General features: G+C 71.7%; 78 protein-coding genes and 1 pseudogene. 27 read left to right on the top strand and 52 right to left on the bottom strand.

The genetic code is table 11. The features are described from left to right. Positions 1–57 precede the first annotated feature (57 nt). The 4 genes from ABZX96_RS19375 to sbnB all read right to left on the bottom strand — a co-directional run bounded on the left by ABZX96_RS19375 (position 58) and on the right by sbnB (position 3,863). Entirely contained in the window at positions 58–762 is a 705-nt protein-coding gene (locus ABZX96_RS19375; RefSeq protein WP_355545913.1) for a response regulator transcription factor, read from the bottom strand. After that, positions 750–2,024, bottom strand: a complete 1,275-nt coding sequence (locus tag ABZX96_RS19370; protein ID WP_355545911.1) for a histidine kinase — start codon at positions 2,022–2,024, stop codon at positions 750–752. The genes ABZX96_RS19375 and ABZX96_RS19370 overlap by 13 nt, the downstream gene beginning before the upstream one ends. Beyond that, positions 2,011–2,739 (bottom strand): hypothetical protein, encoded by a 729-nt coding sequence (locus ABZX96_RS19365; RefSeq protein WP_355545909.1) that lies wholly within the window; start codon positions 2,737–2,739, stop codon positions 2,011–2,013. The genes ABZX96_RS19370 and ABZX96_RS19365 overlap by 14 nt, the downstream gene beginning before the upstream one ends. 98 nt (positions 2,740–2,837) lie before the next feature. Then, on the bottom strand, positions 2,838–3,863 hold the full coding sequence (sbnB, locus tag ABZX96_RS19360) for a 2,3-diaminopropionate biosynthesis protein SbnB (RefSeq protein ID WP_355545907.1): 1,026 nt from the start codon (positions 3,861–3,863) through the stop codon (positions 2,838–2,840). A gap of 77 nt (positions 3,864–3,940) precedes the next feature. Between sbnB and rfbB the strand changes: the two genes are divergently transcribed. The 3 genes from rfbB (at position 3,941) to ABZX96_RS19345 (ending at position 8,515) form a co-directional block, all read left to right on the top strand. Further along, positions 3,941–4,948, top strand: coding sequence for a dTDP-glucose 4,6-dehydratase (rfbB, locus tag ABZX96_RS19355; RefSeq protein ID WP_355545905.1), 1,008 nt, complete (start codon positions 3,941–3,943; stop codon positions 4,946–4,948). 185 nt (positions 4,949–5,133) lie between these two features. Next, positions 5,134–6,153, top strand: a complete 1,020-nt coding sequence (locus ABZX96_RS19350; protein WP_355545903.1) for an NAD-dependent epimerase/dehydratase — start codon at positions 5,134–5,136, stop codon at positions 6,151–6,153. A gap of 1,573 nt (positions 6,154–7,726) precedes the next feature. Then, positions 7,727–8,515 carry an AfsR/SARP family transcriptional regulator gene (locus ABZX96_RS19345; RefSeq protein WP_355545901.1) on the top strand — a complete coding sequence of 263 codons (789 nt, stop codon included), beginning with the start codon at positions 7,727–7,729 and terminating at the stop codon, positions 8,513–8,515. A gap of 35 nt (positions 8,516–8,550) precedes the next feature. On the opposite strand, the gene ABZX96_RS19340 is transcribed toward ABZX96_RS19345, so the two are convergent. Next, complete coding sequence (locus ABZX96_RS19340; protein ID WP_355545899.1) at positions 8,551–9,687, bottom strand: AMP-binding protein; 1,137 nt, start codon at positions 9,685–9,687, stop codon at positions 8,551–8,553. A gap of 341 nt (positions 9,688–10,028) precedes the next feature. Between ABZX96_RS19340 and ABZX96_RS19335 the strand changes: the two genes are divergently transcribed. After that, a complete protein-coding gene (locus ABZX96_RS19335) occupies positions 10,029–11,009 on the top strand; it encodes a TauD/TfdA family dioxygenase (protein ID WP_355545897.1) in 981 nt (326 codons plus the stop codon). Between the two features lie 96 nt (positions 11,010–11,105). Here ABZX96_RS19335 and ABZX96_RS19330 read toward each other — a convergent pair whose 3' ends face one another. The 5 genes from ABZX96_RS19330 to ABZX96_RS19310 form a co-directional block, all read right to left on the bottom strand. Next, positions 11,106–12,050, bottom strand: a complete 945-nt coding sequence (locus ABZX96_RS19330; RefSeq protein WP_355545896.1) for an ornithine carbamoyltransferase — start codon at positions 12,048–12,050, stop codon at positions 11,106–11,108. Positions 12,051–12,054: 4 nt separating this feature from the next. Beyond that, positions 12,055–18,690 (bottom strand): amino acid adenylation domain-containing protein, encoded by a 6,636-nt coding sequence (locus ABZX96_RS19325; protein WP_355545894.1) that lies wholly within the window; start codon positions 18,688–18,690, stop codon positions 12,055–12,057. Then, positions 18,687–23,876 carry an amino acid adenylation domain-containing protein gene (locus ABZX96_RS19320; RefSeq protein WP_355545892.1) on the bottom strand — a complete coding sequence of 1,730 codons (5,190 nt, stop codon included), beginning with the start codon at positions 23,874–23,876 and terminating at the stop codon, positions 18,687–18,689. The genes ABZX96_RS19325 and ABZX96_RS19320 overlap by 4 nt, the downstream gene beginning before the upstream one ends. A gap of 34 nt (positions 23,877–23,910) precedes the next feature. Next, positions 23,911–24,132, bottom strand: a complete 222-nt coding sequence (locus ABZX96_RS19315; protein ID WP_355545890.1) for an MbtH family NRPS accessory protein — start codon at positions 24,130–24,132, stop codon at positions 23,911–23,913. Positions 24,133–24,405: 273 nt separating this feature from the next. Continuing rightward, positions 24,406–25,446 (bottom strand): asparaginase, encoded by a 1,041-nt coding sequence (locus ABZX96_RS19310; RefSeq protein WP_355545888.1) that lies wholly within the window; start codon positions 25,444–25,446, stop codon positions 24,406–24,408. A gap of 410 nt (positions 25,447–25,856) precedes the next feature. Here ABZX96_RS19310 and ABZX96_RS19305 point away from each other — a divergent pair, with 410 nt between their 5' ends. Together ABZX96_RS19305 and ABZX96_RS19300 are read left to right on the top strand one after the other, a co-directional pair. Beyond that, a complete protein-coding gene (locus ABZX96_RS19305) occupies positions 25,857–27,437 on the top strand; it encodes a tryptophan halogenase family protein (RefSeq protein ID WP_355545886.1) in 1,581 nt (526 codons plus the stop codon). A gap of 6 nt (positions 27,438–27,443) precedes the next feature. Beyond that, positions 27,444–27,968 (top strand): flavin reductase family protein, encoded by a 525-nt coding sequence (locus tag ABZX96_RS19300; protein WP_355545884.1) that lies wholly within the window; start codon positions 27,444–27,446, stop codon positions 27,966–27,968. A gap of 92 nt (positions 27,969–28,060) precedes the next feature. On the opposite strand, the gene ABZX96_RS19295 is transcribed toward ABZX96_RS19300, so the two are convergent. From ABZX96_RS19295 to ABZX96_RS19235, 13 genes are all read right to left on the bottom strand, one after another. Beyond that, complete coding sequence (locus ABZX96_RS19295; protein WP_355545882.1) at positions 28,061–29,329, bottom strand: activator-dependent family glycosyltransferase; 1,269 nt, start codon at positions 29,327–29,329, stop codon at positions 28,061–28,063. Positions 29,330–29,425: 96 nt separating this feature from the next. Beyond that, positions 29,426–30,688, bottom strand: a complete 1,263-nt coding sequence (locus tag ABZX96_RS19290; protein ID WP_355545880.1) for an activator-dependent family glycosyltransferase — start codon at positions 30,686–30,688, stop codon at positions 29,426–29,428. A 22-nt stretch (positions 30,689–30,710) separates the two neighbouring features. Further along, positions 30,711–31,991 (bottom strand): activator-dependent family glycosyltransferase, encoded by a 1,281-nt coding sequence (locus tag ABZX96_RS19285; RefSeq protein ID WP_355545878.1) that lies wholly within the window; start codon positions 31,989–31,991, stop codon positions 30,711–30,713. 32 nt (positions 31,992–32,023) lie between these two features. Further along, positions 32,024–33,289 carry an activator-dependent family glycosyltransferase gene (locus tag ABZX96_RS19280; RefSeq protein WP_355545876.1) on the bottom strand — a complete coding sequence of 422 codons (1,266 nt, stop codon included), beginning with the start codon at positions 33,287–33,289 and terminating at the stop codon, positions 32,024–32,026. 96 nt (positions 33,290–33,385) lie between these two features. Beyond that, positions 33,386–34,657 (bottom strand): activator-dependent family glycosyltransferase, encoded by a 1,272-nt coding sequence (locus ABZX96_RS19275; RefSeq protein WP_355545874.1) that lies wholly within the window; start codon positions 34,655–34,657, stop codon positions 33,386–33,388. Positions 34,658–34,671: 14 nt separating this feature from the next. After that, positions 34,672–35,751, bottom strand: coding sequence for an NAD-dependent epimerase/dehydratase family protein (locus ABZX96_RS19270; RefSeq protein WP_355545872.1), 1,080 nt, complete (start codon positions 35,749–35,751; stop codon positions 34,672–34,674). Positions 35,752–35,886: 135 nt separating this feature from the next. Beyond that, the gene (locus ABZX96_RS19265; protein WP_355545870.1) at positions 35,887–36,447 is read right to left on the bottom strand and encodes a GNAT family protein; all 561 of its coding nucleotides are present in this window, start codon (positions 36,445–36,447) and stop codon (positions 35,887–35,889) included. 5 nt (positions 36,448–36,452) lie between these two features. Continuing rightward, positions 36,453–37,397: an aldo/keto reductase gene (locus ABZX96_RS19260; RefSeq protein ID WP_355545868.1), complete on the bottom strand. Its 945-nt coding sequence runs from the start codon at positions 37,395–37,397 to the stop codon at positions 36,453–36,455. A gap of 51 nt (positions 37,398–37,448) precedes the next feature. After that, positions 37,449–39,260: a PH domain-containing protein gene (locus ABZX96_RS19255; RefSeq protein WP_355545866.1), complete on the bottom strand. Its 1,812-nt coding sequence runs from the start codon at positions 39,258–39,260 to the stop codon at positions 37,449–37,451. Continuing rightward, on the bottom strand, positions 39,257–39,796 hold the full coding sequence (locus tag ABZX96_RS19250; RefSeq protein WP_355545864.1) for a PH domain-containing protein: 540 nt from the start codon (positions 39,794–39,796) through the stop codon (positions 39,257–39,259). Before ABZX96_RS19250 ends, ABZX96_RS19255 begins: the two co-directional genes overlap by 4 nt. Then, positions 39,793–40,407, bottom strand: coding sequence for an LmbU family transcriptional regulator (locus ABZX96_RS19245; protein ID WP_355545859.1), 615 nt, complete (start codon positions 40,405–40,407; stop codon positions 39,793–39,795). Before ABZX96_RS19245 ends, ABZX96_RS19250 begins: the two co-directional genes overlap by 4 nt. A gap of 380 nt (positions 40,408–40,787) precedes the next feature. After that, positions 40,788–41,777, bottom strand: a complete 990-nt coding sequence (gene sbnA, locus ABZX96_RS19240; RefSeq protein WP_355545857.1) for a 2,3-diaminopropionate biosynthesis protein SbnA — start codon at positions 41,775–41,777, stop codon at positions 40,788–40,790. Positions 41,778–41,812: 35 nt separating this feature from the next. Beyond that, positions 41,813–42,151: a hypothetical protein gene (locus ABZX96_RS19235; RefSeq protein ID WP_355545855.1), complete on the bottom strand. Its 339-nt coding sequence runs from the start codon at positions 42,149–42,151 to the stop codon at positions 41,813–41,815. A 243-nt stretch (positions 42,152–42,394) separates the two neighbouring features. On the opposite strand from ABZX96_RS19235, the gene ABZX96_RS19230 reads away from it, so the two are divergent. From ABZX96_RS19230 to ABZX96_RS19195, 8 genes are all read left to right on the top strand, one after another. Continuing rightward, complete coding sequence (locus ABZX96_RS19230; RefSeq protein WP_355545853.1) at positions 42,395–42,925, top strand: hypothetical protein; 531 nt, start codon at positions 42,395–42,397, stop codon at positions 42,923–42,925. A gap of 68 nt (positions 42,926–42,993) precedes the next feature. Then, positions 42,994–44,103: a DegT/DnrJ/EryC1/StrS family aminotransferase gene (locus ABZX96_RS19225; RefSeq protein ID WP_355545851.1), complete on the top strand. Its 1,110-nt coding sequence runs from the start codon at positions 42,994–42,996 to the stop codon at positions 44,101–44,103. Between the two features lie 3 nt (positions 44,104–44,106). Then, entirely contained in the window at positions 44,107–45,507 is a 1,401-nt protein-coding gene (locus ABZX96_RS19220; protein ID WP_355545849.1) for an NDP-hexose 2,3-dehydratase family protein, read from the top strand. A gap of 28 nt (positions 45,508–45,535) precedes the next feature. Continuing rightward, positions 45,536–46,660, top strand: a complete 1,125-nt coding sequence (locus ABZX96_RS19215; RefSeq protein ID WP_355545847.1) for a nucleotide disphospho-sugar-binding domain-containing protein — start codon at positions 45,536–45,538, stop codon at positions 46,658–46,660. A 131-nt stretch (positions 46,661–46,791) separates the two neighbouring features. Beyond that, a complete protein-coding gene (gene rfbC / locus ABZX96_RS19210; protein ID WP_355545845.1) occupies positions 46,792–47,523 on the top strand; it encodes a dTDP-4-dehydrorhamnose 3,5-epimerase in 732 nt (243 codons plus the stop codon). After that, positions 47,520–48,836 (top strand): cation:proton antiporter, encoded by a 1,317-nt coding sequence (locus tag ABZX96_RS19205; protein ID WP_355545843.1) that lies wholly within the window; start codon positions 47,520–47,522, stop codon positions 48,834–48,836. Before rfbC ends, ABZX96_RS19205 begins: the two co-directional genes overlap by 4 nt. A 375-nt stretch (positions 48,837–49,211) precedes the next feature. Next, on the top strand, positions 49,212–50,318 hold the full coding sequence (locus tag ABZX96_RS19200; RefSeq protein ID WP_355545841.1) for a tryptophan dimethylallyltransferase family protein: 1,107 nt from the start codon (positions 49,212–49,214) through the stop codon (positions 50,316–50,318). A gap of 5 nt (positions 50,319–50,323) precedes the next feature. Continuing rightward, the gene (locus ABZX96_RS19195) at positions 50,324–51,607 is read left to right on the top strand and encodes a pyridoxal phosphate-dependent aminotransferase (RefSeq protein ID WP_355545839.1); all 1,284 of its coding nucleotides are present in this window, start codon (positions 50,324–50,326) and stop codon (positions 51,605–51,607) included. Here ABZX96_RS19195 and ABZX96_RS19190 read toward each other — a convergent pair. Genes ABZX96_RS19190 through ABZX96_RS19170 form a run of 5 tightly spaced genes read right to left on the bottom strand, consistent with a single transcriptional unit; the run spans position 51,585 to position 55,972 of the window. Then, the gene (locus ABZX96_RS19190) at positions 51,585–53,069 is read right to left on the bottom strand and encodes a cytochrome P450 (protein ID WP_355545837.1); all 1,485 of its coding nucleotides are present in this window, start codon (positions 53,067–53,069) and stop codon (positions 51,585–51,587) included. The two genes, ABZX96_RS19195 and ABZX96_RS19190, sit on opposite strands and share 23 nt — an antisense overlap. Further along, positions 53,066–53,686 carry an ATP/GTP-binding protein gene (locus tag ABZX96_RS19185; protein ID WP_355545835.1) on the bottom strand — a complete coding sequence of 207 codons (621 nt, stop codon included), beginning with the start codon at positions 53,684–53,686 and terminating at the stop codon, positions 53,066–53,068. The genes ABZX96_RS19190 and ABZX96_RS19185 overlap by 4 nt, the downstream gene beginning before the upstream one ends. Then, on the bottom strand, positions 53,667–54,053 hold the full coding sequence (locus ABZX96_RS19180; RefSeq protein WP_355545833.1) for a DUF742 domain-containing protein: 387 nt from the start codon (positions 54,051–54,053) through the stop codon (positions 53,667–53,669). Before ABZX96_RS19180 ends, ABZX96_RS19185 begins: the two co-directional genes overlap by 20 nt. Then, a complete protein-coding gene (locus ABZX96_RS19175) occupies positions 54,050–54,436 on the bottom strand; it encodes a roadblock/LC7 domain-containing protein (RefSeq protein ID WP_355545923.1) in 387 nt (128 codons plus the stop codon). The genes ABZX96_RS19180 and ABZX96_RS19175 overlap by 4 nt, the downstream gene beginning before the upstream one ends. Before the next feature lie 54 nt (positions 54,437–54,490). After that, entirely contained in the window at positions 54,491–55,972 is a 1,482-nt protein-coding gene (locus tag ABZX96_RS19170) for an ATP-binding protein (RefSeq protein ID WP_355545831.1), read from the bottom strand. Between the two features lie 815 nt (positions 55,973–56,787). Between ABZX96_RS19170 and ABZX96_RS19165 the strand changes: the two genes are divergently transcribed. Next, positions 56,788–57,246, top strand: coding sequence for an NUDIX hydrolase (locus ABZX96_RS19165; protein WP_355545829.1), 459 nt, complete (start codon positions 56,788–56,790; stop codon positions 57,244–57,246). An 89-nt stretch (positions 57,247–57,335) separates the two neighbouring features. Here ABZX96_RS19165 and ABZX96_RS19160 read toward each other — a convergent pair whose 3' ends face one another. From ABZX96_RS19160 to lepB (ABZX96_RS19125), 8 genes are all read right to left on the bottom strand, one after another. Beyond that, positions 57,336–58,277 (bottom strand): NAD-dependent epimerase/dehydratase family protein, encoded by a 942-nt coding sequence (locus ABZX96_RS19160; protein WP_355545827.1) that lies wholly within the window; start codon positions 58,275–58,277, stop codon positions 57,336–57,338. Positions 58,278–58,566: 289 nt separating this feature from the next. Further along, positions 58,567–59,463: a helix-turn-helix transcriptional regulator gene (locus ABZX96_RS19155; RefSeq protein ID WP_355545825.1), complete on the bottom strand. Its 897-nt coding sequence runs from the start codon at positions 59,461–59,463 to the stop codon at positions 58,567–58,569. Between the two features lie 100 nt (positions 59,464–59,563). Then, positions 59,564–60,352: an SDR family oxidoreductase gene (locus ABZX96_RS19150; protein ID WP_355545823.1), complete on the bottom strand. Its 789-nt coding sequence runs from the start codon at positions 60,350–60,352 to the stop codon at positions 59,564–59,566. 178 nt (positions 60,353–60,530) lie between these two features. After that, complete coding sequence (lepB, locus tag ABZX96_RS19145; RefSeq protein ID WP_355545821.1) at positions 60,531–61,268, bottom strand: signal peptidase I; 738 nt, start codon at positions 61,266–61,268, stop codon at positions 60,531–60,533. Positions 61,269–61,290: 22 nt separating this feature from the next. Then, a complete protein-coding gene (locus ABZX96_RS19140) occupies positions 61,291–63,573 on the bottom strand; it encodes an FtsX-like permease family protein (protein WP_355545819.1) in 2,283 nt (760 codons plus the stop codon). Further along, the gene (locus ABZX96_RS19135; protein ID WP_355545817.1) at positions 63,570–64,232 is read right to left on the bottom strand and encodes an ABC transporter ATP-binding protein; all 663 of its coding nucleotides are present in this window, start codon (positions 64,230–64,232) and stop codon (positions 63,570–63,572) included. Before ABZX96_RS19135 ends, ABZX96_RS19140 begins: the two co-directional genes overlap by 4 nt. Before the next feature lie 76 nt (positions 64,233–64,308). Continuing rightward, positions 64,309–64,740 carry a hypothetical protein gene (locus tag ABZX96_RS19130; protein WP_355545815.1) on the bottom strand — a complete coding sequence of 144 codons (432 nt, stop codon included), beginning with the start codon at positions 64,738–64,740 and terminating at the stop codon, positions 64,309–64,311. Positions 64,741–65,437: 697 nt separating this feature from the next. Then, on the bottom strand, positions 65,438–66,253 hold the full coding sequence (gene lepB, locus ABZX96_RS19125) for a signal peptidase I (RefSeq protein ID WP_355545813.1): 816 nt from the start codon (positions 66,251–66,253) through the stop codon (positions 65,438–65,440). An 866-nt stretch (positions 66,254–67,119) separates the two neighbouring features. Here lepB (ABZX96_RS19125) and ABZX96_RS19120 point away from each other — a divergent pair. Further along, the gene (locus tag ABZX96_RS19120) at positions 67,120–67,893 is read left to right on the top strand and encodes an alpha/beta fold hydrolase (RefSeq protein ID WP_355545811.1); all 774 of its coding nucleotides are present in this window, start codon (positions 67,120–67,122) and stop codon (positions 67,891–67,893) included. Between the two features lie 253 nt (positions 67,894–68,146). Here ABZX96_RS19120 and ABZX96_RS19115 read toward each other — a convergent pair whose 3' ends face one another. The 5 genes from ABZX96_RS19115 to ABZX96_RS19095 all read right to left on the bottom strand — a co-directional run bounded on the left by ABZX96_RS19115 (position 68,147) and on the right by ABZX96_RS19095 (position 73,323). Further along, entirely contained in the window at positions 68,147–68,713 is a 567-nt protein-coding gene (locus ABZX96_RS19115) for a superoxide dismutase family protein (protein WP_355545809.1), read from the bottom strand. Between the two features lie 353 nt (positions 68,714–69,066). After that, the gene (locus tag ABZX96_RS19110) at positions 69,067–69,360 is read right to left on the bottom strand and encodes a hypothetical protein (protein WP_355545807.1); all 294 of its coding nucleotides are present in this window, start codon (positions 69,358–69,360) and stop codon (positions 69,067–69,069) included. A gap of 145 nt (positions 69,361–69,505) precedes the next feature. Continuing rightward, the gene (locus ABZX96_RS19105; protein WP_355545921.1) at positions 69,506–70,330 is read right to left on the bottom strand and encodes a pentapeptide repeat-containing protein; all 825 of its coding nucleotides are present in this window, start codon (positions 70,328–70,330) and stop codon (positions 69,506–69,508) included. 906 nt (positions 70,331–71,236) lie between these two features. After that, on the bottom strand, positions 71,237–71,701 hold the full coding sequence (locus ABZX96_RS19100) for a PhzA/PhzB family protein (RefSeq protein ID WP_355545805.1): 465 nt from the start codon (positions 71,699–71,701) through the stop codon (positions 71,237–71,239). 383 nt (positions 71,702–72,084) lie between these two features. Further along, positions 72,085–73,323, bottom strand: a complete 1,239-nt coding sequence (locus ABZX96_RS19095) for an FAD-dependent monooxygenase (RefSeq protein ID WP_355545803.1) — start codon at positions 73,321–73,323, stop codon at positions 72,085–72,087. A gap of 281 nt (positions 73,324–73,604) precedes the next feature. On the opposite strand from ABZX96_RS19095, the gene ABZX96_RS19090 reads away from it, so the two are divergent. Continuing rightward, positions 73,605–74,417, top strand: coding sequence for a TetR/AcrR family transcriptional regulator (locus ABZX96_RS19090; RefSeq protein ID WP_355545801.1), 813 nt, complete (start codon positions 73,605–73,607; stop codon positions 74,415–74,417). 306 nt (positions 74,418–74,723) lie between these two features. Here the strand turns inward: ABZX96_RS19090 and ABZX96_RS19085 are convergent, their stop codons facing one another. Continuing rightward, positions 74,724–75,803: a rod shape-determining protein gene (locus ABZX96_RS19085; RefSeq protein WP_355545799.1), complete on the bottom strand. Its 1,080-nt coding sequence runs from the start codon at positions 75,801–75,803 to the stop codon at positions 74,724–74,726. A 685-nt stretch (positions 75,804–76,488) separates the two neighbouring features. Next, complete coding sequence (locus ABZX96_RS19080; RefSeq protein ID WP_355545797.1) at positions 76,489–78,582, bottom strand: FUSC family protein; 2,094 nt, start codon at positions 78,580–78,582, stop codon at positions 76,489–76,491. Positions 78,583–78,895: 313 nt separating this feature from the next. Here ABZX96_RS19080 and ABZX96_RS19075 point away from each other — a divergent pair, with 313 nt between their 5' ends. After that, positions 78,896–79,921: an alpha/beta hydrolase-fold protein gene (locus ABZX96_RS19075; RefSeq protein WP_355545795.1), complete on the top strand. Its 1,026-nt coding sequence runs from the start codon at positions 78,896–78,898 to the stop codon at positions 79,919–79,921. A gap of 70 nt (positions 79,922–79,991) precedes the next feature. Here the strand turns inward: ABZX96_RS19075 and ABZX96_RS19070 are convergent, their stop codons facing one another. After that, positions 79,992–80,426 (bottom strand): ATP-binding protein, encoded by a 435-nt coding sequence (locus ABZX96_RS19070; protein WP_355545793.1) that lies wholly within the window; start codon positions 80,424–80,426, stop codon positions 79,992–79,994. Between the two features lie 223 nt (positions 80,427–80,649). On the opposite strand from ABZX96_RS19070, the gene ABZX96_RS19065 reads away from it, so the two are divergent. The 3 genes from ABZX96_RS19065 (at position 80,650) to ABZX96_RS19055 (ending at position 82,290) form a co-directional block, all read left to right on the top strand. Next, positions 80,650–81,495 (top strand): helix-turn-helix transcriptional regulator, encoded by an 846-nt coding sequence (locus ABZX96_RS19065; RefSeq protein WP_355545791.1) that lies wholly within the window; start codon positions 80,650–80,652, stop codon positions 81,493–81,495. A 22-nt stretch (positions 81,496–81,517) separates the two neighbouring features. Further along, a complete protein-coding gene (locus ABZX96_RS19060) occupies positions 81,518–81,718 on the top strand; it encodes a DUF397 domain-containing protein (RefSeq protein ID WP_355545789.1) in 201 nt (66 codons plus the stop codon). A gap of 83 nt (positions 81,719–81,801) precedes the next feature. Further along, the gene (locus tag ABZX96_RS19055; protein WP_355545787.1) at positions 81,802–82,290 is read left to right on the top strand and encodes a DNA-binding protein; all 489 of its coding nucleotides are present in this window, start codon (positions 81,802–81,804) and stop codon (positions 82,288–82,290) included. 163 nt (positions 82,291–82,453) lie between these two features. Here ABZX96_RS19055 and ABZX96_RS19050 read toward each other — a convergent pair whose 3' ends face one another. Continuing rightward, a complete protein-coding gene (locus ABZX96_RS19050; protein WP_355545785.1) occupies positions 82,454–83,947 on the bottom strand; it encodes a CoA-acylating methylmalonate-semialdehyde dehydrogenase in 1,494 nt (497 codons plus the stop codon). Between the two features lie 725 nt (positions 83,948–84,672). Between ABZX96_RS19050 and ABZX96_RS19045 the strand changes: the two genes are divergently transcribed. Both ABZX96_RS19045 and ABZX96_RS19040 read left to right on the top strand, forming a co-directional pair. After that, complete coding sequence (locus ABZX96_RS19045; protein WP_355545783.1) at positions 84,673–84,879, top strand: MerR family transcriptional regulator; 207 nt, start codon at positions 84,673–84,675, stop codon at positions 84,877–84,879. A gap of 271 nt (positions 84,880–85,150) precedes the next feature. Next, positions 85,151–86,155, top strand: a complete 1,005-nt coding sequence (locus ABZX96_RS19040; RefSeq protein WP_355545781.1) for a Gfo/Idh/MocA family oxidoreductase — start codon at positions 85,151–85,153, stop codon at positions 86,153–86,155. 49 nt (positions 86,156–86,204) lie between these two features. Here ABZX96_RS19040 and ABZX96_RS19035 read toward each other — a convergent pair whose 3' ends face one another. Then, the gene (locus tag ABZX96_RS19035) at positions 86,205–86,987 is read right to left on the bottom strand and encodes a VTT domain-containing protein (protein WP_355545779.1); all 783 of its coding nucleotides are present in this window, start codon (positions 86,985–86,987) and stop codon (positions 86,205–86,207) included. 535 nt (positions 86,988–87,522) lie between these two features. On the opposite strand from ABZX96_RS19035, the gene ABZX96_RS19030 reads away from it, so the two are divergent. Further along, entirely contained in the window at positions 87,523–87,813 is a 291-nt protein-coding gene (locus ABZX96_RS19030) for a heavy-metal-associated domain-containing protein (protein WP_355545777.1), read from the top strand. Between the two features lie 1,071 nt (positions 87,814–88,884). On the opposite strand, the gene ABZX96_RS19025 is transcribed toward ABZX96_RS19030, so the two are convergent. The 5 genes and pseudogenes from ABZX96_RS19025 to ABZX96_RS19005 all read right to left on the bottom strand — a co-directional run bounded on the left by ABZX96_RS19025 (position 88,885) and on the right by ABZX96_RS19005 (position 96,542). Beyond that, a complete protein-coding gene (locus ABZX96_RS19025) occupies positions 88,885–90,174 on the bottom strand; it encodes a citrate synthase (protein WP_355545775.1) in 1,290 nt (429 codons plus the stop codon). A gap of 175 nt (positions 90,175–90,349) precedes the next feature. Continuing rightward, positions 90,350–92,566, bottom strand: a complete 2,217-nt coding sequence (locus ABZX96_RS19020) for an ATP-dependent RecD-like DNA helicase (RefSeq protein ID WP_355545773.1) — start codon at positions 92,564–92,566, stop codon at positions 90,350–90,352. A 454-nt stretch (positions 92,567–93,020) separates the two neighbouring features. Then, positions 93,021–93,896, bottom strand: a complete 876-nt coding sequence (locus ABZX96_RS19015) for a sugar phosphate isomerase/epimerase family protein (RefSeq protein WP_355545919.1) — start codon at positions 93,894–93,896, stop codon at positions 93,021–93,023. Positions 93,897–93,988: 92 nt separating this feature from the next. Further along, a pseudogene (locus tag ABZX96_RS19010) lies at positions 93,989–95,074 on the bottom strand (dihydrodipicolinate synthase family protein); the annotation flags it as partial. 241 nt (positions 95,075–95,315) lie between these two features. Continuing rightward, positions 95,316–96,542 carry a Gfo/Idh/MocA family oxidoreductase gene (locus ABZX96_RS19005; RefSeq protein ID WP_355545771.1) on the bottom strand — a complete coding sequence of 409 codons (1,227 nt, stop codon included), beginning with the start codon at positions 96,540–96,542 and terminating at the stop codon, positions 95,316–95,318. A gap of 702 nt (positions 96,543–97,244) precedes the next feature. Here ABZX96_RS19005 and ABZX96_RS19000 point away from each other — a divergent pair. The 3 genes from ABZX96_RS19000 to ABZX96_RS18990 all read left to right on the top strand — a co-directional run bounded on the left by ABZX96_RS19000 (position 97,245) and on the right by ABZX96_RS18990 (position 102,240). Beyond that, complete coding sequence (locus ABZX96_RS19000; protein WP_355545917.1) at positions 97,245–98,123, top strand: sugar phosphate isomerase/epimerase family protein; 879 nt, start codon at positions 97,245–97,247, stop codon at positions 98,121–98,123. A 1,223-nt stretch (positions 98,124–99,346) separates the two neighbouring features. Then, positions 99,347–101,209, top strand: a complete 1,863-nt coding sequence (locus ABZX96_RS18995; RefSeq protein ID WP_355545769.1) for a glycoside hydrolase family 3 protein — start codon at positions 99,347–99,349, stop codon at positions 101,207–101,209. A gap of 398 nt (positions 101,210–101,607) precedes the next feature. Then, the gene (locus ABZX96_RS18990; protein WP_355545915.1) at positions 101,608–102,240 is read left to right on the top strand and encodes a hypothetical protein; all 633 of its coding nucleotides are present in this window, start codon (positions 101,608–101,610) and stop codon (positions 102,238–102,240) included. A gap of 145 nt (positions 102,241–102,385) precedes the next feature. Here ABZX96_RS18990 and ABZX96_RS18985 read toward each other — a convergent pair whose 3' ends face one another. Next, positions 102,386–103,834, bottom strand: a complete 1,449-nt coding sequence (locus ABZX96_RS18985; RefSeq protein ID WP_355545767.1) for a S28 family serine protease — start codon at positions 103,832–103,834, stop codon at positions 102,386–102,388. Positions 103,835–104,250 lie beyond the last annotated feature (416 nt).

Below are 104,250 nucleotides of genomic sequence, written 5' to 3'. Positions count from 1 at the left end.
GTGGGGGGTGGGCGGGGGGGGGGGCTTTCGGGCGCCGCCCCCGCCCCGGGCACCCGCCTACCACTGATCGGCCGGCGACTCCCGTCGGGCCGACTGCCGGGCCTCGTGGACGAGGATCGCCACCTGGACCCGGTTGGTGCACTCCGTCTTGCCGAAGATCCGCGTCACGTTGGCCTTCACCGTGGCGAGGCTCATATACAGCGACGCGGCGATGTCCGCGTTCGACTGGCCTTCGCTGAGGGCGAGGGCCACTTCCCTCTCCCGGGGGGTGAGCCGGTCCAGGGCGGTGCGGGCCCGCAGGGCCTGGGCCTCGACCTGCTCCCGGTCGTCGTACCGCACGACATGGCTGATCAGCCGGGTGATCACGGACGGCGACAGCATGGACTCGCCGGCCGCGACGCGCCGGACCGAGTCCAGGATGTCGTCGGGTGGGGTGTCCTTGAGCAGGAAGCCCTTGGCACCGGCGCGCAGCGCCCGCAGCAGGTGCTTGTCGGTGTCGAACGCGGTCAGCACGATGATCGCCGGGCCCTCCCCGCCGTCGGAGCGCAGCTCCTCGGTCGCGGTGAGCCCGTCCATGGTGCGCATGCGGATGTCCATGAGGATCACGTCGGGCCGCAGGCGGTGCGCCAGCCGGATCGCCTCGGCCCCGTCGGACGCCTCCCCCACCACCTCGATACCGGCCCCGGCGCCCAGGACGGTGGTCAAACCCATGCGTACGAGCGGGTCGTCGTCCACGACGACCACGCGGATCACTTCGGCCATGGAATCCACGCTTCCAGATGAAAGGCGAGCTGCCCAGCGGCATCCCGCCGGACTCCGTGTTCCAGCCGCCCGCCGGCGACCTCCAGCCGTTCGGCCAGGCCGATCATCCCGAACTGGGAGCCGGGGACCAGCGGGCCGTCCCGTCCGAGAACCAAGGGGTTGCGCACCAGGATGTGCAGTTCGTCCCCGGACCGCTCCGGCAGCCCGTCCCCGGGCCGTTCCACCAGCTCGTTCCCGGACGTTGCCGACGGTCCGTCCCCGGAGCGTTCCAGCAGGACGTGGACGGTCGTGCCGGGGGCGTGCTTGCGGGCGTTGGTCAGTCCCTCCTGGACCACGCGGTACGCGGTGCGGCCGACGGGCGACGCGGTGGACAGGTCCGGCAGCCGGTTCGCCACCTCGATACTCATCCCGGCCGCGCGGCACTCCTCGAACAGGGAGCAGAGGTCGGCGAGGGTGGGCTGGGGCTGGAGGCTGTTGCCGACCGTGCCCATGCGCAGCACGCCGAGGATCTCCCGCAGCCCCTCCATCGCCTGGTGGGAGCTGTGGTAGATGGTCTCGGCGGCCCTGGCCACCTCCTCGGGCGGCAGGTCTTTGCGGATCTTGAGCGCGCCTGCCTGCAGGCTGACCAGCGAGATCTGGTGGGCGAGCACGTCGTGCATCTCCCGCGCGATCCGCTCGCGCTCCTTGGCCCGCAGCAGCTCCGTGCGTTCCAGGGCCGCGGCCTCCGCCGCGCGGGCCTGTTCCCGCAGCGCGATCACCAGGTCCAGCCGGGACCCCATGACGCGGCCGTACCACGTGGTGAGGGCGAGCACCGCGACGTCGACCGCGATGGCGACCAGGGGCGAGGTCCCGTCGCCCGGGCCCCACAGCGCGAACGGGACGCGCATCACCGCGAAGAGCGCGGTGACCGCGAACGCCACGCGGCGGGGGCGGTAGGTGGCGACGCCGGCGACCGCGAAGAGCGCGGCGACGAGGGCGAAGTCCGTCACCGCGAAGCAGCACGCCAGCACCAGGGCGACCCGGACCGGATGCCGACGACGCCACCACAGCAACGCGCTGCCCACGACCCCCAGCAGCATCAGCCAGAACAGCGCGTCCCCGGTGATCTGTCCGCTCTCGGAGGCGGCCACCCCCCAGGCGAGGGCGGCCAGGGCCGAGAGCGCGGCGTAGAAGAGGTCGAGGAGTTTGGCGTTGCCGGGACGCGGGCGGGAACGCGGGTCCTTCGCGAAGGCGCTCCGTTCCCGCGGCTCACGACTGGACAAGTGGCCGCCAGTACTGTTCGGTTCCCTTTTCCCTGACGGTGTAGCCGAGTTCCTCGACCGCCTGCGTCAGCTCGTGCACGTCGAACCAGGATTTGCGTTTCAGCGCTTCCTTGCGGGCCGCCAGCACGGCGTCGACTTCGGGGCGCAGCGCGCCCGAGCCGTGCACCCATTTCTTGAACAGGTCGGCGTACGGGTCGCTGTCGCTCCAGGGATATCCGTGCTTGCGGAAGACGGCGGCGATCCGCTGCGCGGGGGCCGCGTGGCTGCCGCGGACGACCTGCCGGGAGCCGTGGTCCAGGACGACGAGCTGCTTTCCGTCCATGAATACGGCGGAGACGTCCGCGCGATCGACGGCCTCCTGCCAGTGTTCGGCCGTGACCTCCACCCGGGCGTCGGTGAGCGTCACCGTCAACGACTCCGAGAGGGCGATGAAGGCGAATACGAGCCCGATGACGAAACCGCCGGCCGCGAAGGCGACGACCTGCCACGTCTCTTCGGGAGAGGCGAGGAACTCGAAGACGATCCGCAGGGGCAGCTTCGACCAGCCCGTGACCTGGCGGGCCAGAATCGGCAGCAATAAGCCGAGGACGGCGCCGATCAGGGGTATACCAACCAGAAGCAGGATTCTGTCGGAACGGGGATAGCCGAGCACCGTGGCGGTGGAGGTGTCGGGGGCGGATTTGGCGAACTTGTCGTGGGGCTGCTTACTGGCCATATCGCGCATGTTATGAGCGTCCGAGCGCCAGGGGACAGTAGCCGAAGGTCGACGAATCGGGGACGGTGGCCGAAGGCCGGGGAATCGGCGGGCCGCCGTCAGCCGTGGCGGCTGGTCTCGTGGAAGAAGCCGGGCACGGTGTGCAGGGCGCCCGCGGCGGACACCTCCTCGTACACGTGGCGGGCGAGCGCCAGGTCCAGGACGCCGAGGCCGAAGGGCGAGAAGACGACCGTGCGGTCGCCGGGCGGCGCGACCCGGCCGGTGAGCACGTCGTACAGGGTGCCGGCGACGAAGTCGCGGTTGCCCGTGCGCTGCTCGGCCAGGTGCGGTGAGGTGTTCGCCTTCAGGCAGTGGTCGACGTCGTCGACGATGTTGTACGAGTCCAGGATGATCTCGGGCGACAGGTCGCGCAGCGAGACGTGCAGGACCAGCGGGTGGTGCGCGAAGTCCGCCGGGTCGTGCAGGTGCGGGCTCCCGGCGACGGTGGCGAAGACCACGAGATCACTGGCGCGGACGAGGTCCGCCGCGCTCTCGTGGCGCACGGTCGGGGTGTCGCCGGTCCGGCGCAGGTACTCCTCGAACGCGGCGCTGTGCTCCGCCGACAGGTCGTGCAGCCCGATCTCGTCGAACCGGAAGCCGGCCGCCGACAGGAAGCGGTGCACATAGCGGGCGATCAGCCCCGTGCCCACGATGCCGAGGCGGCGGGGGCGCACCCCGCGCGCGGCACTCAGGCGCGCGGCGGCGAGCGCGGCGGACGCGGCGGTGCGGCTCGCGCTGATGACGGAGCTCTCCAGGCACGCGAACGGATATCCCGTCGCGGTGTCGTTCAGGATGAGGACCGCCGAGGCCCGGGGAATTCCGGAATCGATGTTCTCGGGAAAGCTCGCGATCCATTTGATGCCGTGCGCGTCCACGTCGCCGCCCACGGAGGCGGGCAGCGCGATGATCCGCGAGGACGGGCGGTCGGGAAAACGCAGGAAGTACGAGTCGGGATTGACGGTCTTGCCCTCGCCGTGCAACCGGTACGCGTTCTCGATCACCTTGATGACCTGCTCGTCACGGCCGGAGAGAATCCGCTGAACCTGCTCACCGGAGATCACCGAGAATTCGGGTATGGAAGCCATGGATTACGACTATCGGGTGTGACGCCGGATTTCAAGTGTCTATGGGGGGACGTTGGGGCGGTAGTACGGTGCCGGGCATGAGTTCAATTCTCGTTACCGGTGCCGCCGGTTTCATCGGTTCGCACTTCGTCCGTTACTGGGTCGAGAAGTATCCGGACGACCACGTGGTGGCGCTGGACGCGCTCACTTACGCGGGAGTCGAGGAAAACCTCGCCGACGTGCGCGAGCGGATCACTTTCGTGCACGGCGACATCGACGACTCGGCGCTGATCGGCCGGCTGCTCGCCGAGCACGGCACGCGGACCGTGGTGAACTTCGCCGCGGAATCCCACAACAGCCTCGCGGTACTCGACCCCCGGCGCTTCTTCCAGACCAACACCATGGGCACCCAGGCGCTGCTCGACGCCTGCCACACAGCGGGAATCGAGCGGTTCCACCACATCTCCACCTGCGAGGTGTACGGCGACCTGGCGCTCGACGACGAGCACGCCTTCACCGAGAGCGACCCCTATCGGCCGCGCACCCCCTACAACGCCAGCAAGGCGGCGGCCGATCACGCCGTCCGGGCGTACCACGAGACCTTCGGGCTGCCCATCACCATCACCAACTGCGCCAACAACTACGGGACCCACCAGTTCCCCGAGAAGGTGATCCCCCTCTTCATCACCCGGGCGCTGGAGAACGAGCGGATTCCCGTCTACGCCTCCAAGGACAACCGGCGCGAGTGGATCCACGTCCGGGACCACTGCCGGGCCGTGGAGGCCGTGCTCCAGCGCGGGCGGATCGGCGAGACGTACCACGTGGGCACGGGCTTCGAGGCGAGTGTGGACCAGATCGCCGACGCCGTCCTGGCCGAGCTGGGCCGCCCCCAGGAGCTCAAGCGGATCGTGCCCGACCGCCCCGGCCACGACCGCCGCTACCTGCTGGACTGCTCGAAAATCCGGGACGAGCTCGGGTGGGAGCCGGAGACCGGCTTCGAGCAGGGGCTCAAGGAGACCGTCCAGTGGTACGCCGAGCACCGCGACTGGTGGGCGCCGCTGTACGGCCGCAGCCCGGTGGTCGAGGGCACTCTGACGCGCGGCTAGGGACGCCTTGGCGGCCGGGCCGGCCGCGGGGGGATCCCGGCCGGCCGGGTGACGAAAGCGCGAGTCGGCGGGGCGGCGGGGCGGGGCGGTGGCCGCGTCGCGCCGCGCCCCCGTCCCGCCGGCGGGACCACGACACCGCAGCTCCGAACAACGACCGCGCGCGACCGCGCGCAGGGAGGAAACACATGGCGAAGAACGTGATCGACGGTGCGGCGGGTGGTGAACGCCCCCTGGTGACGGTGCTGGGCGCCTCCGGCTTCATCGGCTCCGTGGTCACCGCGGCGCTCGCCGCCGAAGGGGTACGGGTGCGCGCGGTGGCCCGCCGCCCCGCGCCGCTGCCCGAGCGGAACGCCGGCCTCGTCGAGGTGCGGACCGCGGACCTGACCGTCACCGACCGGCTCGCGGAGGCGGCGGACGGAGCGGACGCGGTGATCAACCTCTGTCTGTGCCCCGGCGGTTGGCGGGCGTCCGAGAGCCCCGAGGGCGAGCGGATCAACGTCGGCGTCATGCGGGACCTGCTCGCGGTGCTGGCGGAGCGCCGGAAGGGCACCACGGCCGTCGCACCCGTCGTCGTGCACGCGGGAGCCGTGTCGCAGGTCGGGATCCCGCCCGTGGACCGGCCGCTGGACGGCACCGAGACCGACGAGCCCGTGGGGATCTACGCCCGGCAGAAGCTGCGGGCGGAACAGGCCCTGATGGCGGCGACCCGCGACGGCGCCGTCCGGGGCATCGGCCTGCGGCTGCCCACCGTGTTCGGGGACGCCCCGGCGCCCGTCAGCGACCGGGGCGTGGTGGCCACCATGATCCGCCGCGCCCTGGCGGGCGAGGCGCTCACCATGTGGCACGACGGCTCGGTCGCCCGCGACCTGGTCTACGTGCACGACGTGGCCGCGGCCGTACTGGCCGCGCTGCGGCACGCGGACGCGCTCGCGGGCCGGCACTGGCTGGTGGGCTCCGGCGAGAGCGTCGCGCTGGGCGAGGCGTTCGCCGCCGTCGCCGAGGCGGTGGCGCGGCACACCGGCAAGCCGGCCGTCCCCGTGGTCAGCGTGCAGGCGCCGGACCACGCGCCGGTCACGGACTTCCGGGACATCGTGCTGGACACCTCGGCGTTCCGCGCGGCGACCGGCTGGCAGCCGCGGGTTCCCTTCCGGCAGGCGCTGGAGAACACGATCGCGGCCCTGGTCGCCGAGGGCCGGGAGCACTGACCTCGACCTTCGGCCAGTGTCGTGCCGACTTTGGTCTAGGGTCGCGCCGCATCTCTCGGTCCTGGCCGCCCGGAGACCGAAGATGGGGTGAGCGTCGCTTCCTGACGCGTCATCAGTGAAAGGGAGACGGGGTTCCGCACATGGCGGCATCGACGGCGGGCCCGAGCGCGGGCGGCGGGGCGGTCCCTCCCGCCGGGCGCGCGACGGACGCGGGTGAGCCCGTTGCCGCGGTGCGGGTCCGCCGGTCGGCGGAGCGCGTCGCCGGCGGGCGCACGCGGACTCCGGGCCCCGGCCCGGTGCCGAACTCCTCGATCCTCTCCCGCGATCGGTCAGGCGACGCGGGAGTGGTCGACACGGGAATGGTCGATGCGGGATGGTCGGCGCGGTTTTCGGTGCGTCTCTCGCAGGAACCGGTCCCGTTATCGGAACCGTTCGCTCCCATCGGCGGGCGACAGCGCGCAAAACGAGTGGTGACCGACGCTCGTGCCGCTGCCCCCGCCACCTGCCGGGCCTCGCGTGAATCGGTGAGGGCCCGGTGAATCGGCCGGCGGATTGAGCCGTGTGCGTGGATTCTTCGGGGAATACCGCGGCACGGAATTCAGCCGCCGGGCGCGCAGGGAAAACGTGCGGTCGATGGACTCCCCCGGCCATCGACCGCACTTCCCCGCGTGGTGGCCCCGTCACCTTCGGTGCGCCCGGTCGGGGCGTGGCGGATTCCTGGCCCCGCGAGCGGGGCGCGGTGACGCCTTCCCCGCCGCTCCGGCTGTTGAGTTGGCCACACCTCTCCGCCTCCTCCCGGACTGGACCACACAGCCTGGACGGGTACGAGTTCCGGCCCGCGGCCCGGGAGTTGGTTGAAAGTTTCCCAACCTACGGGCCCGGCAAAGAGGTTCGGCGCAGTACCCGCTGACGGTCGCCACAAGCGAAAGAACCCGGCCATTTCGGCCCCGGGTCCGGTCCTGGGCAACTTTGAGCCACCACGAAACACTCCTGAGAACCGGTACGCCGCCGTCCGTTTGCGTCGGGCCGCAGGCGTCCGGGCCGGCGTCGGCGACCCCGGACCACTGCGCTCCTCGTTGCCCACCAGGACCGCTTCTGTCGTCACTTGTCACTCGATGATCGGTGGACGACCACTCTCGTCACAGCTATTGTCTGACACCAACGAGGCCTCAAGCCCGCACCAACAAGTCCTAAAACCCACCCTGACCAAACACTTAGGGCTGCGTGCCATCCTTCCGCCCCGACAGGGACCGATGTCCGGGCAAGAAGGATGACCCGGCGAACAACGCATTCGAAGGGGCCTGTTTTGTCGTCTCCGATTGCGCACGTCCTAGGGGAGCCGTGTGAGTGTGACCGCTCATACGAACCGGCGACGGCGCAGGACATTGTCCGCAATCGACGCGTGCGAACCCTTCTCACTTCGGTGAGGCAGCCGCACGACGAATGACGAATGACGCGGAGAGCATTTCACAAGCTTGGCACGTAACGGGGGTAGACATTGCTGTCTGCAGGTGTTATGCGAGTACGGCTCCTCGGACCAGTGGGGCTGTGGGCCGGTGGCCGACGACTGGATATGGGAACGCCGAAGCAGCAGGCGGTATTCGCCGCTTTGGCCTCACACACACAACAAGTTCTCACCAAGGCTGAGTTGATCAGAAGCGTCTGGGGGGCGCACGCGCCGTCGACCGCGGTGAACAGCCTCTATACGTACATCGCCAGACTGCGGAATACGCTGGAACCAGGACGTTCGCCCCGCGGCGCCTCCCGCGTGCTCGTCTCCGACGGCTCCGGCTATTCCCTGATGATACCTCCCGAGCAAGTCGATCAATACCACTTCACGACGCTTCTCAAAAACGCCCGGAATTTCCGTGCCTCGGGGGCCGTCGACCGGGCCGTAGCCGCCTTCGACGACGCCCTCGCGTTGTGGGAGGGCACTCCTTACGGCGGCCTGCCCGGACCGTTCGCATGCGCCGAGCAGGCGCGTTTAACGGAATTGCGGCTCACGGCCATCGAGGAGCGGGTGGAACTGCTCCTGGTGCGCCGTGACTACAAGGCGGCCCTGGAAGAACTCATCCCCTTGGTGCATGCCTTCCCGGTCCGGGAACGCGTCTGTCACCTGCTGATGATCTGCTGTACGGCCCTCGGTCGGCAAGTGGACGCGCTCAACGCCTATCACCGGCTCCGCGCGGGGCTCGCCGAGGAAATGGGCATCGATCCCGGAGAGCCTTTGCAGCGGCTCTACGCCCACATATTGCGGCAGGACACCTCATTGCCGCAGCTCGTCGAGTGCCTGGTCCAGGCGCTCGCCGGTCCGGATTCCACGCCGCTCGGCGCGGTGTTTCCGGACCGGAAGATCGCCTGACCAAGGGGCCGGGCGACAGGGCGTGTGCCTGCCGGCTACTCGGACGCCGTCGCGTGCGGCGGCGTCCGCTGGGGCCGCAGTTTGCCCAGCGCGCTCCGGCTGATCTCGGGTACCACGTGCACCCTTCGGGGACGCGCCCCCAGGAGCGCGACCACCGGGGACAGGTCGAGGTCGTCCGCTCCCGCGCCGGGGGACGGGACGACGTACACATCCACGTGCTCGCCGATCATGGGGCTGTTGACGGGCACCAACGCCAGGTCCGCGCAGTCGAGTCGGCCGCGCAGCGCGTGCTCCGCCTCGTCGAGGTTGACGCGGCGGCCGTTCACCTTGACCAGCCGTCCGACCCGTCCGACCAGCCGGAAGGTACGGGCGTCGAGGGGTTCGACCAGATCGCCCGTGTGCCACTCGGCCGGCCGCGGCTCTCCCGGCTGGTGGGCGAGGCGGGGGCCGCGGATCACGAGCGGCACCGCGCCGTCCGTCCCGTCCGCACCGTCCGTCCCGGGTGCCTCCCGTTCCACGCGGGTGACGTCCGGGAAGAGCGTCCAGGCGGGCGGCTCGCCACCCTGCCAGCGCCGGGTGGCGATGCCGCCCGTCTCCGTCGAGCCGAGGAGCTCGATCAGCGTCACCCGGCCGGGGCCCGCCTCCTGGAGGAGCCGCCCGGCGTCGGCCGGGAGCATCGCGCTGCTGTAGAGGACGGTGAGGTGCTCGAAGGAGCGCACCCAGTCGATGTGCCGCAGCAGCAGCGAGAAGATCCACGGAGTCGCCACCACCACGGCGTGGCGCTGCCCGGTCTCCGGCAGCGCGCCGACGTACTCCTTCCGGTACCACACCGGGACCCCCAGCCTGGCGGGCATCAGGAACGTGGCCAGCGCCCCGTAGACGTGCAGGGGCGGCGCGAAGGCGACCACGGCGCCCGGCGGGGACGCCGCGCCCTGGGTGACGAACTCGGCCAGCATCCCGGCTTCCTGCCAGGCGGCCTCACGCGTGCGCCGCCAGCAGCGGCTGGGGCCCGTACTCCCGGACGTGTGGAATTCCAGCTCGGCCGGGAGGGCGTCCAGCACCTGCCGCTCGTCGACCGCCTCCCACCGGACGGACCACGAGGTGTCGTTGACTTCGGTGTCGGCGTTTCCCCGGTAAAGCAGTTCTTTCGGCGTGAGGCTTCGATATGGCACGTGCTCTCCCCTGTGGTGGCCCTGCGAGAAATCCCGGCGGATTCGTTCTTTTCCCTCGTCCCGCCGGCGGTACACGACACGTTGTCGACGAGGTGACCGTATACACGGACAACTCCGGTCGGCCAGTGGTCAATTGACCTATCCGTGCCCGGTGGATAGCGTCGTTCCGCGTCGGACCTTCCCGGGACCGCGAAGAATCGACCGCGCTCATCGCACCGACCGCATTCGCCGCGCCGGCTGCGCCCATCGCTTCGGCCGCGCTCACCGCGTCGATTTCTCCGCCTGTTCGGACGATTCCTCTGCACCGAATTACCGAATTACCGATGAGGCATGTGACCACCATGGAAACCAGTACCTTTTCAGCCCTGGCCGATACGGCCCTGCGACTCACCGACGCACAGCGCGACCAGGTGCGCGCCGTGGTCGAACCCCTCCTCACCGCCGCGGACGGGGAGATCGACAAGCCCGCGTGGCTCGCGGCGGCGCGGGCCGCGTCCCCGCTCCTGCCCCGCGACCTCCTCGGCGCGCTGCGCGAGTTCCGCCACGACGCGGGCCCCGACGGGGCCCTGATGATCCGCAACCTGCCGGTGGAGGAGGATCTGCCCGCCACGCCCGTGCGCCCCGGATCGGTCCGCACCCGGGCGTCCGTGGCGAGCGGCGTGATCGTCACCGCCATGCTGCAGCTCGGCGAGGTGATCGCCTACCGGAGCGAGAAGTCGGGCGCCCTCGTGCAGGACGTGGTGCCGGTGCCGGGCTACGAGAGCCAGCAGAGCAACGCGGGCTCCGTCCGGCTGCACATGCACACGGAGAACGCGTTCCACCCCAGCCGCCCCGACTTCCTGGGGCTGCTGTGCGTACGCGCCGACCCGACGGGCGACGCCCGGCTGACCACGGCCTCCATACGCCGCGCCCTGCCGCTGCTCTCCGGGGAGGCGCGCCGGACCCTGTCGCAGGAGCGCTTCCTGACCGAGGCGCCGCCCTCGTTCGGGGACCACCAGGGCGACTCCCCGGTCCACGCGATCCTCGTCGGCGCCCCCGAAGACCCCAACGTGCTCGTCGACTTCGCCGCCACGCACCCGGTGGACGACGGGGCGCGGCAGGCCATGGAGGAGCTGCGTACCGCGCTGGAGCGGGTGACGCACGAGCACACCCTCGACGCCGGGGACCTCGTCCTCGCCGACAACCGGCTGACCGTGCACGGGCGGACCTCCTTCAGCCCGCTGTTCGACGGCACCGACCGGTGGCTGCACCGGGTCTACGCGGCGCTGGACGGCCGCCGCGCCCGCGTCCACGCGGAGAACGGCGGCGCGGTGCTGCGCTGAGGCACCCCGTCCATACCGCGATGGCGCCCCGTCCATACCGCGCTGATCGCGCCGCACCGCGGAGCCCCGGTCCGTCACGGACCGGGGCTCCGGCCGTCAGGCCCCGGGCCCGGCGGAGCGGCACCACTCCAGTACGGCCATCGCGCTGTGCATCTTGTTCTCCGCCTGTTCGAAGGCGATGCTCGCGGGCCCGTCGAGGACCTCGGCGGTGACCTCCTCGCCCCGGTGCGCCGGCAGGTCGTGCATGAAGACGGCCTTCGGGCTGCTCTCCCACAGCCCGCCGCCGACCTGGAAGGGCGCGAAGATCTCGCGCCAGTCCGGGTCCGGCTTCGTGGTGCCGGTGGTCTGCCAGCGCGTCGTGTAGACGACGTCGAAGCCGCCGGGCAGCCCGTCCATGGTGTGCTCCTCCCGCACCACCGCGCCCGTGCGCTCCGCGTGGCGGCGCGCCGCGTCCAGGACGCCGGCCGGCAGCCCGTATCCGGGCGGGGTGCGCAGTTCCAGCTCCGTGCCCGGGTACCGGCTCAGCGCCCGCGCGAGGGCCACCGCCGTGTTGTTGCCCTCGCCCACGTAGAGCACGCGCAGCCCGTCGATCCGGCCGAAGTGCCGCAGCAGCGTGGTCAGGTCGGCGAGCGCCTGGGTGGGGTGTTCGTCGGCGCTCATGGCGTTGATCACGGACATCCGCTCCTGGCGGGCCCAGGCGCGCATCTCGCGCGGGTCTGCGGCCGTTCTGGCGACGAGGACGTCCAGCATCCGGGAGAAGACCCGCCCGGTGTCCTCGCTGGTCTCGCCGGTGTTGATCTGGAGGTCGCCGGGTCCGTAGGTGACCAGGGAACTCCCCAGCCGCTGCGCGCCCGCCGAGAACGCCGTGCGGGTGCGGGTGGAGGTCTTGGCGAAGTACACCCCCGTCACGAGCCCCGCGAGGGGCCGATGGCCCTTGAGGGTGCCCGCGGAGAAGGCCGCGCCGCGCTCGACGAGGCGGTACAGCTCGGCGTCGGTCAGGTCGTCCAGGGAGATGAGGTGGCGCGCGGGGCGAGGGTCCATCGGGTCAGCTCTCCGTCTCGGTGTCGAGGGCGGTGGCGGGGACTGTGGTGTCGGGAGCGGCGGGCTCGGGAGCGGCGGCGTCGAGGGCGGCGGCGAGGTCCGCGACGGTGGAGTGCCGCAGGAGCGTGGGCAGGTCGAGGGCGAGCCCGGCCGCGCGGGCGGCGGCGAGCACCGACAGCGCCAGCAGGGAATCGCCGCCCAGCCGCCGGAACGGGTCGTGCACGCCCACCTCCTCGACCCCGAGCACGCGCTGCCAGACCTCGGCGAGGGCGCGTTCGGTGGGGGTCGTGGGCGGGGTGTGCGGGGCGCGCACCGGCACGGCGTCCCGGGTGGCGACGGCCCCGGCCAGGGCCTGCCGGTCGTACTTGCCGTTCTCCGTCAGCGGGAGCGCGTCGACGACGCGGTACACGGCCGGCAGCAGCGGCTCCGGCAGGAGCGCGCGCAGCCCGTCGTGCAGCTCGGCGGCCGTCGGGGGGCCGTCCGGTCCGGGCGCGGGCACGACCCAGGCGACCGTCCGGCGGTCGCCCGTCCCGTCGGGCAGCGCGTCCACGAGCGCGGCGCGCACCCGCCGGTCGGCGAGCAGGGCGGCTTCGATCTCGGCGGGCTCGACGCGGTGGCCGCGCACCTTGAGCTGACGGTCGGCCCGCCCGGCGAACTCCAGCGTGCCGTCGGGCAGGACCCGCGCCAGGTCGCCGGTCCGGTACAGCCGCGCGCCCGGCGGCCCGCAGGGGTCGGGCACGAAGCGCTCGGCGGTCGCCGCGGGGCGCCCCACGTAGCCGCGGGCGAGGCCGGGGCCGCCGACGCACAGCTCGCCGACGCAGCCGTCGGGCACGGGGGCCAGGTCCTCGTCCAGGAGGCGGAGGGTGGTGCCGGGGAGCGCCCGCCCCAGCGGGGTCCGTTCGCGCGCCGCCCCGGGCGTCACGAGGTGGGCGGAGGCGGCCACGGTCGCTTCCGTCGGCCCGTACTCGGCGACCAGGCGCGGCCCCCCGCCGTGCGCCGCGAGCCGGGCGGCGAGCCGCTCCGCCTGGGCGGCGGGGAGCGCGTCGCCCGCGCAGACCAGCAGCGGGGCGAGACCGGCCCATTGCTCGTCGTCGAGCTGTCCCTCCAGCAGGGCCAGGTGCCCCGGGGTCAGGCCGACGAACGCGTACGGCGCCCCGTCCAGCAGGAGCGCGCCCAGCTCGGCGGCGTCCCAGTCCTGCGGCAGCAGCCGCACCGGCTGCCCGGTGAGCAGGGGGACGAAGAGCGCGGGCGTGCCGAGGTCGGCACCGATGGAGGTCAGGAAGGGCGCGCCGCCGACCGCCTCTCCGGGCCCGCCCTCGGCCGCGCCGCCGGTCGGGCTCCCAGTCGTGCCCCCGTCCGCGTCCCCGTCCGCGCCCCCCGCGTACGTCCGCACCGCCCAGTCCAGGTAGTGCCCCAACGCCCGATGGCTGACGGCCACCCCCTTCGGATCGCCCGTGGACCCGGACGTGTGCAGGACATAGGCCAGGCGATCCGGATCGAGCGTCCGCTCGGGAGGCCCGGCCGGCGCGGCCTCCAGGACGCGCCGTTCCCCGGGCGCGTCCACGACGAGCGAGGTGAAGGGGGCGGTGCGCGGCGCGTGCCCGGTGGCGGTGACGACGACGCGGCAGTCCGCGCCGGTCAGCAGCGCGTGCAGCCGGGCGTCCGGGATGCCGGGGTCGAACGGCACATAGGCCGCGCCCGCCTTCCAGATGGCGAGGAGGGCGGCGACGAGATCGGGGCCCCGGTCGAGCAGCACGCCGACGCGGGTCTCGGGCCCGGCGCCCAGGGCCCGCAGCCGGTGCGCGAGCCGGTCGGCGCGGGCGTCGAGTTCACCGAAGGTGAGGGCAACGGACCCGGTGGTGAGCGCGGTGGCCCCGGGCGTGCGGCGCGCCTGTTCCTCGAACGCGGTGAGGGTGTCCAGGGCCGCCGGGGTGTGGGGGTGCGCGGGGAGGCCGGGCCCGAGTTCGGACTCCTCCGGGTAGCCGCGCCGGGCGTCGCCGCCGGGGCCGGAGGCCGCCATGTCGGCGAGGACGGCGCGGTAGAGCCGGGCCAGCCGCCGGCCGCACTCCTTGCGCAGGGTGCGGGTGTTCGTGGCGATGCTGAGGAGGCCGCGGGTGGGGGTGCCGACGACGACGGGGAACTCGTTGGGGCTGTCGTCGCGGGTGGCCGCCGTGTCCACGAGCCCGGTGTCGACCTGGTGGAAGTCCAGGTAGTGGAAGAGCACGTCGATCAGGTGGGGCTCCCCGCCGGGGACCCGCATCGCGGGCATCGGGAAGCGCCGGTGCGGCCACAGCCCGATCTCGGTGGCGAAGACCTCCCGGACCAGCTCCCCCCAGTCGCGGGCCCCGCGCCGGTAGGGGAACGGGACGGAGTTGAGGTACATCCCGGAGACCCGGTCGGCGCCGCTGACCTCGGGGCGCGCGTCGATGACCATGCCGCCCCGGAAGGCGCGCTGCCGGGTGAGCAGGCTGAGCACCTTGCTGTGCGCGGCGTGCAGCACGCTCTTGTACGGGACGCCGGTCGCGGTGGCGAGGGCGCGCAGCCCCGGTTCCACGTCGTGCAGGGGGATGTCGAGGCGGTACCGCTCGGCGGGCGCCTCCGGGTCGCCGGACCAGGCCCCGGGGACGCGGAACTTCTCGTGCCCGTCGACGAGCGCGCGCCAGTGGGCGCGGTCCTCGTCGCCTTCCAGGGAGCGCAGTTCGGCCGCGACGAAGTCGGCGTAGCGCACGGGCGGCGCGGGCGGCGCGGGCTCGGGTTCCTGTCCCTCGCGCAGGCGCCCGTAGGCGCGCAGCAGTTCCATGAGCTGGTTGTGGTAGCTCCAGCCCTCGATGACGGGGTGCGCCTCGGTGACCGACAGCCACCAGCTCTCGTCGTCGAAGACGTGGGTGGCCAGCCGCATGAGCGGCGCGCGGGCGGGGTCGAAGAGCCGGGCCCGTTCGGCGTCGGAGTACTCGGTGAGCGCCGGCACGTGCCGCTCGGCGGGCAGGTGGCGCAGGTCGTGGTGGCGGTAGGGCATCGTCCCGTGCCGGTGCACGATCTGGAGCGGCCGGGCGCGCCCGGTCAGCGCGAAGGACGTGCGCATCACCTCGTGGCGCGCGACGACCAGGTCGGCGGCGGCCTGGAAGGCGGCCGGGTCGAAGGGCCGGTCGTCGCGGATCCGGAACGCGGTGACGTTGTGGTAGCGGTTCTCGCCGCTGTCCCCGTACATCTCGGCGAACATCCCCGCCTGGGTGCGGGACAGGGGGTAGGCGTCCACGGCGTCCTCGGGCAGGCCGGTCCGCTCCTCGTCGGTGAGGAGCGCGAACGGGGCGACCGAGGCGAACCGCTCGGTGCCGCCCCCGCCGCCCTCGCCGAGCGCCTGGCAGAGCCCGGCCACGGTGCGGTGCTCGAAGATGTCGCGGACCGCGACGGGCCGCCCGCGCTCGCGCAGCGCCCCGGCCAGCGCGACGGCGCGCAACGAGTCGCCGCCGAGGTCGAAGAAGTTGTCGTGCACGCCGACCCGGTCCAGGCCGAGGACGGCGCACCACACAGCGGCCATGGCGCGTTCCTCGTCGGTGCGCGGCGCGACGTGCTCGCCGACGGCCGCCGCCGCACGGTCCGGCGCGGGCAGCGCGACCCGGTCGAGCTTGCCGTTCGCGGTCAACGGCAGCGCGTCGAGGGTGACGAACGCCGACGGGACCATGTACTCGGGCAGCGTCGCGCCCAGCGTCTCGCGGAGCCCGCCGGGCGCCAGGTTGTCCGGGTCCGCGCCGGGCGCGGGGACGAGGTAGGCGACCAGGCGCCGGTCGCCCGGGGTGTCCTCGCGGACCAGGGCGACCGCCTCGGCGACGGCCGGCAGCGCCGTCAGCGCCGTCTCGATCTCCCCGGGCTCGATGCGGTACCCCCGCAGCTTGACCTGGTGGTCGACGCGCGAGACGAAGTCGAGGTTGCCGTCGGGCAGGACGCGGGCGAGGTCGCCGGTGCGGTAGAGCCGGGTGCCGGGCGGCCCGTAGGGGTCGGGCAGGAACCGTTCGGCGGTCTGCGCGGGGCGGCCCGCGTAGCCGCGGGCGAGGCCGGTGCCGCTGACGCAGACCTCGCCGACGCCGCCGATCGGCACCGGCCGCAGCTCGCGGTCCAGGACGCGCATCGCCGTGTGCGGGATGGCCCGCCCGATGGAGACGAGTTCCGCGTCCTCGGGCCCGTCGAGGAAGTAGGCGGAGTTGCCGACGGTGATCTCGGTGGGCCCGTACTCCGCGGCGAGCCGGGTGCCGTCCGGGCCCGCCATGCGCAGCCAGCGGTTGGCCAGCCGCCCCGTGAAGGAGTCCCCGGCGGCGATCACCAGTCCGGCCAGGGAGGCGGCCTGCTCGTCCGTGAGCTGCCGGGTGAGCAGGTCGAGGTGGCCGGGCGTGAGCTTCACGAAGGCGTACGGGGCGCCCTCGGCGAGCTGGGCGCCGAGCGAGGTGACGTCGGCGTCCTGGTCGAGCAGGTGCACCGGCTGCCCCGTCATCAGCGGCGTGTACAGGTCGGGGACGCCGAGGTCGAAGGCGATGGACGAGAAGAACGGCGCGCCGCCCGTGCCCGCGCTCGCGTAGGCGTCCACGGTCCAGCCCAGGTAGTTGGCCAACCCTCGGTGCGGGATCAGCACGCCCTTGGGGCGGCCCGTGGAACCCGAGGTGTAGATGACGTACGCGAGGTGGTCCAGGGAGTACCCGCCGGGCGGCGGCGGGGGCGGCGTGACCGGGTGGCGGTCCAGGGCCGCGCGCTCGGTGTCGTCGTCGAGGATCACCAGGCGGGCGCCCGTGTCCGCGAGCCGCGCCGCGTGGCGCCGTTCGGTGACGACGAGCGGGGCGGCGGTGTCGGCGACCATGTAGGCGAGGCGGTCGTCGGGGTAGCCGGGGTCGAGCGGCACGTACGCGCCACCCGCCCGCCAGATGCCCAGCAGCGTCCCGACCATCTCGGGGCTCCGGTCCAGCAGCACGCCGACGGCGCTCTCGGGGCCCACGCCGAGTTCCCGCAGGTGGTGGGCGATCCGGCAGGAGTACGCGTCGAGTTCGCCGTAGGTCGTCCGGCGCCGGCCGTGGCGGACGGCGACGGCCTCCGGCGTGGCGGCGGCCTGGCGGGCGATGGTCTCGTGGACGGGGCGCAGCGCGGCCGGGTCGAGCGGCCGGCGGGTGCCGACGGGGTCGGGCCGGCCGTGCAGCAGGAGGGCGCGTTCCTCGTCGCCGAAGATGTCGAGGCCGGAGACCGGGGTGTCCGGCGCGGTGCTCACGGCGGTCAGCAGCCGGGTGTAGTGCCCGGTCAGACGGCGGGCCGTCGCGGCGTCGAAGAGGCCGGTGGCGTACTCCAGCGAGCCGTGCACGCTGCCGTCCTGCCGCTCCTTGAGGTGCACGGTCAGGTCGAAGCGGGCGGTGCGCCCGGGCACGTCGAACGGCGTCGCCCTGATGCCCGGCAGGCTCAGCGGCTCGGCCGGTTCCTCCTTGGCGAGGTCGAACATCACCTGGAAGACGGGGGTGGTGGACAGGTCGCGCTCGGGTTCCAGGGCCTCGGCGAGCCGGTCGAAGGGGGCGGAGGCGTGGTCGAGGGCGGCCAGGACGGTGCCCCGGTTGCCGGCCAGCAGCCGTTCGAAGGAGGGGTCGCCGTCCCAGCGGGCGCGCAGCACGAGGGTGTTGTAGGCGTACCCCGCCATGCCGGCCAGCTCGTCGCGGATGCGTTCGGACACGGCGGTGCCCACGGCGATGTCCCGCCCGCCCGTGTGCCGGGCGAGCAGCGCCTGGAAGGCGGTGAGCAGCACGATGAACAGGGAGGCGCCGTGCTCCTCCGCGAGCGCCCGCAGCGCGTTCACGTCCGTCGCGGGGAGGGTGAACTCCTCGGTGGCGCCCTCCCAGGAGCGGACGGCGGGGCGCGGCCGGTCGGTGGGCAGGTCGACGGGGCCCAGCCCGGCGAGCTGCTGCCGCCACCAGTCGAGGTCGTCGCGCACCTGGGGGGTGTCCTGGCGGGCGGCGCGCCAGGCGGCGTAGTCGGCGTACTGGACGGGCTCCGCCGCCAGCCGGGGGGCCCGGTCCTCGACCGCGGCGCGGTAGAGCTCGGAGAGTTCCTTGAGCAGCAGCGGCTGGGTGACGGCGTCGCAGGCGATGTGGTGGACGACGAGGACGAGGAGGTGGTCCTCGTCCGCGAACCGGACCAGGCGCACGCGCATCGACGGCCCGGCGGCCAGGTCGAGGGGGGTCAGCGACTCGCTCTCCACGACGCGGGCCGCCGCGTCCTGCCGGGCCTGGCGGGGCAGGCCGCTCCGTTCGACGAGGGCGAAGTCGGCCGGGCCGGGCGCGTCGACGACCTGCCGGGGCTCGGCGCCGTCGAGCGGGTAGCGGGTGCGCAGGATCTCGTGCCGCGCGGCGAGCGCGTCGCACGCCTGGCGGAGCGCGTCCGGCCGCAGGGGGCCGCGCAGCCGGTACGCCGTGGTCAGCAGGTAGCCGGGGTCCTCGGGGGCGAGGTGGTGGAGGAACCACATCTGCCGCTGCCCCGCGGACAGCGGCAGCGGCGCGTCCCGCGGCACGCGCGGGATGCCCCCGCGGGTGCGCGCCGCACCGCCGGACAGGCGGCGGCGCAGCAGTTCCTCGCGCAGGGCGGCGGCGTCGAGCGGCGTGCGGCTTTCGGTGGTCACCTGCGGAACTCCCTGTGTGCGGCGGCTAGTTCGGCGTCGGACAGCGACGCGATCTCGGCGCGGACGGCCTCCTCGACGGCGCTCGCGAGGCCGGCGACGGTGGGCCGGTCGAAGAGGACGCGCAGTGGCAGCGCGACGTCGTACTCCTGCTGGACGCGGGCGATGACCCGGGCGGCGCGCACCGAGTCGCCGCCCAGCCGGAAGAACCCGTTGTGCGCGCCGACGCTCGGCCCCACGCCCTCGGGGCTGGTGAGCACCTCGCTCCAGATGCGGGCGATGGTCTCCTCCACCACCCCGTCGGGGGCGACGTAGGGCTCGTCGTCCGCGACGGCGCCGAGGTCCGGCTCGGGGAGCGCGGCGGTGTCCACCTTGCCGTTCCGGGTCAGCGGCAGGGCGTCGAGGGCGACGACGAGGGTGGGCAGCATGTAGTCCGGCAGTCTGCGGGCGCAGTGGTCCAGCAGGGCGCCGCGCGGCGGCAGTTCCGCGCCGGCGGCCGGGACGCAGTACGCGACCAGGCGCGCGTTGTCGCCCGCGCCGTGGGTGATCACCACGGCCTCGCCGACGTCCGGGTGCTCGGTGAGCACCGCCTGCACCTCGCCGGTCTCCACCCGGCGCCCCCGGATCTTGACCTGCCCGTCGGCGCGGCCCGCGAAGACGAGGGTGCCGTCGGGCAGCATCCGGGCCAGGTCGCCGGTGCGCAGCAACCGGGCTCCGGGCGGCCCGTAGGGGTCGGGGACCAGGCGCCGGGCGGTCTCGGCGGGGCGGCCCGCGTAGCCGCGGAACAGCCCCGTGCCGCCGACGCACAGCTCCCCGATCGCGCCCTGCGGCACCGGCCGCAGGAACGGGTCCAGGACGCGCGCGGTGGCGTGCGCGTACGGGCGGCCGATGGCGACGGTCTCGGCGGTGCTGCCGGCCTCCCAGCGGGTGGCGGCGATGGCGGTCTCCGTCAGCCCGTACTCGTTGACGAACCGCTTCAGGCGGCCCGCCAGGTCGCGGGCGAGGTCGGGCGGACAGGGCTGCCCGCCGGTCTGGCCGACCAGCGGGCGACTGCCCAGGCCCGCCTCGATGAGCATCCGCCAGGTCGGGAACGCCGCCTGGAGGTGCGTGACACCGTGCCGGTCGATCAGGCCGAGCAGCGCCGCGTGGTCCGCCGTCTCCTCGTCGCGGGCCAGGACGACGCGGCGGCCCGCGAGGAGCGGCATCACCAGTTCGGTGAAGACGATGTCGAAGGTGGGCGGCGCGAGCGCGAGCCAGGCGTCGTCGGCCCCCTCGCCGAAGCGCAGGTGGGCGCGGCCCGCGCGCAGGACCTTCAGGACGGCGCGGTGCTCGACGGCGACGCCTTTGGGGCGGCCCGTGGTGCCGGAGGTGTACATGAGGTAGGCGAGGCGGGCGGGGTCGCGGTGGAGGGGGGTGGCGGAGGGCTCGTGCGCGGGGTCGCCGGGGACCGGCTCGTACCCGCCCGGCTGGTCCTCGTTGCCACGGCGTGCTCGCTCGTCGCCTCCGTCGCCGGAAGCCGGTTCGTCCCCGTCCCTCGCGTACCCGGCCTGCTCGTCCCCCTCCGGCACCGCGTCGACCAGGACGAACGGCCCCTCGTAGTACCCCCGGAGCCGCCCGGCGCCCTCGGTGTCGGTGACGACGGCGGTGACGCGCGCGTCGGACACGATGTGCGCGAGGCGCTCGTCGGGCGCCGCGCGGTCCAGGGGCACGTGCACGGCACCGGCCCGCCACACGGCGAGCGGCGCGGCGACGAGGTCGGGGACGCGCGGCAGCAGGACGGCGACGGTGCGTTCGGGCCCGGCGCCCAGCGCGCGCAGGTGGCGGGCGAGGGCGGCGGTGCGGGCCGCCAGGCGCGCGTAGGACCACTGTTCGTCGCCATGGACGAGCGCGACGGCGTCCGGGGTGCGGCGCGCCGACTCCTCGAAGCCGGTGTAGAGGCAGATGTCGGGGCCGTCGGCGTTCGCGTCCGGCTCGCCGCCGCCCAGCGCCACCAGCCGCGCGTGCTCGGTGTCCGGCAGCAGCTCGACCTCGGCGAGCCGGACCGCCGGGTCCGTGACGAAGGACTCCAGCACCCGCGCCCAGGAGGCCGTCAGGCGGTCCACGGCCGCCGCGTCGAACAGGGCGCTCGCGTACTCGGCCCGCACCAGGAGGCTGCCGTCGGTGCGGCGCAGCACGACGAAGGTGAGGTCGGTGCGCGCCGACGTCCAGCCGTCGCGCAGGGCGGCGAGCCGGGCCGCCGAGGGGGCGGTGCCGGTGCGCCCTTCCTCCTGGTAGTCGAACATCACCTGGTAGAGGGGTGTGCGCGACAGGTCGCGCTCGGGTTCCAGCTCCTGCACCAGGCGGTCGAAGGGCAGCTCCTGGTGGGTGAGGGCGTCGAGCACGGTGGCGCGGACCGAGCCCAGCGCGTCCAGGACGTCGCCCTCGGCGTCCAGGCGGCAGCGCAGCACGAGGTTGTTGAGGAAGAAGCCGGCGGTGCGTGCGACGTCCGGACGGTGGCGCCCGGCGACGGGCATGCCGATGGTGAAGTCGGTGCGGCCGGTCAGGCGTGCCATGAGGACGGCGAACGCGGTCAGCAGCGTCTGGTGGAACGTGGCGCCCGAGGCGCGGCCGAGGGCGGCCACCCGTTCGGCGAGTCCGGCGTCGACGGTGCGGGTGCGCAGGCCGCCGCGGCCGTCGCGTGCGACGGGGCGGGGGCGGTCGGAGGGGAGCTTCAGCGGGGTGACGCCGTCCAGGGCGGCGCGCCAGTGGGCGAGTTCGCGCGCGGTCGCCTCCTCGGTCGCCCGGCGGTTCTGCCAGGCCGCGTAGTCGGCGTAGCGGACGGGGACCGGCGGCAGGTCGGGCGCGCGGCCCGCGTGCAGGGCGGCGCCCAGCGCGAGCAGGTCCTGTTCGAGCAGGACGGCCGTCCAGCCGTCGCAGGCGATGTGGTGGGCGGTCAGCAGCAGTCCGGCCGGTCCGTCCTCGTCGACGCCGTCCGCCGTGCGGACCAGGAGGGCCCGCCATACGGGGCCGTTCTCCAGGTCGAAGCCGCGGGCCAGTTCGCCGGCGGTCAGCTCGCGCAGGGCCGCGGCGTCCCGGGCTTCGGCGGCCCGCAGCTCGACGGGCCGTCCCGGCGCGTCCACGAGCTGGACCGGGCCCGCGTCGCGCAGCGCGTAGCGGGTGCGCAGGATCTCGTGCCGTTCGGCGAGCCGTTCCAGCGCGGCGCGCACGGTCCGCTCGCTCCACTCGGGCGGCAGCCGCACCCACTGGGGCGTGGTCCACTCGGGGCTGCCGGGGCGGAGCTGCTCCAGGAACCACAGCCCCTGCTGCCCGGGCGACAGCGGAAGTTCCTCCCCGCGCGGTACGGGGGTGATGGCGTCCTGAGGGAGGTCCGTCGTTCCGGCGGGCGGCAGCGCCGCCTGGGCCTCCACCGTCGAGGCGGTGAACAGGTCGGCCGGTCCGGCGGACAGGCCGAGTCCGCGCAACCGCTCGGCGAGCTGGGTCAGTTGCATGGAGGAGCCGCCGAGCTGGAAGAAGTCGGCGTGCGCGCCGATGGACGCGGGCGGCAGCCCGAGCACCGCGGCCCAGGCGTCCGCGACGGCGCGCTCGGCGCCGGTGCGCGGCGGGGTGCCGTCCCCGTCCGGGGTGCCGGTGGCGGGCCGCGGCAGCGCGGCGCGGTCGGTCTTGCCGCTGGGCGTCAGGGGGAAGGCCGCGAGGGGGACGAACACCGTCGGGATCATCGGGTCCGGCAGCCGCCGCCGCAGGAAGGCACGCAATTCCCCGGGGGACGGCGCCGGGCCGCCCACCTGGATCCACGCGGCCAGCCGCCGGGCGCCGCCGCTGCCGGCCGTGGTGCCGACGGCGGCGGCGGCCACGCGCGGGTGCTCGACCAAGGCCGCCTCGACCTCGCCGGGCTCAATACGGACGCCGTTGACCTTGATCTGGTCGTCCAGGCGGCCCACGTACTCCAACGTGCCGTCGGGCAGCGGCCGGACGCGGTCGCCCGTGCGGTACCGGCGGGCGCCGGGCGGGCCGTCGGGGTCCGGAACGAAGCGTTCCGCCGTCAGCGCGGGCCGCCCCCAGTACCCCAGGGCCACGCCGACGCCGCCCGCGTACAACTCCCCCTCGCCGCCCGCCGCCACCGGCTCGCCCCGCGCGTCGAGGAGCCGCGCGCGCAGGCCGCCGAGAGGGCGCCCGATGGGCACCGGGCCGTGGTCGCGCGCCGGATCGAAGCGGTGCTCGGTGACGTCGACGGAGCACTCGGTCGGCCCGTACGTGTTCCAGATCTCCGCGTCCGGGACGTGCGCGAGCAGCCGGTGGCACAGTTCGGCGTGCAGCGGCTCGCCCGCGCTGAAGATCAGGCGCAGCGCCCCGCACCCGTCCCACCCCGGCAGTTCGGCCAGCGCGCGGAAGACCGAGGGCACGCCCTGCAGCACGGTGATCCGCTCGCGGGCCACCGTGTCGAGGAGCGCGGCGGGGTCGCGCTCGGCCCCGTGCGGCGCGAGCACGACCACACCACCACTGATCAGCGGCGCGAACAGCTCCAGCCCCGCGGCGTCGAAACCGATCGTGGTCTTCTGGAGCATCCGGTCGGCGGGGCCGAGGCCGTGCCGTTCGGCCAGCCACCGCACCCGGTTGGCGATCCCGGCGTGCGAGACCACCACGCCCTTGGGGCGGCCGGTGGAGCCCGAGGTGTAGAGCACGTACGCCGGGTCGTCCGCGGCGGCGTTCCCCGTCGGCTCTTGCGGGAGTTCGCCGTCCGGCAGGTCCACCGCCGGGTCCCTGACGACGCCCTCCGGGAGCTCACCGTCCGGCGCGTCCTCGTCCAGCGTCAGCAGCCGCACCTCCGAGGGCGCGCCGTCGAGCGCGGCGCGGGCGGCCCGGTCGGTCACCACGACGGGGGCCCCCGTGTCGGCGAGCATCCAGGCCAGCCGCTCGGCCGGGTGGTCCGGGTCCAGGGGGAGGTAGGCGCCGCCGGCCTTCCAGACCGCGAGCAGCGCGGCGACCAGGTCGGTGCCGCGCCGCAGGGACACGCCCACGACGGTGCCGGGCGCCACGCCCAGGGCGCGCAGCCGGCGGGCCAGACCGGCGGCCCGCCGCTCCAGCCCCGCGTAGCCGAGCCGGTCCCGCACCGGCCCCGCGGCCACGACCGCGGTGGCCTCGGGCGTGCGGGCGGCCTGGGCGGCGATCAGCTCGGGCAGGGGGACGTTCACGAGAGCTCCTCCACGCTGGGTCGGACGGTCGGGATCAGACGGTCGCCGACCGCTCCATGCGGCGGCGCAGGCTCAGTGGGCGCATATCCGTCCACACCTCGTCGATATGGGCCAGGCATTCCTCCCGGCTGCCCTCGGTGCCTTCGGCGCGCCACCCTTCGGGAAGCGGCCGGTCGGCCCACCAGATCGAGTACTGCTCTTCGTCGTTGAGCACCACGCGGTAGGCGCGTTCGCCGGTGTTGCCGTGGTCATCCATGGGTCATCTCCCCATCCATGGGTCGTGTTCCGTGTCGGTCCCGGTGAATTCGGCCGGAGGTGTCCGCCCGGTGTTTCCGGTGTTTTCTCCCGGACGTTTCCGAACGCCTCACTCGGCGAAAGGACGGCTTTTCGCTGCCCGGCCGAAATGGGCCGCCCATCAATGGCGGACGAGACCGTACTCGTCGTTTCCTCGCGTGGTCAACGTCCATTCCGCCGATGTCCGGCGGGCGTCGCGATACCTGTCCCGCCGGCGAGACACGCGTTCCGTCGTTCAGAATTGCGCGTTGCCGACCGTGGCGAACCGCTCCCGGATCCGCGCCGGGTCGGAACTCTCGGCGCGCGCGAGCAGCAACAGGATGCGCGCCTTGTGCGGCCCGAGGTCGCCCGCGCTGATCACGTCGATCTTGTCCGTCTCGACGCGCGTCGCACCGGCGCCGTACCGGTTGGCCGCGACGAAGACGACGCCGTGCCAGAGCGCGGCCTCCCGCGCCGCTTCGAGTTGCCGGGGCGAGGGGGTTCCGGCGAGCACGATGCCGGCGACCCCGGCCTCGGCGCTCGCGGTGATGGCCTCACCGCCCGCGTCGGCATAAGTGGCGACGATCTCCACGCGCGGCAGCTCCTCGCGCGCGAGGACCGACAGGTCGAACGGCGCCGGCCCGGGCGGCCCCGGGCGCGCGGGCGCGCGCTGGAGCCGTATCTCCTTCTCGTCGACCGTGCCCAGCACGCCGTACTCGCGCGTGCCGAACGCGTGCAGCCGCAGGCTGTCCGTCTTCGTGGCGTCCCGGGCGGGCAGGATCTGGTCGTTGAAGACGACCACGGTCCCGAACCGGCCGGTCCGCCCATCGGCCGCGAGCCGGACGGCGTTGTAGAGGTTGGGCGGGCCGTCGCTGCCGAGCACCGTCCACGGCCGCACGGCGCCGGTGACGACGACGGGCTTGCCGCCGCCCACCGTCAGGTCGAGGAAGTAGGCCAGCTCCTCCAGCGCGGCCGTGCCGCTGGTGACCACCACACCGTCCGCCGTCCGCAGGTGCTCCCGCACGCGCCGCGCGAGGTCGTGGTAATCGGCGATCGTGTATTCGCCGGAGCTCTTGCCGCCGAAGTCCTCCGCCGTCACGTCGGCGACCTCGCCGATCTCCGGCCGAAGGTGGTCGACGAGTTCCGCGACGGGAATTCTGCCCGCGGTATAGGTCTCGAAATCGGTGCGTCGCGCGGAGACGCCCGACAGGGTGCCGCCCATCGCCAGAACAACGACTCCGGGTTTTCCGCGCCCCGCCGTCACCGGCTCCGAAACAGGAAAGTCATCGAGGTTCACGACGCGCAGCATGGCGCCCCACCGGAGTTCTCCGCAAGGATGGCCGGACCCCGGCGAACCCTGTCCTGCCGGCGGGACGGATACGGCACCCCGGTATAGACGGGACAACCTGTTTCCCCGAATGTGCTGTACGGTTCCGGCAATCCTTCCAGGCGAATTCTCGCCATTACCCGGCCGCCGTCGCGCGCCGGCATCCGGGCTTCACGGATGCCGAGATCCGACGTTGTTCGTGAAAGCCGGGACCCGACTCGCGAAAGCCGGCACCCGAGCGCTCGCGAAATCCGACACCCGGCGTCCGCGGATGCCGAAAGCCGAAACCCGGCGTTCGCGCCCGCCGACACCCGGGCGTTCACGAACGCCGGCACCCGGCATCGACGAAAGCCGACACCCGACTTTGTGAAAGGTGAGCAATGCCCGAGATCCCGAAGAGCGTAGTGATCGTGGGCGGCGGAACCGCCGGCTGGATGACCGCCGCCTATCTGCGCGTCGCGTTCGGCGACCGGTTGTCCGTCACCCTGGTCGAGTCCGAGAACGTCGCCACGATCGGTGTGGGCGAGGCGACCTTCAGCACGGTCCGGCACTTCTTCGACTACCTGGGCCTGGACGAGCGGGAATGGATGCCGGAGTGCCAGGCGACGTACAAGCTCGGCATCCGTTTCGAGAACTGGCAGAAGCCGGGCCACCACTTCTACCACCCGTTCGAACGGACCCGGGTCGTCGACGGCTTCCCGCTGACCGACTGGTGGCTGGCCCGCGAGTCGGGCGACCGGTTCGACAAGGACTGCTTCCTCATCGCGTCGCTGTGCGACAGCAAGCGGTCGCCGCGCTACCTCGACGGCACGCTGTTCGAGAAGCAGAGCGACCAGCCGACGCTGTACCGCACCACCCTGACCGAGCAGAACACCCAGTTCCCGTACGCGTACCACTTCGACGCCACGCTGCTGGCGAAGTTCCTCACCGGGTTCGCCACCGACCGGGGCGCCCGGCACGTCCTGGACGACGTGCTCGACGTGGTGCGGAACGAGGACGGCACCATCAGCCACGTGGTCACCCGGGAACACGGTGACCTGCACGGCGACCTGTTCGTCGACTGCACGGGCTTCAAGGGCCTGCTGATCAACAAGACGCTGGGCGAGCCCTTCGAGTCCTTCCAGGACTACCTGCCCAACGACAGCGCCGTGGCGCTGCGCGTCCCGATGGACATGGCCAGGGACGGCATCCGGCCGTGCACCACGGCGACCGCCCAGGAGGCGGGCTGGATCTGGACCATCCCGCTCTTCGGGCGGATCGGCACCGGCTACGTCTACGCGAGCGAGTACACCTCGCCGGAGGAGGCCGAGCGCACCCTGCGGGAGTTCGTCGGCCCGGCGGCGGCGGACGCGGAGGCCAACCACATCCGCATGCGCATCGGCCGCAACCGGCGCTCCTGGGTGGGCAACTGCGTGGCCATCGGGCTCTCCAGCGGTTTCGTCGAGCCGCTGGAGTCGACCGGCATCTTCTTCATCCAGAACGCGATCGAGCAGTTCGTCAAGCACTTCCCCGACGGCGAGAGCCACGAGCGGCTGCGCGACGCGTACAACGCGCAGGTGGCGCACGTCATCGACGGCGTCCGGGAGTTCCTGGCCCTGCACTACTACGCCGCCGCCCGCACCGACAACCGGTACTGGCGCGACACCAAGACCCGTCCGCTGCCGCCCGGCCTGGCCGAGCGCCTGGAGCGGTGGGGCACCCGGCTCCCCGACGGCGAGTCGATCTTCCCCTACTACCACGGCTTCGAGCCGTACTCGTACCACTCGATGCTCCTGGGCCTGGGCGGCCTGCCGATGCGGCACTCCCCCGCGCTGTCCCTGTTCGACAGCACGGCGGCCGACAAGGAGTTGCAGGCGGTCCGGGACGAGGCCGCGGACCTGGTCGCCAAGCTGCCCAGCCAGTACGAGTACTTCGCCCACCTGCACGGGCTCGCCCCGCACGAACGCGCTTCCGGGCGGTGACGGGCCATGGCACCCACGAAGGCGACGCTCGCCGCGGCCCCCTGTACGCCGCCTGACCACTTCCGCGAGCTGATGTCCGGCTTCCCGACCGGCGTCGGCGTCGTCACCGCCTTCCGCGCCGACGGCCGGCCCATGGGGATGACGTGCTCCTCGATCTGCAGCGTCTCCCTGGAGCCGCCCGTCCTGCTCGTCGCGCTGCGCAGCGCGAGCCCGACGCTGGCGGCGGTGCTGGACGGTTCCGCCTTCTCGCTGAACCTCCTCCACGAGGGAGCGCGTGAGGTCGCGAAGTTGTTCGCGTCCGGTGACGCCGACCGCTTCGACCGGGTGGACTGGCGGCGCGGGAGCGTGGGCGGCGGGCCGCACCTGGCCGACGCCGCCCACGCCATGGCGGACTGCCGGGTCACCCGGCACGAAGCGGTCGGCGACCACACCGTGGTCTACGGAGAGGTCGTCGCCACGGTGACGGCGCCGGGCGCGGCCCGCCCGCTGCTGTACGGGCAGCGGCGGTACGCGAGCTGGCCCGCCGCCTGACCTCGGGTGTCCGGCGGGGAGCTGCCGAACCCGGCTCCCCGCCAACGCTTGTGCCCGACCGACCAGTTGGCCGGCCCGCGTTCGACGAAGCGCTACGAGCGCCGACCCGCCACCAACTCCTCCAGCCGCTCGGCCAGTTCGTGCGGCCCCGGCACCGCCTCCATCTCCCGGCGCAGGGCCTCGGCGTTGCGGGCAAAGGACGGTTCCGTCAGCAGCCGGGACACCCGGCTGCGGATGGCGCGGGCGGTGGCCCTCTCCGCGGGCAGGGCCAACGCGCCGCCCCTGGCCGCCAGCCGCTCCGCGAGCACCGGCTCGTCGCGGTCGTAGGGCAGCACCAGCTGCGGCACGCCCTGTAGCAGCGCGGTGCACAGGCTCCCGAAGCCGCCGTGGTGGACGATCACGGAGCTGGTCGCCAGCAGGGGCTGCATGGGGACGAAGTCCACCAGCCGCACGTTGTCCGGGAGCGTGCCCGCCTCGCGCCGCGCCGCCTCGGAGGCGGTGGCGACGATCTCCACGTCCAGGCCGGACAGCGCGCCGAGGACCGCCCGCGCGCTCACCGCGTGCTCGGTGCCGTACTCCCGCCCGCTGAGCCCGGTCGTGATCACCACCCGCGGGCGCTCCGGCGCGGCCCACAGCCAGTCGGGGACCACGGAGGCGCCCCCGTAGGGGGTGTAGCGCACGGGCAGGTAGGTGAGGTCGGCCTCGCTCTGGAGGAACCCGGGCATCAGGTTCACCGAGAACTCGCCGGTGATCAGGTCCTCGCCGAACCGGGTGCCGTACATGCGCGCGTAGCCCGACAGCCACTCCGCCATCGGGTCCGACCGGCGCTCCTCGGGCCGTTCCGCCTGGAGCCGCAGGAAGTGCTGCCGGGTGATGCCGAAGGCGTCGACGTCGAAGAGGACCCGGCCGTGTGCCGCGCCGCAGGCCTTGGCGGCGACGGCGGCGGCGTGGGTGGTGGGCTCCCACAGCACCAGATCCGGCCGCCATTCGCGGGCGAACCGCACCAGGTCGGCCATCAGCGGCACATTGGTGATCTTGTGCCAGCGGGTGACCTGGCGGGCGTAGCCGGCGTGCAGCCGGTCCCAGGTGACGGTCTCCTCGTCCTCGTCCGCCGCCGCGTAGGGCTCGGGCCACCCGGCGACGCCGTCGTCGAGCCAGTCCGGGTCGCGGGACATGATCTGCCACAGGTCGCGGTTGCCGCCGACGGGCACCGCCGTGAGGCCCGCCCGGGTGATCTCGTCGACGAACTTGGGCTGACTGGCGAAGCGCACCTCGTGCCCCGCCGTGCGCAGGGCCCAGGCGAGCGGGGCCATGGCCAGGAAGTGGGTCTTCTCCGGGTAGCAGACGAACAGTACGCGCATGGTTCTCGGTTCCTCGGTCCTTCGGCTCGGTCGGACGCCGCGCAGGACCGGCGCCGGCCGCCTGCGGGCGGGGCGCCGGTCCTGCGCGGGGGGGGGTCAGTGGGTGGCGTGGAGGCGGGTGAGTTCCTCGATGCGCGGCACCAGCTCGTTGGGGGTGGGCAGCGCGTGGAACTCCTCCGTCAGGCGGGCGGCGCCCTGCCGGAAGGACGGCTCCTTCAGCAGCCGTTGCACCGCCTCGCGCACGTTCGCGCCGGTCGCCCGGCTGGTGTGGATCTCCAGCCCGGCGCCCGTGTCCGCCAGCAGACGCCCCAGCAACGGCTGGTCGTAGTGGTAGTGCAGGGCCAGCTGCGGCACCGGACTGAGACTGGTCGTGGCCAGCGTCGCCGCCCCCGCGTGGTGGACGACCACATCGCAGGTGGGCACCAGGGCGTGCCACGGCACGTACGAGACCAGGCGGGCGTTGTCCGGGACGTGCGTCAGGCGGCGCTGCTCGGACTCCGCCACCGTCGCCACGACCTCGACGTCCAGGTCCCCCAGCGCGGACAACACGTCCTGCACCGAGATCGTGTAGCCCGAGTACACCTCGGTGGCGCTCAGCCCCATGGTGAGCGCCACCCGGGGCCGCTTCGGCGCCTCCCACAGCCACCGCGGGATCTCGGCCCGGCCCCCGTAGGGCACCCACCGCACCCGCTCATAGGGGAGCCCGGTGTCGATCTGGAGCGAGCCCGGAAGCTGGTCGATCGTGAAGTGCCCGGTGGTGAGGTCCTCGGAGAACGCGAAGCCGTACTTGCGGGCGTATCCGGCGAGCCACTCCCCCAGCGGATCGGCCGGGTCGCCGTGCTCCCGCATCAGCTTAAGGTAGCGCTGCCGCACGCCGCCGAACACGTCGATCCCGAACAGCAGCCGCCCGTGCGCCGCCCCCACGGCCTTCGCCGCGAGGGCGCCCGCGTACGCGGTGGGCTCCCACAGCACCAGGTCCGGCCTCCAGTGCCGGGCGAACTCCACCAGGTCCGAGACGATCGGGAAGTTCTCCATCTTGTGCCAGTGCCGGACGGCCACCCGGTAGCCGTCCCGCAGGTACTCCAGGGACTCCTTCTCCGGGTGCTCCAGCACGTCGTACGGCTCCGGGATGCCCGCCCGCGCGGCCTCCACCTCGTCCGGCGCCATGGCGGCCCACCGCCACTGGTCGCGGTCCATGCCGACGGGCAGCGCGGTCAGCCCGGCATCGGTGATCGTGTCGGCGAAGGCGGGCTGGGCCGCGAAGCGCACCTCGTGGCCGGCCGTGCGCAGCGCCCAGGCCAGCGGCGCCAGGTAGCGGAAGATCGTCTTCTCCGGGTTGGTGACGAAGAGGACGCGCATGGGACAGCTCCTTCTCGGGGGTTCAGCGGCCGGGCGCCCGGTGCTTGACGGTCAGCTCCTCCAGCGCCGGGACCAGCGCGTTCGGGCTGGGCAGCGCGCGGATCTCCTCGCGCATGGCGAGCGCCCGCTCCCGGTAGGACGGCTCGTCGAACAGCCGCTCCACGCGCTCGCGGACCAGCGGGCCGGTCGCCTCGCTGGCGAGCAGCGTCTCGGCGGAACCCTGCGCGGCCAGCCGCCGGGCGAGCTCCGGCTCGTCGAAGTCCCACGGCACGCACACCTGGGGGACGGCGCCAAGCGCCGTGGTGAGCAGCGTGCCCGGTCCCGCGTGGTGGATGACGGCGGAGCAGGTGGGGACGAGGGCGTGCAGCGGCACGTAGGAGACGACGCGGACGTTGTCCGGCACCGTGCCGAGCTTGTCCTGCTCGGACGCGGCGATGGTCGCGACGACCTCCACGTCCAGGTCGGCGAGCCCGTCCAGGACGTCCTGCACGCCCACGACATAGCCGCTGAACCGGTTGGTCGCGGTGATGCCGAGGGTGAGCGCGACGCGCGGGCGCTCGGGGGCCGTCCACAGCCACCGGGGCACGGAGGCCGCGCCGCCGTAGGGCACGTACCGGACGGGGAGGTAGTCCAGCCCGCCGGCCTCCAGGCGCAGCGCGTCGGGGAGCTGGTCGATGGTGAACTGGCCGGTGATCATGTCCTCGCCGTACTCGAACCCGTACTTCCGGGCGTACGAGGCCAGCCAGTCGCCGAGCGGGTCCTCGCCCTGCCCGGCGGGGCGCTCCGCGTCGAGCCGCAGGTACTGCTCGCGGGCCACCGCGAACACGTCGATGCTCCACAGCAGCCGCCCGTGCGCGGCGCCGCACGCCTTGGCCGCGATGGCCCCGGCGTAAGTGGTGGGCTCCCACAGGACGAGGTCCGGCCGCCACTGCCGGGCGAACGACACCAGGTCCTCGATCATCGGGAAGTTGTCGAACCGGTGCCAGCGCCGGACGTGGTGCCGGTACCCGTCGCGCATCGCCTCCCAGTCGACGCCCTCGGGGCCGAGCTCGACCGCGTTGTACGGGGCGGGCAGGCCCTCGCGCGAGGCCTCGCGCGCGTCCGGGTCGAGTTCGGCCACCCGCCAGATGCCCCGGTTGCGGCCGACGGGCACGGCGGTCAGCCCGGCCTGGGTGATGGTGTCGACCAGCTCGGGCTGGCTGGCGACCCGGACGTCGTGCCCCGCCGTGCGCAGGGCCCAGGCCAGCGGGACCATCGCCTGGAAGAAACTCTTCTCCGGGTAGGTGGTGAGCAGTACGCGCATGGGGTTCCCTTTCCGGGTCCGGACGGCGGGGGTCAGTGGGTGGCGTGGAGGCGGGTGAGTTCTTCGATGCGCGGCACCAGCTCGTTGGGGGTGGGCAGGGCCCGCATCTCCTCCGTCAGGCGGGTGGCGCCCTGGCGGAAGGACGGCTCCTTGAGCAGGCGCTGCACCGCCTCGCGCACGTTCGCGCCGGTGGCCCGGCTGGTGTGGATCTCCAGACCGGCACCCGTGTCCGCCAGCAGACGCCCCAACAGCGGCTGGTCGTAGTGGTAGTGCAGGGCCAGTTGCGGCACCGGACTGAGACTGGTCGTGGCCAGGGTCGCCGCCCCCGCGTGGTGGATGACCACATCGCAGGTGGGCACCAGGGCGTGCCACGGCACATAGGGCACCAGGCGGGCGTTGTCCGGGATGTGGGTCAGGCGCCGCTGTTCGCTCTCCGCCACCGTCGCCACGACCTCGATGTCCAGGTCCCCCAGCGCGGACAGCACGTCCTGCATGGAGATCGTGTAGCCGTCGAAGATCTCGGTGGCGCTCAGGCCCATGGTGAGCGCCACCCGGGGCCGCTTCGGCGCCTCCCACAGCCACCGCGGGATCTCGGCCCGGCCCCCGTAGGGCACCCACTGCATCCGCACGTAGTCCAGGCCGGGCGCCTCGATCTGGAGGCTGCCGGGGAACGGGTCCAGGGTGAAGTGGCCCGTGACCATGTCCTCGGAGAACTCGTAGCCGTACTTGCGGGCGTATCCGGCGAGCCATTCGCCCAGCGGGTCGGCCGGGTCGTCGTGCTCCCGCATCAGCTCCAGGTACCGCTGCCGCACGCCGCCGAACACGTCCACCCCGAACAGCAGCCGGGCGTGCGCCGCCCCCACGGCCTTCGCCGCGATCGGACCGGCGTACGTCAGCGGCTCCCACAGCACCAGGTCCGGCTTCCAGTGCCGGGCGAACTCCACCAGGTCCGAGATGATCGGGAAGTTGCTGATCCGGTGCCACCCCTTGGTGGCCTTGAGCATCCCAGGCTTCAGGTACTCCCAGGTGGACTTGGCCGGGTCCTCGAAGGCGTCGTAGGGCGCGGGCACGCCGACCCGCAGCGCCGCCCGGTCCTGCGGCCGGTGCGCGGTGATGCGCCAGGGGTTGCGGTCGCTGCCCAGAGGGACGGCGGTCAGCCCCGCCTGCGTGATGACCTGGGCGAACTCCGGCTGGCTGGCGACGCGCACGTCGTGGCCCGCGGTACGCAGCGCCCAGGCCGTGGACGCCATGTACTGGAAGATCGACTTTTCGGGGTTGACGGCGAGTAGGACCCGCACGGGGACTCCTTGTCGGTGGGTGGGTCGGTCGGGTGGGTCGGGCGAGGGGGAGCGGTGGAGGGCACCGCGAGGGGTTCAGTCACCAGGGGTGTGTGATCACCGAGGCGTAGACAGCGTCAACGCCTCAAGCTGGGCCGCCAGTTCGTTGGGCGACGGCATCCCCAGGAGCTGATCGCGCAGCCCCCGCGCGCCCTCGCCGAACCGTGGTTCGCCCAGCAGGCGCACGAGTTGCTCCCGCACCGCGGGCCCCGTGGCCTCGGCGGCCGGCACGCACAGGGCGCCGCCCTGCGCCACGAGCCCCCGGGCGAGCTCCGGTTCGTCGAAGTGCCAGGGCAGCAGGAGCTGCGGCACGGCGTGCAGCGCGGTGGTCGAGAGGGTGCCGAAGCCCGCGTGGTGGATCACGGCGGAGCAGGTGGGGACGAGGGCGTGCAGCGGCACGTAGGAGACGACGCGGACGTTGTCCGGCACCGTGCCGAGCGTGCCCTGCTCGGACGCGGCGATGGTCGCGACGACCTCCACGTCCAGATCGGCCAGCGAGTCCATGACGTCCCGCACCCCGACGACATAGCCGTCGAACCGCTCGGTCGCGACCATGCCGAAGGTCAGCGCCACCCGGGGCCGTCGCGGTGCCTCCCGCAGCCACTCGGGCACGACGGCCGGGCCGCCGTACGGAACGTACCGCATCGGCACGTAGCGCAGGCCCTCGGCCTCCATCCGCAGTGAGCCGGGCAACTGGTCGATCGTGAAGTGCCCGGTCGCCATGTCCTCGGAGTACGCGAAGCCGTACTTCCTGCCGTAGGAGGCCAGCCAGTCCGCCAGCGGGTCCGCCCGCTCGGCGGCCGGCTGCATGGCCTTGAGGCGCAGGAAGCGCTCACGGGTCACCCCGTAGACGTCCAGGCCGAACGTCAGCCGGGCGTGGGCGGCGCCGCACGCCTTGGCCGCGACAGAGCCGGCGAACGTGGTCGGCTCCCAGATCACCAGGTCCGGCCGCCAGGCGCGGGCGTACTCCACCAGGTCGGCGAGCATCGGGACGTTCTCCGGCCGGTGCCAGTACCGCACCTGGCGGGTGTAGGCGTCCCGCAGCGGCTCCCACGTGACCTCTTCAAGAGGCCGGGTGGCGGTGTCGTACGGCTCCGGCAGCCCGACCCGGCCCACGCCGTGCGCGTCGGGCGCCAGCTCCATCATCCGCGCCGGGTCGCGGAGCCGGCCCACGCTCACGGCGGTCAGCCCCGCCTGGGTGATCTCGTCGACGAAAGCCGGCTGGCTGGCGAACCGCACCTCGTGCCCGGCCGTCCGCAGCGCCCAGGCCAGCGGGGCCATCGCGAGGAAGTGGGTCCGTTCCGCGTACGTGACGAAGAGAACGCGCATACGAATCTCCCCCCTCAGCCCGTCGTCTCGTTCTGCCGGGACTCGTCTGGCCGGGACTCGTCCTGCCTGGGCTCGTCCTGCGGGGACCCGTCCGCGCCCCGCTCCCGGGCGACGGCGAGGCAGGCCCGCTCCACACCGGCCGCCAGCGGGACCTCCGCCCGCCATCCCGTGGCGGCGTGGAACGCGGCGGGATCGACGACGAAGTCCAGCCCGTCCGTGGGCAGCGTGTGCGCGACCGGGGGAACGGTGACCACCGGCACGGGGTCCGTCTCCAGGTACGCGGCGACGCGCCGGGAGATCATGCCGAACAGCTCGGCGACGCTGGTCCCCTGCCCCGTCCCGACGAGCCAGTGCCGGCCCGCCAGCGCGTCCACCGCGTCCAGCGCGGCGCCGAACGCCCGGGCCGCGTCGTCCACGCACAGCAGGTCGCGCCGGACCGTGCCGTCGTGCCACATCTGGAGCCGCTCTCCCGCGCGCGCCCGGCGGGCCATGGCGGCGACCACCCCCCGGTCCAGCCGGATCGGATCGGTGCCCTGGCTGTAGAGCGTGGCCAGGCGCAGCGAGACGCCGCGGATCAGCCCTTCCTCCGTGGCGTCGAGCAGCACGCGCTCCGCGTCGGTCTTCTGCTGGTCGTAGCCCGACAGCGGCTTGTCCGGTATCTCGTTGGTGAGCCGGGCGCCCGCGACCGGCGCGCCGCACTGCGACATGGCGCCGGAGAACAGCACGGCAGGCGGCGGCTCGTGGCCGCTCCGGCGTGCTCGTACGGCGGCGACCAGGTCCCGGACCGTGCCGACGTTGACCCGCTCGGCCGCGGTGTCGGTGCCGTCCACCCGCCAGGCGTTCGGGCCCGCCATGTAGGCGGCGAGGTGGAACACCGCGTCGGCGCCCTCGATGGCCTCGGCGACCGCGCCGGGTTCGGTGAGGTCCGCCCGGCGGATCTCCACGTCCGCGGCACACCCCCGGGGGACCCGGGCCGGCCGTCGGCCGACGAGGCGCAACCGGACGGGCCGCGCGGCCAGTTCACGGGCTACGGCCGTACCCAGGAGCCCCGAGGCTCCGAGCACCACCAGCCGCTTCGCCTCTTGGCGTGCCACAGGCTCTCCTTTGTCTCCAAGGTGCGTCTGCCGCTCGGCAAATGAGGCGGCAGGGAAAAGGGAAAACGGAAATGGGGAAAGGGGGTGTGCATCCCGGGCGCGCCGCGCGGGAGACCGCTCCGGCGCGACGGTCCGTCACCCCGGACTGATACGCCAGCTCCGCGCGTGCGGCAGCAATCTGTCGTCCAATTGCCGCCTGACGCGGTACTCCCATTCCTCACGGCGGATTTCATAGGTGTGCAGGTCCCAGTGGCGACCGCGGAAATACAGATGGTCTTCGAGCACCGCCGTCTTCCTGGGCGCGTTGTCCTTCAGGCCGAAGGAGGCGAAACTCGCCTGCGTCGTCTGCACGATCACCTTCTCGATGGCGAACACCGCGAAGGCGTAGTTGTACGTCAGGTGCGCCGCCTCGGCCCCGAGGCCGAGCCGGGTCCGTTCCGGGTCGAGGTAGATCCCGCACTTCACGTGCCCGGCGGGGTTGAGGCCGTGCAGCACGCTGAAGCCCAGGACCGATCCGCTCGCCCGCTGCCGGACGAGGAACGCCGCGCAGGCGTTGGCCATCAGCCCGGCGGGTCCGTCGGACGGGCGCAGGCTCTCGATGCCGGTGCGCAGCAGGGTGCCCAGCATGGCCTCCCGCGCGCTGTCGGCGGTCGCCGGATCCAGCCTGACCCGGCGGGACTCGGTGTGCGGAAACATGGGGGCTACTCCAATGCGGCGGGGAACCGTTCCCGGTCCCAACTCATCTCGCCCGTTGCCGTGGGCAGTGCGGCGATCTCCTTGTGGTCCTGCTCGGTGAGTTCGATCTGCGTGGCGGCGACGTTCTCCTCCAGCCAGCGCAGCCGCTTGGTGCCGGGGATCGGGACGATGTCCGTGCCCTGTCCGAGCACCCAGGCGAGCGCGATCTGGGACGGGGTGGCGCCGTGCCGCTCCGCGATCGCGCGCAGCCCCTCCACGATCGCCCGGTTGTCGCGGAGGGCGTCGGGGCCGAACCGGGGGTCGCGCCGACGCGAGTCGGCCGCGGCCAGGCTGCCCCCGTCGACCATCCCGGTCAGGTAGCCGCGGCCGAGCGGCGCGAACGCGAGGAAGCCCACGCCGTTCTCCCGGCACCACGGCAGCACGGTGCCCAGGCTCTCCGTGGACCACACGGACAGCTCGTACTGCACGGCCGTGAGCGGGAACACCGCGTGGATGCGCGCCAGTTCGTCCACCGTCGCGTGCGAGATGCCCAGCGCCCGCACCTTGCCCTCCGTGACCAGCTCGCCGAGGGCTCCCCAGGTCTCCTCCAGGGGGACGGCGGGGTCGACGCGGTGCAGTTGGTAGAGGTCGATGACCTCCCGGTCGAGCCGGCGCAGCGAGGCCTCGCACGCGCGGCGCAGGAATTCGGGGCGGCCGTTCCTGCGCAGGGTGCCGTCAGGAGCGGGGACCAGTCCGCATTTGGTGGCCACGGCGGCCTTGCTGTGGCAGGAGCGCAGCGCGCCGCCCACCAATTCCTCGTTGGCGTACGGGCCGTACACATCGGCGGTGTCGAAAAGACTGATGCCCAGGTCCACCGCCCGGCGCACGACCTCGAACGATTCGCGGTCGTCCCGTTCCTCCGGGTTGTAGCCGTGGGACATGGAACTGCATCCGAGTCCGAGCGCGCTCACTCGGAAATCCTTGCCGAGTATGGTCTCCCACATCATTCTTCGAATCCGTTGCTAGGGGGAATGGGGACTTGGCCGCTCCGCCTCTTCTTCCACATACGGGGACATCAGCTCCGGGCTCACCTGGCGGATGAAGGGAATGGCCTTTTTCGTGCCGACGTCGGGCGCCTCGTACGTGCCGTAGCCCGCGGCCGTCGACACCCGGATCGTCACGAGGCCGAGCCATCGCTGAACGAAGGACTGGCGCACCGTCCACCCGATGACCGCCTTCTTCTGCAAGACGGTCGTGGACCGGCTGAGGAGTCCGTTGCGCAGGACGACATAGGGGCCGGTCACCGTGTGCCCGAGGCAGCGGTAGGCGACGTTGGCCAGCACGGCGGCCACCGGCAGCAGCGCCACCGGCACCAGCCACGCCCAGGACGCGACCGCGCCCGTCCGGCCCAGCCAGGCCAGCACGCCCGCGAACCCGCCGGGGACGAGCAGCGCCCACCACATCCGCCGGAACAGCGCGGCCTTGGGGTGCCGCCGCAGCGGCGCCTCCAGCGGGCGCACGTCGTCGTTCAGCACCAGCCGCGCGACCCGCCGCGCCTCCTTGACCGGGCCGCGCGGCAGGATGCTGCTCGCCGGCTCGTCCTTCAGCGACCAGCCGCCCAGCCCCGTGGAGATGACCTCCGTCTCGGAGAGGCCGATCCAGCGCCAGAACAGCGGTTCGCTGAGGTGGATGCCGCGCAGCCGCGCGTCGTCCCGGTACACCTCGCGCGTCTGGAACAGCCCGCGGCGTGTGACCAGCGCCGTTCCGGTCTCGGTCGTTCTGCGGACGAGCCGGAAGGCGTAGTTCTCCGTGATGAACGCGCCGGCGAGCCCGGCGATCCCGACGACCAGCACCACGCCGACCAGCAGCGCGATGGTCCATCCGGAACTCAGATCCTGTTTGCCGATGATCGGCTCGACGGCCTTCGGCAGGTCGATGCCGATGACGAACAGCGACCAGGTGACGGCGAGGATCAGGAAGCCCCCGACGAAGAACGCCCAGAGGTTGACGAGGTTGTAGGGCAGCCACCACCAGCTCAGCCGGGCCAGCTCGGTCTCGTCCTGGTCCGTCGTCGCGGTCCCGGCCTGGTTCGCCGTCGCGGTCCCGTCCTGATTCGCCGTCGCGGTCCCGTCCCGATTCGCCGTCGCGGTCCCGTCCCGGTCCGACGTAGCGCTGGGGACGGCCTCCGGTTGCGGCTCCACGGGGTGCGCGGCGTGCCGGCCGAGGAGTTCGCGCCGGAGCCGCTTGGCCGTCGGCAGGGACACCGCGTCGAGGACGAGCGAGGCCTTCCGCTCGCCCGAGCCGATGTGCAGCACCCGCAGGCCGACGAGCCGGTGCGAGAAGCGGGCGGTGATGTCCACGCTGCGGATGCGGTCCCGCGAGACGTAGCGGTACTTGCGGTAGAACACGCCGACGCGCAGCTCCACCCGCTGGCCGGTGATCCGGTACCTCGTCTTCACCCAGCGCAGGAGGTTGCGCAGCGGACGCATCGAACCCACCACGGTCGCGGCGAAGGACGCCCACACCGAGGGCTCGCCCGGCTGCAGGTCCAGCAGGAACAGCGTGAGGTAGCTGGGCAGCAGGGAGAGGAGGAAGAGGGCGAGTTCCGTCCAGACCATGCGGAGGTCCAGGCGCAGCCAGGGGACGAGGGCGGCTTCGGGGTCTCCGATCGGCTCGGGGACGGCTTCGTCCGCCGTGCCGTCGGCCTGGTCGGGCACCGCTTCGTCCGCCGTGTGTGCGGCCGGGGCGGGCCCGGCAGCCCCGACCGCCCCGGTCCCACCACCGGCCACGACCTCGTCCCGGTCATCGGCCTCACGGGCGGTACGGCCGCTCACGTCGCGTCCCCCGGCGTCGCCTGGGTCAGCTCCGTCAGCTCGTGGGCGAGCCGCTCGGCGATCTCGGCGTCCAGGCCGGAGATCTTGATCCGTCCCTGCTTGGACGCCGTGGTCACCCGCAGCGTCGCGAGGCCGAAGAGCTGCTGGAGGGGGCCGCGTACGGTGTCGACGCTCTGGATGCGGGAGACCGGCACGAAGCGCCACTCCCGGACCACCCAGCCGCGCAGCGAGTACACGGCCTCCTCGCTCGTCTCCCAGCGGTGGATGTAATAGCGCCAGGACGGCGCGACGGACACCTGGAGCACCCACACGACGCCGAGCAGCACCAGCAGCGGTTCGAGCCAGGGCCTGGACGGCGCGTAGAAGGCGTACACCAGGCCCAGCGGGCCGAGCACGGCGAGCCCCTTGCACAGGTTCGAGACCGTCCACCACAGGATGCTGCGCCGTTCGAGCCGGTGGCGCGGAGGGCGCAGCCGCAGGAGTTCCCCGGGGACGGCGGGGGCCGGGCCGGCCGCCGCGGGTGCTGCCTCGGTCATGCCGTCATGCCCCGTTCCGGCAGCGCCTTCGGCTCGTCTTCCCGCTCCCCCGGCACGAGCGTCATCGTGGCCGCCTTGTCGAGGGTCGAGATGATCCATTCGGCGAGGTTCTTCTCCGCGCTCTCCGCGGCGGCCTCCCAGCGCTGCTTCTGGTCGGCGACCAGGCTGACCTGGAACTGCACGACGTCCTCGACCTCGGGTTCCGGCTGCCGGCTCTTGCGGATCTGCCGGCGCAGTTCGGTCTTGGACCAGGCGAACTTCTCCGCCCTGTCGAGCCACATGTCCTGGCCTTCCGGCGGAAGCCCGGCGACTTCGGCGTGGTGCTGGAAGCTCAGCTTCTCGTGCCGCCGCTCGGGGCTGAACCTGCGGGCGACCCAGGCGTAGTTCCGAAGTGTCTGGTAATCCAGCGAGGTTTCCGCTATCGCGTGCTTGTAACGGTTGGGATATTGGGCCTGCCCGTAGATCAGCCAATCTCCGAGCCACCAGGCCGACGAATTCGCTATGAGGAAGATGTGCCGTCCGAGGTCGCGCCATTCCGGGAGCGGCATTCCCTGGGGAATCTGCAGTGCGGTCCGCCGGGTCACGGCGCGGTTGCCCAGCCCGGGACCCATACCGGGCTGCGGCGTGCGCCGGGGTGCCGTGCCGTTGTTCGCGTACGGCGCCCTGTGGACCCTTTGGCGCGTCGCCTGAAGGGATTTGGCTCCTTCGGCGTGACTGATGCTCGGCATCTCACTGGTTCCAATCCATGGGTTCCTGCGCGGGGTTGATCAGGAGCCTTGCAGACCTGTTCTGGAAGGTGTTTGGAAGGCTTCTAAACACGCAGGTGGTATTTCGTCCGCACCGCGTCCGAAACCCGCGGGTGCCGGGCCGGGCCGCACCGCGAACGGGCCCCGCGGACGCCGGGCCGGGCCGGTCCGGGACACGGCCCGCGGGTGCCGGGCCCCCGGCGGGCCCGGCGAGCGGTGCCCGCGCCACCGGGCAGCCGCGTCCCTCAGCGTTTCCAGAGGTGCTCGATGTCGCCGAAGTGCTCCTGGACCCAGGCGTCGGAGTAGACGGTGTCCACGTAGCGCTCCCCTCGGTCAGGCAGGACGAGGACGCAGTCGGCGCCCTCCGGCAGCCCGGCCGCCCGCTGCTCGGCGGCCCGCACCACCGCGCCCGACGACCCGCCGCCGAGGATCGCCTCGGCCCGCACCAGCCGGCGGCAGCCGACGACGCAGTCCTGGTCCGTCATGCGGGCGACGGAGTCGGCCAGCCCTTCCTGGTACAGGGCCGGGCGGCGGGCCGCGCCGTGGCCGGGGATCAGCCGCCGGCAGGTGACCTCGCCGAAGATGGCGCTGCCCACCGCGTCCACCGCCACGACGTGGGTGTCCATGCCGTGCTCGGCGATGTACCGGGCGCAGCCGTGGACCGTGCCGCAGGACCCCGTGGCGACGAAGAGGTAGTCGACCTTCCCGTCCAGCGCCTCCGCGATCTCCCGCATCGTCCCTTCCTGGGCCCGCGCGTTGAGGAGGTTCGCGTACTGGTTGGGCCAGAAGGCGCCGGGGATCTCCGCCGCGAGCTGCCGCGCCCGCTCGATCCGGGCCGACAGGTAGTCGCCCTGGTCGTTGTCCGCGGTGGTGACGAGCTCCAGCCGGGCCCCGTAGGCCTTGAGGGTCGCGAGGTGCTGCGGGGTCGTCTTCGGGTCGACCACGCAGACGAACCGCAGGCCGAACCAGTTGCAGACCTGCGCCAGGCCCACCCCGAGGTTCCCGGAGCTGGATTCCACGACGGTGGAGCGCCCCGGGACCAGTTCGCCGCTCTCCAGCGCGCCCCGCACCATGCTCAGGGCCGCCCGGTCCTTCATGCTCCCGCCGGGATTCATGCCTTCGAGCTTGGCGTGGAACCGGGCGGGAGAATCCGGGAAGAGTCGTTCGAGACGCACAAGCGGGGTCCCCCCTACAGCGGAGAGTATCCCTTTTCCGGTGCGTGGAATTGTTGCCATCTGAGGGCTCACTCTCCGCCGCGGACGCTTCCCCCTTACGAATTCCCGGAACCGGCCTCGGCCGTTTTCCCGCCCGCCGCGTCCTGCGCCTCCTGAACGCGGGCGATGGCCACGGCCAGGTCCCGGAACGTCTTCCCCTTGAACTCGTCGAGGTGCTCCATGAGCTTGCGCTCCAGCTTGTTCTCCAGCTCCAGGAGCGTTTCGACGAAGGAGAACGAGTCGAGGTCCGTCATGCTGTGCGGCTCCGGGATGTCGGGCTGCTCGGCACAGATCATGACCGCGGTCTCCCGCACCTCCTTCTCCAGTGCGTCGATGACCTCCGGGTCGAGGCCCTCGGAGGAGAATCCGTTCTGTACGAGCCCATTATTCGTCATTCGCTGTCGGCACCCTTCATTTCGAATTCCGGCGACAAGCCGAGACACTACGCAAGCACCCGGTGCCGATGTCAACGCCGGGAATCACGGGAAACGCGTAACCGCAGGCCGGAAGCCCCCACGGCGTCCCGCCGGCGGGACGCCGAATTAGCCGGGGCCGTCATCGCTTGACACCCCGGGTGGCCCGTGATTGGTTCACTCGCCGATCCATTTCGCACGCCGTAAAACCAAGGGGGCGCACGCATGCTGTACCCGCACATAGAAAGCAGGCGAATCCGGCTGAAACCCGCCGGACGCGATGACGCGCCGGCGGCCTACGATATTCTATTCCGCAGCGGGATCGGCCCGCTTCCGATGCTCGACGCCTATGTGGAAAAATTCGGCGCCGGGCTGTGGGCGTGCTTTATGGTGCACGGCACGGAGAGCGACGACCTGCTCGGCTTCAGTACGCTTTCCGAGCTCAAGCCGGCCGGGCATCTGCGCGCCGAGGTCCATCTCCGCCCCGGTACCCCGGAGGACGTAAGGTCCGAGGTCAACGCGTTGAGTGTGAATTTCGCGTTCTCCATGTGGCGGACGCGGAAGGTGTATTTCGAGGTGGTGGATCCGACGCTCGCGCGGATCGGTTTCGGACACCACACGAAGGCCATGCGGGCGGAGGCCGTCCTGCCGGAGTACGTCTTCCGGTACGGAAAACCGCAGGACGTGCACGTCATCTCCTACAGCCGCGAGAACTGGGAGGCGCACGGCCTGGACTTCGTCCGGCACATCGTGTGAACCGGCCCGCGCCACCCGCCCTGCCCCGATGAATGTCGCTCTAGCCGATCGTGGAGGTACCTGTCGCCATGACCATGCATGTCTGGGGTTATCTGGCCGAGTACGAGAAGGAACGGACCGAAATCCTGGACGCCGTCGACACGGTGTTCGGCTCGGGCCAACTGGTGCTGGGCGCCAGCGTCGAGGGTTTCGAGCGGGAATTCGCCGAGTACCACGGCCTCCCGCACTGCGTCGGCGTCGACAACGGGACCAACGCCCTGGTCCTGGGCCTGCGCGCGCTCGGCATCGGCCCCGGCGACGAGGTCGTCACCGTCTCCAACACCGCGGCCCCCACCGTCGTCGCCATCGACGCCGTGGGCGCCACCCCCGTCTTCGTCGACGTCCACAGCGACACCTACCTGATGGACGTCGAGCAGGTCGAGGCGGCGATCACCCCGCGCACCCGCTGCCTGCTGCCCGTCCATCTCTACGGCCAGTGCGTGGACATGGCGCCGCTGGAGCGGATCGCCGAGAAGCACGGCCTGCCGATCCTGGAGGACTGCGCCCAGGCGCACGGCGCCCGCCACCACGGCCGCACGGCCGGCACGATGGGCAAGGCGGCGGCGTTCTCCTTCTACCCGACCAAGGTGCTGGGCGCGTACGGCGACGGCGGCGCGACGGTCACGGCCGACCCGGAGGTGGACGCCAACCTGCGGCGGCTGCGCTACTACGGCATGGAGACCACGTACCACGTCGTCCGGCTCCCCGGGTACAACAGCCGGCTGGACGAGGTGCAGGCGGAGATCCTGCGCCGGAAGCTGACCCGGCTGGACGACTACGTGGCCAAGCGCCAGGCCATCGCCCAGCGTTACGCCGAGGCGTTCGCCGGCACGGACCTGGTGACGCCCGTCACGGCCCCCGGCAACACGCACGTCTACTACGTCCACGTGGTGCGCCACCCGCGGCGGGACGCCATCATCGAAGCCCTCAAGGCCCAGGACATCCACCTCAACATCAGCTACCCGTGGCCGGTCCACACCCAGAAGGGCTTCGCCCACCTCGGCTACAAGGAGGGATCGCTGCCGGTGACCGAGGCCGCCGCGAAGGAGATCTTCTCGCTGCCGATGTACCCCTCCCTCACGGCCGGCGACCAGGACCGCGTGATCGACGCCCTGCGCGGCGTGCTCGCGAAGGTCTGAGGCATGACGGACCTGGACCTCGACCGGCCCGCCCTGCGCGACGGCCCGCTGACCTCCGCCGCCGACTTCCACGCCTGGTGGGAGGACCGGCACCGGGTGAGCCGGCACCACGTGGAGCAGGTCGACTTCGCCGACCTGACCGACTGGGACTTCGACGGGAGGACCGGCAACCTCGCCCACTCCAGTGGGCGGTTCTTCTCCGTGGAGGGCCTTGAGGCACGCGAGGGCGGCGCCGTCACCTGGCAGCAGCCGATCATCAACCAGCCGGAGATAGGCATCCTCGGCATCGTCGTCAAGGCGTTCGACGGCGTCCTGCACTGCCTCATGCAGGCCAAGATGGAGCCCGGCAACATCAACGCGCTGCAACTCTCCCCGACGGTGCAGGCCACCCGCAGCAACTACACGCAGGTGCACCGCGGCGGCCGGACGCCCTACCTGGAGTACTTCGCCGGGCCCGACCGCGGCGAGGTGCTGGTCGACGTGCTGCAGTCCGAGCAGGGCGCCTGGTTCTGGCGCAAGCGCAACCGGAACATGGTCGTCCTGGTCACCGGGGACGTCCCGGTCCTGGACAACTACCACTGGCTGAGCCTGGAGCAGCTCCGCGCGCTGACCTGCCTGGACAACGTCGTGAACATGGACGCGCGCACGGTGCTGTCGTGCATGCCGTTCGCCTTCCCCGACGAGGCCGAGGTACGCGGCGACGGCTCGTTCCGCGACGCGCTCATCCGCTCGTACCAGTACCAGGCGGACCCGGCCACCGCCCCCGCCCGGCACAGCTCGGCGGAGATCCTGAGCTGGTTCATCGAGGCCAAGACCCGCTGCGACTGGTCGGCCCGCCTCGTGCCGCTGCGCGAGGTGGCGGGCTGGTCCCACGACCGGCGGGAGCTGAGCGACGCCGCCGGGCGGCAGTTCCGCGTCATCGGGGTGTCCGTGGAGGCGGGCGACCGCGAGGTGAAGCGGTGGACGCAGCCGCTGCTGGCCCCGCGCGGCCAGGGCCGGGCCGTCTTCCTGACCCGCCGCGTCGACGGCGTGCTGCACCTGCTGGCCCAGGCGCGGCCCGAGTACGGGCTGATGGACATGGTCGAGATGGCGCCGACCGTGCACCTGCTGCCGGGCGAGGACGTCTCGGACATCCAGCATCCCTACCTGCGGGCGGCGGTGACGGACGGCGCCCGCGAAGGGCACGTGGTCCGCTACGACTCCGTGCAGTCCGAGGAAGGCGGGCGTTTCTACCACGCGCTGACCCGCTACCAGGTCATCGAGGTACCGCCCGACGCCCCCGACACCATCGCGCCGAGCCACCTGTGGGTGACCGTGCGGCAGCTCCAGGACCTGCTGTACCACGGCCACTACCTCAACATCGAGGCCCGCAGCCTGCTGGCCTGCCTGCACAGCCTGTACTGACGCCGCACACCCGTTGGGAGGACGACACGTGCGACTGCTGTTCACCACGGCGCCGTTGCCCGGCCACTTCCACCCCCTGGTGCCCCTGGCGTGGGCGGCCAGGGCGGTCGGCCACGAGGTCCTGTTCGCCACCACCGAGGACTTCGCCCCGACCGTCGCGGGCGCGGGGCTGCCCGTCGTCGCCTGGGCGCCCCCGACCGACGTCGTCGCGCTGGTCCGGGAGGAGAGCGAGCGGGACGGCACGGGGCGGCACGGCTCCGCCGGACGGCGGCTGGCCCACGGCCGGGCCTTCGCACGGGTCGCCGAGCGGTGCCTCGACGGCGCCCCTGCCGTGCTCGACGCCTGGCGCCCGCACCTCGTCGTCAGCGAGCGCGCCGAGTCGGCGGGGCCGCTGGCCGCCGCCGAGCGCGGCCTCCCCCTCGTGGAGTTCCACTGGGGCGCGGCCGAACTGCCCGAGTACCGGCAGGGCGCCGCGCAGTGGTTCGGCCGGGCGCTGCCGGATCCGGACGAGGTCCTCACACCCTGGCCGACGCGGCTGCGCCGCCCGTACGCGGCGGGCTTCCGGTCGGTCCGCAACATCGACTACAACGGGGAGGCGCACGTCCCGACGTGGGCACTGCGGCCCGCCGAACGCCCGCGCGTGTGCGTCACGTTCGGCACCCTCCTCCCCCGCCTCGCCGATCTCCCGCTGCGCGCGTCGATCACCCCGGTCCTGCGGCGCCTGGCCGCGCTCGACCACGAGATCCTGATCGCCACCGACCCGGCGACCGCGGCGGCCTGGCCCGAACTGGCCGAGTGCGCCGCCCACGTGGGCCGGATGCCGCTGGCGCAGCTCCTGCCGGCCTGCGAGCTCCTGGTGAGCCACGGCGGACAGGGCACCGTCCTGACGGCACTGGGCGCCGGCTGCCCGCAGCTCCTGCTGCCCCAGTTCGACGATCAGTTCGACAACGCGGAGGCGGTGGAGACCGCGGGCGCCGGCCGGCGGCTGACGCCGGACCGGATCTCCCCGGACGCCGTCCTCGACCAGGTCACCGCCCTGCTCGACGACGAGGTGTGTGCCAAGAACGCCGCACTGATCGCCGAGGAGATGGCCACCCAACCGTCCCTCCACGAGACCGTCGGCCTGCTGGCGGAACTGGCAGCCCGGCGATGACGACCCCCGGCCCTCCGACCCCCGGCCCTCCGTCCTCCGACCCCGGTTCCTCCGACCCCCGGCCCTCCGGCGCCCGCTCCTCCGTCCTCCGGCCCGAGCAACGACCCAGCAACATCAGGAATGTGGTGAGCATGAAGATCACGCAGATGGCGGTGCCGGATGCCTACCGGATCACACCCCACCGGCACGAGGACCGGCGGGGCTGGTTCTTCGAGGCGTTCCGCGCCGAGGAACTCGGTGAGGCGATCGGCTACCCGTTCGCCGTCCGGCAGGCCAACTACTCCGGCAGCCGCCTCCACACCCTGCGCGGCATCCACGGCACGCTCCTCCCGCCGGGCCAGGCGAAGCTGGTCACCTGCGTGCGCGGCGCCGTCATGGACGTGGTCGTGGACCTGCGCGTCGGATCGCCCACGTTCGGCTGCTACGACATCACGTATCAGGAGGAGGGCTCCGGCCTCGCCGTCTACCTCGCGGACGGCCTCGGCCACGCCTTCCTCGCCCTCACCGACGACGCCTGCATGTACTACCTGTGCTCCGAGGCGTACGTCCCCGGCACCATGATCGAGGTCAACCCGCTCGACCCCGAGATCGCCATCCCCTGGGGCCTGAACAAGACCCCCATCATGTCCGACAAGGACGCGGCGGCACCGTCCCTCAGGGAGGCCGCGGACGCCGGCATCCTGCCGACCTACGAGCAATGCCTCGCCCACTACGAGGCGCTGCGAAGGGGGCCCGAGCCGGGCGGCCATGATGCGCTGCGCACGGGCCCCGACTCCGGCCGCTCCGAGGCGCCGCGCACGGGCCCCGAGCCCGGCGGCCACGAGGCGCTGCGGAAGGGCCCCGACTCCGGCGGCGGGCAGTGACCGCGTCCCAGACCGTTCTCCTCTTCCTCGACCTGGCCCTGATCCTCGGCCTGGCCCGCGCTGCGGGCGCGCTGGCCGCCAGGCTCGGCCAGCCGGCCGTGGTCGGCGAGATCCTCGCGGGTGTGCTGCTGGGGCCCACCCTCTTCGGCGACCGGCTCGTCGGCCTCCTCTTCCCCACCGACGTACGGGACCTCCTGAGCGCGCTGGCCGGCGTGGGCATCGCGCTCTTCATGTTCGTCGTCGGCGCGGAACTGGACCTCGCCGTCCTGCGCGGCGGCGGCCGGGTCACGCTGTGGGCGTCCGCCGGCTCCACGCTGCTGCCGCTGGCGCTGGGCGCCGGGCTGGCGTTGCTGCTGGAGCCGTCGCACGCCACCGGCACGTCCGACGGCTTCGTGCTCTTCTTCGCGGTGGCCATGTCCGTGACGGCGTTCCCCGTCCTGGCCCGGGTCATCGCCGATCGCGAGCTGGCCCACACCCGGGTCGGCACGACCGCCCTGGCGTGTGCCGCGATCACCGACCTGCTGGCCTGGACGCTGCTGGCGGTGGTGGTCGCGCTGGCCACGGGCGAGCGGTTCGACTGGCGGCTGGCGCTGGTCGTCCCGTACGTGGCGGTGATGGCCACCGTCGTCCGCCCGCTGCTGCACCGGGCGGGCCGCTTCGGCGCCGAACGGGAGCGGGACACCCCGGGCGGCAACAGGAGCTTCCTGGCGCTCGTACTGGGCGGCCTGCTCGCGTCCGCCGCCGTCACCGAATGGCTCGGCCTGCACTACATCTTCGGCGCCTTCCTCTTCGGCGCCGTACTGCCGCGCGGCACCGCCGGCCGCCTGCGCGACGGCGTGCTGCACCGGGTGGAGCCCCTGTGCGGCGTCCTCCTGCTCCCCGTCTACTTCGTCCTGTCCGGCCTCAAGGTCGACCTCTCACAACTGGACCTGACGAACCTCGGCGAGCTGGCCGCGATCCTGGCCGTCGCCATCACCGGCAAGTTCCTCGGCGCCTACCTCGGAGCCCGCACCGGGGGCCTGGACACCCACCAGTCCGCGGCCCTCGGCGCCCTCCTGAACACCCGCGGCCTCACAGAACTGGTCATCCTCGGCGTCGGCCTGGAACTCGGCGTGCTGGACACCACGCTGTACTCCCTGATGGTGGTGATGGCGGTGACCACGACCGCCCTCACCGGGCCGCTGCTGAACTGGATCTCCCGGTCGGGAAGTCCGGCCTTCTCCGGCGATCCGCCCCGGTTGGAGCCGAGCTCCGGGCCGTTCCGGGACTCCGCGACGGCTTCGGCGGGTCCCCGGCCGCCCGCGCGGAGGTGAGGTGCGGCGCGTCCGCGAGGGGGAGGTGGTGCCCCGAGCGCCGGCGTGCGCATCCGTACGTCGTGTGCGCACGCCACGGTCCGACGAACGCCGCGCACGCCCCTTGTGCGCCGGTGGCGGCCGGAGGAATTATCGTCAATGGTGAAAGTACTCCGGCCCCAGGGAAACGGCCGCGGCCGACGGAGGCAATGCGCGGGATTCGGGTGGCGGGCGCGGGGCGGAGGTATGCGGGAGTGCGGGAGGCGGTTCGTTATGCCGCCGAGCCCCTATTGGGCGGGTAGTCAGGAGCCTTAAACCCTATTGGTACTGGCCGATCGGCCGGCGGAGCAAGGGTGCGGTACGGCGGGCCCCGGCACGAGGTAGGGGAGGAATTCCATGTCGTCTTTGCGGCCGATTCCACGGATTTGCGCCGGCGCGACGCTCGCGGACTACGCGGTCACCACCGGCAGACGTCTTCTTGGCAGTGCGGGCGTGAATGTCGCACGGGGGGCGAGGGCGCTGCGCAGGATGCTGTCACCGTGGGGGGAGAGGCGCATCGGGACGCGTCCGGATTGGCACTCGGACGTATGTGCCGACGGTTCGCCGATCGAATTCTCCGCTGCCTTCTCGCAGGAAGGCTTGCAGGTCAGGGTGTTGATGGAGGCCCTTCCGGACCGGCCGGACACCTCGTCCGCGCAGAAAGCGGCGCTCGGTCTCACCCGTGGACTGATCCGGGATTTCGGCGCCACCGGCAATCGGCTGGCAAAGGTATCGGACCTGTTCCTGCCGGAGAAGGACCCGACGGGCTTCGCCATGATGCACGCCGCCGTCTTCGCGCCGAACGGCGACCCCGAGTTCAAGGTGTACCTCAATCCCCACGCCGATGAGCGCATGACCGGGGCCGAGCGGACACGCGAGGCGCTGGACCGCCTGGGATTCGGAAAGGCATGGACCGCGATCGGCGAATTCGCCGACCGGGGATTCGACCTCGACAGGATCGTCTACTTCGGCCTCGACCTGATCGACGACCCCGAATCCCGCGTCAAGGTGTATTTCCGCCACTACGACATCTCCCCGGCGGAACTCGACGCCCGAATGGAGATATCGCTCCAGCACGAACCCGGATTCCTGGGGGAATTCTGCCGTCATCTGTCGGGCGGTCAGGGCGCGGTACGCGCGCAACCCCTGGTCAGCAATCTGACGTTCACGGCGGCCGGCGGTCATATGCCGGTGTCCGCGACGCTGTACGTCCCCCTGTGGCCCCACACCGCGAACGACCGCACCGCGCGGGACCGCATCAGCTCGGCCATGGCGGACATGGGCCTCCCCGCCGACGGCTACCGGTCGCTGCTGCGCCACATGGCCCGGCGCCCGCTCGCCGCCGGCCGCGGCATCCACACCTACGCGTCGGCCCGCGTGCAGCACGGCCGCCCCCGCCTGACCACGTACTGGTCCCCCGAGCTCTACGACCGGTACCCGCCCGCCCGTTACCAGCGAGGGTGAACGCCATGTGGCCGCACGACACGCACCGTCCGCTGTTCGACGACGCGCAGGTCCGGCCCGAACTGCTGCGGCGGCGCTCGCCGCAGCGGTGGGGCGCCGTCCCGCCCGGCGTCATTCCGCTGACGGCGGCCGAGCCGGACTTCCCCGGACCCGCGGTGGTCACGGACGCCGTGGTGTCGGCCGTCGCCGACGGCTACTTCTCCTACGCGCCGGAGGACGACGAACTGCGGGAGACCTTCTCCGCCGTGGCGGCGGCCCGTTACGGGATCGCCGACCACCCCGATCGCGTGGTGCCGGCCCCGGGCACCGCCGCCGCGCTCTGGGGCGTGGTGCACCTCCTGTGCGGCAAGGGCGACGAGTGCGTCCTGCTGGACCCGGTCGACCTGCTGATCGGGCAGGCCATCGACGCCGCGGGGGCCCGACGGGTGTACTGCCCGATGGACAAGGGCACCGGCCGGCTGGACCCGGACCGGCTGGCCTCCCTCGTCACACCGCGCACCGCCCTGATCTGCCTGTGCAATCCGCACAACCCGCTGGGCACGGTCTTCCCCGAGGAGACTCTCCGGGCGGTGGCGGAGACGGCAGTCAGGCACCGCGTCCCGATCCTCTCCGACGAGGTCTGGAGCGAGATCGTCTACCCGCCCGCCAGGCACCTCAGCGTCGCGAGCCTGACCGCCGGGGACGGCCCGCGCGTCCATGGGGACGGCCCGCGCGTCTACACGGTCACCGGCCTGTCCAAGACGTTCGCGCTCCCCGGGCTGCGGATGGGCTTCGTCCTCGCCCCGGGGCCTCGGGAGGCCGGCGCCCTGCGGCGCACCTTCCAGCGGCTCGGCGCCGCGCACAGCCTGACGCCCTTCACCCAGGCCGGGGCCCTGGCCGCCCTGCGGCACGGCTGGCCCTGGAAGGACGCCTTCCTGGCGCACCTCCAGGCCATGCGGGACCACTGCGCGGAGCGGCTGAACGCCATCCCGGGCATCTCGTGCGCCCGCCCGGACGGCACCTACGTCCTGTTCCCCGACGTGTCCGCCACCGGGCTGAGCAGCCGGGCGATGGGCGCGTTCCTCCTGGAGCGGGCGCGGGTGGCCGTGGTGCCCGGCACGCCCGAGTGGTTCGGCCCGGCCGCCGAGGGCCACGTCCGCGTCAGCTACGCCACGTCCCGCGCGGTGCTGGACGAGGCGCTGCGGCGCGTCGCGGACGCCGTGGGGGAAGTCCTCACCGGTGGCCCGGCCGCGCTCCGGACCACCGGGGTGCGGCTGCGCCCGGGCGTCAGCCGCGCAGCCACGTCCTGAGCGAGCCCCACCAGGGCGCGCGCCGGTGGGAGGCCGGAGCGGCGGGCGCGTACGCGGCGGGGTCCACGGCGGGGTCCACGGCGGCGGGCATCTCGCCGTCGTCCGGGGCGGCGGGTGGCGGAGGGTAGCGGCCCGCCGGACCGGCGAAGAGCGATCCGGGCATGACGGGGTGCGGGAGCTGGGAGCCGGGGGTGAACGTCACCGGGAGGCTGCTCAGGTGGCGCGTCATCCAGCCGTTGGTCCAGCGCAGGTCCTCGACGGGGATGCTCAGCCGGGCGTCGGGGATCCGCGTCATCAGCGTGTCGATGCCGGTGTCGGCGATGGCGCGGCCGATGCTCTGGCCGGGGCACTCCTGGGGGCCGCTGCTGAAGGCGAGGTGCGCGCGGTTCCCGAGCAGGGGGGCCGCGGGGTCCGGCCGGGCGTTCGGGTCGTAGTTCCCGGCGGCCAGGCCGAGCAGCAGCATGTCCCCGGCCTCGATCCGCTGGCCGCCGAGTTCCGTGTCGACGACGGCCCAGCGCCCGGGGATGGTCATCAGAGGTGGTTCGTTCCACAGCACCTCCTCCACCGTGTCGGGCAGGGTCATCTGCCCGCCGGCCAGCGACGCGTGGCACCGGGGGTCGCTCAGCACCATCCGCAGCGCGCTCTTGAGGAGGTTGACGGTGGACTCGTTCGCGGCGATGAGAATGACCCGCAGGTGGTTCCACACCTCTTCGTCGGTCAGCCCGGAGGAGTGCTCGATCAGCCAGGACGTGATGTCGTTGCCGCGGTCCACGCGCTTGCGCCGCACGAGGTCGGTGAGCGTCTCCACGATGTACGCGTTGCTGGCCACCGAGGTCGCGGTGCCCGCCACCATGTCCCGGCTGGCCTTGACCAGCCGCGGCCCGTACGCCTCGGGCATCCCCAGGAGCTGCGTCAGGACGAGCATGGGCAGGCGTTCGCAGAACTCGTCGGACAGGTCCGCCTCCCCCCGCTCGGAGAAGACGTCGACCAGCTGGTGCGTGAAGTGGATGATGCTCCGCCGCATCCCGCGGAGGTCGAAGCGCTCCATGCTCTCGGTGACCGCCAGGCGCAGCCGGTAGCGCTCCTCGCCGTCCAGGAACAGGCAGACCGGCTGCCAGGCGACCATCGGCATCAGCGGCGAGTCCGGCGGGACCCGCCCTTCCTTGAACCAGCGCCAGTTGCGGGAGTCCCGGCTGAACCGGGCGGGCGTGCCGGCGACCTCCTTGATCTCCCGGTAACCGAGGACGATCCAGGCCGGGAGGTCGCCGTCCAGCAGGACGGGCGCGACGGACCCGTGCCGGGCGCGCAGGCGCTCGTACAGGCCCATGGGGTCCCGGGCCGCCTCGGGGCCGAAGAGCCGCGCCAGTTCGTCCGCGGCGTCGGGCCGGGCGTGTGCCGGGCACTGGGGAGGCGGCGCGGACACCCGCGTGCGGCCGGGCTGTTCGGGGGAAGGGATGGTCACCGTGACTCCGGGTTCGTGGTGAGGGTGTGCAGGTAGCGCATGAGGGTCAGCAGGCCGTTGCGGCTGGAGACGCGCTCGCGGGCGTCGCAGTCGATCACCGGCACCTCTTCGGGGATGTCCAGCGCTTCCCGGAGTTCGGACACCGGATGCCAGGGGGCGTCCGGGAAGGCGTTGACGGCGACGATGAAGGGCACCCCGCGCTCTTCGAGGTGGCCCATCACCTCGAAGCTCTCCTCCAGCCGCCGGGTGTCGACCAGGACCACGGCACCCAGCGCGCCTTCGAAGAGCCCGTTCCACAGGAACCAGAACCGCTGCTGCCCCGGGGTGCCGAAGAGGTAGAGCACCAGCTCGTCGCTGAGGGTGATCCGCCCGAAGTCCATCGCCACGGTGGTTTCCTTCTTGCCCTCCACACCGGCGAGGTCGTCCACGTCGGACCCGGCCTGCGTCATGACCTCCTCGGTCGTCAGCGGCCTGATCTCGCTGACCGAGCCGACCAGGGTGGTCTTGCCGACCCCGAAGCCACCGACGATCACCACTTTCACGGCGGTGGTGACCGAGGCGGGCAGGACGTCCTCGGGCCGGGGGCCGACGACGGGTTCAGAGATTCTGTAGTCCATGCATCACCGCCTCCAAGAGTGCGATGTCGGGCAGCGACTTGGCCGGTACCGACGCCCGGGCTTCGACATGACCGCTCGCCAGGAGTCCCGCGAGCAGTCCGGTGACCGTGCTGACCGGCAGGTGCAGGTAGGCGGAGATCTCCGCGACGGACAGCGGGTAGTCGCAGATGTGGACGATGGAGGCGAGCTCGGGCTGCATGTCCGAACCGGCCGCCCGGCGGCTCACGATCAGGGTGACCACGTCCAGGGGGGGCGGGGGGGTGCTGCTCCGGCTCTCGGGCGGCTCCCGGTCGGGCGCGACGAGGTACAGCCGCTCGGGACCGCCTTCCTCCCAGGACCTTCGTTCTTCCTTCTCCGGATCGCTCATGGGACCTGCCGGTCGGCGCGCGGCGGGCTGGTGAGGTGCTCGCCGATCCGGGCGACCAGGTCCCTCATCAGCTGCCCCACGAGACCGGCGTCCACGTCGTCGTCGGCCAGCACCGCGAGATACGCCCCGGCGCCGGCCGCCATCAGGTAGAAGAAGCCGCCGCCGACCTCGACGACGACGAGCTTCATCCGGCCGTCGCCGTCCGGGAACTCCGCGGCGATGGCCGCCGACAGGCTCTGCAGCCCGGCACAGGCGGCGGCGAGCCGGTCGGCGGTGTCGGTGTCGGTACCCCACTGCGCCATGCACAAGCCGTCCGAGGACAGCACCACGACGTGGCGGGTCTGCGGAATGCCGGTCGCCAAGTCCTCCAGCATCCAGTCCATGTTGAGCCGCTGCTTGATAGCCACTTGCTCACTCATCCTTATTCGCTGGCACGGTCACTGCTCGGGCTCCGCGTCGCCCGCGCCCTGGGGGCGGCGCTCCGGGGACTCGCCCGGGGACCCGGAGGTCCCGTTGAGGAAGGCGGACATCCACAGCCCGGCCTGAGGGGGCTTCTCGGCCTGCGCCGGTGAGGCCGCCGGGGCCGCCTGCCGCGGGTTCGCGGGCCGGAACACGGGACGGGCGACGGTCCGCCGACGCTGCGGGAGCCCGTTGGCGGTGCGCGAAGTGACCTCGGGCTCCGGTTCTTCGGGCTCGATGATGCCGCGGTGCTTCATCTCGCCCAGGTGGAGGGGCGTCGGCAGGGTGGGCGTCCGGATGATGTCCCCGCCGCGCACCGGGGTCACGGTGACCAGTCCCGGCGGCACGATCAGGACCATCCGCACCCCCCCGTACGCGGACTCGCGCACGGAGACCTTGAAGTGGTACGCGTGGCACAGCCGGCCGACCACCGCCAGGCCGAGCCGGGGCGCCTCCTCCAGGTCGCCGAGGTCCAGTCCGTCGTGCGCGTTCTGCGCCAGGGCCCGTTCGGCGCGTTTGAGGGCCTCGCCGTTCAGGCCGACCCCGGCATCCTCGATCTCGACGGCCAACCCGGTCTGCACCTCGGTCGCGGTCAGGTGGACACGGGTCTTCGGCGGCGAATAGCGGGTGGCGTTGTCCAGCAGCTCGGCCACGGCGTGGATCAGGGGTTCGCAGCCGCGGCCGATGATCCCCACGTCGGCCACCGAGTGCAGGTTGACGCGCGTGTAGTCGGTGATCCGGGACATGGCACCGCGCAACACGTTGTAGAGCGGGATGTCCTTCTTCCACTGCCGCCCCGGCCGGGCCCCGCCGAGCACGGCGATGCTGTCCGCCATCCGGCCGACCAGCGCCGTCCGGTGGTCGAGGTGCAGCAGGTCGTGGAAGACCTCCGGGTCCGCGCCGTGCCGCTCCTCCATCTCGCGCATCTCCAGCGCCTGCCGGTGCACGTTGGCCTGGATGCGCCGGGCGATGTTGACGAACGCGCGCCGGGTGACGTCACGCAGGCCCACCTCGGCCTCCACCGTCTCCAGGACATGGCGCAGCAGCACTTCGTGCGCGGCTCCGAAACCGGGACTCACCTGGGACGGCGGCAGGATGGCGCGCTGCACGTGCTCGACCACGCCGCCCTGCTGGAGCTGGTACAGCGCCGCCGGCAGGAGGTCCCTGGCCAGATGCAGCATCTCGCGCTCCTGCTGGGCCAGTTGCCACCGCAAGGTGGCCTCCCGCTCGGCGGACCGCTTGCGCAGCACCTCCAGCGCACGGCCCCGGCGCGCCGCCTTCCCCGACGCGGCGACCACGGCCGCCGTCGCGAGACCCCCGATCCAGACCGCGGGCGCGCGGGCCGTCGGAGGCAGCAACGGAATGGCCACGGCCGCGCATATGGCCAGGAACGCGCCCGGCAGCAGCCACATTGCGGAGGCCGTCCCCGGCCTTCCGGGTGACGAATCAGCAGAAACCATCGGCATCCTCAGCGCACTAAGGGAAGGGACAGGGCGTCACGCGGGTAATTCACCGACGTAAAAGGCAGGCAGCGAAACCGCACGGGGCAATCGCCGGTTCACCTACACCAATCAATTGCCGCAGTGCACGTCGAGCCGACGTACCGCGCCCGGAACCGGGCCTCGGTAAACCCGATCTCCGGAGCGGCGATTACCTCACGACAGCCATCGGCAATGCGCCATAACCGTCACGACTCGCTGCGCGGCAGTGAGCATAGCGGGGCGTGAATGGCTCTGCGGGACACGTGCACATAACACACGAATGTACTGACGTACGAAATTCAGAAGAATCGTTGACGCCAAATAATCACCGATACGCCGGGCGCGGGCTTTATGCGGTGACGCCGCAGGTCAGCGTATTTCCGGCGATCGTGTCGTTCTCGCCCCGGCACCAGCCGCCGGGCCGTCGACGACGCCGGCGACCGCCCGGTGACCGCCGTCGGCCGCCTCTTGTCCGGCAACGTGCGGTGCGCGCGGGAGGTGTTGGTGCTGCCGTTGCGGTGGGAGATGGGTGAGGCTTGTGAAGCGTTTGTAGTTGCATGATGGGCCCCGGGTCGGAGGACTTCGCGGGTGCGGGTGGCGTCCTGGAGGTGGGGGACGACGGTCAGGGGGCGGGGACGGTCAGGGGATGAGGACGATCAAGGGACGAGGGCGATCAGGGGGCCGGGGACGGCGGCGGTCCGGGCGGCGCGGAGCTGAATGGTCCGTCCTGTTTCTCGCGAAAGGCCCGGCCCGCGCATCTTCCGCCCCTTACGACGGAGAGGAAACACCACACGATGTCGGATTACATCGGCTGGATTCGGTCCCGGGTAGGCACATCTCCCCTTCAGCTCAATTTCGCCGCCGCGTGCGTCGTCACCGAGCAGGGCGTGCTGCTGCAGCGCCGTGGCGACGACGGCGCCTGGGGAGCTCCAGGCGGCGCGATCGAACTCGGAGAGTCGGCCGAGGAAGCGGCGCTACGGGAGACGGAAGAGGAAACCGGCCTGCGCGTACGCGCGGACACGCTGTTGGGCGTTTACAGCAAATACCGGCACGTCTACCCCAACGGCGATGTGGTGCAGCCGATCACCGTCTTCTTCCGCTGCTCGATCGTGGGCGGGCATCTGGAAACCCGCGACAGGGAAACGCTGGAATTGCGGTACTTCCCGCTGTCGCGGTTGCCTCCCCTGACGAATTCCCAGCACCGGGACGCCTTGTCCGACCTGCGCCAGGGGCGATACGGCGTCTTCCGCTGATCCGCGCACGCCCGCCACCGGTCGGCCGTCCCCCCGCACACGGAAACGGGGGCTGCGCCCGTCCCCTTCCCCCTACACGGTCGCGGACGTCACCCGGCTGCCCCCAGCCGATCACGCCACCACTCCACCGTCGCCTTGACCTGCTCCTCGACGGGGGTGGCGCGCACGGAGAACTCGGCTTCGTAAGCACTCGTGTCGACGACGAAGGGACGGTCGAACTGGTAGCGGACCTCCCTCAGTTCCCGGAGCAGCGGGGAGACGAGCGACGCGATCCCCAGTACGGCCGGTGGCAGTCCGCGCACCGCGACGGGGCCCGTCCCCGCGCGGTCGGCGAGGCGTCCGACCATCTCGCGGGCGGACCGGGCCGGTTCCGTCGGGACGTGCCAGGCCCGCCCCCAGGCCCGCTCCTCGCCGGCCACCTCGACCAGGGCCCTGGCCACGTCGGGGAGGTAGCTCCAACTGTGCGGGGCGTCCGGGTCACCGAGCGTGGAGACCGGCTTGCCGCGCAGCAGCCGTGGCATCACCCGCGCGGCCAGGTGTCCGCCGTCGGTCACCCCGGGGCCGAAGAAGTCCGAGGCCCGTACCTCGACCGCCCTGATACGGCCCTGCTCGTGCATCTCCCGCGCCCGCTCCCACGCGGCGGCGCGCACCCGGCCCTTGGTGCCGGTCGCGGCGAGCGGCAGGTCCTCGGTCAGGGGACCGTCCACCGGCCCGTAGCCGTAGAGGTTGCCCAGCATGACCAGGACGGCCCCGGTCGCCTCGGCCGCCGCGCGGAGCGACGAGGCCAGCGGCGGCCACTCGCTCGCCCAGCGGTGGTAGGGCGGTGCGGCACAGCCGTAGATCGCGTCCGCGCCCCGCACGGCCTCGGTCAGTCGCTTGCCGTCGGTCGCGTCCAGCGCGATGTGCTCGATGCCGGGCTCCGGGCTCCGGCCCGACTTGGTGACGACCCGGACCTCATGGCCCTTCTCGACCAGCAGCCGTGCAGTGGCCGCGCCGGCGGGTCCTGAACCGATAACGACAGAAAGGGTCACGCGCGCACATTATCGTGTGCGTCTTTTGCATCGCTCTTTCGTCGTCCCCGCCGGCCCCCGCCGCCGGTGACGGAGGGCCGCCGCGTTCGCGGCCCACCTGGCGACCGACGGACGGGCTCAGGGAAGTCCGCTCCGCGGCTCAGTCGTCGGAGGCCGTTCGCGGTGCCGGTGCCTTGCCGGGGCGCAAAAGGAAGTTATCGGCGTTTCGCTTCCGCGGCCCATCGCATGGCACGGACACCGGCACGGGCCAGTTCCGGCTGTCCTTTCGCGGAACAGCGCGAATACCGCGTCAAGCCCCCATCACGCCCCTACGCCGCACCTCGGCACCGGTGGCCGAAGGCGGCTGGGCCGTCCAGGAGAGCAGCAGTCGCAGGGCGTCCTCGGAAGGGCTGCCGGGGGCCGGGGCGTAGGTGATGAGGGCCTGGTCGGGGTCGTCGGCCGGGCGCAGTGTGTCGTAGGGCAGTTCCAGGGAGCCGACGACCGGGTGGTGGAAGCGTTTGATCCCGGAGGTCTTGTCGCGTACGGGGTGCTCCGCCCACCAGTGGCGGAAGTCCTCGCTCTTCATGGCGAGTTCGCCGACCAGTGAGGCGAGTCGCGGGTCGTCGGGGTGGCGGCCGGCCTCCATGCGCAGGTATGCGACGTTCTCGCGGGCGCACTCGCACCAGTCCGCGTACAGGGAACGGGAGTTCTCGCCCAGGAACGTGATCCTGGCCAGGTTGCGCGCCTCGGGCTCCATGGCGTCGAAGTCGCCGAGCAGCGCGGCGGCGGCGCGGTTCCAGGCCAGGACGTCCATGCGGCGCCCCATGACGAGCGAGGGCAGCCCCTCCAGGGATTCGAGCAGGGTCGCCAGCATCGGGCGGACCTCCTGGGGCCGCGCCGGGCGTCCCGTCGTCCGGGCCCGGGTGGCGCGGGGGCGGGCGATGCGGTGGAGATGGCGGGTCTCCTCCTCGTCCAGCCGCAGGGCCTTGGCCAGGGCGTCGAGCACTTCGGGGGAGGCGTTGCGGACCCGTCCCTGCTCCATGCGCGTGTAGTAGTCGATGCTGATGTCCGAGAGCTCCGCGACCTCCTCCCGGCGCAGGCCCACGACGCGGCGCAGCCCGCCCGGCGCCGGCAGCCCGACGTCCTGGGGCTGAAGCCGGGCACGCCGGGCACGGAGGAATTCCCGCAGGTCAGCCGATGCGTTCATGGCCCGATTCTGCTGGAGGGGACGGGGGCGGCGCCTGGCCCTGTCAGGACCAGGCACCGGCGGCGGCCGTCCTGGTGCCCCGGGCGGGACGAAGCGGGGGTCAGGAAGGCACCTTCATCACCAGGCCGCCGTCGACGGCGATGTCCTGCCCGGTGATGTACGACGAACGCGCGGAGAGCAGGAACACGACCGCCTCGGCCACGTCCTCAGACTCCCCGACGCGCTGGAGCGGCGGCCCCACCCGGGTGGCCTCGCGCCCCGCGTCGTCGGGGATGGCCTCGTCGTACATCTCGGTGCGGATGTAGCCGGGGCTGACGGAGTTGACGCGGATGTTCCTCCCCGCCAGGTGGGCGCCCAGGGACCGGGCGAAGTTGTGCACGGCCGCCTTGGTCGCGGCGTAGACCACGGCGCCGACGCCGCGGTGCAGGGTCCAGGAGGCGTTGATGACCACGGAACCGCCCTCGCCGGCCTCCAGCAGCGGCAGTGCCTTCTGGATCGTGAAGAAGACGCCCTTGAAGTTGACGTCGACGAGCTGGTCGAAGTCCTTCTCCGTGGTCTCCTCCACCGACGTGAAGACACCGGTGCCGGCGTTGGCGAACAGGCCGTCGAGCCGGCCGTACCGCTCCTCGACCCTCGCCATCAGGGCGTCGGTATCGGGAAGGCTGGCGGCGTCGGCCCGCACGGTCAACAGCCGCGCGCCGGAGTCCGACACGTCCGCCAGCCGTTCGGCTGCCTGCCGCAGCCGGGCCTCGTGGCGGCTGGTGATGACGACGTGGTCGCCGCCCTCCAGAAGCTGCCGCGCCGTGGCGAAGCCCATGCCGCTCGTACCGCCAGTGATCAGGATGACGCGGCCGGCGTTGCCGGCGCGGGTCGCGGTGGTCTTGTTCATGAGGACCACCTTGGGGGCGGGCGGGGGTGCGTTCCAGGGCCTGAAGGTCCCTGGGACGGGGAGTGCCACCCAGGGCGGGTGGCCGCCGGGGAGCGGCCTGTGGGCCGCCCCGGCACGCCCAGCGGCTCGATCCGTCCGGGCCGGGCCCCGGTCAAGCTCCGCTGCCGGGGTGGCCCCGTCACGTGCGGGGAACGGTGTCCGCGCTGGGACGGCGTATTCGCCTGGCCCGGTCGGTCACCGCACGAAGCAGTGGCCAGCCGGCGTAGAGGACAAGCACACCGCCGATCACGGTCGTTGCGGACGCGATCACATGCGCCGGGAAGCGGTGGGCGGCACCGGGATCAGCGCCAAGGCGCCACACCGGCCAGGCAGAACCGCCGACCCGGCCCTGGATGTGGCCGACCGGCAATGTACCCGCGTCGGCGCCGAGGTAGGCCCGGGAGTCCACTGCCACACTCCGAGCATCGCCCAGCAAGAAGACGCGGTCTTCGGGCACGGTCACGTTGAAGGCACCGTATGTCAGGTTGTCGCCGTGTGCATACGGTTCGGACAGCTGCCGGCCGTTGACCGACAGCCCGCCCTGCGCGCTGACGGCCACCTTGTCGCCCGCGAGTCCGATGACACGGAGGGTGTACACATGATCAGCCGGGGCGTCGGGCCAGCCGCCCCGGATGGTGACGACATCTCCGTGTCCGATGCCCTCCCCCTTCTCGTAAGCCCTGTCGACGAGAGCGATGTGATCACCGTCAAGGGCGGGCCCCATGACTTCCGTCCCCACCTGGTGCCGCTCATAGCGCGAAGCCAGGAAGACAGCGCCGGACAGGACGAGCATGGCTCCGCAGACGGCCATCAGGGCTCTGCGCCAACGGTTGCCGACACCTTCCCCGGTTGCCCGGGCCTGCGTATACGCGGCCATTACTGTGGCTGTTCCCTCTCCCCTACTCACGGCGCAGATCCTCCGGACGCGGCCTGGCCCCCACCGTGAACGCCGCGATCACCGCGGCGCACCCGATCGCGACGGCGATGAGCGGGCCCGCCGCGTCGAGCGTGCCCATGTACCAACCGAGTTGTTGGCCTTGCAACTGCAGCACGGCGTTCCCGGAAAGCCATCCGGTCACCGCAGCGAGCCCGAGCGCCAGGCACAGCGGGACGAGGAGCTGGAATTCCTGCACGGCACGGAGCGTCCTCGCGGGCACCCCTACGACCACCAGGGAAGTGATGTCCCGCCGGCGTTCCAGGGACCGGCCGATGGCACTCACGAGGAACGCGGTGATGCCGAGGAGGAAAGCGATGCCGATGCCGGTGTCGACCGTGCCGCGGTGGACCCGGTAGTCCTCCAACCCGTCCAGGTCGAGGTCCCCCGCGCGCAGCATCGCGGCCGGTGCGGCGCCCGCCAGATCCGACGCGAAGCGGTCGATGGAGGAGATGTCCGAGGGGAGCCGGTACCACAGGCGGGTGTCCTGGGTGATCCCGAGCCTGGGGGCGTCCGCGATCTCCAGCAGCGTGGGGCCCGCGGTGAACGCCGTGGCTCGTTCGAATTTCAGGAGGTCCGCTGGGGCGCTGACCTGGACCGCGGTGCCTCGCCGGTCGCGGAAGTCGATCCTCATCCCCGCCGGAATCGGCTCCTCCGCACCCATGGCCACCCGGTATCGCGCACCGTCCCGACAGTCCTCCAGAGACTGTCCGGTCACCCGCCGCACGGTGCGGCAGTCGGCCGTGACGAGCTGGGCGCCGAGGCTGCGTATCTCGTCCTCGATCGACTGCGGCGCGGTCTCCGGAGGCGTCTCGGGCGTGATGCTCCGGTTGGAGGTCCAGCGCGCGTCGGCCGGCAGGGACAGGAGCCGGTTCCGGGCCGCGGCCGGTACCTCTCTGGCCTCGACCGCCACCGCTGTCGGGCCGGTGGACGGACTGGAGGCGAGCTCGACCTGGTGCAGTACGCCCGCGCCGATGGACGCGACGAGCACCAAAAGCACCAGTCCGGACAGATGCCACGACAGACCGTGCGATTCGTGCTCGATCTTGCGGGCGGCGAGGCGAGCGGCCAGCGGCAGCCGGCTGCGGGCGATCCACCGGGCCAGTCCGGCCAGCGCCGGACGGAGCGCGAAGAGGAGGCCCACGGCCGTGAGCACCACGCCCGCGATGACCAGGATGCCCTCGGTGGCGGTCGCGCTCCCCCGCTGCGTCCGGGTATCAGCCGCCAGCACGGGGAAGGCAACGAGCCCGATCCCCAGGGCGAAGGGCAGGGCGTGCCACCACTTCGGGGGGTTCTCAGCACCCTCCGTGCGTGCTTCCAGCGGCTTGGCCAGCGCTTTCGAGGTGTTCTTGGACCCGATGAAACCTGCGGCGAGCGTGACCGTCACGACGGTGAGCGCGGCGATGGGTGCCGAGACGCGCGCGGTGTCCGCGTACCAGCTGAATCCCACGATCCCCGACGGCCCGATGTACGGGTTCGCCGTCGAGTAGAGCACCAGACCGAGCAGCGCGCCCAGGAAGCCGGCGGTGGCGGACTCCATGGCGGCGAGTCGCAGCACGTGGCGGCGGCTCATACCGATCAGTCGCAGTGCGGCGTAGCGGCGCGTGCGGGACACGGTGGACAGCCGCGCGCACACATTGAGGTAGATGATGGCCGGGGCCGTGGTGATGAGAGCCAATTGGAGGGGCACCTCGGAGAAGCGGTCGCGGACTTCGGCGTCCGCGTTCAGGCCACCCCAGCCGCGCGCCGTGTTCGCCTCGGCGATCTGCTCCGCCGGCACGCCGACGTAGGCGTACAGCTCATCGGGACCGAGCAGGCCGGACGGGGAGATCTCGCCCACGACCTCGCCCGGCACCAGCCGCGCGAACCGTTCGTCCTCGGCTGCCAGGGCCTTCGCCGCGGGAGAGAGCACGACTTGGCCCGCACGGGGCACCCGCGGCACGCCCGGCGGACGCGCCGCGTCACGGCCGGCGGCGAGCAGCACGCGCTGGAACCGCTTGCCGCCCCAGGCTCCCTGCACCGTGCCATAGGTGAATGGGGAGCCGGTGGCTTTCGTGTGTTCTGTGACGGGCAGGGGGACTCGGGCGGCACTGATCTCCGACCGCTTCTCCAGCGCTCCCGGCATCGTCGCCAGCAGCACCATGACGACCACGCCGACAGCGATGCCCCCCACCATCAAGGCCAGTCGGACGAGTCCGGAAGCACCACCGCCGCGCAGTACCCGGACCAGGAGCCTGACGCCCGTCACGGCGCCTCCGCCACGACTCGGCCGTCCAGCAACTCGACCGTACGGTCGGCGCGCGACGCCAGTCCTCGGTCGTGCGTCACCATCACGATCGCGGTGCCCTGTTCCCGCGCCAGCTCCCACAGCACATCGACGACGACGTCCCCGTTGGCCCGGTCCAGCGCCCCCGTCGGCTCATCAGCGAACACGACAGCCGGACGGTGCACGACCGCGCGCGCCACCGCGGCGCGCTGTGCCTGGCCACCGGACACCTTCGCGGGCCGCTTACCCGCGTGTTCGGCCAGCCCGAGACGTTCGAGCAGCGCTCCGACCCGCCGTGATCGCTCTCCGGACCGGATCTTCTGCAGCTCCAGGGGTAATGACACGTTTTCCCTCAGCGTCAATTCCGGTACTAATTCGGCTGATTGGAAAACGAAGCCGAATGACCGCTGCCGCAGTTCCGACCTCTGCGCATCGCCCATTGCACCGATGTCCTTCCCCTGGAAGGACACTTTGCCACGGTCCGGACGCAACAATCCGGCCAGGCAATACAACAGCGTGGTTTTCCCCGAACCGCTGGGGCCTACCAAGGCAACGGCCTCGCCCGCACGCACCTCCACGCCGACCCCTGACAGGACAGTGGTGGCCTGGAAGGCATGGCCGAGGTTTTCCGCGACAAGCATGTGTTTCCGTTCATCCAGTGCCGTGCAACAAGAGACAGGCGACGGACCGCATGAGAGCGGTCCGCCGCCTGTTCGGCTAGCGCTTCATGAACTCACTGGTGCACTTGTCGGTGCCCCAACCATTGAAGCGGCAGAACTGCACACTGCCGTCGCGAACCCAGAGCGCCGCGGGGTCGTACACGACCTTGCTGCCGTACTTCTTGCTACCGCTGCCGTCGGAGTTCTCCCACAGGGTCGTGTAGCTGTAGCCGGAGACCTTCCCCTGGACCTTCACGGAGTTGGAGTCGGCCGCGGTGTCGTATAAGTTGCCGGAAACCTGCATACCCCCGTACGGGTACTTGCCGTTGCTCTTGGGGTGCCAGTAGACGCTGCCCTGGATGTGGCCGTAGCTGTTCCCCACGTTGATGCCACCGTTGCCGGACCGCGCCATGGCAGCGGTGGCGCCGCCGACGACGACGGCCGCGGCTAGGGATGTGATGGCGATTCCTTTGCGCATGGATCGCTTCATGAGGTTCCCTCCTCGTCACACAGGGGCCTCCCCTCACAGCAGGGGTGACCTGATACCGGGATGCGGCCGGAAACGAACCACGTCCGTAACCGCCGCTCCACGGAACGTGATCGTAGTAGAACGTGATCATGTCCGTAGTGTGAGACATGGCACAGTTGCCGGTTCGGTCGGCACTTGACGGCAAACACGCGCCTGGCGACCTGGGCGTGGGGAACGGCGGCCGGCAGGCCGCCTGGCCACAACAACCTCACTCCGCATCTGTTCGCTCTTGCGCGGAGCGATCCGGCCGGCGGTCGCTCCCGGGCCGCTCACCGGGGCGCCTCCCGCTCCGCCGGGCGCACGCGCCGGTGAAAGATCCGGGACCGTCAGAGGCGCCCCAGCCGCGGAAGACGGGGGCACGAGTACCTCTGGAACGAGCGGAATGGCCACAGCGGCTTCCGGGCCTCGGGTGCCCGCCGCCGCTCCCACCGCATGGCCGCGGCAAACAACCCAAGGGTCAACAGCAGGGGCTTGGCGAAGGCGGCGCCACCCCCGTGATGAGCCGGAATGCCCTACGCCACCACCGGGCCAATGGCGACGACGCCTCCCGGGCAACCGCCTACAGAGAGCGCCCGGCCCCCGGCGTGTTCAATAGCGCTCGGCCTCAGCGTTTCCGTCGGCTTCAGCGTTTCCGTCGGCTTCAGCGTTTCCGTCGGCCTCAGCGCTTCCGTCGGCTTCGGCGGAGCAGGACCAGGGGAACGGCGCCTGCGAGCGACAGGGCGGTGGGAGCCGTTGCCATGGCGGCATTGATGCCCGGCTGGTCGAACGTGTCGGGAACCGGCATGGTGGCCCAGCGGTTCACCGGCCAGGCGATCACTACGGCCCGTCCCACGACCTCCTTGACGGGTACCGCGCCGCCGCCGGGTTCGCCCTGGTGGTAGCGGGAGTCCGCCGAATCCTGCCGGTGATCGCCCATCACCCAGATACGGCCGTCGGGGACCTTCACCTTGAACGGGGTGTCGGCGCTGCAGGGCGAGTTACCGGGAAACACGTACGGCTCGTCGAGGACCTTGCCGTTCACCTTCACCGGGCCGGTGCCCTCGCACTGCACGGTGTCGCCCCCGACGCCGATGACGCGCTTGATCAGGTGGTCCTGGTTCGCGGAAGGCATCAGGCCGATGAAGATGAGAGCCTTCTGAATCGGATTGGGCTCTGTTTTCGGCTCGCCCTGAAGCCAGTTGCCGGGATCGTGGAAAACCACCACTTCGCCACGTTCGGGCTCGGAGCCGAACCAGGGGGTGAGTTTGTCCACCAGCACCCGGTCGCCCTTCTGGAGGGTGTTCTGCATGGAATCCGAAGGAATGGAGAACGCCTGCACCAGGAACGTTTTGATCAGCAGCGCGAGCACCAGCGCGATGCCGACGAGAAGCGGCAGCTCCTTCCAGAAGGGACGCTGTTTCTTCGTCTTCTCACCAGACGATTCCGCCCCACTTCCGTCGTCCGCCGTCTCGGGCCCGACCGACAAATCCCCCATAGCGCCTCCTTAATTCAGGCCGCTGCCCGCCCCGGACAGGGAACGGTACGCCACACGCATAACGAACGGCGTCCACGAGCACAGAAGCCCAACCGCCTTGTCCAGCTCCCGGGCAAGCCTAAGGCCTGTCCTGTAATGGGCAGGTATAGGACAGGTGCAGGGGACGGCCCGGCGGGGCAGCCGTCTCGCCGTGGGCCGCAGGCTCAAGCCCGGTGGTTTTCCGTCCGCCGAGCTTCGTAAGCGTCCGCAAGGAACAGGGAGATTGATTGACCCGATGCGCCGATTCCCGCCAACTTCGCCGGTCCCGGCATCTGTCATCGGCGTCAATGGAATGACGCGAAACCCGTGGGTTCGTCTACAGCACCGTCAACACTGGGTCGCCGTGTTCTCAACTGCCCTGAGAGGGAACACAACTTCGGTGCCGCCGTTGGCCGCACGTGAACGACGTCCATTCCTCCGGCTTCATCGAGCCGGTCAGCCGCTTCGGCGACCTGCATCTCTTGTGCTGGTGGTGACGGCGGGATCCGGCCGGACGCAAGGCCCTCCCGCAGCGGTGCCCCCGCGCCCGCTCACCCGTCCTGGCCGGAAATCACCGTTCATCGTGTCCGGTCGGAACGGGCCCGGAGCCAGTGGTGCCGTCGGCCGTCGCCCCGTCCGGGGGATGGGGATCGTTTACGTGCGGCCCTCGTCGGCGCGTGAGGGTTCGGCCATGACCGGCGCGGCCGTCGTCTCCTTGCGGTCGTGCGAGGGCAGGCGGACGGGTCGAGGGGCCGAGGGGTTGCCGGTGGTGCGTGCGCTGCGGCAAGGTCGAGCCGGAAACGATCACTTGGGGAGCAGATTCCGTCCAGAAGGGACAGTGGCGCATCATGACTTCCACCAGTGGGACCGGCTCCTGGATCCGGCGCTACCACCCGGCGCCCGACGCCGGTGTCCGCCTCGTCTGTCTCCCGCACGCGGGCGGTTCGGCCAGCTACTGGTTCCCGATGTCGGCTGCCCTGTCGCCGCGGATCGATGTGCTCTCCGTGCAGTACCCCGGCCGTCAGGACCGCCTGAACGAGCCGTGCCGCGAGTCGGTGTCCGAGCTGGCGGACGAGGTGACCGAGGCGTTGCTGCCGTTCACCGACCGGCCGCTGGCCCTGTTCGGGCACAGCATGGGGGCCACGATCGGTTTCGAGGTGGCCCGCCGTCTGGAGCGGCGCGGCATCGTGCCGGCCGCCCTGTTCGCCTCGGGCCGCCGGGCCCCCTCCCGCCACCGGGACGAGGACGTGCACCGGCGGGGCGTGGACGGGATCGTCGAAGAACTGCGGCGGCTCGACGGCACCGATCCACGGGCGCTGGAGGACCCGGAACTCCTCGGCATGATCCTCCCGGCCGTCCGCGCCGACTACCGGGCCGTCGAGACCTACCGCTACGCACCGGGCCCGCCCCTGTCCTGCCCCGTGCACGTCCTCGTCGGCGACGCGGACCCGCGGGTGACGGTGGACGAGGCGCGCGCCTGGCAGTCACACACCACCCGCGGATGCGACCTGCACGTCTTCTCCGGCGGTCACTTCTATCTCGCCGACCACCAGCCGGAGATCCTGCGCCTGGTGAGCACGCACCTGCTGCCGACGGCGACGGGGCCCGTCGGCCTCGGGTAGCGCCCGCGCGGTCGTGTCCACGGGCGGTGCGCTGGAGTGTGGACGGCCGGGGTGGCTGGTAATTGACGGTGGGACGAGCCGGTGAGGAGACCCGGCGGGCCGGTGAGGTGACCGGGTGGGCTGGTGAGGTGACCGGACGGGCCGGTGGGTGGGTGGCCCGGTGGTCTGGTGTGGCGCGGCGGTGGAGTGCCGCCGCGCCACGCGCGTCATCGGGCCGACGTTGCGTCGGCGTCGGGCCGGCGATGCGTCGGCGTCAGGCCAGCGGTACGTTGACGCAGGCCAGGCGGGCGCCCGCGGTGCCGGCGTGGCCGGGTTCGGTGTGGGTCTTGTGTTCGTGGACGACGACCGAGCGGGCCTCGCCGTAACGGACGTGCCAGTTCACCTTGGCGGCCGTGGCACCGTCGCCGTCCTCGTCGGTGGTCAGGTCGAGCCACACCTCGTTGCGCGGGTTGGCGTAGTCGGGGTTGGTCGAGGGCTGCACCGGGTCGGGCACGTTCTGGTAGTGCGGGCCGGAGTCGGCCGGCTTCGGGCCGCACGGCTTGGTGTGGACGTGAGCGCCGTACGTGCGGTCCGGGAGCAGGCCGGACAGGCGCAGGACGACGGCCGTACGTCCGGCCTTCGCGGTCCCGTACCGCTTCTCCACGACCGCGACCCGGCTGCCTACGGGCACCAGGGCCGGGTCGTAGGTGACGGCCTCGCCCGTCGGCGACGCGGCGAAATGGGCGCGGACGGACACGCTGGTGGACTGAACTCCGACGGATGGCGCGGCGGCCGGCGCCAGCGCCAATGATGCGGTCAGCACTGCCGTAGCGATAGACATGCGCCGCACCTTTGCGGTCCGTGGTGTTCAGTGAAACCGGGTATTCGGTCAACACGGGGCGCGCGGGGAGGGTGGGGGAAGACGGCGCGGCAGCGTTCAGCGGGCTGATCGGCCCCGGTGGCGCGACGGTAACCAACGAGGCCGTCCGCCCCGGCGGCGCGACGGCAATCAACGAGGCCGTCCGCCCCGGTGGCACGACGGCGTCTCATGCGCTGTGTTGCTCCCACAGGGCCATCAGGTTGCGCTTGCGCTTCGACTCGGAACGCGAGGTGGCCATGTACGCGGTGAACTCGCCCTCGACCGAGACGTTTGTGGCAGGCGCGGACGCCCAGCACGAGGGAGGTGGTCTTCTCTTAGGCGGCGTTCCCGGTGGACTTCTTCAGGCCGTCGATCAGGCGCAGGTCCACCGGGAGCACGTCTGCGGGACGGCTGTCGCGGAGCCGGTCGGCGAGGGTGGTCCACTGCCGGTCGGCGACGCCTGACGGGGCCGACCGGGCGGCCTGCCAGGCGACGTCGAGTTCGCCGTCGTCCAGTAGGGCGTCGATGAGGAGGTGGCCGTTCCCATACGGGCTGGGGTGGCACGGGCAGCCGGTTGGGTGGGCACGGGGCCGGTGCGGCGAATCCGGTGCTTCCGTGTGCGGGTCCATGTGGCCGGTCCCGTGCCTTCGTGTGCGGGTCGGTGTGGCGGATTCCGTGCCTCTGGGCATGGCGATCACCGGGGGCTGGCACAAGCGGCCGGTTGCGCGCCTCCTTGCGGGGCGGTGTGGCCGGTCTCGTGCCCCCGTGCGGGTGTCAGGTGCTCGGGCGGTGCCAGTGGGTGGGGTGGGTCAAGCCGTCCGGGAGTTTGGTGGTGGGGTCGCCCTTGGCGGCGTTGAGCTGGGCCTGGGTGAGGAAGATGCTGCCGGTGAGGTCGGCGCCGGTCAGGTCGGCATCGCGGAAGTCGGCCCCGATGAGGTCGGCCGAACGGAGGTCGGCGTCCTTCAGGTCCGCCGCGATCAGGTAGGCGCCGCGCAGGTTGGCACCCCGTAGATCGGCGCCTTTCAAGCGGGCACCCATGAGGTCGGCGCCCCGGTGGTTCTTCTTGCGCCCCGGGATCTCGGCCCGTACGAGTTCGCTCGTGCGCGACAGAAGGACGTTGACCTCCTGCCGCACCGCCGCCACGTCCAGGTCGGCGAGCGCGTCGGGACTGCCGCCGGCGAGGCCGTCCACCTTGCCCAGCGCGCGGCGCAGGTCGGCGTGGACGGGGCGGGCCGGGGGCAGGGTGAGGGCTTCGGTGATGTACCAGAGCAGCTCGTGGAGTTGGCGCATCACGGGGAAGACCGTGAACATCCGCCGCGCGGTGCCCGGCGCCCGCCGCCAGTCCTGGCCGCCGAAGGTGCCCTGGGAGACTCGCTGCCCCGCACCGAAGCAGTCGAAGACGGTACAGCCCGAGAAGCCCTCCTCCCTCAGCCGCGCGTGAATGCCGCAACGGAAGTCCTGCTGGAGGTTCGCGCACGGACGCCCGGCGTCCTTGTCCACCGCGAAGTCGGCCGAGGCCGCGAAGGGCAGCGCGACGCAGCACAGCCCGAAGCAGTTCGCACAGTCGGCGCGCAGGCTGTCGGGGGCGATGTGTGTGATGTCGGTGAGCGGGAGGAGAGTGGGGGTGACGTCACGCGGGGGACGGGCCGACCGCTTCGGCTGCGCCTGCCGCCGCGCGTCATTCCGACGAGCCGTGCCCCCCTTTGAGGCATCGCGAGCAGCGTCCCGTGGTGCTGTGTCGTGCTTCGTCGCACGCGACGCTTGGCGCTGCGGGGCCGCGCCCTTCGACGCCTTCCGGTTGTCGCGCTTCGAGGCGTCGCGCGCAGGCCCTTGGCGCTTCCGGGACGCGCGCTCTTCAGCTTCGGCCCTTACTCTTTCGGCCTTTCCTCCTTCGGTCTTGCCTCCCGCGGGCTTTCCTCCCTCCGGCTTTCGACTTCCAGGGCCGCGCGATTCCGACTTCTTGCCTTCGGCCTTCCGGACTCGTGGCTTCTGTCCTTCCGGCTTCCGGGAATCGGGCGTCCGGGCTTCCTGCTCTCGGCTCCCCGGCTTTCGGGCTGCGGGTTTCCGCGCTCCGGACTTCCGGGTTTCCGGTTTCCGGTCGCCCGGCTTCCGGTTTTCCTGCTCGTCGCGGTGGTGGGGCTGAGGCAAGGTGCGTGGTCTCCTGCTGGCAGGTGAGCACCGTTTCCCGCCGTGCTCCGGAGCGATGCCCCATTGTCTCTCATCGTGGCGGACGAAACCGGGGCCGGGCGCGGGCACGGGCACGGGTCCGGATACGGGGTGACCGGGCCCGTGAACGGGGCCTTGCCCATGAACGGGGACATTGGGCCAGGCCGGGCCGGGCCGATCGGGCTCCGCCCTACGAACGCGGTGCTCCGGAGCCGGGCGCACAGGCGCTTCCCCCCGGTGCCGAAGCCCCGATTCCGCGTCTCAGCCCCCGGGCACGGGCACCCAGCCGGCACCTGTTGAGGGTCTCCGTTGCTCGCCCCCCGTGCGTTGCGGCGTCGTTCACGGTGGTAACCAGTCACGCGTGACGTGCGGGGGCTCGATGATCAAAGAGCGCATGTGGTCCAGTGGGTTGGCGAATTCGTGGCTGCTGGCGATCCTCCCGTTCTCCAGCGTGAACCGGTGGACGAAGTGGTTCCGGTAGTGCCTGGCAGGGCGGCCCGGCCACAGAACGCGTCCTTCTCCCTCGCACTCCACCCAGAGAAGGTCCGGGTTCTGGGTGTCGAAGAACTCCACGTCGTACCACCGCCAGTCGGGCAACAACCGAAGCGCGACTTCGTCGTGCCGTCTGAGCCGGTCCCGGCCACGGATGGTGACCGGCCGGCCGAGGTCGGCGTAACAGAGGGAGGCGGTGCCCTCCTCGGTGTAGAGGGTGTAGCGGTTGCGTCGGTCCCGCACGCCGGACCGCAGGTACTTCGCGACGGCGGCACGATTGCGTCGCCGCAGTTCTGCTTCGTCGTCGTTCACGTGACCTCCCGGGCGGATAAGACTTGCGCGGTTCCGGGTCGGTTCCCCGTCGGGGCGTGAGGCATGGGGACCGAGGGGCGGAGCCCCGGTCCTCGCAGCCGGAGCTTGCCCCACGCGACGCGGAAGCAGGCACGGGAGGGAATATGCGGCGGCATGCAGAAGCGAGCCAAGGGGTGTGGGAACGAGCTTGGGGCGCGGGGGCGAACTCAGGGACTGGGATACGGCTTCAGGCTGGGCTGCCTGACGCTGGAACCGGGATCGGTCCCTCTGCCCTGCGTTCCGGCCAGGTCATGGCGGACGATGCGATGCGGACGATGCGATGTCGAACCGGCCGCGGGCGACGGGCTCACTCCGGCCGCACGAGGGACCTTACTTGAGGGTCCTCATACGGCTCCTGCGAGCGGAGGCCGGCCGGTCCGGCGCACCGCCGTCTCGTAGTCCCTGACCGTGAAGTCGGTCGATATGTCCTCGCCCGCCTGGAGCATGGCCGCGAGTCCTGCCGGGTCGTTCAGCATGGCGTTGCGCTGGTCGATGGCCTCCTGTGTGGTGGGGGCGAGGAACGCTCCGACGTGCTGGCCTCCTTCCTGGCACCCCGTGACGTAGTCGCGTATCTCCTGTTCGTAGCGGGTAAAGGCCGTGCGGTGATCGCCCTCGGCCCGGGCCAGTTCGCCGGCGAGGACATACGCGCCCACGATCGCCGAGCCGGTGCCCATGCCGCCGAGCGTCGCGCCGTAGGCCGCGTCGCCTATGAGCACCACGCGCCCGGTGGACCAGCACTCCACGTCGACCCGGCTTATGGAGTCGAAGTACAGGTCGTGGGCGTCTCGAAGGCTCGCCATCAGCTCGGCGGTGCGCCAACCGCCGCCGCTGAACGCCTGGGCTATGAGTTGCTTGTGCTGCTCGGTGTTCCGCCGGTCGTAGGCCAGTTCTTCGGAGGCGAAGAGACAGAAGGCCTGCGTCGTGTCGGGGTCGAGCGCCGTGCTGCCCGCGCTCGCGAACAGGCCGGGTTCGTTGTAGGCCATCGACGGGCCGCGGAAGTCCGCGGCGCCGTCCGGCAGTTCCCATCCCGCGACGTAGTAGCCGAGGTGGCTGACGAACCGCTCCTCAGGGCCGAAGGCGAGCCGCCGGACGGTGGAGTGCAGGCCGTCCGCGCCGACGACCAGGTCGAAGGTGCGCGGCGCGCCCCGCTCGAAGGTGACGTCCACGCCCTGCTCGGTCTCGGACAGGGAGGCGATGGAGTCGCCGAAGACGTACTCGGTGGCGGGCCCCCACTCGTCTGCCGTCTCCCCGTCGGTGCCCAGGCTGTGCTCGTACAGCAAGCGGGCCAACTCCGACCGCAGGACCTCGACCTCACCACCCGCGAACTCCGGAGGCAGCCCCGCCACCTGCCGCCCGCTCGCGTCGATGAAGCGCACCGGGAGGCCGCCGGTGGCATGCCGCCGGATCTCGTCCAGGATGCCCATCCGTTCCAGCACCTCCCGGTGCACGGCCCCGCGGAAGTCGACCGCGAACCCGCCGCCGCGCAGCGCCGGGGCCACCTCCACGACCGTCGTGCGGAAGCCGTAGCGCCGCAGCCAGTACGCCAGCGCCGGGCCCGCCACGCTCGCGCCGGAGATCAGCACGCTCTGTCGTCTCCCCGCACGGACCGGATCCTCCGTACCGTTCCCGTCCCTGTTCCCGCTCCCGTTCCCCGTCCGATCCGCCGCTCCCCGCACCGGCCCCTCCACCGAAGGCCGTGCGACCCCGTTCGTCGCGCCACTCGTCATCGATCCCCCTCGTCTCGTCACGTCGTCACCGACATAAGAACTGTATCCCCCGGACACGGATTTGTATACGCCGGACACTGATTTGTGTCCCAGGTACACCCATTCGTGTATCGCGGACGCGGATTTAGGATGCGGAGGTGGCAGGAGACAGGAAAACCAGCGTGTTCGGGGATCAGGCCGGGTGCGTGGAGCTGCTGTGGGGAACGCGGGAGCGTCCCAGTCGCGGCCCCCGGCCGGCGCTCAGCGTCGAGCGGATCGTCCGGACCGCCATCGCGGTCGCCGACGCCGAGGGGCTTCCCGGAGTGTCGATGCAGCGGGTGGCGGGCGAGCTGGACTTCACCAAGATGTCCCTCTACCGGTACGTCCCCGGCAAGACGGAACTGATCGCCCTCATGATCGACGCGGCGATGGGCGCCCCTCCCGACCTCCCGTCCGGCGACGCGTCCGACGCCGGCTCGGCCGGCGCATCCGAGCCGGTTGCCTGGCGGGCCGCGCTGCGGGAGTGGGCCGAGCGCATGGCGGAGGTCTTCCACCACCACCCCTGGCTGCTGGGGGCGACGACAGGCCCCCGCGTCATGGGCCCCAACGAACTGAGCTGGGTGGAGTGCGCCGTCGCCGCGCTGTCGGACTCCGGCCTGAACGGCGCGGAACAGATGGACGCGGTGGTCGTGGTGGTGGGCCACGTCCGGGCCATCGCCCAGCAAGCGGCCTCGGTCGGAGTGGGGAGCGCCCGCGCCAAGGGGCCCGAGCAGGTGATGAGTGCCGCGCTGACCGAGTTGCTGCTGGAGCGCACGGATCGCTATCCGGCGCTCACCGCCGCGGTGTCCTCCGCGGCGGCGGGTTCCGGGCGGGACCAGGCGTTCGCCTTCGGGCTCGACCGGATCTTCGACGGCCTGGAGGCCTACATCGCACGGAAGGCCGGGGAGGCGGAACCGGCGTCCCGTCACTGACCGGTCCGTCTGTCAGCTCCGCCTGTCACATCCGCCTGTCACATCCGCCTGTCAGGTCGGTCCGTCTGTCACGTCCGTCTGTCAGGTCGCCGGGCAGAGCCTCCTGAGTGTCCATGGGGGCGCCTCGGCGACTGCGGCGTCGGATCATCGGTAGGGACAGGGGCACCGGACGCCGGGACGGGCGGCGAGCGTAGGGACCCACAGGAAACGAGACCAACGACAGGCGCGGGCACAGATGCCCCACAGGAAACGAGACCAACGACAGGCGCCGCCCCAGCCCCCGCGGTCACCCCCGCCCGCGCCCCCTCACAGCCGAGCCGTCTTCCGCGGCTGCTCCATCGCGCCCGCCAGCAGCCCCTGGAGCTTGGAGAATTCCTCCACGCACTTGCCGGTGCCGTTGACCACGCAGTCCAGCGGGTCGTCGGCGACCACGACCGGTACGCCCATCTCCTGCCGGATGCGCTGGGCCAGCCCGCGCAGCAGGGCGCCGCCGCCGGTGAGCGCGATGCCGTGTTCGAAGATGTCGCCGGACAGCTCGGGCGGGCACTCGTCCAGCGTGCGGTGCACGGCCCGGACGATCGCGTCGACCGGCTCGGACAGCGCCTCCCGGATCTCCTCCTCAGTGATCTCCTGGACGCGCGGCAGCCCGCTGATGTGGTCGCGTCCGCGGACGGTGAAGGTGGTGCTGCGGGCGGGTTCGCCGTCCTCGTCCACGTCCACCGGGGTCCAGGCCGCGGAACCGATCGCGATCTTGATCTCTTCGGCGGTGCGCTCGCCGATGGCCAGGGAGTGCTTCTTCTTGACGTACGAGGTGATCGCCGCGTCGAGGGCGTCGCCCGCGACCCGTACGGACTGTGCCGTGACGATTCCGCCCATGGACACCACGGCCACCTCGGTCGTGCCGCCGCCGATGTCCACGACCATGCAGCCGAGCGGCTCGGCGACCGGCAGCCCGGCGCCGATCGCCGCGGCCATCGGCTCCTCGATGAGGTGCACCTCGCGGGCCCCGGCGCCCCGGGCCGACTCGATGACGGCACGCCGTTCGACGCCGGTGATGCCGGAGGGCACGCAGATGACGACGCGGGGCCGGGAGAAGCGGCGGGAGGGCAGCGCCTTCTTCATCAAGGCGCGCAGCATCCGCTCGGCCGCGTCGAAGTCGGCGATGACGCCGTCCTTCAGGGGGCGCATCGCGGTGATGCCGGAGGGGGTGCGGCCGATGGTCCGCTTGGCCTCCGAGCCGACGGCGATGACCTCGCCCATCGCGTTCACGGCGACGACGGAGGGCTCGTTCAGTACGACGCCCTTGCCACGTGCGTACACCAGCGTGTTGGCGGTGCCGAGGTCGATGCCTATGTCGTACGTTCCGGACGAAGTGCTGGACGCCATGGGGAGTTCGCTTGCTCTCTCTCGACTCGGCGGCAGGCCCCGGAGGGGGTCCTCGGACATCGCAGCCCAGACGGCACCACGGCACCAATGGTTGGCCAATGACGTCAATTAAGGGCAATTATCAAGACTACAGCGGGGGGCGGATGGTTCCCGGACGGCCGTACGAGGCGGCCGGCCGCCACCCTTCACCCGCGCGACGGGACGAGCCGTCGTTCGGAGGGCCGGCAAACCGGTCCCCGACGAAGGATCCACCGGGCCGGTCCCCGCCCCGGGGAACGGGAGGCCGATCCCCGCCCGAAGAACGGGAGGCCGATCCCCGCCCACGGGAACAATCCCCGTCCACGGGAACAAGGAGCCGGTCTCCGTCCGCAGGAGCAGGAGCACGAGCGGGAAGCCGACCCCCATCCGCGGGAGCGGGAAGCCGATCCCCACTCGCAGGAGCGGCGACCCAAGCACCATTCGAAGATACGAACGACCGACGGCCGTTCGCTTCCCTAGCCCTCACCATTCTCCACGGCCTCCCCCTGCACGGCAGCACCCACCACCCTTTGGCCGTATTCCTTCATCCCTCCGGCCCATCCCGTTCCGTACACCCCTCCCACCCCACGGACCGCCCGCGTCGGCACGCCCGTACCGGCACTCCGTACCCCCATATCGATGTACCCGCTGCCGCGTCCCCGCCCCCTCACCGCGTCGCCCGGTTCCGTCCCCCCGGGCCCCGGGACAGCGCCTGCGCCAGGTCGTCCAGCGCGTCCACGAGCAGGTCGGCGCACCGCAGCGCCACTCCCCCGCGCCCCTCGCTCTCCCCGTCCCACTTCTGCCACGTCTGGCGCAGCGCGCCCCAGTCGAGGTCGCGGCGTTCCCGTACGGCCTGCGCGGCGGCCTCCACCGACCTGCGCAGCTCGTCCACGAACGCCTGGGCGCCGGGTGAGGGCTCGGCGTCCCGGTCCGGCAGGTGGGCTTCCGCGATCATGGTGACCCGGCCCATCGTGGACAGCGCGGACTGCGCCGCGCCCGCCGCGCTCAAGGAGAGGCCGCGGTGCCGCACCGGTTCCTTCTCGGCCCGCGACTCGCTCTCCTCCCAGGCCGCGCGGGCCGCCCGGGCGTCCAGCAGCGCCTCACGGACCTGCCGCGGACGGCGCTCCGCCGGCCGGGCGTACGCGTCGAAGACGGCGACGGCGTAGCGTCCGCTGGCCTCCACCCACTGGGCCAGCCGCTCGCGCAGCCGCGGCGTCTCCCAGGCCGGGAAGAGCGCGTACGACAGCATGGCGAGCAGTCCGCCCATCAGGGTGAGCACGACGCGTTCCTGAACGGTCTGCTCCCACCCCGCGCCCGCGATGCCGAGCAGGAAGACGACGTACGCGCCCACGCACGCCGACGTCACCGACACGCCCGTGCGCAGCAGCAGGTACATCAGCAGGACGCAGCAGACGGCCAGCGCCGCGTTCACGTACATGCCGGGGTGGGCCAGGGCCACCACCACCCCGCCGAACACGACGCCCACGAGGGTGCCCGCGAACCGCGCCACGCCGCGCGAGTACGTCTGCCCGAAGTCGGGGCGCATCACCATGACGGCGGCCAGCGGCGCCCAGTAACCGTGTCCGAAGGGCAGCGCGTGGCCGAGGACGTAGCCGGCCGCGGCGACCGCGCTGACCCTTAGGGCGTGCCGGAAGATGCGCGAGGACCAGCGGGCCTCGCGGCGCAGCGAGCGCAGCGCCTTGGGGACCAGCTTGGGCACCGAAGGGCGCAGCAGGTGCCCGCGCTCGGATTCCGTGGTGGGCCGGGTGGCCTCGATCGGTTCGTCGGTGAGTTCGACGGCGTCGGCGAGCAGGGAGATCAGCCGCAGCGCGGAGCGGCGGGCGGCGCCGCTGAGCATCGGCCCGGACTCGGGCACCTCGATGACGGCCATCGCCTCCGGGGGGAGGCGCACCGGTTTGGCGTGCCGGATGGCGACCGCCACTGCGTCCAGGACGGTCGCGGCGGCACGGAGCAGCTCGCGCACCCGTTCCCGCTCGGGCCCTTCCGGCGGCACCCCGACGACGGGGTCGGCGATGAAGGCCAGCACGGGCCGGACCTGTTCGGCCAGCGCCCGTGGCCCGTGCAGCTGGATCGGCCGCCGCCGGGCCTGACGGGGCGTCATGGCGGACGCGAGCCGGGCGTCCATCAGGGGCTGCGGGTCGAAGGGAGCCACCGGGTCGTCCCGCAGCCGGCGCGCGTAGTCGGCCTCGGCGGCCAGCGCGTCCGCCAGCGCGTCGCGCTGCCGCCCCCACGGCCGGATGGGGAAGAGCACGATGAGTGTGGCCTGCACCAGCCCGCCGAAGGCGATGATGGCCGCGTGGGCCAGCGCGCCCGTCACGGAGGTCGGGAGGGTGACGGTGACGAGCATGACGGCGACCGTCTGCGTCCCCACCAGCCCGGACACCGGCCCGATGGCCCAGGTCATGCCGGCGAGGAACGTCCACACGGCCAGCAGGAGCAGGAACCCCATGAAGTGCGCGGCGGCCAGATATCCCAGGAACGTCGAGACCGACAGCCCGCCCGCAACGCCCAGCGCCAGCACCGGACGCGGGCGCCAGCTCCGCTGGAAGGTGGCGATCCCCGCGGAGAACGCGCCGAAGGCGGAGGACACGGCCAGCACGGGGTTGCCCAGCCCCAGGCAGACGCCGATGACGATGGCGACGCCGGCGGTGCCTCTGAGGGCGATCAGCGGGGTGAGCTTCGTCCGTTCGATGCGCAGCCCGGAACGGGCGGTCTGCTTCAGCGCACGTGCCCAGCTCATACCGCGAGAATACGGGTGATAAGCCGCGAAAGGTGACGAGCTGCGCGCTCATCCGCATCTTCCATGGTGATCACTGCCACACAGGATCTCCATCTATCCGGTTTTCCTGTGGAAAATGACGGCAAAGGGGATCGTTGCCCCGGGTAAACGGTGCTGGTCAGGGCGGGTTCCGCCTCGTCCGCCCGGCTCGCGCCGACGAACACGACACGTCGCGGGCGAAACCGGACAGGGCCCCGCGAGCCTCTTGCTGTCCGGCCGGCCGACGCTTCCGCCCCGGCCCGTCCCCTTCCCCCGACACCGCAAGGAATCCCCCGTGCGCAAGCCCCTCCTCACCTCAGTCGTCACCCTCGCCACCGCCGCGGCCCTCGCCACCGTGGCCGCCTGCGGCGCGACCGACGCCCGGCACGACCCCATACGTTTCGGAGGTCCGGATTCCGGACAAACAGACGCGCGCACCACTCCACCACCAGCCTCGCGGTCACTCACCCGCATGCCCACGAACCCGATCACCTTCGAGGAACAGAGCAAGGTGGGCGGCGCGGGCGAGGACACACCGATCGGGATGACGACCTTCCACGGCCCGAAGTCCGGGTTCACGGGGAAGGTGTGGGTGTGGGCGCCCCCCGAGTACTACGAGAAGAAGAACGCGAACAAGGGGTTCCCGGTCATGATGGCGCTCCCCGGTTCGTACGGTTACCCGGTCAACTACTGGATCGGTTCCGACCTCAAGCTGGAGGAAAACCTCGCCAAGTGGTCAAAGGAGGGCAAGAGCCTGCCCTTCATCGTCGTCATGCCGGTCCTCAACCCGAACGACAAGCAGTACTACGACGGCAGCGACATCCCCGGCCAGCCCAAGATGGGCACCTGGCTCAGCGAGGACGTCCCCGATCTCGTACGGCAGAACTTCCGCACCCTCAAGAGCCGCGACGGCTGGGCCATCATGGGCTCCTCCTCGGGCGGGTTCGCGGCCCTGAAGAACGTCCTCCAGCACCCCGACACCTTCAAGGTGGCCATCCCCAACGGCCCCGACATCGTCCCCGACTCCCCCTTGTGGAACGGCCACGCCCGCGAGGAACGCGAGAACAACCCCGAGGTCCTGGCCCAGCGCCTCATCCGGAAGGGCGGCCCGGACGTCTACCTCGCCTTCCAGGACGGCTCCAAGGAACAGACCATCGTCCCCAAGGTCCGCACCTTCATCGCCCGCTACGGCCACGGCCCGGTCCACACCCGCTTCGAGATCATCCCCGGCGGCATGCACGACGCCCGCACGTATGTGGAGGGCATGGACGAGGGCACGATCCAGTGGGTGAGCGCTCACATGCAGGGGCCGACGGAATGACGGTGCTCAGGGCGGGGCGGTGATTCGCTGATCAGGGGCCCGCCCGTATGGCAGGCGGTGCGCCGACGCCTCACGCACCCGGAGCCGCCCCTCCGTCCAACTCGCACCAGACCACCTTGCCGCGCGCACGCAGGCTGCCGCCGAGCGGCCGACTCCCCCACCGGTCCGCGCAGTGCGTCACGAGAAACAGCCCGCGCCCCCGCTCGTCCCACTGATCCGCGCACGGCATCAACGGGAGCCGCGTGCTGGAATCCCACACCGTGATGCGCAAGACGTCGTTCCGCCAGGCGAATCGGACGACGGCGGGTCCCTGGGTGTGCCGGTAGGCGTTGGTCGCCAACTCGGACGTCAACAGCTCGGCCCGGTCGACGAGTTCGGCCATCCGGTAGTGCTGGAGGATCGTGCGCGCCGTCGTCCGGGCGACCCCCGGCCCCAGCACGCTGGGCGGGATGCGCAGGGCATAGGCCCAGGAGCCGGGCGGCGGGGTGGTGACGTGATCGGACATGGAAGTCCCCTCGTCGGCGGGAGATGTGGCCATGGGCAACGCGGCTGGTGGCTCGCCGTGCGGGGACGGTGCTCTTCCAGGCGTGGACGGTGCGCATGGGGTGCGCTACGGAACGTAGTGGGTTCGTTCGGCCAAGTGCACCGTTCCCCCTTGGAAGCACTCGTAGGGGTGAATCGACCCCTATCACCACCTGCCACATATGCGTCCCCGCTAGTAAGGCGTCATGCCACCACGCAAGAGCCCGACCGTCCGCCAGAAGCGCCTGGGCGCTGAACTGCGCAAACTGCGAGAGCTGAAAGGAATGTCGATCGAGGACGCAGCGGAAATCCTGGAGTGCGGAAAAGCCAAGATCAGCCGCATCGAGACCGGTGTCAACGGCATCCGCCCCGTCGATCTGCGTCTGCTGCTCAAGGCCTACGACGTCATCGACCCGGCCTTGTCCCAGGCCCTGCTGGACATGGCTCGCGAAGGCCGCGCACGTAACTGGTGGAACCGCTACAGGGACGTCCTCGGAGGGTTCGCCGACTTGGCCGAGCTGGAATCAAAAGCCGTCGGCATCCACACTTGGGAGACGGTCCTCGTGCCCGGTTTGCTGCAGACACCCGACTACATGCGGGCCCTCTTCCGGCGAGGACGGATCGACACCCCGAAAGACGAGATCGAGAATCACGTCCGCGCACGGGTTCACCGGCAGCGGATGCTGTTTGAGAACAACCCTCCCGAGTTCTGGGCAGTCCTGTACGCACCGCTGCTCTCCGCCCAATTCGGTGGCCCGGGAGTCATGCACGACCAACTGCTTCACCTCGTCAAGATGGCGCAGCACGAACACATCACCATCCAGGTACTGCCTTACACGGTGGAGTCCCACCGGGGCGTGAACGGGCCGTTCGGCGTGGTGCGGATGCCAAGTCCCGGCATGGACGTCGTACGAACCGAGACGGCGCTTTCGTCCCTGTACCTTGAGGACGAGGAGCAAGTCCTGCTGTACAAATCGGCGTTCGACGAGCTGAGGGCTATTGCCCTGGGCCCGGTTCCCTCGTTGAACTTGATTCGGAGCATGACTCACTGACAGACAGGACAAGAGGTGGAACGTGAGACAACTCGCTTGGCGCAAGTCGAGTTTCTCGGGTGACGACGCGAGCCGCGACTGCATAGAGATCGCCGATGCACCCGACGGGACGGTCCGAATACGGGAAAGCGACAGCCCTCGCACCGTCGTCACGACCGAAACGGCGGCCCTTCGAAAGCTCCTGCTCCGGATCAAGCGCGGAGCTTTGAAAACGGGCGCGTGAGCGAACCCCCTGCCACTTGGTTCCCTGCCACTCCGGCAGGGAACAAGTGGCAGTCATCTACGAACGCGTAGGCAGGAAACCTCATGGGACCAGACCCTCGAAGCGCCACCGCCCCCTCCAACGGCACCGACTCAGCCACCCAGACAACAGCGAGGCCGAACTACGGCGGCGTCTGGCTGAGCCGCTACGAGTTCTACTCCTCGGGCCGCGACGCCACGTACACCGGTGCTCATTACGTCGTAATAGTGCAGAACGGAGATCGTCTCACCGGGAAATCGCTCCCCGGGGCGTCATCGAACGCCAACTCACCGCTTTCCCTTGACCTGACCGTCAACGGCAACGTCATCACCGGAACGTGGGTGGAGGAGACCGCAGCCGACGGTTACTACGCCGGGGCCGTGTACCACGGAGCGATCCAACTCCTGGTCGAGCCGACCGGCCGGCGCATGGCTGGGAAATGGGTCGGGTTCGGGAAGGAATTCGATGTGAATACCGGGCCCTGGGAATTGGTTTTCAAGGACGCTTCCGTGTCCAAGGAGACGGTGGAGCGGTACAGCCGTCCGCCTGAGTGAGCACTTTCCGCCGGGCCCGTCACACCACGTCTCTTACGTTTGGCGTCTTTCACCCCGCGCGTCCCCGCATCCCCCCGGACATGCAGCAGACTGCGGTCCGTGCGTCGGAAACGCACCCGGCCCCCGCCGAAAAAGCGGGGGCCGCACCGCGCCCGATCAGGCGTCAGTGGTTGCGCGGGAACCCGAGGTTGATGCCCCCGTCGGCGGGGTCGGGCCAGCGGGTGGTGACGACCTTGCCGCGGGTGTAGAAGCGGATGCCCTCCGGGCCGTAGATGTGGTGGTCGCCGAAGAGGGAGTCCTTCCAGCCGCCGAAGGAGTGGTAGCCCACCGGTACCGGGATCGGCACGTTGACGCCCACCATGCCCGCCTCGACTTCGAGCTGGAAGCGGCGAGCCGCTCCGCCGTCCCGGGTGAAGATCGCCGAACCGTTGCCCCACGGCGAGGCGTTCACCAGCGCGATGCCCTCCTCGTAGGAGTCCACCCGCACCACCGAGAGCACCGGCCCGAAGATCTCGTCGCGGTAGGCGTCCATCTCGGGCGTCACCCCGTCCAGCAGGGACACCCCGATCCAGTGGCCGTCCTCGTAACCGTCCACGGTGTAGCCGGTTCCGTCGAGCACCACCCGGGCGCCCTGGGCGGCGGCCCCGTGTACGTACGAAGCGACCTTGTCGCGGTGCTCCCGGGTGATCAGCGGGCCCATCTCCGAGGTGGGGTCCGCGCCCGGGCCGATGCGCAGCGCGTTCGCCCGCTCGGTGATCTTCTCGATCAGCGGGTCGGCGGTCTCGCCGACCGCCACCACCACGGAAATGGCCATGCAGCGCTCGCCGGCCGAGCCGTAGGCCGCGTTGATGGCCGCGTCCGCCGCCAGGTCGAGGTCCGCGTCGGGCAGCACCACCATGTGGTTCTTGGCGCCGCCCAGCGCCTGCACCCGCTTGCCGTGCGCGCCGGCGGTCGCGTGCACGTGGCGGGCGATGGGGGTGGAGCCGACGAAGGACACCGCGGCGATGCCGGGGTGGGTCAGCAGGCGGTCCACCGCCACCTTGTCGCCGTTGACGACGTTGAGCACGCCCTCGGGCAGGCCGGCCTCGGCGGCCAGTTCGGCCAGCCGCAAGGCGGCCGAGGGGACCTTCTCGCTGGGCTTGAGGACGAAGGTGTTGCCGCAGGCGACGGCCAGGGGGAACATCCACAGCGGCACCATGGCCGGGAAGTTGAACGGCGTGATGCCGGCCACGACACCCACCGGCTGACGCAGCGCGGCCACGTCCACCCTGGTGGAGACCTGCGTGGACAGTTCGCCCTTGAGGTGCTGGGGGATGCCGCAGGCGAGTTCGATGATCTCCAGGCCGCGCGCCACCTCGCCCAGCGCGTCGGAGTGGACCTTGCCGTGCTCGGCGGTAATCAGGGCGGCCAGTTCCTCGCGGTGCGCGTCCACCAGTTCCCGGTAGCGGAAGAGGACCGCCGTGCGCTTCGCCAGGGAGCTGCTGCCCCAGTCGGCGAAGGCCACCTTGGCGGCGACCACCGCCGCGTCCACCTCCTCCACCGAGGCGAACGCCACCCGCTTGGCCTGCGCCCCGGTCGCCGGGTCGTACACCGGTCCGAAACGCTCGGACGTCCCCTCGACGGGCTTGCCACCGATCCAGTGGTTGACGGTCTGCATCAGACGAACCTTTCTTCAGATCCTTCGGGTGTCTTCGATACGGCGGCGGGGCGGGTAGGGCCAGGGGGCCGGGTCACGGACGCGGGGGTGCGTCGGCGCGTCCGGTGGGCGGTCTCGTGCGGGCGGGTGTCATCGGTCCGGCCTCCGCCGTCTCCACGGGGGTGGGAACGGAAACGAACGGCCGCCGGACGGGTCGTGGCCTGGGCGACGGGCTCATCCCACCAGGCTCGCGCGGTGGGCGCGCCCGGCACAATGTCAGCCGTTTCGGTCCTGACATAGACATGTGGGACGGGTGGCGCGCGGTGTGCCGGTCCTCCGCCCGCACCGCGCCGGTCCTCCGCCCGCGCCGCGCCGGTCCTCCGATTCCCGCGTCCGGGGCCTACCTGTGCTGCGCGCTGGCCCTTCTCGCTTCCGTCTCGGTCCTCGCTTCCGTCTCGGTCCTCGCTTCCGTCTCGGTCCTTGCTTCGGGCCCGCTCCTCGCTTCCGTCTCGTTTCCCCCTTCGGTCTCCCTCCCCGCTTCGGTCTCCATCCCGTGACAGCCGTCCGTCGTCCGTCACGGCTGTCACCGTTGCACCGGACTTCCGCTACAGCCGATCAACAGGCCCTCCCTTTCGGTCACGCTCCGTCGTTCACCGGGCACAGGCTCATTGATCATCAGTTCGTACGCGGCTCCCCCGCCGGCTCCACCGAGCCGACGCCGCGTACGGCAGGGAGGTGCGAGACAGATGACCGACCGGAGACTCTGGTCGTACAAGGAGATCGCGGCGCACATCCGGGTGCAGCCGGACACCGTGCGCTCGTATCGCAAGCACGGTTTGCTGCCTCCGCCGGACCTCGTGGAGAGCGGAAAGCCCTACTGGTTCGCCGACACGGTCCGCGCGTGGGTCGCCCGCAGACCGGGCAACGGTGGCCGACGGGCGACCGGGGACTGAGGGGGGTGCCTTCGTGGGGGCCGGGAGCGTGCGGCGGGTCGATGGTTTTCGTCGGCGTTCGTGGTTCGTGGGGGGCGGCGCTCCAGGACGCTCCGGAACTCCGGGAAACGCTCCGGATTGTTCCCGCAGGAACCTTCCGCCTCATCGGTCTCCCGCGCAGAATGAGACGACGCCCCTATGTCCTGACATTCGTACAGGAACACAGGAACACAGGAGCACAGGAGCACAGGAACCTTTCGTCTCACCTGTCCCCCTCGTGAAGGAGCAGCCCATGCGCATCGGTCTCATCGGCGCGGGACGGATCGGCGCCCACCACGCCCGGACGCTGCTGTCCGTCCCGGCCGTCGACCGTCTCGTGATCGCCGACCTCGTCCCCGGGCGCGCCGAGAAGCTGGCGGACGAGTTCGGCGCGGCGTCCGCCGCCTCACTCACCGATCTGTACGCCGTACCCCTGGACGGCGTGGTGATCGCCGCGGCGACCGACGCGCACGCCGGTCTCGTCCATCAGGCCCTGGACGCCGGGGTGCCGGTCTTCTGCGAGAAGCCGCTGGCTCCGGACGTGGCCGGCACGCGCGCCCTGGTGGCGCGCGCCGCGTCGGGGGCCGTCCCCGTCCAGGTCGGCTTTCAGCGGCGGTTCGACCAGGGGTACCGCGCGGCCAGGGACGCGCTGCGCGCGGGCGAGCTGGGGTGGATCCACACCCTGCGGGCGTGCAGCAGCGACCAGGCGCCCCCGCCCGCCGCCTTCGTCCCCACCTCCGGCGGCCTCTTCCGGGACTGCTCGATCCACGATTTCGACGTGCTGCGCTGGCTCACCGGCCGCGAGGTCGTCTCCGTGTACGCGCAGGGGGCCAACCGCGGCGCGTCGTTCTTCGCCGAGAGCGGCGACGTGGACACCTGCGCCGCCCTGCTGCGCTTCGACGACGACACGCTCGCCACCGTCACCGCCACCCGCTACAACGGGGCGGGCTACGACGCGCGGCTGGAGGTCTGCGGCTCCGAGGGCGCCCGGTTCGTCGGGCTGGACGACCGTGCGCCGATGCCGACGGCCGAGCCGCGGCTGTCCTGGCGGCAGTCCGCGCCGTACGCGACGTTCATGGAACGGTTCCAGGACGCGTACGTGGCGGAGCTGACGGCCTTCGTCGAGGTCGTCGCGGGGCGCGCGGAGAACCCCTGTCCGCCGGTCGACGCGCTGGAAGCGCTCTACGTCGCCGAGGCATGCGAGCGCTCGCGGCGCATAGGGGAGCCGGTGCGGATGGATGAGATACGGGCGGAGTGAGCGGTCCGGGGAGGCGGGGGCTGGCGCACCAGCTGGGGAGGTATCTCCGTCACCAGCGCCCGGCCGACGGGCAGGGGCGGTCTTCCGTGCGCTCGGCGGCCGGCCAGCCGTCGCGTCGCGCGTCGGGGAGCGTCTTGCGTACGGCGTCCCCGTCCCTCGTACGAGCACGCGGCTCGCGTCGGCAGGGTGCGTACGCCGCCCGCGCCAGGCGGGCAAGCCACGTTCCGCGTGACGCGCCGAGGCGGGCCCGGCGTGGGCGGGTCGCGCGGGAGCGGACTACCCACTGGGCCGCCGCGCCCACCGTCGCCACCAGGACAGAGACCCCCACGCCCACGAGCGTGGCGAACAGGGTGTCGGCCACCGCGGCGGTGCCCAGGTAGCCCAGGCCCACCGAGTACGCCGCCCACACCGCCTCGGCGATCCCCGCGCCCAGCGCGTACCGGCGGAGCGAGTAACGCACCACTCCGGACGCGAGGGCGCCCACGATCCGCCCGCTGGGCAGGAACCGGACCGCCACCACGAAGGGCAGCCCGTAGCGCTGGATCTGCGCCGACGTCCATTCCAGCAGCGCCCGCCGACGCGCCCGGCGCAGCATCCACGCGCGCACCGGACCGCCGAACCGCCGGGCCGCCACGTGCATCAGCAGATCCCCCAGGAGCGCGCTGCCCGCGACGATCAGCAGGACGAGACTGATGTGCGCGCCCCCTTGGGAGGCGAGCACTCCCGCCGTCACGAGCAGGGCGGAATTGGGGACCAGCGGTGGCGCCGTGGTGAGCGCCAGCAGGCCGTACAGGGAGAGCGCGTCCATGGCGCCCGCCTCCTCGGTTTCCACGCCCGAGCTCTTCTTCCAGGCTCGCGCGCCGACTCGGCCGCGGCAAAACGGTTATGGCGCGGCGTCCGGTCGCCGCTACGGGCCGCGTACGAGGAGGCGTACGGCGGTTACGGTGCCCGGCGAGCGCTGGGCGCCGTTCCTGGTGAGCGGGTCGCGTGGTGGGGCGTTGGCGGAGTGCGCCCGGCGCGGACGGGCCACTCGTATGGGTGACCTGTACGGCGGACGCGTATGACGGGCCCGCCGGGCGGGGTCCAGTGGTGCGGTGGTGTTCGCGGGGGGCGGTGGCCTCGGCGCGGTGTCGGGGAGTTCGGTGGGGCGTCTGGTGGCGCGGCGTCGATGTACTGGCGGCGTGTCCCGGACGGGGTCCCCGGCGTGGCGGCAGGTAGACAGGGCCCAGGGATGCCAATGTACCCCCGGGGGGTATACAGTCGGAGGTGTCGGGAAGCGGAACCCCTCACCGGACCGCCGCACCCCGCACCCGCGACGCGCGCACCCGCGCGCCGCTCGCAGACCGTAGCGATCAAGAGGAGAACCCATGGCCGAGAACAGCTCCTGCTGCACCCCCGAAGGCACCTGCCACAGCGGCTCGACGAGCGAGGTCGCGGTGGGCGAGGTCACCACCACGTACAAGGTGACGGGCATGACCTGCGGCCACTGCGAAGGCGCCGTCTCCTCCGAGATCTCCGAGATCGCGGGCGTGACGTCGGTGCAGGCGGTCGCCGCCACCGGCCTGGTGACCGTCACCTCCAAGACCCCCCTCGACGAGGAGGCCGTGCGCGCGGCCGTCGACGAGGCCGGCTACGAGCTGGCCGGCGTGGCCGCCTGACGTCTCGTCCGCCACGCGGGCGCGGGCCCACCCACCCCTCCGGGAAGCGGCCCGCGCCCGCGGCGGAACCCGCTGCTGACGAGCGGCGCTCAGACTCGCGCGGGACGGGGATACGTAGAACCGGTTGGCGGGCAAGGAAAAAGTTGAGCTTTCACAAAGTTCTCACACGCGACACAACACCCATACACGCGAGCGGGAATCCACGGATCGCCAGCCCTTGACCTCATTCGCCCCTTATGGCAGGAGACCCAGATCACAGGTGCGCGGACGTAACCATCGTGGGGGGTCGTGAGTCTAACCGTGCGGTGCGGGCACCTCGGCGGAGCCCGTACCGCAACGGCCAGGCTGGTCTTGGGGGACTTCGCCCGGTCACGCGTGGCCGGGGCGACGTGCCCGGGGAGCTTTGAGCGGCCCTCCCGTACGTGCGCGTCCCGGCAGAGCGCGGTAGGGCAGCCAGACGCCCGGACGGATCCCGTGGGGGGAATCCGCCCCGGGAAAGGAAAGCGCCCCGCGCTCCGGACCCGTGGGGGGATCCGGAGACGGGGCGCTTTTCGCTATCGGGGGGCGGGTTTCGCCATCGGGGGGCCGGGGTGCGTTCCGCTGACGCCCAGAAGGCGGGGTGCTTTCCGCTGTCGCTCGGGAGGCCGGGTGCTTCCCGATACCGCCCGGGAGGCCGGGTGCTTCCCGACGCCGCTCGGAAGGCAGGGTGCTTCCCGATGTCGCTCGGAAGGCAGGGTGCTTCCCGATGTCGCGGGGCCCGACGCTTTCCGCTATCGCGGGGCGAGGTGCTGGGGCGCCGGAGCGGCGCGGCCTGCTGTTCAGGCGCGGGGTGTCGCTGCGGGTGCGCACCCCTGCCCCTGAGCCGACCGGGGCCACGGCTGGCCCTCGTCGGCACGTGACGCAGTAGCTGGGCTGGGCACGCTGCCGGTCGGCCAATCGGCCGGTCGGCAGCACAAGGGCGGCGGCCTCCGGCACCCGAGGGTTCCGGGGCCGCCTTCCGGCCGCGATCCGGCCTCCCGTCCGGCGAGGTGCTCACCGCCGGACGGGACGATCGCCGCCGCCCCTACGGCCTCAGCGCTCCTCGACCGGCACGAAGTCGCGCTCGACGACCCCGGTGTAGATCTGGCGGGGGCGGCCGATGCGGGAGCCCGGCTCCTTGATCATCTCGTGCCACTGGGCGATCCAGCCGGGGAGCCGGCCGAGCGCGAAGAGCACGGTGAACATCTCGGTCGGGAAGCCCATGGCCCGGTAGATCAGGCCGGTGTAGAAGTCGACGTTCGGGTAGAGCTTGCGCGAGACGAAGTAGTCGTCGGAGAGCGCGTGCTCCTCCAGCTTCAGGGCGATGTCCAGCAGCTCGTCGGACTTGCCCAGCGCGGAGAGGACGTCGTGCGCCGCCGCCTTGATGATCTTCGCCCGGGGGTCGAAGTTCTTGTAGACGCGGTGCCCGAAGCCCATGAGCTTCACGCCGTCTTCCTTGTTCTTCACCTTGCGGATGAAGGAGTCCACGTCGCCGCCGTCGCGCTGGATGCCCTCCAGCATCTCCAGCACGGACTGGTTGGCGCCGCCGTGCAGCGGGCCCCACAGCGCGTTGATGCCGGCCGAGATCGACGCGAACAGGTTGGCCTGCGAGGAGCCGACCAGGCGGACGGTGGAGGTGGAGCAGTTCTGCTCGTGGTCCGCGTGCAGGATCAGCAGCTTGTCCAGGGCGCTGACCACGACCGGGTCGAGCTCGTACTCGGCTGCGGGCACCGAGAACGTCATGCGCAGGAAGTTCTCGACGTAGCCCAGGTCGTTACGCGGGTAGACCACCGGCTGGCCGACCGACTTCTTGAACGCGTAGGCCGCGATCGTCGGCAGCTTGGCCAGCAGCCGGATGGTGGAGATGTGGCGCTGGCGCTCGTCGAACGGGTTGTGGCTGTCCTGGTAGAAGGTGGACAGCGCGCTGACCACGGAGGACAGCATCGCCATCGGGTGCGCGTCACGTGGGAAGCCGTCGTAGAAGCGCTTGACGTCCTCGTGCAGCAGGGTGTGGTACGTGATGTCCTGCTTGAAGGTCGCCAGCTGATCGACGGTGGGCAGTTCGCCGTCGATCAGGAGGTAGGCCGTCTCCAGGAACGTGCTGCGCTCTGCGAGCTGCTCGATCGGGTAGCCGCGGTAGCGGAGCACTCCGTTCTCACCGTCGAGATAGGTGATCGCGGATTTGTACGCGGCGGTGTTGCCGTAACCGGAATCCAGGGTCACCAGACCGGTCTGGGCGCGCAGCTTCGAGATGTCGAAGCCCTTGTCGCCGACGCTGCTGTCGACGACCGGGTAGCTGTATTCGCCGTCCCCGTAACGCAGTACTACAGAGTTGTCGCTCACGTCATCCCTCACCGACGTTGTGCCTCTTCTTCGAGGTGCCCTGACTGCCTATACCTTCCCCCATTTGGCCCTTGCGTGTGCACTCGGGGTCGGCCATAGGGCCTCTGAGCGGCACTCAGTGCCGTCTCGGGTGCCCATCCTGCTCTCCTTCGCCCCGATTGGGGAAGGGGCGACATCACATCGTGCCTCCCAGTCGGTGATCCAGTGCCGTCCACCTGCGGCCGGCCGAAACCGTCCGTACGGCCTGCCCCAAAGCCTTGCGCGAGCCGACCAGGACCACCAGCTTCTTGGCCCGTGTCACGGCCGTATACAGCAGGTTGCGCTGCAACATCATCCAGGCGCCCGTGGTGACGGGGATCACCACGGCCGGGTACTCACTGCCCTGGGACCGATGGATCGTCACCGCGTAGGCGTGGGCCAGCTCGTCCAGCTCGTCGAAGTCGTACGGCACCTCTTCGTCCTCGTCGGTATGGACGGTGAGCCGCTGCTCGTCCAGGTCCATATCCGTCACGACGCCGACGGTGCCATTGAAGACACCATTGCGACCCTTTTCGTAGTTGTTGCGGATTTGGGTGACCTTGTCACCCACACGGAAGGTACGGCCGCCGAAGCGGCGCTCGGGGAGGTCGGGCCGCGCCGGGGTGATGACCTGCTGAAGCAGGCCGTTCAGCGTGCCGGCGCCTGCCGGGCCCCGGTGCATGGGCGCCAGCACCTGAACGTCTCTACGAGGGTCGAGTCCGAATTTCGCGGGGATGCGGCGGGCCGCCACGTCCACCGCCAGGCGGCCCGCCTCCTCGGTGTCCTCCTCCACGAAGAGGAAGAAATCGGACAGACCGGTGGTGATCGGCGGCATCCCGGAATTGATGCGGTGCGCGTTGGTGACCACGCCCGACTGCTGGGCCTGCCGGAAGATCCTCGTCAGCCGGACGGCGGGAACCGGGCCGCCGGGTGCGAGCAGATCACGCAGCACCTCACCGGCCCCCACGGAGGGGAGCTGGTCCACATCCCCGACCAGGAGGAGATGAGCCCCCGGCGGCACGGCCTTGACCAGCTTGTTCGCGAGCAGCAGGTCGAGCATCGACGCCTCGTCGACCACCACCAGGTCCGCGTCCAGCGGGCGGTCCTTGTCGTACGCCGCGTCGCCGCCGGGCTTGAGCTCCAGCAGGCGGTGCACCGTGGAGGCCTCGGCGCCGGTCAGCTCGGACAGCCGCTTGGCCGCCCGGCCCGTGGGCGCCGCCAGCACCACCTTGGCCTTCTTGGCGCGGGCCAGCTCGACCACGGAACGCACCGTGAAGGACTTGCCGCACCCGGGGCCGCCGGTGAGCACCGCCACCTTCTCGGTCAGCGCCAGCTTGACGGCCTCCTCCTGCTCCGGCGCGAGCTGCGCGCCCGTCCGCCGCTCCAACCAGGTGAGCGCCTTGTCCCAGGCGACGGACCGGAAGGCGGGCATCCGGTCCTCCTCGCAGCGCAGCAGGTGCCGCACGCGCCCCGCCAGCGACAGCTCGGCGCGGTGGAACGGCACCAGGTAGATCGCCTTCACCGGCTCGGCGTCGTCCCCCGACGGGGACGGCAGGGTCTCCCGGACCACACCCTCCGGGTCCTGCGCCAGCTCGGCCAGACAGTCGATGACCAGGCCGATTTCCACCTGGAGCAACTTGACGGCATCGGCGATCAGTTGCTCCTCCGGCAGGTAGCAGTGGCCCTGCTCGGCGGACTGCGACAGGGCGTACTGGAGGCCCGCCTTCGCCCGGTCCGGACTGTCGTGGGGTATCCCGACGGCCTGCGCGATCCGGTCGGCCGTCAGGAACCCGATGCCCCAGACGTCGGCGGCGAGCCGGTACGGCTGGTTCTTCACCACGGAGATCGAGGCGTCGCCGTACTTCTTGTAGATGCGCACGGCGAGGGAGGTGGAGACGCCGACGCCCTGGAGGAAGACCATGACCTCCTTGATGGCCTTCTGCTCCTCCCAGGCCGCGCCGATCATCTTCGTGCGCTTCGGGCCGAGGCCGGGCACCTCCACCAGCCGCTCCGGCTGGTGCTCGATGACATCCAGGGTGTCCGTGCCGAAGTGCTCCACGATGCGGTCGGCGATGCGGGGACCGATGCCCTTGATCAGGCCGGAGCCGAGGTAGCGGCGAATGCCCTGGATCGTCGCGGGCAGCACGGTGGTGTAGTTCTCGACGGTGAACTGACGCCCGTACTGCGGGTGGGAACCCCAGCGGCCCTCCATCCGCAGCGACTCCCCCGGCTGCGCGCCGAGCAGCGATCCGACGACCGTCAGCAGCTCACCCGCGCCGCGGCCGGTGTCGACCCGGGCGACCGTGTACCCGTTCTCTTCGTTGGCGTAGGTGATCCGCTCCAGGACCCCTTCGACCACGGCTGGATTGAACATGACCCGACCGTACCGCCGGGCTCGGACATCCCGTCCGGGGCTGTGGATAACTCGGGTGAGGGGTGGGGTGGGCTGCGGGTTTGGCGGTTTGCGGGCCTCGGGGATCTCGGCGGTGGTGGTGGCGTGCGGTCCGCATGAGGTCGGTGTCGGTGACCGGTGGGGGCTTTTGCACGGTCGGGCGGGGCCCCGCCTATCCGTGTCGCGCCCCCCACGTCCGAGGGGCCCGGTCCGAAGACCGGGCCCCTCGCTTCCCCCTCCTTGTCAGTCCCGAATCTCCCGGACCCTGAATCCCCCGATTCCCTCCGGATCCCTCCCCCTGGGACTGATGACATGTACGACCCTCTGCGGCGCGGAAGGGTTGCACGGATTCGGTGAGTTGTTTTTTCGTTACTGGACGTGGACATTCCCCGGGGGGCTGTCGGCGCGTCAGGGGATCTATCGGTGGTGTGGCTCTTCACAGGACGTGCGTGCGGAAGCGGTCGATGACTTCGGTGAGGACCTGGGCGCCGTCCCGGGCCCACAGTGCCGGATTGAAGATCTCCACCTCGATCGGGCCCGTGTAGCCGGCCGCGTCCACCCGTTCCCGGAACCACCGTAGGTCCACCGACCCGTCCCCGAGTTGCCCGCGTCCCAGGAGCACGCCCTCGGGCAACGGGGTGACCCAGTCGGCGAGCTGGAAGGCCGCGATCCGGCCGCCGGCTCCCGCGTCGGCGATGCGGTCGCCCACGGTGTCGTCCCACCACAGGTGGTAGGTGTCCACGACGACGCCCACGCGGTCGGCCGGATGCCGTTCGGCGAGGTCCAGCGCCTGCGCCAGGGTGGAGACCACGCAGCGGTCCGCCGCGTACATCGGGTGCAGCGGCTCGATGGCCAGGCGCACGCCCCGCTCGGCGGCGTACGGGGCCAACTCCCCCAGGGCGTCGGCGATCCGCTCGCGCGCGCCGGACAGGTCGCGGCTGCCGGGCGGCAGGCCGCCGGAGACCAGGACGAGGGTGTTCGCCCCCAGGACGGCCGCTTCCTCGATGGCGGCGCGGTTGTCCGCGAGCGCCGCCGCACGTTGTGCCGGGTCGGTATCGGTGAGGAAGCCGCCCCGGCACAGGCTGGTGACCTCCAGGCCCGCGTCCCGCATCAGTCGGGCGGCGGCCGGCACGCCGTACTCCTGGACCGGCGCGCGCCACAGGCCCACGCCGCGCACGCCCGCCTTCGCGCACCCCGCCGCCAGTTCGGGCAGCGACCACTGCCTGATCGTCTGCTGGTTGATGCTGAGCCGGGCGGGAGCCGGGGCGGGCCGCCGGTCTGCGGGATCACCTTCCTGGCCGGGGCCGGTCACGGCCGGGGCGGGGCCGGTCACGGCCGGGGCGGGGCCGGTCACGGCCGGGGCGGGTCGTCGGCCTGCGCCATCGCCCGCGCCGCCGGGCCCCGTCACGTGTCCGCCCCGTACACCGTCAGCAGCGCACGCATCCGGCTCGCGGCCAGCTCCGGATCGGGGAACAGGGCGAGTCCGGACGCCAGTTCGTAGGCCGTCTTGAGGTGGGGCAGGGAACGCGCCGACTGGAGGCCGCCGACCATGGTGAAGTGCGTCTGATGGCCGGCCAGCCAGGCCAGGAAGACCACGCCCGTTTTGTAGTAGCGGGTGGGCTCTTGGAAGAGGTGGCGGGCGAGCGAGACCGTGGGGTCCAGTACGGCGCGGAAGCCCGCCGTGTCCCCGGCGTCCAGGGCGCTTACGGCCTCTGCGGCGAGCGGTGCGAGCGGGTCGAAGACGCCGAGGAGCGCGTCACTGTGGCCGTGCGCGTCGCCCGCGATCAGTTCCGGGTAGTGGAAGTCGTCGCCCGTGTAGCACCGCACGCCCTCCGGGAGGCGGCGGCGCAGCGCGATCTCCCGTTCGGCATCGAGGAGGGACACTTTGACGCCGTCCACCGCGCCCGGGTGGTCGGCGATGATGCGTAGGAACGTCTCCGTGGCGGTGGTCAGGTCCGGGCTGCCCCAGTAGCCGTCCAGTGCCGGGTCGAACATCGGGCCCAGCCAGTGCAGGATCACCGGCGTGGGGGCCTGGCGCAGCAGGTGGCCGTAGAGCTCCTGGTAGTCGTCCGGGCTGTTGGCGGCTGCGGCGAGTTGGCGGGACGCCATGATGATCAGCTGCGCGCCCACCTCGGTCACCAGGGCGAGTTGTGCCTCGTATGCGTGCCGGACCTGCGCCATGGATGCGCCGGACTCGGGGAGTTGGTCGGTGCCCACTCCGCAGGCCAGCCGCCCGCCCACCGACCGTGCTTCGGCGGCCGAGCGGCGGATCAGTTCTTCGGCGGTGGGCCAGTCCAGGCCCATGCCGCGCTGCGCGGTGTCCATGGCCTCGGCCACGCCGAGCCCGTGGGACCACAGGTGGTGGCGGAAGGCCAGGGTGGCGTCCCAGTCGAGGGCGGCGGGGCCGTCGGGGGTGGTGTCCGCGTACGGGTCGGCCACGACGTGCGCTGCGGCGAAGACGGCACGGGAGTGGAGTGTCATGTCTGGCGCCTTATGGGGGTGGGGGGTCGTGTCTGGCGCCTCATGGGGGTGGGGGTCACGTCTCGCGCCTTATGGGGGTGGGGGTCACGTCTCGCGCCTCATGGGAATGGGGGTCACGTCTCGCGCCTTACGGGAGTGGGGATCACGTCTCGCGCCTTACGGAGATGGCGGTCACGTCTCGCGCCTCGTGGGAGTGGGGATCACGTCTCGCGCTTTTCCTGGGCCCTTGGGGCAGCGGGCGGTGTGTGCCTCACAGGGACAGTTCCGGGACGTCCAGGCGGCGGCCCAGTTCGGAGGACCGCATTCCCAGTTCGGCGAGTTGGACGCCGCGGGCGCCCGCCAGCAGGTCCCAGTGCCAGGGTTCGTCACGAACGACGTGCCTCAGGAACAGCTCCCATTGGAGCTTGAAGCCGTTGTCGAAACCTCCGGCCGGGGTGGGGAACGATCCTCTTGCCCCGTTGCCGCCTCCGGCCTTCGGCCACGGGCTCGGCGGGGTGTTGTCGGGGACCTCGTACCACTGGTCGCGGAACCGTTCGGCCGCCGGGACGTCCGGATCCCAGACCGGGCGCGGGGTCGCCGACCGGTGCTGGGCCCGGCAGTGGCGCAGGCCCGCGACGGCCGAGCCCTCGGTGCCGTCCACCTGGAACTCCACCAGTTCGTCGCGGTGGACGCGGACCGCCCAGGAGGAGTTGATCTGCGCCACGACGCCGCCCTCCAACTGGAAGATCCCATAGGCGGCGTCGTCGGCCGTGGCGTCATAGGGTGCGCCGGTCTCGTCCCAGCGGCGCGGGATGTGCGTGGTGACCTGGGCCTGCACGGTCCGCACCGGGCCGAACAGCTCGTGCAGGACGTACTCCCAGTGCGGGAACATGTCCATGGCGATGCCGCCGCCCTCTTCGGCGCGGTAGTTCCAGGACGGGCGCTGCGCCGGCTGCCAATCGCCCTCGAAGACCCAGTAGCCGAACTCGCCCCGCACCGACAGCACCCGGCCGAAGAACCCACCGTCCACCAGGCGCTTGAGCTTGCGCAGCCCCGGCAGGAACAGCTTGTCCTGGACCACGCCGTTCTTGACGCCTGCCTCCCGGGCGAGTCGGGCCAGGTCGAGTGCGCCGTTCAGGGTGGTGGCGGTGGGCTTCTCGCAATACAGGTGCTTGCCTGCGGCGATCGCCTTCTTCAGGGCGCTCTCCCGGGCGGCGGTCACCTGCGCGTCGAAGTAGATCCGCACGGCGGCGTCGCCGAGCACCGCGTCCAGGTCGGTGGTCCAGTGCTCCACGCCGTGTCGCTCGGCGAGGGTGCGGAGCTTGTGTCCGTCGCGGCCCACCAGGACCGGTTCGGGCAGGACCGCCGTGCCGTCACCGAGGTCGAGCCCGCCCTGCTCCCGCAGGGCGAGCAGGGAACGGACCAGGTGCTGGCGGTATCCCATGCGCCCGGTCACGCCGTTCATGGCGATGCGTACGGTTTCGGTCTTACGGGTCACGGCCGGCGACCTCCGGGAGTGGATGGCGGTGGTGCGGAGCGTGGGGGTGGTGAGCTGGTGGCGGTTCGCCTGATGGGTGCGCTGGTTGCCGGGTGGCTGTTCGATTCGGGTGGGTTGCCTGATGGCTGGCCGATGGGGTTGTTGCTGCCTGATGGCCTACGGGTGCGCCATTGGGGCGGTTGAGCGACGAATCCGCAGACGAGTCCACAGGCGAGTTCGCAGGGGCCGGATGGGTGGATCGGGCCCGTCCCGGGCAGGCGTCTGGTCAGGCCGTAGCAAACGCTTTCGGTTGCTTTGCCCCAGAAGCTAGCCCGCGCGCCGATGCGGCGACAAGAGGGACGCGGTGGGGGGCGGAGGGGTAGGGCAAGGGTTGTGAGAGGTGGGATCGGCCGTCTGGAGGGCGGTATAGGGGCCTGGAGAGACGCGGGGCATGTCGGTGACGTTGCCGGGCGTGACGGCGCGGGCGCGGGCGCGCCGGGGGTTCGTACGAGGGCGCGCCCGGGTGCCCGTACGTGGACGCACAGGCGCGCCCAGGTGCCCGCGCAGAGGACACGTCCGGGTGCCCGGCCGAGGCATGACCAGGTACCCGTACAGAGCCACGTCCGGGCATTCCTACCGAGTGGACAACACGAGGCCGCTCCCCTCTCCAGCCGCTTACTTGTCCCCGTCACCCGCTTCTGATCCTGTGGAGGTATGAGCGATATGCGCTGTGCGTTCTCAACCCTCGGTGTGCCGGGGATGCCTGTGGACGAGGTGGTGCGGCTGGCCGTCGAGACCGGATTCGACGGGGTGGAACTGCGCACCCATCCGGAGGAACCGGTGCGTCCCGGGCTCGCCCCGCGTGCTCAGGAGGAGGTGAGGGAACAGTTCGCCGCGGCCGGGGTGCACTTGTTGGCGGTCGCCGGGTACGCGCGGGTGGCCGCTGCTCTGGACGAGAAGGGCGAGGAGGAGTTGGCGGCGGAGCTGACGGACCTGGTGGAGCTTGCCGCCGGGCTCGGGGCGCCGTACGTACGGGTGTTCCCCGGGGGCGGGGATCGTCCCGCCCCCGAAGCCGACGCGGACGCCGCGCGCCGACTCGGGGCCCTCGCCCCGTATGCCGCCGAACGGGGGGTGCGCGTCCTCCTGGAGACGCACGACTCGCACCGCCGAGGGGCGGACGTGGCGCGCGTCCTGGGGCTGGTGGGGCACCGGAGCGTGGGCGCCCTCTGGGACGTGCTGCATCCGTGGCTGGGCGGCGAGGAGCCGGCCGCCACACATGCCGCGCTGGCGCCATACCTCGGCTACGTCCAGGTCAAGGACGTGGCCTCCGCCGAGGACACGACCCCGCTCGCGCTCGGCGCGGGAGCCCTGCCGCTCGCCGACTGCCTCGATGCGGTCCGCCGGTCCGGTGGTGCCGGCTGGGTGTGCTGGGAGTACGAGAAGCGCTGGTACCCGGACGCCGCCGCGTTGCCGGACCTGCTGGCCGAAGGCCGCGCCTACCTCGGCCGCCTCCTCGCCAACGCCCCGGCCAACGGCCCCGACGCTGTCACCGGCCCCGACGCCGCCACCGCGCCCTTCCGCGACCTCTCCGACCGGCCCTGATCCCCAGGCCCGGTCGTCAAGGCGGCGCCTGCCGGGCGAACGACGCCGCTTCGGCGGTGACGGCAGGACCCGGCGCCGCGCCGCATCAGCGTCCCGGAGGCCGCCCCGCCGGAAGCCGCCCCGCCCGAAGGCTGCCCTGCCCGGAAGCCGCCCCGGCCGAAGGCCGTCCCGCCCGGAAGTCGCGCCCGGAGGCACCTCCACCTGTAGCCGACGACTCACCGAGTGCCCCGTCCGTGACCGACTTGCGCGTCGAACCACGCCGCCCGAAGCTCACGCCCCCGTCTGGGTCCGTCCCCTCACATCACCCCCATTTCTCCGCATCCTGCTCATCCCCCACATCCATGCCTTTTCCCCGAAATCAAGCCGAACCGGGGAACCCACGCGGCATGCTGTCCGTCATAGGGGCGTGCTGCTGGTGAGTCTCCGCAGAGCGGTGTCGGCCTCGCTGCTGGCTGCGTCGCTGACCACCCTCTCCGCCGCCTGCGGCCGGCAGCACACCGCCACCGGCGCACCCCCCTCCAACCGCGCCGGTGGCGGACCCCTCCGCCGTTCCCCGGACGGTTCGGCCTGGCTGGAACCACCCCCTTTTTCGGGCTTCACCCCTGCGTCCGCCGTCCCAAACGCCCCCGCCGCTCCTGACGCCCCGCTCGGCTCGCTTGCCCCGCTCGGCACGACCCGCCACAGTCGTGTGCTCTTGTCCCGCGTCCCGGGGCGCGTCTTGGCCGTCTCCGCCGCCTCCCATTGACCGGCAGTTGGTTTCCGGCTATCCGTGTCTCCTTGAAAGTTTCCTTCACCCGGCCCGAGCTCCGTACTGAACCGCCCGGTCTCCACTGGCTCCACTGGCTCCACTCGCTCCACTCGCTCCATTGGCTCCACTGAACCACCCTGAGCAGTACCGAGCCATCAGGAATCACCCTGGTCAGACCCCTGACCCTGCCCTGATCCGAACCCCGATCAGAACCCCGACGCGGACCCTGACCCGAACCCCGGACAGGACCCTGACCCGCACCCCCGACAGGACCCTGATCCACCCCCTGCCCCGGGCCCGAACGCGGCCCACCAGCCGTCCAGCGACACCGCACCACCCACCCAGGGGCCAGCAGCTAGGAGCCAGGAACCGGCACCGGCACCGGCACCGGCGACACCCCGCCCATCCCAGCCCATCCCCGCCGAAGCACGGGCACCGGACCGGAAACCGAGGAAACCCTCCGGAAGGAGCGCAGGTGCAGCACTCCAGACGTACCGTCCTGACCACCGCCGCTGCCGCCGCCGTAGCGGTCGCCACCGGCGTCACCGGGAGCGGCGCGGCCCACCCCGCGTCCGTCGCCGCGTCCTCCGCCACCGCGTCCGCCGCCCTGCCCGCCGACCGCGCCGCGGCCTCCCGCGCGCGGCTGCGCCGGTTGATCTCCCGCATGAGCCTGGAGGAGAAGGTCGGCCAGCTCTTCGTGATGCGCGTGTACGGCCATTCCGCGACCGACCCGGACCCGGCCGACACCGAGGCCAACCGCAAGGAGATCGGCGTCGCGAACGCCGCCGAGCTGATCGCGAAGTACCACGTCGGCGGCATCATCTACTTCGGCTGGGCGCACAACACCCGCGACCCGCACCAGATCGCCGACCTGTCCAACGGCATCCAGCGGGCGGGCGCGGCCCAGCGCGTCCCCGTGCCCTTGCTGATCTCCGTGGACCAGGAGCACGGCATCGTGGCCCGCATCGGCGCGCCGGCCACGCTCCTCCCCGGGGCGATGGCCCTGGGCGCCGGGGGCTCGTCGGCGGACGCCCGTACGGCGGCCCGGATCGCGGGCGCGGAGCTGTACGCGATGGGCATCCGGCAGAACTACGCGCCGGTCGCCGACGTCAACGTGGACCCGGCCAACCCGGTCATCGGCGTGCGCTCCTTCGGTTCCGACCCGAAGGCCGTCGCGCGCCTGGTCGCCGCCCAGGTGGCGGGGTACCAGAGCGCGGGCGTCGCGGCGACGGCCAAGCACTTCCCCGGGCACGGCGACACGAACACCGACAGCCATGACGACCTGCCGTACATCCGCCACACGGCACGGGAGTGGGAGCGCCTGGACGCGCCGCCCTTCAGGGCCGCCATCGCCGCCGGGATCGATTCGGTCATGACGGCGCACATCGTCGTCCCCGCCTTCGACCCGGCCGAGGACCCGGCCACGCTCTCCCGCCCGATCCTGACGGGCATCCTGCGCGAACGCCTGGGCTTCGACGGCGTGGTGGTGACGGACTCCCTCGGTATGCAGGGCGTACGGAAGAAGTACGGTGACGCGCGCGTCGCCGTACTCGCCCTCAAAGCGGGCGTCGACCAGCTCCTCAACCCACCCGATCTCGCCGTCGCGTACAACGCGGTGCTCAAGGCCGTCCGCGACGGGGAGCTGAGCGAGGAGGCGATCGACGAGAAGCTCTGGCGGATCCTGGAGCTGAAGGAGCGCCGTGGCCTGTTCGAGCGGCCCTATACGACGCACCGCGCGGTGGACCGCACCGTCGGCGTCCGCCGGCATCTGGCCGCCGCCGACCGCATCGCGGACCACACCACGACGCTCCTGGTCAACGAGGACGAACTGCTGCCGCTGTCCCGGCGCACCCGGCACCGCCTACTGGTCGTCGGCGCCGACCCGGCCTCCCCGTCCGGCACCGGTGGCCCGCCGACCGCCGTACTGGCCAAGTCCCTGACGGAACTGGGTTTCGAGGCCACCGCACTGTCCACAGGGGCGGCGCCCTCGCGCGAACGGATCGACGCGGCGGTGGCGGCGCTCGGCATCCGGGACGCGGCGATCGTGGCCACGTACAACGTCACCGCGTCGTCCACCCAGCGCGCCCTGGTGGCGGCGCTGCTGGAGACCGGCAAGCCCGTGGTCCAGCTCGCCATCCGCAACCCGTACGACATCGCCCACCTCCCCGGCGTGCGCGCCGCGCTGGCCGCCTACTCCTGGACGGACGTCGAACTCCGGGCGGCGGCCCGGGTGATCGCCGGTCGCCGGGACCCGGAAGGGCGGCTCCCCGTCCCGGTGCCGCGGGCGGGAGAGGCGGGGGCGGTGCTGTACCCGGTGGGGTACGGGTTGTCGTACTGACGCCGAAGCGGTCGTGTTCCGGGGGCACTTCACACAGGCGCCCGGAACACACTCCCGAGGTCAGTGTTCCTCCGCGCGCTTCACCCATAAGGTGAGCGACCGGCCGCGACCTACACGCCATAGGGTGAACGACCGGCCGTGGCCTACACGCCATAAGGTGAGCGAACGGCCACGACCCGCGCGCCATAAGGTGAGCGACCGGCCGTGGCCTACACGCGTTGACGCCGTCCTCGCAGGCATCCTCGTCCGCGCCGTTGGCCCTGGTGACTTCTCCGTAGCGCCCTTACCACACCCCCCGTACCGCATGCGCAATGCGTCCCGTGCGCCTGGCGTGCACCCGTATGGGCGGGTCAGGCTGGGGCCGCACGGAATGGTCGGACGGGGAGGTGCGGGCCGGGATGCGCGGGACGAGGGGGCGTGCGGCCTGGGGCGCGGGGTGGGGCACGGGGTGGGGCGCGGCGTTGCTGTGCGTCGTGCTCGCGGCGTCCGCGTGTCAGAAGCAGCGGCCGGAACCCACGCCGCGGCCGAGCGGCGGTTCGGCGGGGACGCAGACGACGTTCCTGGCCCGGGGCACGTGCAGCACCAGCGGCCGTACCGTCTTCCACCAGGTCCCGTGCGGCAGCGAACGCGCCATGGCCCGGGTGCTGGCGCGCCATCAGGGGCGGGCGGAGGACGGGCCGCCCTGCCCTGACCGTACGGACTTCGTCCTGCACATCAGCGCCCAGCGGCCGGACGCCGACGAGGACGGCGACGGGGCGGTCCCCCAGGGGTACGCCTGCATGCGCAATCTGGAGCCGCCCCACCCGGGCGACCCAGGGGGCGGCGGCGGGCCCCGGACGCTGGCGGGTGACTGCGTGTACACCTCGCGGCGCGGCCAGGTCCGGGAGACGGCCTGCGACGGTTCGGGGCAGCGGGCCCCGGAGTTCAAGGTGACGGTGACGGTGCGGTCCCGTTCCGACTGCCCGTCCACCACGGCCCTGTACGTACAGCTGGGCGGCGGGACACCCGTGGGGTGTGCCCGCCGCCTGTGAGGCCGCCGCCGGTGCGGCCGGGGTGCTGTGAGCTCGTAGCCATAAGCCGGATGGCTGTGAATCCCGGGCTCGGGAGTCAAGGCCGTGCGCCCATTACCGCCGCCTCGGCACGAAGCCCGTTACGACCGCCTCGCTACGAGGCCCGTCACGGACGCAGCATCGGCATCCGCAGCGTCTCCTGCTTGTCGAGCTTCTTGTTGTACGGCGCCTGCGGCGTGGCCTGTTCGCCCGGGGCGACCTCGACGCCCGCCCAGTCCAGCAGTCGGGCGGTGGCCTTGGCGCGGTCGGCGGCGCGCAGCTTGGCGATGTTGGAGCCGTGGTTGCCGCCGGGGACGGTGAACACGTACGAGTCCTCGGCGCCCTTGCCGAGCCGGAAGGGCTCCGAGCTCCACGGGTCGTAGGAACCGTTCACGAACATCATCTCTTCGGCGTTGTGCCGCACCCAGCGGTCGATGTCCCGCATGGCGTGCTTGTCGAAGGACATCGGGATGTCGCGCGGCACGAAGGTGCGGGACTGGTTGATGCCCGGGTACCGCAGCAGGCCCTTGAGGTGCGGGTACTTGTAGCCGGGCTCACCGAGCTGGGTGCCCGCCTGGTAGTAGTACGGCGTGTACTTCTCCAGGCCCTGGTCGGTGTAGCTGTCGAAGCCGCCGATGGTGTCGATCCACTTCCACAGCTCGTCGGTGCTCGCCGTGGGCTTGGGCACCTTCGCGCAGGCGGTCGACGCGTCCTGGTACTGCCAGAAGCCGAAGACCAGGTCGGTGACGAGGACCTCGTACGCGCGGTCGATGCTGCCGACCGTGTTGAAGGTCGCCTTCTCCTTGTCGGCCCAGTCCTTGTAGCGCTTGACCATCTCGCCGCGGCGCAGCAGGGCCGTGCGCTCGACGGCCTTCAGGTCGTTGCGGCACTCGGCGGTGCCGACGGTCCGGAAGAACCGGTCGTACGCCGAGTCCTCCTTGTTGTTGACGTCGTTGGGCGCCACGTACGCGACCGTGCCGTCCATGTCGTCCGGGAAGAAGCGGCGGTAGTACGTCGCCGTCATGCCGCCCTTGCTGCCGCCGGTGGCGATCCAGTTCTGGTCGTAGATCCGGCGCAAGGCCTTGTAGAGGCGGTGCTGGTCGCTGGCGGCCTGCCAGATGTCCAGCTTCTTCCAGTCGGCGGGGTCGGGCCGGGACGGGTTGAAGAAGCGGTACTCCAGGGAGACCTGGTTGCCGTCGATGATCTGCGTCGGCTCGCTGCGGCTCGCGTTGGTGCTGACGTTGTAGCCCGAGGTGTAGAAGACCGTGGGCCGGTCCTCGGACTTGTGCAGCAGGGTGAAGCGCTGCTTGAAGGTGCCCTTCCACGGGCGCCGGTGGTCGATGGGCTGCGTGTAGTTCAGGACGAAGAAGCGGTAGCCGGCGACCGGCTTCTCCTCTATGAGACTCATGCCTGGGATGGCCAGGATGCGGTCTTTGATGTCGGTGGCCCGCGGGTTCGCCGCGGTGGCCGTGTCCGTTCCGTCCGCGGCGGTCGCCGCACCCGCCGTGGCGGTTCCGGTTCCCACGGTGCCGACGAGCACCGCGAGCGACAGCAGCCATCTGGTGGCCTTGCGCATGCACCCTCCCCTTGGGATGACAAAGGTCGGGCTGAACCTATCGGCGTGTCCGCGTCACCACCAGACCCTTTGGCCACTTGAGTGTTCTGTGAAGTGGCTGGTGGGAGGGGCGGAGGCGGGGGGCTGGCCTTTCCAGTACGGGGCGGAGGGCCTGGGAGCGAGCCTTTCCATTTCCGGGGCGGAGGCCGGGAGCGAGCCTTTCCGTTACGGGGCGGAGCCAGGTGGCGCGCCCTCGCGCGCCCTTCTGCGGCGCCTTCGACCGGCTTCCGGTCAGGCGGGCCGCGCCACGGTGGGCGCCGCGCCCCTGGGGCCCCGGCGCACGTCTTATGCGCGCGCCGGCCACCCGCCCCAGGCACCCGGCCAGGAAGGGGAATTGTTCCCCGTGGCCCGCGACGGCGTGGACCGACCGCTGCTCC

This window comes from Streptomyces sp. NPDC003077 (assembly GCF_040611095.1).
In the GTDB taxonomy this organism is placed as follows: domain Bacteria; phylum Actinomycetota; class Actinomycetes; order Streptomycetales; family Streptomycetaceae; genus Streptomyces.
Note: the sequence above shows the minus strand (reverse complement) of the source record. Positions and strands in the feature narration are given on the sequence as shown.

Excerpts from the sequence above, each read along its gene's own strand:
- lepB (WP_355545821.1), bottom strand. The coding sequence starts at position 61,268 with ATGGCCGCGTATACGCAGGCCCGGGCAACCGGGGAAGGTGTCGGCAAC.
- ABZX96_RS19220 (WP_355545849.1), top strand. The coding sequence starts at position 44,107 with ATGACGGACCTGGACCTCGACCGGCCCGCCCTGCGCGACGGCCCGCTG.
- ABZX96_RS19330 (WP_355545896.1), bottom strand. The coding sequence starts at position 12,050 with ATGGACCCTCGCCCCGCGCGCCACCTCATCTCCCTGGACGACCTGACC.
- lepB (WP_355545813.1), bottom strand. The coding sequence starts at position 66,253 with ATGGGGGATTTGTCGGTCGGGCCCGAGACGGCGGACGACGGAAGTGGG.
- ABZX96_RS18985 (WP_355545767.1), bottom strand. The coding sequence starts at position 103,834 with ATGCGCAAGGCCACCAGATGGCTGCTGTCGCTCGCGGTGCTCGTCGGC.
- ABZX96_RS19195 (WP_355545839.1), top strand. The coding sequence starts at position 50,324 with ATGTGGCCGCACGACACGCACCGTCCGCTGTTCGACGACGCGCAGGTC.
- rfbC (WP_355545845.1), top strand. The coding sequence starts at position 46,792 with ATGAAGATCACGCAGATGGCGGTGCCGGATGCCTACCGGATCACACCC.
- ABZX96_RS19065 (WP_355545791.1), top strand. The coding sequence starts at position 80,650 with ATGCCACCACGCAAGAGCCCGACCGTCCGCCAGAAGCGCCTGGGCGCT.
- ABZX96_RS19290 (WP_355545880.1), bottom strand. The coding sequence starts at position 30,688 with ATGCGCGTCCTCTTCGTCACCAACCCGGAGAAGACGATCTTCCGCTAC.
- ABZX96_RS19300 (WP_355545884.1), top strand. The coding sequence starts at position 27,444 with ATGGCACCCACGAAGGCGACGCTCGCCGCGGCCCCCTGTACGCCGCCT.
- ABZX96_RS19180 (WP_355545833.1), bottom strand. The coding sequence starts at position 54,053 with ATGAGCGATCCGGAGAAGGAAGAACGAAGGTCCTGGGAGGAAGGCGGT.
- ABZX96_RS19150 (WP_355545823.1), bottom strand. The coding sequence starts at position 60,352 with ATGAACAAGACCACCGCGACCCGCGCCGGCAACGCCGGCCGCGTCATC.
- ABZX96_RS19185 (WP_355545835.1), bottom strand. The coding sequence starts at position 53,686 with ATGGACTACAGAATCTCTGAACCCGTCGTCGGCCCCCGGCCCGAGGAC.
- ABZX96_RS19085 (WP_355545799.1), bottom strand. The coding sequence starts at position 75,803 with ATGGCGTCCAGCACTTCGTCCGGAACGTACGACATAGGCATCGACCTC.
- ABZX96_RS19225 (WP_355545851.1), top strand. The coding sequence starts at position 42,994 with ATGACCATGCATGTCTGGGGTTATCTGGCCGAGTACGAGAAGGAACGG.
- ABZX96_RS19050 (WP_355545785.1), bottom strand. The coding sequence starts at position 83,947 with ATGCAGACCGTCAACCACTGGATCGGTGGCAAGCCCGTCGAGGGGACG.
- sbnA (WP_355545857.1), bottom strand. The coding sequence starts at position 41,777 with ATGGCAACAATTCCACGCACCGGAAAAGGGATACTCTCCGCTGTAGGG.
- ABZX96_RS19040 (WP_355545781.1), top strand. The coding sequence starts at position 85,151 with ATGCGCATCGGTCTCATCGGCGCGGGACGGATCGGCGCCCACCACGCC.
- ABZX96_RS19265 (WP_355545870.1), bottom strand. The coding sequence starts at position 36,447 with ATGTTTCCGCACACCGAGTCCCGCCGGGTCAGGCTGGATCCGGCGACC.
- ABZX96_RS19000 (WP_355545917.1), top strand. The coding sequence starts at position 97,245 with ATGCGCTGTGCGTTCTCAACCCTCGGTGTGCCGGGGATGCCTGTGGAC.
- ABZX96_RS19155 (WP_355545825.1), bottom strand. The coding sequence starts at position 59,463 with ATGAACGCATCGGCTGACCTGCGGGAATTCCTCCGTGCCCGGCGTGCC.
- ABZX96_RS19230 (WP_355545853.1), top strand. The coding sequence starts at position 42,395 with ATGCTGTACCCGCACATAGAAAGCAGGCGAATCCGGCTGAAACCCGCC.
- ABZX96_RS19275 (WP_355545874.1), bottom strand. The coding sequence starts at position 34,657 with ATGCGCGTTCTCTTCGTCACGTACGCGGAACGGACCCACTTCCTCGCG.
- ABZX96_RS19200 (WP_355545841.1), top strand. The coding sequence starts at position 49,212 with ATGTCGTCTTTGCGGCCGATTCCACGGATTTGCGCCGGCGCGACGCTC.
- ABZX96_RS19250 (WP_355545864.1), bottom strand. The coding sequence starts at position 39,796 with ATGACCGAGGCAGCACCCGCGGCGGCCGGCCCGGCCCCCGCCGTCCCC.
- ABZX96_RS19020 (WP_355545773.1), bottom strand. The coding sequence starts at position 92,566 with ATGTTCAATCCAGCCGTGGTCGAAGGGGTCCTGGAGCGGATCACCTAC.
- ABZX96_RS19335 (WP_355545897.1), top strand. The coding sequence starts at position 10,029 with ATGGAAACCAGTACCTTTTCAGCCCTGGCCGATACGGCCCTGCGACTC.
- rfbB (WP_355545905.1), top strand. The coding sequence starts at position 3,941 with ATGAGTTCAATTCTCGTTACCGGTGCCGCCGGTTTCATCGGTTCGCAC.
- ABZX96_RS19115 (WP_355545809.1), bottom strand. The coding sequence starts at position 68,713 with ATGTCTATCGCTACGGCAGTGCTGACCGCATCATTGGCGCTGGCGCCG.
- ABZX96_RS19055 (WP_355545787.1), top strand. The coding sequence starts at position 81,802 with ATGGGACCAGACCCTCGAAGCGCCACCGCCCCCTCCAACGGCACCGAC.
- ABZX96_RS19235 (WP_355545855.1), bottom strand. The coding sequence starts at position 42,151 with ATGACGAATAATGGGCTCGTACAGAACGGATTCTCCTCCGAGGGCCTC.
- ABZX96_RS19350 (WP_355545903.1), top strand. The coding sequence starts at position 5,134 with ATGGCGAAGAACGTGATCGACGGTGCGGCGGGTGGTGAACGCCCCCTG.
- ABZX96_RS19110 (WP_355545807.1), bottom strand. The coding sequence starts at position 69,360 with ATGGACCCGCACACGGAAGCACCGGATTCGCCGCACCGGCCCCGTGCC.
- sbnB (WP_355545907.1), bottom strand. The coding sequence starts at position 3,863 with ATGGCTTCCATACCCGAATTCTCGGTGATCTCCGGTGAGCAGGTTCAG.
- ABZX96_RS19365 (WP_355545909.1), bottom strand. The coding sequence starts at position 2,739 with ATGGCCAGTAAGCAGCCCCACGACAAGTTCGCCAAATCCGCCCCCGAC.
- ABZX96_RS19315 (WP_355545890.1), bottom strand. The coding sequence starts at position 24,132 with ATGGATGACCACGGCAACACCGGCGAACGCGCCTACCGCGTGGTGCTC.
- ABZX96_RS19165 (WP_355545829.1), top strand. The coding sequence starts at position 56,788 with ATGTCGGATTACATCGGCTGGATTCGGTCCCGGGTAGGCACATCTCCC.
- ABZX96_RS19245 (WP_355545859.1), bottom strand. The coding sequence starts at position 40,407 with ATGGGTCCCGGGCTGGGCAACCGCGCCGTGACCCGGCGGACCGCACTG.
- ABZX96_RS19045 (WP_355545783.1), top strand. The coding sequence starts at position 84,673 with ATGACCGACCGGAGACTCTGGTCGTACAAGGAGATCGCGGCGCACATC.
- ABZX96_RS19375 (WP_355545913.1), bottom strand. The coding sequence starts at position 762 with ATGGCCGAAGTGATCCGCGTGGTCGTCGTGGACGACGACCCGCTCGTA.
- ABZX96_RS19285 (WP_355545878.1), bottom strand. The coding sequence starts at position 31,991 with ATGCGCGTACTGCTCACCACCTACCCGGAGAAGAGTTTCTTCCAGGCG.
- ABZX96_RS19070 (WP_355545793.1), bottom strand. The coding sequence starts at position 80,426 with ATGTCCGATCACGTCACCACCCCGCCGCCCGGCTCCTGGGCCTATGCC.
- ABZX96_RS19175 (WP_355545923.1), bottom strand. The coding sequence starts at position 54,436 with ATGGACTGGATGCTGGAGGACTTGGCGACCGGCATTCCGCAGACCCGC.
- ABZX96_RS19295 (WP_355545882.1), bottom strand. The coding sequence starts at position 29,329 with ATGCGCGTACTGTTCGTCTGCTACCCGGAGAAGACCCACTTCCTGGCC.
- ABZX96_RS19345 (WP_355545901.1), top strand. The coding sequence starts at position 7,727 with ATGGGAACGCCGAAGCAGCAGGCGGTATTCGCCGCTTTGGCCTCACAC.
- ABZX96_RS19130 (WP_355545815.1), bottom strand. The coding sequence starts at position 64,740 with ATGAAGCGATCCATGCGCAAAGGAATCGCCATCACATCCCTAGCCGCG.
- ABZX96_RS19135 (WP_355545817.1), bottom strand. The coding sequence starts at position 64,232 with ATGCTTGTCGCGGAAAACCTCGGCCATGCCTTCCAGGCCACCACTGTC.
- ABZX96_RS19305 (WP_355545886.1), top strand. The coding sequence starts at position 25,857 with ATGCCCGAGATCCCGAAGAGCGTAGTGATCGTGGGCGGCGGAACCGCC.
- ABZX96_RS18990 (WP_355545915.1), top strand. The coding sequence starts at position 101,608 with ATGCGCGGGACGAGGGGGCGTGCGGCCTGGGGCGCGGGGTGGGGCACG.
- ABZX96_RS19170 (WP_355545831.1), bottom strand. The coding sequence starts at position 55,972 with ATGGTTTCTGCTGATTCGTCACCCGGAAGGCCGGGGACGGCCTCCGCA.
- ABZX96_RS19080 (WP_355545797.1), bottom strand. The coding sequence starts at position 78,582 with ATGAGCTGGGCACGTGCGCTGAAGCAGACCGCCCGTTCCGGGCTGCGC.
- ABZX96_RS19030 (WP_355545777.1), top strand. The coding sequence starts at position 87,523 with ATGGCCGAGAACAGCTCCTGCTGCACCCCCGAAGGCACCTGCCACAGC.
- ABZX96_RS19120 (WP_355545811.1), top strand. The coding sequence starts at position 67,120 with ATGACTTCCACCAGTGGGACCGGCTCCTGGATCCGGCGCTACCACCCG.